Annotated in this window: 112 protein-coding genes, 14 tRNA genes, 6 pseudogenes and 2 riboswitches (1 of these 134 running past the window's edge); of the genes and pseudogenes, 39 read left to right on the top strand and 93 right to left on the bottom strand. The window is 36.3% G+C overall.

The features are described 5' to 3' along the window. A riboswitch (TPP riboswitch) is annotated at positions 1 to 26 on the top strand; it begins 76 nt to the left of the window's first position. Between the two features lie 94 nt (positions 27 to 120). Next, positions 121 to 789, top strand: coding sequence for an energy-coupled thiamine transporter ThiT (gene thiT, locus C568_RS0115500; protein ID WP_018782051.1), 669 nt, complete (start codon positions 121 to 123; stop codon positions 787 to 789). A gap of 158 nt (positions 790 to 947) precedes the next feature. Here thiT and C568_RS0115495 read toward each other — a convergent pair whose 3' ends face one another. The 9 genes from C568_RS0115495 to C568_RS0115455 form a co-directional block, all read right to left on the bottom strand. Beyond that, on the bottom strand, positions 948 to 2,747 hold the full coding sequence (locus C568_RS0115495; RefSeq protein WP_018782050.1) for a sensor histidine kinase: 1,800 nt from the start codon (positions 2,745 to 2,747) through the stop codon (positions 948 to 950). Further along, complete coding sequence (locus C568_RS0115490; protein ID WP_003201411.1) at positions 2,744 to 3,433, bottom strand: response regulator transcription factor; 690 nt, start codon at positions 3,431 to 3,433, stop codon at positions 2,744 to 2,746. Before C568_RS0115490 ends, C568_RS0115495 begins: the two co-directional genes overlap by 4 nt. Before the next feature lie 54 nt (positions 3,434 to 3,487). Continuing rightward, on the bottom strand, positions 3,488 to 4,108 hold the full coding sequence (locus C568_RS0115485; protein WP_018782049.1) for a class D sortase: 621 nt from the start codon (positions 4,106 to 4,108) through the stop codon (positions 3,488 to 3,490). 93 nt (positions 4,109 to 4,201) lie between these two features. Next, positions 4,202 to 4,693 (bottom strand): LPXTG cell wall anchor domain-containing protein, encoded by a 492-nt coding sequence (locus C568_RS0115480; RefSeq protein ID WP_018782048.1) that lies wholly within the window; start codon positions 4,691 to 4,693, stop codon positions 4,202 to 4,204. Between the two features lie 224 nt (positions 4,694 to 4,917). Further along, complete coding sequence (locus C568_RS0115475; protein WP_006096334.1) at positions 4,918 to 5,523, bottom strand: N-acetylmuramoyl-L-alanine amidase family protein; 606 nt, start codon at positions 5,521 to 5,523, stop codon at positions 4,918 to 4,920. Positions 5,524 to 5,812: 289 nt separating this feature from the next. Continuing rightward, positions 5,813 to 6,145, bottom strand: coding sequence for a hypothetical protein (locus C568_RS0115470; RefSeq protein WP_018764625.1), 333 nt, complete (start codon positions 6,143 to 6,145; stop codon positions 5,813 to 5,815). Between the two features lie 187 nt (positions 6,146 to 6,332). Next, positions 6,333 to 6,548: a hypothetical protein gene (locus tag C568_RS0115465; protein ID WP_029427337.1), complete on the bottom strand. Its 216-nt coding sequence runs from the start codon at positions 6,546 to 6,548 to the stop codon at positions 6,333 to 6,335. Between the two features lie 194 nt (positions 6,549 to 6,742). Beyond that, the gene (locus C568_RS0115460) at positions 6,743 to 7,648 is read right to left on the bottom strand and encodes an ABC transporter permease subunit (protein ID WP_018782047.1); all 906 of its coding nucleotides are present in this window, start codon (positions 7,646 to 7,648) and stop codon (positions 6,743 to 6,745) included. After that, the gene (locus C568_RS0115455) at positions 7,641 to 8,546 is read right to left on the bottom strand and encodes an ABC transporter permease subunit (protein ID WP_006096331.1); all 906 of its coding nucleotides are present in this window, start codon (positions 8,544 to 8,546) and stop codon (positions 7,641 to 7,643) included. The genes C568_RS0115460 and C568_RS0115455 overlap by 8 nt, the downstream gene beginning before the upstream one ends. Before the next feature lie 187 nt (positions 8,547 to 8,733). Between C568_RS0115455 and hpt the strand changes: the two genes are divergently transcribed. Next, positions 8,734 to 9,264: a hypoxanthine phosphoribosyltransferase gene (gene hpt / locus C568_RS0115450; RefSeq protein ID WP_003201413.1), complete on the top strand. Its 531-nt coding sequence runs from the start codon at positions 8,734 to 8,736 to the stop codon at positions 9,262 to 9,264. A 339-nt stretch (positions 9,265 to 9,603) separates the two neighbouring features. Continuing rightward, a complete protein-coding gene (locus tag C568_RS0115445; protein ID WP_006096330.1) occupies positions 9,604 to 9,783 on the top strand; it encodes a cold-inducible protein YdjO-related protein in 180 nt (59 codons plus the stop codon). Positions 9,784 to 9,971: 188 nt separating this feature from the next. Here the strand turns inward: C568_RS0115445 and C568_RS0115440 are convergent, their stop codons facing one another. The 4 genes from C568_RS0115440 to C568_RS0115425 form a co-directional block, all read right to left on the bottom strand. Beyond that, positions 9,972 to 10,568 carry a DedA family protein gene (locus tag C568_RS0115440; RefSeq protein ID WP_018782046.1) on the bottom strand — a complete coding sequence of 199 codons (597 nt, stop codon included), beginning with the start codon at positions 10,566 to 10,568 and terminating at the stop codon, positions 9,972 to 9,974. Then, positions 10,555 to 11,145, bottom strand: coding sequence for a class I SAM-dependent methyltransferase (locus tag C568_RS0115435; protein WP_006096328.1), 591 nt, complete (start codon positions 11,143 to 11,145; stop codon positions 10,555 to 10,557). Before C568_RS0115435 ends, C568_RS0115440 begins: the two co-directional genes overlap by 14 nt. A gap of 145 nt (positions 11,146 to 11,290) precedes the next feature. After that, on the bottom strand, positions 11,291 to 13,240 hold the full coding sequence (locus tag C568_RS0115430; RefSeq protein ID WP_018782045.1) for an ABC transporter permease: 1,950 nt from the start codon (positions 13,238 to 13,240) through the stop codon (positions 11,291 to 11,293). Beyond that, positions 13,227 to 13,997: an ABC transporter ATP-binding protein gene (locus tag C568_RS0115425; protein WP_003201420.1), complete on the bottom strand. Its 771-nt coding sequence runs from the start codon at positions 13,995 to 13,997 to the stop codon at positions 13,227 to 13,229. The genes C568_RS0115430 and C568_RS0115425 overlap by 14 nt, the downstream gene beginning before the upstream one ends. A 296-nt stretch (positions 13,998 to 14,293) precedes the next feature. Here C568_RS0115425 and C568_RS0115420 point away from each other — a divergent pair, with 296 nt between their 5' ends. Beyond that, positions 14,294 to 15,166 (top strand): AraC family transcriptional regulator, encoded by an 873-nt coding sequence (locus tag C568_RS0115420; RefSeq protein WP_018782044.1) that lies wholly within the window; start codon positions 14,294 to 14,296, stop codon positions 15,164 to 15,166. Between the two features lie 90 nt (positions 15,167 to 15,256). Here C568_RS0115420 and C568_RS0115415 read toward each other — a convergent pair whose 3' ends face one another. The 4 genes from C568_RS0115415 to C568_RS0115400 all read right to left on the bottom strand — a co-directional run bounded on the left by C568_RS0115415 (position 15,257) and on the right by C568_RS0115400 (position 18,580). Further along, entirely contained in the window at positions 15,257 to 16,831 is a 1,575-nt protein-coding gene (locus tag C568_RS0115415) for a putative ABC transporter permease subunit (RefSeq protein WP_018782043.1), read from the bottom strand. Beyond that, positions 16,821 to 17,537 (bottom strand): ABC transporter ATP-binding protein, encoded by a 717-nt coding sequence (locus tag C568_RS0115410; protein ID WP_018782042.1) that lies wholly within the window; start codon positions 17,535 to 17,537, stop codon positions 16,821 to 16,823. The genes C568_RS0115415 and C568_RS0115410 overlap by 11 nt, the downstream gene beginning before the upstream one ends. 141 nt (positions 17,538 to 17,678) lie before the next feature. Further along, entirely contained in the window at positions 17,679 to 18,311 is a 633-nt protein-coding gene (locus C568_RS0115405) for an SdpI family protein (protein ID WP_018782041.1), read from the bottom strand. Continuing rightward, positions 18,308 to 18,580 carry an autorepressor SdpR family transcription factor gene (locus tag C568_RS0115400; RefSeq protein WP_018782040.1) on the bottom strand — a complete coding sequence of 91 codons (273 nt, stop codon included), beginning with the start codon at positions 18,578 to 18,580 and terminating at the stop codon, positions 18,308 to 18,310. The genes C568_RS0115405 and C568_RS0115400 overlap by 4 nt, the downstream gene beginning before the upstream one ends. A gap of 208 nt (positions 18,581 to 18,788) precedes the next feature. On the opposite strand from C568_RS0115400, the gene C568_RS0115395 reads away from it, so the two are divergent. The 5 genes from C568_RS0115395 to C568_RS0115375 all read left to right on the top strand — a co-directional run bounded on the left by C568_RS0115395 (position 18,789) and on the right by C568_RS0115375 (position 25,315). Continuing rightward, the gene (locus C568_RS0115395; protein ID WP_006096322.1) at positions 18,789 to 19,484 is read left to right on the top strand and encodes a response regulator transcription factor; all 696 of its coding nucleotides are present in this window, start codon (positions 18,789 to 18,791) and stop codon (positions 19,482 to 19,484) included. Positions 19,485 to 19,486: 2 nt separating this feature from the next. Next, the gene (locus C568_RS0115390) at positions 19,487 to 20,509 is read left to right on the top strand and encodes a sensor histidine kinase (RefSeq protein WP_006096321.1); all 1,023 of its coding nucleotides are present in this window, start codon (positions 19,487 to 19,489) and stop codon (positions 20,507 to 20,509) included. 94 nt (positions 20,510 to 20,603) lie between these two features. Continuing rightward, entirely contained in the window at positions 20,604 to 22,574 is a 1,971-nt protein-coding gene (locus C568_RS0115385) for an FtsX-like permease family protein (RefSeq protein ID WP_018782039.1), read from the top strand. Between the two features lie 21 nt (positions 22,575 to 22,595). Continuing rightward, positions 22,596 to 23,348: an ABC transporter ATP-binding protein gene (locus C568_RS0115380; protein WP_006096319.1), complete on the top strand. Its 753-nt coding sequence runs from the start codon at positions 22,596 to 22,598 to the stop codon at positions 23,346 to 23,348. Next, positions 23,345 to 25,315 carry an FtsX-like permease family protein gene (locus C568_RS0115375; RefSeq protein WP_018782038.1) on the top strand — a complete coding sequence of 657 codons (1,971 nt, stop codon included), beginning with the start codon at positions 23,345 to 23,347 and terminating at the stop codon, positions 25,313 to 25,315. The genes C568_RS0115380 and C568_RS0115375 overlap by 4 nt, the downstream gene beginning before the upstream one ends. Before the next feature lie 48 nt (positions 25,316 to 25,363). Here the strand turns inward: C568_RS0115375 and C568_RS0115370 are convergent, their stop codons facing one another. From C568_RS0115370 to C568_RS0115335, 8 genes are all read right to left on the bottom strand, one after another. Beyond that, positions 25,364 to 25,576, bottom strand: a complete 213-nt coding sequence (locus C568_RS0115370) for a YjcZ family sporulation protein (protein WP_018764638.1) — start codon at positions 25,574 to 25,576, stop codon at positions 25,364 to 25,366. 386 nt (positions 25,577 to 25,962) lie between these two features. After that, a complete protein-coding gene (locus C568_RS0115365; protein WP_006096317.1) occupies positions 25,963 to 26,265 on the bottom strand; it encodes a hypothetical protein in 303 nt (100 codons plus the stop codon). A 4-nt stretch (positions 26,266 to 26,269) separates the two neighbouring features. Continuing rightward, a complete protein-coding gene (gene menC / locus C568_RS0115360) occupies positions 26,270 to 27,376 on the bottom strand; it encodes an o-succinylbenzoate synthase (RefSeq protein ID WP_018782037.1) in 1,107 nt (368 codons plus the stop codon). After that, entirely contained in the window at positions 27,377 to 28,822 is a 1,446-nt protein-coding gene (locus C568_RS0115355; RefSeq protein WP_018782036.1) for an o-succinylbenzoate--CoA ligase, read from the bottom strand. Between the two features lie 317 nt (positions 28,823 to 29,139). Beyond that, on the bottom strand, positions 29,140 to 29,958 hold the full coding sequence (gene menB / locus C568_RS0115350; RefSeq protein ID WP_003201443.1) for a 1,4-dihydroxy-2-naphthoyl-CoA synthase: 819 nt from the start codon (positions 29,956 to 29,958) through the stop codon (positions 29,140 to 29,142). 79 nt (positions 29,959 to 30,037) lie between these two features. Continuing rightward, on the bottom strand, positions 30,038 to 30,850 hold the full coding sequence (gene menH, locus C568_RS0115345; RefSeq protein ID WP_018782035.1) for a 2-succinyl-6-hydroxy-2,4-cyclohexadiene-1-carboxylate synthase: 813 nt from the start codon (positions 30,848 to 30,850) through the stop codon (positions 30,038 to 30,040). Then, the gene (gene menD / locus C568_RS0115340) at positions 30,847 to 32,601 is read right to left on the bottom strand and encodes a 2-succinyl-5-enolpyruvyl-6-hydroxy-3-cyclohexene-1-carboxylic-acid synthase (RefSeq protein ID WP_018782034.1); all 1,755 of its coding nucleotides are present in this window, start codon (positions 32,599 to 32,601) and stop codon (positions 30,847 to 30,849) included. Before menD ends, menH begins: the two co-directional genes overlap by 4 nt. Next, complete coding sequence (locus C568_RS0115335; RefSeq protein ID WP_018782033.1) at positions 32,598 to 33,992, bottom strand: isochorismate synthase; 1,395 nt, start codon at positions 33,990 to 33,992, stop codon at positions 32,598 to 32,600. Before C568_RS0115335 ends, menD begins: the two co-directional genes overlap by 4 nt. A gap of 191 nt (positions 33,993 to 34,183) precedes the next feature. On the opposite strand from C568_RS0115335, the gene C568_RS0115330 reads away from it, so the two are divergent. Together C568_RS0115330 and C568_RS0115325 are read left to right on the top strand one after the other, a co-directional pair. After that, on the top strand, positions 34,184 to 35,137 hold the full coding sequence (locus C568_RS0115330) for a 1,4-dihydroxy-2-naphthoate polyprenyltransferase (protein WP_006096311.1): 954 nt from the start codon (positions 34,184 to 34,186) through the stop codon (positions 35,135 to 35,137). Positions 35,138 to 35,360: 223 nt separating this feature from the next. Then, entirely contained in the window at positions 35,361 to 36,092 is a 732-nt protein-coding gene (locus C568_RS0115325; RefSeq protein WP_003201460.1) for a yteA family sporulation protein, read from the top strand. A 43-nt stretch (positions 36,093 to 36,135) separates the two neighbouring features. Here the strand turns inward: C568_RS0115325 and cspD are convergent, their stop codons facing one another. Next, the gene (cspD, locus tag C568_RS0115320) at positions 36,136 to 36,336 is read right to left on the bottom strand and encodes a cold-shock protein CspD (RefSeq protein WP_001193049.1); all 201 of its coding nucleotides are present in this window, start codon (positions 36,334 to 36,336) and stop codon (positions 36,136 to 36,138) included. Positions 36,337 to 36,852: 516 nt separating this feature from the next. Here cspD and C568_RS0115315 point away from each other — a divergent pair. Beyond that, complete coding sequence (locus C568_RS0115315) at positions 36,853 to 37,635, top strand: TIGR00266 family protein (protein WP_003208823.1); 783 nt, start codon at positions 36,853 to 36,855, stop codon at positions 37,633 to 37,635. A 51-nt stretch (positions 37,636 to 37,686) separates the two neighbouring features. On the opposite strand, the gene C568_RS0115310 is transcribed toward C568_RS0115315, so the two are convergent. Next, positions 37,687 to 38,469, bottom strand: coding sequence for a MerR family transcriptional regulator (locus tag C568_RS0115310; RefSeq protein ID WP_018782032.1), 783 nt, complete (start codon positions 38,467 to 38,469; stop codon positions 37,687 to 37,689). A gap of 195 nt (positions 38,470 to 38,664) precedes the next feature. Here C568_RS0115310 and C568_RS0115305 point away from each other — a divergent pair, with 195 nt between their 5' ends. Continuing rightward, entirely contained in the window at positions 38,665 to 39,387 is a 723-nt protein-coding gene (locus C568_RS0115305) for a lipase family protein (RefSeq protein ID WP_003201474.1), read from the top strand. A gap of 478 nt (positions 39,388 to 39,865) precedes the next feature. Here the strand turns inward: C568_RS0115305 and C568_RS0115300 are convergent, their stop codons facing one another. The 5 genes from C568_RS0115300 to glgB all read right to left on the bottom strand — a co-directional run bounded on the left by C568_RS0115300 (position 39,866) and on the right by glgB (position 48,129). Continuing rightward, a complete protein-coding gene (locus tag C568_RS0115300) occupies positions 39,866 to 42,274 on the bottom strand; it encodes a glycogen/starch/alpha-glucan phosphorylase (protein ID WP_018782031.1) in 2,409 nt (802 codons plus the stop codon). 11 nt (positions 42,275 to 42,285) lie between these two features. Then, positions 42,286 to 43,722, bottom strand: a complete 1,437-nt coding sequence (glgA, locus tag C568_RS0115295) for a glycogen synthase GlgA (RefSeq protein ID WP_029427334.1) — start codon at positions 43,720 to 43,722, stop codon at positions 42,286 to 42,288. A 338-nt stretch (positions 43,723 to 44,060) separates the two neighbouring features. Beyond that, entirely contained in the window at positions 44,061 to 45,095 is a 1,035-nt protein-coding gene (locus C568_RS0115290; protein ID WP_018782029.1) for a sugar phosphate nucleotidyltransferase, read from the bottom strand. An 18-nt stretch (positions 45,096 to 45,113) separates the two neighbouring features. Then, on the bottom strand, positions 45,114 to 46,244 hold the full coding sequence (locus tag C568_RS0115285) for a glucose-1-phosphate adenylyltransferase (protein ID WP_018782028.1): 1,131 nt from the start codon (positions 46,242 to 46,244) through the stop codon (positions 45,114 to 45,116). Further along, positions 46,192 to 48,129 (bottom strand): 1,4-alpha-glucan branching protein GlgB, encoded by a 1,938-nt coding sequence (gene glgB / locus C568_RS0115280; RefSeq protein ID WP_018782027.1) that lies wholly within the window; start codon positions 48,127 to 48,129, stop codon positions 46,192 to 46,194. Before glgB ends, C568_RS0115285 begins: the two co-directional genes overlap by 53 nt. A 539-nt stretch (positions 48,130 to 48,668) precedes the next feature. Here glgB and C568_RS36450 point away from each other — a divergent pair. After that, positions 48,669 to 48,869, top strand: coding sequence for a TasA family protein (locus C568_RS36450; RefSeq protein ID WP_139358590.1), 201 nt, complete (start codon positions 48,669 to 48,671; stop codon positions 48,867 to 48,869). 4 nt (positions 48,870 to 48,873) lie between these two features. Here C568_RS36450 and C568_RS36280 read toward each other — a convergent pair. The 20 genes and pseudogenes from C568_RS36280 to C568_RS0115180 all read right to left on the bottom strand — a co-directional run bounded on the left by C568_RS36280 (position 48,874) and on the right by C568_RS0115180 (position 54,600). Then, positions 48,874 to 49,264 (bottom strand): annotated as a pseudogene (locus tag C568_RS36280) (GNAT family N-acetyltransferase). Between the two features lie 220 nt (positions 49,265 to 49,484). Further along, the gene (locus C568_RS0115270; protein WP_003201481.1) at positions 49,485 to 50,429 is read right to left on the bottom strand and encodes an L-lactate dehydrogenase; all 945 of its coding nucleotides are present in this window, start codon (positions 50,427 to 50,429) and stop codon (positions 49,485 to 49,487) included. A gap of 466 nt (positions 50,430 to 50,895) precedes the next feature. After that, complete coding sequence (locus C568_RS0115265) at positions 50,896 to 51,339, bottom strand: carboxymuconolactone decarboxylase family protein (protein ID WP_018782025.1); 444 nt, start codon at positions 51,337 to 51,339, stop codon at positions 50,896 to 50,898. A 237-nt stretch (positions 51,340 to 51,576) separates the two neighbouring features. Continuing rightward, positions 51,577 to 52,449, bottom strand: coding sequence for an RNA polymerase sigma-70 factor (locus C568_RS0115260; RefSeq protein ID WP_029427333.1), 873 nt, complete (start codon positions 52,447 to 52,449; stop codon positions 51,577 to 51,579). Positions 52,450 to 52,601: 152 nt separating this feature from the next. Then, positions 52,602 to 52,733, bottom strand: a pseudogene (locus C568_RS34770) (RNA polymerase subunit sigma-70); the annotation flags it as partial. 98 nt (positions 52,734 to 52,831) lie between these two features. Beyond that, positions 52,832 to 52,903, bottom strand: a tRNA-Glu gene (locus tag C568_RS0115250). 6 nt (positions 52,904 to 52,909) lie between these two features. Continuing rightward, a tRNA-Ser gene (locus C568_RS0115245) sits at positions 52,910 to 53,000 on the bottom strand. A gap of 8 nt (positions 53,001 to 53,008) precedes the next feature. After that, positions 53,009 to 53,083 (bottom strand) — tRNA-Asn (locus C568_RS0115240). Positions 53,084 to 53,087: 4 nt separating this feature from the next. Next, positions 53,088 to 53,164, bottom strand: a tRNA-Ile gene (locus C568_RS0115235). 11 nt (positions 53,165 to 53,175) lie between these two features. Then, positions 53,176 to 53,246: transfer RNA gene (locus C568_RS0115230), tRNA-Gly, on the bottom strand. Positions 53,247 to 53,258: 12 nt separating this feature from the next. After that, positions 53,259 to 53,334 (bottom strand) — tRNA-Lys (locus tag C568_RS0115225). 10 nt (positions 53,335 to 53,344) lie between these two features. After that, positions 53,345 to 53,420: transfer RNA gene (locus C568_RS0115220), tRNA-Thr, on the bottom strand. Between the two features lie 14 nt (positions 53,421 to 53,434). Further along, a tRNA-Phe gene (locus tag C568_RS0115215) sits at positions 53,435 to 53,510 on the bottom strand. An 11-nt stretch (positions 53,511 to 53,521) separates the two neighbouring features. Further along, positions 53,522 to 53,597 (bottom strand) — tRNA-Asp (locus C568_RS0115210). Between the two features lie 2 nt (positions 53,598 to 53,599). After that, positions 53,600 to 53,676 (bottom strand) — tRNA-Met (locus C568_RS0115205). A gap of 24 nt (positions 53,677 to 53,700) precedes the next feature. Next, positions 53,701 to 53,776: transfer RNA gene (locus C568_RS0115200), tRNA-Val, on the bottom strand. Between the two features lie 5 nt (positions 53,777 to 53,781). Beyond that, positions 53,782 to 53,856: transfer RNA gene (locus C568_RS0115195), tRNA-Glu, on the bottom strand. A gap of 23 nt (positions 53,857 to 53,879) precedes the next feature. After that, positions 53,880 to 53,952, bottom strand: a tRNA-Thr gene (locus C568_RS0115190). Between the two features lie 4 nt (positions 53,953 to 53,956). Then, positions 53,957 to 54,031: transfer RNA gene (locus C568_RS0115185), tRNA-Asn, on the bottom strand. 83 nt (positions 54,032 to 54,114) lie between these two features. Next, the gene (locus tag C568_RS0115180) at positions 54,115 to 54,600 is read right to left on the bottom strand and encodes a SprT family protein (RefSeq protein ID WP_018767122.1); all 486 of its coding nucleotides are present in this window, start codon (positions 54,598 to 54,600) and stop codon (positions 54,115 to 54,117) included. Between the two features lie 254 nt (positions 54,601 to 54,854). Here C568_RS0115180 and cmpA point away from each other — a divergent pair, with 254 nt between their 5' ends. Then, positions 54,855 to 54,971 carry a cortex morphogenetic protein CmpA gene (gene cmpA / locus C568_RS34285; RefSeq protein WP_017154227.1) on the top strand — a complete coding sequence of 39 codons (117 nt, stop codon included), beginning with the start codon at positions 54,855 to 54,857 and terminating at the stop codon, positions 54,969 to 54,971. Positions 54,972 to 55,080: 109 nt separating this feature from the next. Here cmpA and C568_RS0115170 read toward each other — a convergent pair whose 3' ends face one another. The 6 genes from C568_RS0115170 to acpS form a co-directional block, all read right to left on the bottom strand. Next, positions 55,081 to 57,249 (bottom strand): Tex family protein, encoded by a 2,169-nt coding sequence (locus C568_RS0115170; RefSeq protein WP_018782023.1) that lies wholly within the window; start codon positions 57,247 to 57,249, stop codon positions 55,081 to 55,083. A 65-nt stretch (positions 57,250 to 57,314) separates the two neighbouring features. After that, complete coding sequence (gene ndoA, locus C568_RS0115165) at positions 57,315 to 57,665, bottom strand: type II toxin-antitoxin system endoribonuclease NdoA (protein WP_003194532.1); 351 nt, start codon at positions 57,663 to 57,665, stop codon at positions 57,315 to 57,317. Between the two features lie 4 nt (positions 57,666 to 57,669). Further along, the gene (locus C568_RS0115160) at positions 57,670 to 57,957 is read right to left on the bottom strand and encodes an antitoxin EndoAI (RefSeq protein WP_000004571.1); all 288 of its coding nucleotides are present in this window, start codon (positions 57,955 to 57,957) and stop codon (positions 57,670 to 57,672) included. A gap of 248 nt (positions 57,958 to 58,205) precedes the next feature. After that, on the bottom strand, positions 58,206 to 59,375 hold the full coding sequence (gene alr / locus C568_RS0115155; RefSeq protein ID WP_018782022.1) for an alanine racemase: 1,170 nt from the start codon (positions 59,373 to 59,375) through the stop codon (positions 58,206 to 58,208). Positions 59,376 to 59,641: 266 nt separating this feature from the next. Next, positions 59,642 to 60,589, bottom strand: a complete 948-nt coding sequence (locus C568_RS0115150) for a LolA family protein (protein ID WP_029427332.1) — start codon at positions 60,587 to 60,589, stop codon at positions 59,642 to 59,644. A gap of 156 nt (positions 60,590 to 60,745) precedes the next feature. Then, entirely contained in the window at positions 60,746 to 61,105 is a 360-nt protein-coding gene (gene acpS, locus C568_RS0115145; RefSeq protein WP_006093158.1) for a holo-ACP synthase, read from the bottom strand. 92 nt (positions 61,106 to 61,197) lie between these two features. On the opposite strand from acpS, the gene C568_RS33040 reads away from it, so the two are divergent. Beyond that, positions 61,198 to 61,758 (top strand): rhomboid family intramembrane serine protease, encoded by a 561-nt coding sequence (locus C568_RS33040; RefSeq protein WP_155895712.1) that lies wholly within the window; start codon positions 61,198 to 61,200, stop codon positions 61,756 to 61,758. A gap of 3 nt (positions 61,759 to 61,761) precedes the next feature. Here the strand turns inward: C568_RS33040 and uvsE are convergent, their stop codons facing one another. The 13 genes from uvsE to C568_RS0115075 all read right to left on the bottom strand — a co-directional run bounded on the left by uvsE (position 61,762) and on the right by C568_RS0115075 (position 75,132). Further along, on the bottom strand, positions 61,762 to 62,724 hold the full coding sequence (uvsE, locus tag C568_RS0115135; protein WP_018782019.1) for a UV DNA damage repair endonuclease UvsE: 963 nt from the start codon (positions 62,722 to 62,724) through the stop codon (positions 61,762 to 61,764). 89 nt (positions 62,725 to 62,813) lie between these two features. After that, positions 62,814 to 64,388: a DEAD/DEAH box helicase gene (locus tag C568_RS0115130; protein WP_018782018.1), complete on the bottom strand. Its 1,575-nt coding sequence runs from the start codon at positions 64,386 to 64,388 to the stop codon at positions 62,814 to 62,816. A gap of 305 nt (positions 64,389 to 64,693) precedes the next feature. Beyond that, positions 64,694 to 66,070 (bottom strand): UDP-N-acetylmuramoyl-tripeptide--D-alanyl-D-alanine ligase, encoded by a 1,377-nt coding sequence (locus C568_RS0115125; RefSeq protein ID WP_018782017.1) that lies wholly within the window; start codon positions 66,068 to 66,070, stop codon positions 64,694 to 64,696. Positions 66,071 to 66,131: 61 nt separating this feature from the next. Then, on the bottom strand, positions 66,132 to 67,217 hold the full coding sequence (locus C568_RS0115120) for a D-alanine--D-alanine ligase (RefSeq protein WP_018767130.1): 1,086 nt from the start codon (positions 67,215 to 67,217) through the stop codon (positions 66,132 to 66,134). A 446-nt stretch (positions 67,218 to 67,663) separates the two neighbouring features. Then, the gene (locus tag C568_RS0115115; protein ID WP_018782016.1) at positions 67,664 to 68,938 is read right to left on the bottom strand and encodes an MDR family MFS transporter; all 1,275 of its coding nucleotides are present in this window, start codon (positions 68,936 to 68,938) and stop codon (positions 67,664 to 67,666) included. Positions 68,939 to 69,046: 108 nt separating this feature from the next. Next, complete coding sequence (locus C568_RS0115110; protein ID WP_018767131.1) at positions 69,047 to 70,462, bottom strand: amino acid permease; 1,416 nt, start codon at positions 70,460 to 70,462, stop codon at positions 69,047 to 69,049. A 379-nt stretch (positions 70,463 to 70,841) separates the two neighbouring features. Next, a complete protein-coding gene (locus C568_RS0115105) occupies positions 70,842 to 72,011 on the bottom strand; it encodes a homogentisate 1,2-dioxygenase (protein WP_018782015.1) in 1,170 nt (389 codons plus the stop codon). Continuing rightward, the gene (locus C568_RS0115100; protein ID WP_006093151.1) at positions 71,977 to 72,933 is read right to left on the bottom strand and encodes a fumarylacetoacetate hydrolase family protein; all 957 of its coding nucleotides are present in this window, start codon (positions 72,931 to 72,933) and stop codon (positions 71,977 to 71,979) included. The genes C568_RS0115105 and C568_RS0115100 overlap by 35 nt, the downstream gene beginning before the upstream one ends. Positions 72,934 to 73,010: 77 nt before the next feature. After that, positions 73,011 to 74,129: a 4-hydroxyphenylpyruvate dioxygenase gene (hppD, locus tag C568_RS0115095; RefSeq protein ID WP_003205593.1), complete on the bottom strand. Its 1,119-nt coding sequence runs from the start codon at positions 74,127 to 74,129 to the stop codon at positions 73,011 to 73,013. Positions 74,130 to 74,465: 336 nt separating this feature from the next. After that, positions 74,466 to 74,576 (bottom strand): DUF3948 family protein, encoded by a 111-nt coding sequence (locus tag C568_RS0115090; protein ID WP_016117023.1) that lies wholly within the window; start codon positions 74,574 to 74,576, stop codon positions 74,466 to 74,468. Between the two features lie 69 nt (positions 74,577 to 74,645). Next, positions 74,646 to 74,756 carry a DUF3948 family protein gene (locus tag C568_RS0115085; protein WP_016117022.1) on the bottom strand — a complete coding sequence of 37 codons (111 nt, stop codon included), beginning with the start codon at positions 74,754 to 74,756 and terminating at the stop codon, positions 74,646 to 74,648. Between the two features lie 77 nt (positions 74,757 to 74,833). Beyond that, positions 74,834 to 74,944 carry a DUF3948 family protein gene (locus C568_RS0115080; protein WP_018782014.1) on the bottom strand — a complete coding sequence of 37 codons (111 nt, stop codon included), beginning with the start codon at positions 74,942 to 74,944 and terminating at the stop codon, positions 74,834 to 74,836. A 77-nt stretch (positions 74,945 to 75,021) separates the two neighbouring features. Beyond that, positions 75,022 to 75,132 carry a DUF3948 family protein gene (locus C568_RS0115075; RefSeq protein ID WP_018782013.1) on the bottom strand — a complete coding sequence of 37 codons (111 nt, stop codon included), beginning with the start codon at positions 75,130 to 75,132 and terminating at the stop codon, positions 75,022 to 75,024. A gap of 434 nt (positions 75,133 to 75,566) precedes the next feature. Here C568_RS0115075 and C568_RS0115070 point away from each other — a divergent pair, with 434 nt between their 5' ends. Beyond that, the gene (locus C568_RS0115070; protein ID WP_018782012.1) at positions 75,567 to 76,439 is read left to right on the top strand and encodes a Cof-type HAD-IIB family hydrolase; all 873 of its coding nucleotides are present in this window, start codon (positions 75,567 to 75,569) and stop codon (positions 76,437 to 76,439) included. Positions 76,440 to 76,477: 38 nt separating this feature from the next. Here C568_RS0115070 and C568_RS0115065 read toward each other — a convergent pair whose 3' ends face one another. The 6 genes and pseudogenes from C568_RS0115065 to C568_RS33035 form a co-directional block, all read right to left on the bottom strand. After that, positions 76,478 to 77,443: an ABC transporter ATP-binding protein gene (locus tag C568_RS0115065; protein WP_018782011.1), complete on the bottom strand. Its 966-nt coding sequence runs from the start codon at positions 77,441 to 77,443 to the stop codon at positions 76,478 to 76,480. Next, complete coding sequence (locus C568_RS0115060) at positions 77,440 to 78,420, bottom strand: ABC transporter ATP-binding protein (protein WP_006093147.1); 981 nt, start codon at positions 78,418 to 78,420, stop codon at positions 77,440 to 77,442. Before C568_RS0115060 ends, C568_RS0115065 begins: the two co-directional genes overlap by 4 nt. A gap of 10 nt (positions 78,421 to 78,430) precedes the next feature. Next, positions 78,431 to 79,348, bottom strand: a complete 918-nt coding sequence (gene opp4C, locus C568_RS0115055) for an oligopeptide ABC transporter permease (protein WP_018782010.1) — start codon at positions 79,346 to 79,348, stop codon at positions 78,431 to 78,433. A gap of 12 nt (positions 79,349 to 79,360) precedes the next feature. Next, positions 79,361 to 80,317 (bottom strand): ABC transporter permease, encoded by a 957-nt coding sequence (locus C568_RS0115050; protein ID WP_018767140.1) that lies wholly within the window; start codon positions 80,315 to 80,317, stop codon positions 79,361 to 79,363. A gap of 109 nt (positions 80,318 to 80,426) precedes the next feature. Beyond that, positions 80,427 to 82,154, bottom strand: coding sequence for an ABC transporter substrate-binding protein (locus C568_RS0115045; RefSeq protein ID WP_018782009.1), 1,728 nt, complete (start codon positions 82,152 to 82,154; stop codon positions 80,427 to 80,429). Between the two features lie 241 nt (positions 82,155 to 82,395). Next, a pseudogene (locus C568_RS33035) lies at positions 82,396 to 82,503 on the bottom strand (oligopeptide-binding protein oppA); the annotation flags it as partial. Between the two features lie 91 nt (positions 82,504 to 82,594). Between C568_RS33035 and C568_RS0115040 the strand changes: the two are divergent. Beyond that, positions 82,595 to 82,792 carry a hypothetical protein gene (locus C568_RS0115040; RefSeq protein ID WP_018767142.1) on the top strand — a complete coding sequence of 66 codons (198 nt, stop codon included), beginning with the start codon at positions 82,595 to 82,597 and terminating at the stop codon, positions 82,790 to 82,792. 16 nt (positions 82,793 to 82,808) lie between these two features. On the opposite strand, the gene C568_RS0115035 is transcribed toward C568_RS0115040, so the two are convergent. The 7 genes from C568_RS0115035 to C568_RS34765 all read right to left on the bottom strand — a co-directional run bounded on the left by C568_RS0115035 (position 82,809) and on the right by C568_RS34765 (position 90,409). Further along, the gene (locus C568_RS0115035; protein ID WP_018782008.1) at positions 82,809 to 83,954 is read right to left on the bottom strand and encodes an ABC transporter permease; all 1,146 of its coding nucleotides are present in this window, start codon (positions 83,952 to 83,954) and stop codon (positions 82,809 to 82,811) included. A gap of 11 nt (positions 83,955 to 83,965) precedes the next feature. Then, positions 83,966 to 85,162 carry an ABC transporter permease gene (locus C568_RS0115030; protein ID WP_018782007.1) on the bottom strand — a complete coding sequence of 399 codons (1,197 nt, stop codon included), beginning with the start codon at positions 85,160 to 85,162 and terminating at the stop codon, positions 83,966 to 83,968. A 15-nt stretch (positions 85,163 to 85,177) separates the two neighbouring features. Further along, complete coding sequence (locus C568_RS0115025; protein WP_003194457.1) at positions 85,178 to 86,110, bottom strand: ABC transporter ATP-binding protein; 933 nt, start codon at positions 86,108 to 86,110, stop codon at positions 85,178 to 85,180. Between the two features lie 138 nt (positions 86,111 to 86,248). Further along, on the bottom strand, positions 86,249 to 86,911 hold the full coding sequence (locus tag C568_RS0115020) for a response regulator (RefSeq protein ID WP_018767144.1): 663 nt from the start codon (positions 86,909 to 86,911) through the stop codon (positions 86,249 to 86,251). Next, the gene (locus C568_RS0115015) at positions 86,908 to 88,101 is read right to left on the bottom strand and encodes a sensor histidine kinase (RefSeq protein ID WP_018782006.1); all 1,194 of its coding nucleotides are present in this window, start codon (positions 88,099 to 88,101) and stop codon (positions 86,908 to 86,910) included. Before C568_RS0115015 ends, C568_RS0115020 begins: the two co-directional genes overlap by 4 nt. A 174-nt stretch (positions 88,102 to 88,275) precedes the next feature. After that, positions 88,276 to 90,150 carry a ribosomal protection-like ABC-F family protein gene (gene abc-f, locus C568_RS0115010; protein WP_018782005.1) on the bottom strand — a complete coding sequence of 625 codons (1,875 nt, stop codon included), beginning with the start codon at positions 90,148 to 90,150 and terminating at the stop codon, positions 88,276 to 88,278. Between the two features lie 124 nt (positions 90,151 to 90,274). After that, the gene (locus C568_RS34765) at positions 90,275 to 90,409 is read right to left on the bottom strand and encodes an RAxF-45 family protein (protein WP_018767146.1); all 135 of its coding nucleotides are present in this window, start codon (positions 90,407 to 90,409) and stop codon (positions 90,275 to 90,277) included. A 416-nt stretch (positions 90,410 to 90,825) separates the two neighbouring features. Between C568_RS34765 and C568_RS0115000 the strand changes: the two genes are divergently transcribed. The 3 genes from C568_RS0115000 (at position 90,826) to C568_RS0114985 (ending at position 92,354) form a co-directional block, all read left to right on the top strand. Further along, the gene (locus C568_RS0115000) at positions 90,826 to 90,954 is read left to right on the top strand and encodes a hypothetical protein (RefSeq protein ID WP_026008686.1); all 129 of its coding nucleotides are present in this window, start codon (positions 90,826 to 90,828) and stop codon (positions 90,952 to 90,954) included. A 397-nt stretch (positions 90,955 to 91,351) separates the two neighbouring features. Next, entirely contained in the window at positions 91,352 to 92,119 is a 768-nt protein-coding gene (locus C568_RS0114990; RefSeq protein ID WP_018782003.1) for a DUF4931 domain-containing protein, read from the top strand. A gap of 13 nt (positions 92,120 to 92,132) precedes the next feature. After that, on the top strand, positions 92,133 to 92,354 hold the full coding sequence (locus tag C568_RS0114985) for a GNAT family N-acetyltransferase (RefSeq protein ID WP_018782002.1): 222 nt from the start codon (positions 92,133 to 92,135) through the stop codon (positions 92,352 to 92,354). A 24-nt stretch (positions 92,355 to 92,378) separates the two neighbouring features. Here the strand turns inward: C568_RS0114985 and C568_RS0114980 are convergent, their stop codons facing one another. Together C568_RS0114980 and C568_RS0114975 are read right to left on the bottom strand one after the other, a co-directional pair. Further along, complete coding sequence (locus tag C568_RS0114980; protein WP_006093133.1) at positions 92,379 to 92,912, bottom strand: transglycosylase SLT domain-containing protein; 534 nt, start codon at positions 92,910 to 92,912, stop codon at positions 92,379 to 92,381. A 304-nt stretch (positions 92,913 to 93,216) separates the two neighbouring features. Next, positions 93,217 to 93,987, bottom strand: coding sequence for a TatD family hydrolase (locus tag C568_RS0114975; RefSeq protein WP_018782001.1), 771 nt, complete (start codon positions 93,985 to 93,987; stop codon positions 93,217 to 93,219). Positions 93,988 to 94,398: 411 nt separating this feature from the next. On the opposite strand from C568_RS0114975, the gene C568_RS34280 reads away from it, so the two are divergent. Continuing rightward, positions 94,399 to 94,584 carry a hypothetical protein gene (locus C568_RS34280; RefSeq protein ID WP_123767158.1) on the top strand — a complete coding sequence of 62 codons (186 nt, stop codon included), beginning with the start codon at positions 94,399 to 94,401 and terminating at the stop codon, positions 94,582 to 94,584. A gap of 188 nt (positions 94,585 to 94,772) precedes the next feature. On the opposite strand, the gene C568_RS0114965 is transcribed toward C568_RS34280, so the two are convergent. After that, positions 94,773 to 95,129, bottom strand: coding sequence for a YxeA family protein (locus C568_RS0114965; protein WP_029427329.1), 357 nt, complete (start codon positions 95,127 to 95,129; stop codon positions 94,773 to 94,775). Positions 95,130 to 95,399: 270 nt separating this feature from the next. On the opposite strand from C568_RS0114965, the gene nirB reads away from it, so the two are divergent. The 5 genes from nirB to C568_RS0114940 are packed head-to-tail and all read left to right on the top strand — an operon-like array spanning position 95,400 to position 100,767. Beyond that, entirely contained in the window at positions 95,400 to 97,805 is a 2,406-nt protein-coding gene (gene nirB / locus C568_RS0114960; protein ID WP_018781999.1) for a nitrite reductase large subunit NirB, read from the top strand. Between the two features lie 12 nt (positions 97,806 to 97,817). Beyond that, positions 97,818 to 98,135 (top strand): nitrite reductase small subunit NirD, encoded by a 318-nt coding sequence (nirD, locus tag C568_RS0114955; RefSeq protein ID WP_018781998.1) that lies wholly within the window; start codon positions 97,818 to 97,820, stop codon positions 98,133 to 98,135. Between the two features lie 58 nt (positions 98,136 to 98,193). Further along, positions 98,194 to 99,618 carry a uroporphyrin-III C-methyltransferase gene (locus tag C568_RS0114950; protein ID WP_018781997.1) on the top strand — a complete coding sequence of 475 codons (1,425 nt, stop codon included), beginning with the start codon at positions 98,194 to 98,196 and terminating at the stop codon, positions 99,616 to 99,618. Continuing rightward, entirely contained in the window at positions 99,615 to 100,325 is a 711-nt protein-coding gene (locus C568_RS0114945) for a sirohydrochlorin chelatase (RefSeq protein WP_018781996.1), read from the top strand. The genes C568_RS0114950 and C568_RS0114945 overlap by 4 nt, the downstream gene beginning before the upstream one ends. Beyond that, the gene (locus tag C568_RS0114940) at positions 100,318 to 100,767 is read left to right on the top strand and encodes a precorrin-2 dehydrogenase (RefSeq protein ID WP_018781995.1); all 450 of its coding nucleotides are present in this window, start codon (positions 100,318 to 100,320) and stop codon (positions 100,765 to 100,767) included. Before C568_RS0114945 ends, C568_RS0114940 begins: the two co-directional genes overlap by 8 nt. 32 nt (positions 100,768 to 100,799) lie before the next feature. Here C568_RS0114940 and C568_RS30875 read toward each other — a convergent pair whose 3' ends face one another. Then, entirely contained in the window at positions 100,800 to 101,240 is a 441-nt protein-coding gene (locus tag C568_RS30875; RefSeq protein WP_006093125.1) for a YitT family protein, read from the bottom strand. A 495-nt stretch (positions 101,241 to 101,735) separates the two neighbouring features. Between C568_RS30875 and C568_RS33020 the strand changes: the two genes are divergently transcribed. Further along, entirely contained in the window at positions 101,736 to 101,831 is a 96-nt protein-coding gene (locus tag C568_RS33020) for a DUF3948 family protein (protein ID WP_018767156.1), read from the top strand. 71 nt (positions 101,832 to 101,902) lie between these two features. Here the strand turns inward: C568_RS33020 and C568_RS0114915 are convergent, their stop codons facing one another. Then, on the bottom strand, positions 101,903 to 102,508 hold the full coding sequence (locus C568_RS0114915; protein WP_026008688.1) for a lysophospholipid acyltransferase family protein: 606 nt from the start codon (positions 102,506 to 102,508) through the stop codon (positions 101,903 to 101,905). Positions 102,509 to 102,846: 338 nt separating this feature from the next. Here C568_RS0114915 and C568_RS33015 point away from each other — a divergent pair, with 338 nt between their 5' ends. After that, on the top strand, positions 102,847 to 102,951 hold the full coding sequence (locus tag C568_RS33015) for a DUF3948 family protein (RefSeq protein ID WP_016116987.1): 105 nt from the start codon (positions 102,847 to 102,849) through the stop codon (positions 102,949 to 102,951). 63 nt (positions 102,952 to 103,014) lie between these two features. On the opposite strand, the gene C568_RS0114900 is transcribed toward C568_RS33015, so the two are convergent. Next, the gene (locus tag C568_RS0114900; RefSeq protein ID WP_003194491.1) at positions 103,015 to 103,962 is read right to left on the bottom strand and encodes a substrate-binding domain-containing protein; all 948 of its coding nucleotides are present in this window, start codon (positions 103,960 to 103,962) and stop codon (positions 103,015 to 103,017) included. A 132-nt stretch (positions 103,963 to 104,094) separates the two neighbouring features. Here C568_RS0114900 and modA point away from each other — a divergent pair, with 132 nt between their 5' ends. The 7 genes and pseudogenes from modA to C568_RS0114865 all read left to right on the top strand — a co-directional run bounded on the left by modA (position 104,095) and on the right by C568_RS0114865 (position 111,312). Then, a complete protein-coding gene (modA, locus tag C568_RS0114895) occupies positions 104,095 to 104,901 on the top strand; it encodes a molybdate ABC transporter substrate-binding protein (protein WP_018767158.1) in 807 nt (268 codons plus the stop codon). A 5-nt stretch (positions 104,902 to 104,906) separates the two neighbouring features. Continuing rightward, a complete protein-coding gene (gene modB, locus C568_RS0114890; protein WP_003194495.1) occupies positions 104,907 to 105,581 on the top strand; it encodes a molybdate ABC transporter permease subunit in 675 nt (224 codons plus the stop codon). A 641-nt stretch (positions 105,582 to 106,222) separates the two neighbouring features. Next, positions 106,223 to 107,074, top strand: a complete 852-nt coding sequence (locus C568_RS0114885) for a GRP family sugar transporter (protein WP_003194497.1) — start codon at positions 106,223 to 106,225, stop codon at positions 107,072 to 107,074. A gap of 361 nt (positions 107,075 to 107,435) precedes the next feature. Beyond that, complete coding sequence (gene proC / locus C568_RS0114880; protein ID WP_018781994.1) at positions 107,436 to 108,239, top strand: pyrroline-5-carboxylate reductase; 804 nt, start codon at positions 107,436 to 107,438, stop codon at positions 108,237 to 108,239. Between the two features lie 26 nt (positions 108,240 to 108,265). Next, a pseudogene (locus tag C568_RS34275) lies at positions 108,266 to 108,417 on the top strand (aldo/keto reductase); the annotation flags it as partial. A gap of 195 nt (positions 108,418 to 108,612) precedes the next feature. Beyond that, positions 108,613 to 108,717: riboswitch (SAM riboswitch) on the top strand. Positions 108,718 to 108,860: 143 nt separating this feature from the next. Then, on the top strand, positions 108,861 to 110,501 hold the full coding sequence (locus tag C568_RS0114870) for a peptide ABC transporter substrate-binding protein (RefSeq protein ID WP_018781993.1): 1,641 nt from the start codon (positions 108,861 to 108,863) through the stop codon (positions 110,499 to 110,501). A 343-nt stretch (positions 110,502 to 110,844) separates the two neighbouring features. Beyond that, positions 110,845 to 111,312 carry a YusW family protein gene (locus C568_RS0114865; RefSeq protein ID WP_003194504.1) on the top strand — a complete coding sequence of 156 codons (468 nt, stop codon included), beginning with the start codon at positions 110,845 to 110,847 and terminating at the stop codon, positions 111,310 to 111,312. A 35-nt stretch (positions 111,313 to 111,347) separates the two neighbouring features. On the opposite strand, the pseudogene C568_RS0114860 reads toward C568_RS0114865, so the two are convergent. Then, a pseudogene (locus C568_RS0114860) lies at positions 111,348 to 111,551 on the bottom strand (peptide ABC transporter substrate-binding protein); the annotation flags it as partial. 58 nt (positions 111,552 to 111,609) lie between these two features. Here C568_RS0114860 and C568_RS0114855 point away from each other — a divergent pair. Continuing rightward, on the top strand, positions 111,610 to 111,819 hold the full coding sequence (locus C568_RS0114855; protein WP_018781992.1) for a DUF3951 domain-containing protein: 210 nt from the start codon (positions 111,610 to 111,612) through the stop codon (positions 111,817 to 111,819). Positions 111,820 to 111,836: 17 nt separating this feature from the next. Here the strand turns inward: C568_RS0114855 and C568_RS0114850 are convergent, their stop codons facing one another. Next, entirely contained in the window at positions 111,837 to 112,340 is a 504-nt protein-coding gene (locus C568_RS0114850; RefSeq protein ID WP_018781991.1) for a hypothetical protein, read from the bottom strand. A gap of 285 nt (positions 112,341 to 112,625) precedes the next feature. On the opposite strand from C568_RS0114850, the gene C568_RS0114845 reads away from it, so the two are divergent. After that, positions 112,626 to 113,072, top strand: a complete 447-nt coding sequence (locus tag C568_RS0114845) for a hypothetical protein (protein WP_018781990.1) — start codon at positions 112,626 to 112,628, stop codon at positions 113,070 to 113,072. Between the two features lie 38 nt (positions 113,073 to 113,110). Here C568_RS0114845 and C568_RS0114840 read toward each other — a convergent pair whose 3' ends face one another. Then, positions 113,111 to 114,307, bottom strand: coding sequence for a multidrug effflux MFS transporter (locus C568_RS0114840; RefSeq protein ID WP_029427325.1), 1,197 nt, complete (start codon positions 114,305 to 114,307; stop codon positions 113,111 to 113,113). A 776-nt stretch (positions 114,308 to 115,083) separates the two neighbouring features. Here C568_RS0114840 and C568_RS36120 point away from each other — a divergent pair. Next, a pseudogene (locus tag C568_RS36120) lies at positions 115,084 to 115,343 on the top strand (glucosaminidase domain-containing protein); the annotation flags it as partial.

Below are 115,343 nucleotides of genomic sequence, written 5' to 3'. Positions count from 1 at the left end.
CGTAGGAATTGTGCAAACGTTGAACTTGAAATACCTCATTCTTTTTCTACTTACGTATTTCATATCTCCCTATGATAAGTATTCTTTTTTGTGCAACTTGGATTTAGGGGGATTAACAACATGCGTAACACCAATTTACAAGCGATGATTGAATCTGCAATCCTTGCAGCCTTCGCCTTGATTATCGACATTTTGCCACTATCACTTAAACTTCCAACAGGCGGTTCTGTTTCATTTGCAATGATTCCTATTTTTATTATCGCTTACCGCTGGGGCTTTAAAACTGCTTTCTTAGGAGGACTCATTTGGGGTCTACTACAAATTGTAGTCGGCGATGCTTACATTTTAACGCCAGTTCAAGCGTTTATTGAGTACTTCGTTGCATTTGCTTTTATCGGTTTTGCTGGTTTATTCTATCGTCCAATTCAAAAGGCACTTGCGAACAACCAACATACATCTAACGTACAATCCGACATTGGTAGCCGCAAAGATAAACCTTCATCAAAAAGCGGGCAAGGGAAAAAGGCGCTTTTTTATATTATCCTTGCTACATTTGTTGGTAGCTTTGCCCGTTATTTCTGTCACTTTATTGCTGGTGTTATCTTCTTTGGGAAGTACGCACCACCAGGACAGTCAGCTGTTCTTTATTCATTGATCGTGAATGGTAGTACAATGCTCGGTTCATTTGCATTATGCACAGTATTACTACTACTCCTGTTTTCAACTTCACCACGCTTATTTAAAAGTATTGGTGCGCATAATATGAATTTTAAAAATAAGAGTGCCTAAATGGCAGTCTTATTTTTTATCATTTTAACCGAGAAGACCCCCTCCTCTAAACGAAGTGAAGGTGGGGGTCTTACTGTCCGTTAATACGTGATAAAAACCAAAAGGCCTTTCTCTACTGAGAAAGACCTTTTTCATTCTGTGTATTTAGACAAACCCTACTACACTTTTTTATTTAAATAGAAGTAAAACAACACACCATCTGCTGTATTATTTACACCATACTCTACGCCATGAAGTTCCAAAATATTTTTGGAAATAGCAAGTCCGAGTCCCGTTCCACCGTTTGAACGTTGACGAGCTGTATCTATACGGTAAAAACGGTCCCATATTTTATCTAATTGTTCTTCTTCAATATGAGTGCCTTTATTTTCTATACAAATCTTTATTTGATTTAGCTCATCTATTGTAGAAATAATAATATCCTCTTTTTCAGGTGTATAACGGATTGCATTCGTAATGAAATTGACAATTACTTGCTCAATGCGATGTTGATTTGCAACAACTTGAGCTGGAGATATGTGTTTGTGAATATGAAGTTGTTTCTTCTCTATTTCTAATGATAGTTGTCCACATATATGCTCAATGACCTCATCAATATGAAAAGTATCCATCTGCATTTTATACGTGCCAGATTCAAATTTAGCTAACTCCAGCATGTCCAAAATTAACATATCCATCTTATCCACTTCTTTTTCCATTGCCTGAAAATAATATTCTTTCTTATGTTCGGCTACCCCATCTTTTAGAATCGAAATACAGCTTTTCATAATACTTAGCGGTGTTTTCAATTCATGTGAGACACCTGAAATAAATTCTTTTCTCGTATTTTCTAGCTTTCTTTCTTTTTCAATATCTTGTTCTAATTGTTCAATATGTGTGTGCAATGTATTTGATAATATATTAATGTTGTTAGATAAATCGCCAATCTCATCTTTTGAAGTAATTGGGATTCTTTCCGAAAAATCTAAATGTGCAATTTTTTTCGTTGTATCATTAATTCGTAATAGCGGTTTTGCAATTTGTTTTGAGTAATAAAAAGATGCCAACAAGGTAAGTACTAGCACAAATGCAATAATATATACATAATAATCCTTTACCATTTGTACTGCTTCATCTACGGGCTGCAAGGACGCCATCGCGAATATATATGTTAAAGAGCCATCCTTTTCCTTTATCGGTTTGATTAATAATTTATATTTTATATCATTTTTTTCATAGTCATTTATTCTTAAGGCATCATTGTTATCTTTATTTTCATTTAACAGTAAGTCCGCTTGAAATTCTTTTATACTCTCCAAGAACAAAGTGTTTTTATAAAGTGGATTCACTATCCCTTTACTATCAGGTAGTTGCACTTTTGTAACGGTTCCCCCAAAACCAGTACTAGGAACTTGAGCAGCACTTTTCTTTTCCTCTTTCACCTTAGGAGCTATTTCATTTATTTTCTTATCTAATGGCTTGTTGGACCAATTTATACCCTTACTTAAATTTAATACAGCAGGAACAAATGTAGAATCTCTAACCATTCCATAAACTGAAATTTGCAACCCTGAAAAATACGGCATTTTTTCATTTTCAACCTCTTCTATCCCCATAAGATAATAGAGAGGGATTATAAGGTTTGTTTTTCCAAGTTCCTTCTGCGACAGCCGATCCAGCTTTACTTCTAAATAAAAATCAGTCGCATGTTTTAAATTTCCATCACTATCTAATGCTGTAATCCATGTATTATTTTCTCTATAAAAATCTTGTTCCAGTTTCTGAATTGCTTCTGTGTTACCATCACTATTCAAATACTCTCTCTCAAAGGAGCTTATATTTGTTTGAATATCATTTACTTTTCTGTTGGCATAATATTGTTTAAAAAATATCGTTTGTCCAATAAAAATCGTCGCTAAAATCAACATGCATAGTGCTGTTGTGAGAATAAATAATTTGAGTACAATCCCTTTGCTCATACATTCCCCTCAAATTTATACCCCATCCGAACAACAGTCGTAATGTACTTTGCTTTATCTCCTAATTTATTTCGTAAATTACGGATATGACTATTCACTGTCCGGTCATCACCAGCAAATTCATATCCCCAAATTCTTGAAATCAATTGCTCTCTTGTCAAAACAATCCCTTGATTCTGCATAAAATAGGTCAATATCTCAAACTCTGTATGTGTTAAATTAATGTCCACTCCCTCTATCGTAACGATACGTGATGGGAAATGAACACAAATTCCATGAATAGATAGCGTATCATCTTCATTACTTGGAGATTTACTTGTAAGTATTCGACTTTCAAGTAATCGCTTTGCCCTCGCTAGTAAAATAGGCGGACTATATGGCTTCGTTACATAATCATCCGCTCCTAACTCAAATCCAAGTAACGTATCATCTTCATCCACACGTGCCGTGAGCATAATAATCGGCACTTGAGACGTTTTACGGATTCTTCGGCAAACAGACCAACCATCCAATTCCGGTAACATGATATCAAGAATAACTAAATGAACCTCTTCTTCTTCAAACAAGGATAAAGCTTCTTTCCCATCTCTTGCCTCAAGTACTTTATATTGTTCATTTAGAAAATAATCTTTCAATATTTCGCGTAAAATATCTTCATCCTCAACAATTAAAATTGTTTTTGTCATGCCCTATTTCCCCCTTCTCTCATTCTAAATAGCTAAAGACAGAGTACTATACTCTCATTTTGAATCAGTAGCAATCAATTTCGCTTCAATAATATATCGATCTGGTGCATCACCTATATAATCAAATGGATAGCACGTCGTCAGCGTTAATGTTGGTTCTTCTTTCTTTACTATGACTGTGCGATCATCCGCATGTGTAATCCACATTTTTTGAATTTCATAAGTATAAATCTTATTATCGTATTCCACAATGAGGTTATCTTTTTCTTTAAGCTCTCCTAGCTCTGTAAATACAGTATCGCGATGTCCACTCAGTACAGTGTGTCCTCCTTCAGATGGAGCTGTTGTCATATCACTAACAAACATACCTACCCCTTTTTTCAATGTGGTATCACTTGCCCCCCAATATATAGAGAACTTCTTCTTTATTTTTGGGATATTTAACATCGCTACTTTCTCTCCCTCTTTATATTGCGTTTGAGAAGAGGGTACTTGAGAATTCACAGATGTTTCAGTGGAATGCCCTTTTAATTCTATTTTTTCAAAATGCTTTATCTCTTCTGCCGTTAAATCTTGTGCGGAACTTTTTCCTTTATACCATTCAAAAAAATAATACGCCCCCATAAGAATACCGACTATCATGAAAGCAAGTCCAATACGATTTATAAGTCTCACTTTAATCCCTCCATGCAAAAAATGGTAGGGATATCCTACCATTTTTAATATATGAAATTATCCCATTCTTTATAGACTAATTTATATTTTGTTTTACGCTTTAATTTTACGGCGCGTAAATCCAAACAATGATCCTAATGCTACAAGGCACGCGCTTAACGTCATCATTGTTATGCTATTTGATGCTGTATTTGGTAGTTTTTCACCTTTTGTAGCTTGCACTGCTGCTTCTTTTTTCATTTGATCTTGTTTTTGTTGCTCTTGAATTCCTTCTTTTTTCATCTTATCTTGTTTTTGCTGTTCCTGCATTGCTGCTTCTTTTTTCATTTGATCTTGTTTTTGTTGCTCTTGCACTACCGCTTCTTTTTTCATTTGATCTTGTTTTTGTTGCTCTTGCACTGCCGCTTCTTTTTTCATCTTATCTTGTTTTTGTTGTTCCTGCATTGCTGCTTCTTTTTTCGTTGTATCTTGCTGTACTTGTGCTACTTCTTCCTTTGTCATTGTCCCAGTAGACGCACTTGCTACCGAAGAATATCCTACTGATAAAAGTGCCATCGCACAGATTGGTAAAAGTTTCTTTTTCATTTTATATCTCTCCTTAGTATACTTTTTTCACATCGCATCGGATGTATTTATAGAATATATCTGTTATGTAAATATGAGATGCAGATGAAATGGATTTTTCTTAAAGATTCAATTACCTTCAAGAAAGCAAAATTCCCTATGCACACCTCTCTATTTACGGAATAAAAAAAGGCTGTCGAAAGTAGCTAATTCAACTACTTTCGACAGCCTCTTTTTTTAAATATCTAGAGCATAACACCGTTATCTTTAAATGAATACCAAGTACCATTAATTAAGTGTTTGCCTGTTGCCATTGCACCGTCAGATTTTAAATAATACCAGTTCCCAGATTCTTGTAACCAACCTGTTTTCATCGTACCATTCGGATTCATATAATACCAACCTGTATCATTTCTTACCCATCCAGTTGCCATTAATCCACGATGAATATAATACCACTTATTTCCTTCCTTCACCCAACCTGTTTTGAATGATCCATCTTGGTTTGCATATAACCAGCGATCTTCACCATCTGCTATCCAACCAGTCTGCATAACACCATCATTACCTAAATAATAATCTCTTCCATTTACCCTAACATAATCTTTTTGCACCATGATTCTATCTATAAAGTAATACCAATTTCCGTTATAACTTAACCATCCTTCATGAGCTTTTCCATCTTTATCAAAGTAATACCATGAATCTCCATCTTTTACCCATCCCATTTTTTGTATAGCTTGTTCTTCTTTCGGGACAGCCTGATTTACATTTCCACTTGTTTCTGCATGAGAAACGGCAGGTACTAAAAACATTACAGACATTAAAACTAGCAAAATAATTTTTTTCATTTTTCCCAGTCTCCCAAATAATAAATTATTTTTTAGTTTCTATACCCTACAAGTAAATTATATTACGAATTATAGGGATAAACAACTCTTTTGTAATACAAATGTAATATTTTTATCATTTTTGTTACTTTTATATTTTAATAGTAACATTTCACCGTTACATCCTTACAATTAATATAGATGTTTCTCTTTTACTAAATTCCTTTTTTATCCCGTATAAATGGAAATTTATACGGGATAAAAAAGCATTGTAGATTCCCTCTACAATGCTTTTTCTGTGTCTCAGTGTCTAATTGTTACTTTCGCGTGAGTTTAGAATAAAAGGGGCTGGAGTGATAACTAATTGTCTCGGCTCAGTTTTCTTTAAGTGATTTTTGACGTTACACTTACGACGTTGGAAGGCCCATGCCTCTATCGGGTTTGTGAGAATGATCCTTTGCTCTTCATTAGGGGTCTCTTCTTCAAACTTACAACTTTCGCTCCATTTACACCACTTCATTGTAAACTGTGAAGAAGAATGATCGTTTTCCCGATCAAACAAGTGCAAAAGGCACATCTCTTCATCTAGTACCATCTTATTACTAGTTGATAACAAAGCAAGGGTCGTCCAACGTTTCTCCATTCCCTCCTACTCCTTTTCACATATAGTGCCTAAAGCTTATTTTACCTAAAATGTGCTTGCCTTTTACCTTACATCTATAAGTTTATCCAAAAGACGACTACTCAACTATCGATTTTTCTTACAAATCACCTTACATTTTTGTAAGAAATGAAAAAAACCTTCATCTAAACGAATGGAGGGTTTTTAATCATTTTTCATCTATATATTTTTTCATATCATCTAATCCAGCTTCATACAGTTGCAACATCATTCCATGAGAAATTGCTCCAAGAACTAAAGTCATCCCAATGAGTGGAATGCGAATAGCAGGAACATCAATTAAGTAAGCCAACATACCAAGAACAATTGTTAAAAGTAATGCTTTTATAAATGTAACACTTGTGTACTGTTTCTTTTTCATGATTATCACCCTCCATAGAAGCGCTTTCTCAATATGATCAGTATATCATCAGATTATTTTGTGGGGATTTTTGTAAAAAGAATGCTATTATACAAATAAAGGAATTCCTCTAAGATAAATCAAATTCTTTTTTATTTCCTCACCTCTACTCTCTAACCACGTTGGACGAAAAATAATACTCTATATAAATCTTCTGCTTACTCTATTCTATTATGTTTATATCCGTTCACTACTTTCGTCATACAATATAAAAGAATCATATAAAACATAACTGGGATTATAATAATTCTTGGCTCTAGCATTAATTCTCCATAGTAATAACTAATTAAATTTGCCCAGTCATTTAGGTATGGAACATATATACTAAATTGATCATGAGCTTGCCCGGAAACAATTTTCGTTCCCCCTAAAAATAATTTAAACAGAGCAAGATGTAACATAATTAATAATACTTGCACCATTTGCTCTCCAATTTGAAATATAATTTGTGGTTGTAATACTTTCATAATATGAGTTCGAAACACATGCCATCTGCTTCCTCCTAATAAGAAAGAACTCTTTACATATTCCTTGTTCCAAAGTTGCTGAACTTCTTTATGAAAAAATCGTGTCATTCCTGGCACTGCTACAAAAACGAATACAAGAAATTGTATACATAGTACTTCTATATTTGTGACAATAGGTTTCGTTCGTAGCTCATAAATGATAAATGGTGTAAGAAATAAGATACAAAATAACGTTTGCGGAAAAAATTGCAAACTAACAGTAACACGTTGTAAGAAAAAAATTCCCCACTTATCATTATGAATGAACAGGCTCATCAATAAAGAAATGATTACTCTAGCAACTGCCACAAAAAATGAAATTAAAATTGTGTACTTAGCCCCATCTATTACTTTATAAAATAAATCTTCTCCTTCACGATCCGTTCCAAACCAATGTGCACGGGAAATTGAAAAAGGAGCCGCTTCAACAATTTCTCCTTTTTCATTGTATCGATATTCCACTACCTTAGACTCCTCTTGAAAATATGGGAGTGCAATACTTATTATTAATAATAAAATAATCGGGAATAAGAAGTACTTATAACGCTGGCTATGCATACAACTTCCTCCTTAACCAATTCAATCCTACTATTACTCCATACATAGGCACTATAAATAACAGCAGCAAATAAACGATAACCACCAGATCTTGACCGCTAATCAAAATCGAAAATAAACCTCTTATGTTAAACATATACTCAAAAACGAATAAGCTCGTTATCAAGGCTAGTAATATTGATTCAATATGATTCACAACTGAAACAACCATATTGCGAAAAATATGCCTGCACAAAATATACATGTTACCAAACCCTTTCGCTCTCGCAAACATAACATAACCTTGCTTCTGCTCCTCATTTATAAGTAGCATTTGAAATTGGAATAAAGAGATGGTAGGTATAATAGCTAAAATGAGAAGTGGTAATACAATAGATGTATTTTGCATCGTAGAAAATGGATGTAGTGGTAAAAATCCGGTATACCTATATATACTTACCATGAAAAGTTGAAGAAAAAAAATTAGGAAGACATCTGGAATTGTTTTAAGAAAAAATACAGCTTCTTCTATCACTCTCTGTACACGCCTCGGTGAAACCGCCGCAATGATACTACATAAAAAAGACGAACATATAGAAACTATAAGCGCTCCAAGTATAAGCACGAGTGAATATGTATATGGCTTAAATATAAGTGGAAATAAGGGAAATTCCCTTTCTTGTATCTTAAATATTTGTACATTGTTTGAAACAGTCGCTACTTGTGTAGCCATTTTCAGCTTTAACTCTTCTGGATGTATAAGTGCAGAGATAACATGTATACATTGTGTAAAAAAATGCTCTACATGTATTCCAACTTTCTTCCCATTTATAAATAACATCGGAAGACTTACAATCACTACAAATAGCATAATCATAATAAATAGTTGAAGAATTATTGAGATTATTTTTTTAAACATTCCATTCTCCTCTCAATTTCTCTAGCATGAACGGATCATGAAAACTTCAAATCGAACTTTCATTTTATTTTATTCTGGCTTTCCTAATATAAACCTTTAGCCAATATGTATTTCTCTTTTTTGACTTTTCCCCTTCAATCCTTTACAGTCAAAATGTTCACAAGTTTTACAACGCAGGAGGATCCTAATGAAAATTGAAATAAAAGATACTTTAATCTCTGAAGAAGCATTACAAACAAAGGTAAAAGAACTAGCACTGCAAATTGAACGCGATTTTGAAGGAGAAGAAATCGTTGTGATCGCAGTACTAAAAGGTTCTTTCGTCTTTGCTGCTGATTTAATTCGTCACATTAAAAATGAAGTAACAATCGACTTTATCTCTGCATCTAGTTACGGCAACCAAACGGAAACAACAGGAAAAGTTAAATTGTTAAAAGATATCGATGTCAACATTACAGGCAAAAATGTAATTGTTGTAGAAGACATTATCGATTCTGGCTTAACACTTCACTTCTTAAAAGACCACTTCTTTATGCATAAACCAAAAGCATTAAAGTTCTGTACATTACTTGATAAACCAGAGCGTCGTAAAGTTGATTTGACAGCCGAGTATGTAGGCTTCCAAATTCCAGATGAATTTATCGTCGGCTATGGCATTGACTGTGCAGAAAAATATCGTAACTTACCATTTATCGCTTCAGTAGTAACAGAAAAATAAAACCACATACAACTTCCATCAATTTTTGATGGAAGTTTATTCATATCATCCACTACTATATAAATACAAATTAAAAAACCAACATAAAACCTTTCTTTTTAGGTAGGAGAGAGCTCTCTTCATACACCGTGCCAAATTAAATTATTGCCAGGACATTTTGCGATGATTTATAACCCAGAATTAGTATAATAGAGTCCTTGTTATACTTTGGTAATTTATAAAGTTCGCATTTTTATAAAATAAACATTATAATTAAAAATATAAAAGGTTGTTAACAAAAAACGTTAACAACCTTTTTATTTTTTTTAGAAAAATTTTTCACTTTAGAGGAGTGATTGTATGTATTGGAAAAGAAATAATAAGCCTGTAGAAGATCCAGAAGAAATCGCTGTATGGGAATGCCAAACAGAAGATTGTTTAGGATGGATGCGTAAAAACTTTTCTTTAGAAGAAGAACCCAAATGTCCTTTATGTAAAGGTGATATGAATAGCGGGACACGACTACTACAAAAATTGTAAAGATTAGGTTCCATTTCCCCTAGATTCCTCAATTATGAAATCCAATAAAGAGAAGATCCTCTTTCTCCTTATCTACAGTGCAAGTTTACTTCCTAATTATGAATTTGAAATAAATGATTGAAAAAAGCAGCTATTACTTAAAATAGCTGCTTTTTTCCTTACTGTCTACGAATATTTAGACAAGTAATCTATCCTATTACCTGATTTTTCTTTTGTATATATAAATATAAAACACTTGCTATGACGACAATTGTGCCACCAAAATAGAGGCCATACTTCGTCGCAAGTTCTACAATCGCCTCGATGTGTTTACCAAACATAGAACCAAGCATAAAATAAAGCAACGTCCACATAAATCCCGTCGTGTATGAATACAAAGCATATGTTTTAAATGACATACGATTCATACCAACCAAATAAGGAACAATATGTCTAACGACAGGTATAAAATAACTTGTTACTAATGCATAATGTCCATATTTACCAATCATTTCTTGTGATTGTAAAAGATACTTCGCCTTTTTCTTTTTCATCAATTTATCAAGTACTTTATCACCAAAAACCTTTCCAAGTATATACCCTAAAGAGAGGCCGGATACGACACCTAAATAGGTTAATAAAAATGCCGGAATTACACTTAGTATGCCTACTGACGATACAAACCCACCACTCATCACAATCATTTCATCTGGAATTGGCATACCTACAATCCCAAGCCATAAACAAAAGAATAAAGCCGCATAGCCATACTGCTCAATATAGGATAACAATTCATGTAATTCCATTAGGCGTATGACCTCCTAGCCTTTTTCTACAACTAAGAACATGTGCTGGAGGAAGATTCAACCAAACCTTTTTTAGTGAAATTTCCTGAAAAAAGGTTTGGATAAATGCTTTCCTTGCAAGCGAATATTGAAACGTAATAAACTCGCCATCCTCACTTAATGACTCCATTACACTGGATAAAATACGAGATGATACTTCCGTTGGTAAGGATGTAAAAGGTAACCCTGATAATACATAATCAACCTTCTCTATTTGTAACTCCTTTATATATTTCTTTATGTTCTCAGCTGATCCATGTATAACCAAAACGTTTGGATCGTCCTTAAACTGCTTCTGTAACTTTTTGAAAAAAACTTCATTAATTTCAATCAAGATAAATATTGTATGTTCTTTTTTTCTCTTTATAATCTCTCTCGTGAATGATCCTGTTCCAGGTCCCAATTCTAGAATATACTTTGCTTCTTCGAAATTAATCGCGCCTACCATCTTTTTGGCTAATATGTTAGAACTAGGTGCAATTGCTCCAGTATTCTTTGGATGTTTCACAAATTCGGTTAAGAATGTAATAAGTTGCATCTCTAACCTCTCCCGTTCATTCAATATCGTCTAATATAGCTCCAAGTATAACTATCATTTTTTAAAAAATAGCATGGGAATTTCTTAAGATTTTATGAAGATGTAAAAAAGCAGCTATCGCTTCTAGCGATAGCTGCTCCTTTCATTACTTCGAGCTCACGATCTTGTAATAAGAACGAACTGTTAAGAAGTAATATCCAATATAAATGACGCTATACACACCAATACTCATTAATAATGGAATCAAAATTTCATATGGCATTAACGTTGATAATCCTTTTAATGCAAATAAGCTGTGGCAAATCCCTACTACTAATGGAATTGCAAAGATAAAGCTTACTTGTTTCGCAATTGCCTTTTTCATTTCTTGTTTTGTAACCCCGACTTTACGTAGTACAACGTAACGATCGCGGTCTGCACTTGCTTCTGTTAGCTGTTTGAAGTAAATGATAGAGCCTGTTGCTAGTAAGAAGACAAGTCCTAAGAATAAACCGATAAACATCATTAATCCTGTTGCTTCCAGCATACCATGGAAACCCGTGTAGAAATCATTGAAAGGTCGCGCAACTTCTGGTTCTCCAGCTGGCATCACTTTCTTTAATTTCTCTGTTAGCACTTTACTATTCTTCTCATCTTTTACATCGATATTTTTAACGATACGTGTGTCAGCTACTGCCTTCGCACTCTTATATACTTCATCTGGTACAACAACGAATAGTTCCCCTAAGTTCGTTATATTACGTCCTTCAGCACCTTTAATCGTTAATGTTTTCGCTTCATTACCAATCGGGAATACCGCTTTATTCCCTTTATATACAGTGCTGAACTCATGCCCTTCAATATACATACCATCAAATACGAATGCCTCGTTAGCCGCCAAACTTACAGCCTCTATATCCATATTCTTTGCTATGTTATTAAATGCTGATTGCGATACAAGCTGATATTTCTCGGTAACTAAATAATTTGTATTCATACCCATATCTGCTTTTTCGCCTTCAAACTTCCCTTTAACAGGAACCATTTCTATTTCGAATTGGTTCGTTACAGGATGCTTCTGTTTCTCTTCACCCAAAATCGCATTTACTTTATTATCAAGTGCCGCATCCTTTTTCTCGTAAGAATAACTGTGCGGCGCATAATCTTTCGTTTGTTTAAACGTGTTGTAATACATCGTAACAGACGTACCAACTGCCGTTAATGTTACCGCACTTAATATTGCAATAGTTGCTAGAGATTTTGCATTTCCTTTAATGCGGTACAGTAACTGTGACGTCGTTACCATGTTCATACCGTTATAGAAAGATGATTTCTTATGTCTTGCTCGTTTTAATACAAATACTGTAAAGAACATAAATAGTAAGTACGTACCAAGTACTGTTGCAAGTAAAATATAAAGCGCAACTGTCATAAAGTCTATATATTTAATTGCTTTAATATACATCAGTGATAAGAAATAGCCAGAACCGATTAAGAACACTGAAATCAATGCCATAATCATTGATCCTTTTGGCATCGTTTCTCCTTCACGTTCTGCACGGAAAAGTTCAATTAATTTAAAGCGATAGATTAAACGATATCCTTGAAGTGATGTATAAAGGATAATCACAAAAAAGATAATTGCCGTATCAATAATTGCAGACATTGGTACTTCAAAATGAACATTTAAATTCAGTCCCATCATACTTACTAACAATTCAAGGAACAACTTCGACAGTACACTACCAATCGCAATCCCGATTACTAATGACATTAAGCCCATCAACATATTTTCATAAAATAACATTTTACCGATTTGTCTTTTTCGAATACCAAGCAGTGAATATAATCCAACTTCTTTTTTACGTTTCCGTGTAAAGAACCCGTTAGAGTATATAATAAATACCGCTACGAAAATAATCAGCATCACACTGGAAACTTGGAATGCTCCGCTAATTTTCTTAGATCCTTCCGCTGCTTTTTCCATTTGTGAATTATATTGCAGCGCTTTAAATGTAAAATAAATGACGATGCTAAAGATCATAGATGCAAAATATAAAAAATAATCCTTAAAGTTCCGCTGTATATTGCGGAGGGCAATGCTAGATAACGTCATCCATGGCACCTCCGGAAATTGCGGACATTACGTCTACTACTTGTTGGAAGAATTGTTTACGAGTTAATTCCCCGCGGTGCAATTCTTTATATAACTCACCATCTTTAATGAAGATAACACGTTTACAATAACTTGCCGCAAACGCATCATGCGTTACCATTAAAATTGTTGAATTATCATATTCATTTAATGACTTCATACTTTCTAATAAGTCTGTTGCTGATTTGGAATCAAGTGCTCCTGTTGGCTCATCCCCAAAAATCATACTTGGATTTGTAACGATTGCACGTGATGCTGCGCAGCGCTGCTTCTGTCCACCAGATACTTGGTATGGAAATTGACTTAAAATATGATCGATGCCGAACTTCTTCGCAATCTCAAGAACGCGGCGATCAATTTCATTCGCTTTCACTTTTGATAACGCAAGTGGCAATGCAATGTTCTCTTTCACCGTTAGCGTATCTAATAAGTTATAATCTTGGAAAATGAATCCTAAATGATCACGGCGGAACAATGCTAATTTATCATCATTCATTTTCACAATGTCTTTCCCATCAATTAAAATCTCACCGCTCGTTGCATTATCAATTGTAGAAAGAACATTTAAAAGAGTCGTTTTACCAGATCCAGAAGGTCCCATAATTCCAACGAATTCACCTTCTTGCACTTGTAAGTTAATACCTTTTAACGCTTCAAATTTATTTCCACCTGTATCATATACTTTTTTAATATTTTTCGCTTCTAACACTGTTTTCATCTCTATATCCCTCACTTCTTCTATTCTCTATTTTCACTATATCTAACTCCTACTCTTGCCACTATCGATGTTTCTTACACAAACATGACAGTTATGTAAGGCTACTTAGCAGAAGACATGGACATTTAACTTCATGAAATAACTACTTTGCTACTATAGCATTGGGATAAATAGCCATCCATTCATTCTCCTTACAGAAACATTACATTTCTGTAAGGTACCCTATATAATTGTGCACGAAATGTCGGATGAGGTTATTTCATTCCTGCTATTCTATTAACAAAGGAGGTCATATGATGGATTCGCTTAAAAATATGAATGCAGCAATACAGTATATTGAAGACAATCTTACGAATGACATTGACTTTAAAGAAGTGGCTAGGCTAGCTTTCTGCTCGGAATACCATTTTAAAAGAATGTTTTCCTTCCTTTCAGGCACGTCGCTTTCAGAATATATTCGTTGTAGACGCCTTACTCTTGCAGCATTTGAGCTAAATGCTAGCAATGTAAAAGTCATTGATATCGCTATAAAATATGGATACAACTCGCCAGATTCCTTTTCACGTGCATTTCAAAATCTGCATGGGATAACACCGTCAGAGGCTAGAAATAGCAGCCATACCCTTAAGGCTTACTCACGAATGACCTTCCAGTTATCCATTAAAGGAGGAAATGAAATGAACTATCGAATCGAAAAAAAAGAGACGTTTCGCATCGTTGGTATAAAGAAACGAGTACCGATTATTTTTAGTGGTGTAAATCAAGAAATTGCTTCTATGTGGAAAAGCTTAGATAGTCAATCGATTCACACATTAAAGACCCTTTCGAATGTGAATCCTACAGGACTCATCAGTGCTTCTACCAATTTTTCTGAAGGGAGAATGGAGGAAAAAGGAGAACTTGATCACTATATTGGCGTCGCAACAACGAAAACTTGTCCAGAGCAGTTCAAGCAACTTGAAGTTCCTGCCTCAACATGGGCTATATTTGAAGCAATTGGGCCATTTCCTAATGCATTGCAAAATGTATGGGGACGTATTTATTCCGAGTGGTTTCCATCTTCGAATTATGAACAAATGGAAGGACCGGAAATCCTATGGAATGAAAATAAAGATGTGACTTCATCTACTTTTAAAAGTGAAATATGGATACCAGTTGTAAAAAGGTAATATATTCCTAGTTGATTATTAAAGTAAAGAAGCTGTCCCAAAAGGTCATTTTTAACACCCTTTTGGAGACAGCTTTTTTAGACTAATGCTTCACTTTATCCTTCTTTTAGACTCATTGCTATACAACACTGCAGTCATAATCGAAATCATTACAACAACTACAAAAGTAAACATTCTATAGTTTGATATCACAGCAGTACCTATAAGGAAGGCAGGAATGACTGCCAGAATCATGCCTCCAAGCATACCAAGAACAGCTCCCATACTCTGTTTCACTACTTGGGTTTCTGATACCCAATCATAATAAGCAAATCGGTTATTAATAAAAACACCCCATACTGCTGAAAAAAAGGAATATGTGATTGGGGTAATTACGATTAAAATTGAAGTCCAAATACCTGGCTTTAAACCTATAATCATAAGGATAGCGCTAATAATTGATGTAGGTATGCTGAGTGAAAGATTCATGAGAATCTTACTGTCATAGATCATTTTCGGTGTAAGAGGCAATGACTTGATAATCCATACGTTTTTCCCCTCGAGCGACAATGACACACACGTTGTACACGTCATTGCAATCATTGCTGAAATAACAAATGGAGCAACCTTTTGTAAAAGCGTTTCGATTCCAGGATATCCAATAAATTGACTTGGCCCTACTATAACGACTGCAAGTGAGAATATGACTGCCATGACAACTCCCAGACCGATATTAATCACATATACTGTAGAAGAAAAGAAACGCTTCCGTTCTTTTTTATATAATGCAATCAACACTTTTTCTTTCTTCATATGATCAATCTTGTAATCGGAACGCGTATGGTACGTAGAAACTCCTGTATTGATTTGCTTATATTTGAAAGAGAGTATTTTTACAAAAAGATAATACCAAATAACTGATATGCTGACAAAAAGAATAAAAGCTCCTATATTCGCATCGACAATTGCTTTTTGAAAAATGTTAGCTAGCGGATACACTTTAGTCAATTGCTCTGAAACGATTGCCCCAATCCCTTCTAAGTCAGTAAAACTATATTTCGCATTTCCCTGCTTGAACATAAAGTAGCCAAATATAATAATTGCCATAAAACTTAAAACGGTAGTGACTCGATTCGCATGTCTAAACTTAGATGCTATCGCCGTAATGCATGCACCAAAAACAGCCGCAATTGTTGTTGGAATTAAAGATACTGTAAACAGAGTTATGATCCACATTACATAGAAAGATATTGATGGATTCTCATATATACAATAAATAATCCCCATCGGCAGCATGATGATCATTGAAAAGACAGTATTTAATACGTACAAATACAAAAATCTACTAGCAATAATCGTATCTACACGAATCGGTAAAGACATGACAAAATCATAATCCTTAAAGGCAAAAATTTCACCATTCGCCTTAAACATAGTGAAAAACAAAACTAATATACTGCTAATAACGAATGCATAAACTGGAATGACTTCCCCTATCCCCAGTTTGATTAATCCATATGCCGCGCCTCCACAATATAGCATCAAAAGGGCAGCAACCAAGGCGATTGATACTGAAATTAAAATTTTACTCTGCTTCTTTTTCTTATCTTTTTCATACTTGAAAGTATTTAGACCAAGCTGCGTTATCAGACGGATTTTTAAAAGCGCTAGCGTATTATTCTTCATCAGCAAGCACCTTCATAAAGAGCTCTTCTAATGAATTTCCCTTGATTAAAGACTTTACTTCCCCCGAGATTGCTAGTTTCCCTTTATGAACCATCGCTATCTTATTGCATAACTTCTCTGCTACATCTAATACATGAGTAGAAAAGAAAATCGCACTGCCTGATTCACAAAGTTCCTTCATCATCCCCTTAAGTACAAGAGCCGCCTTTGGATCGAGACCAACAAAAGGCTCATCTAAAACTAATAATTTGGGATGATGCACAACTGCTGATATAATCGCTACTTTTTGTTTCATACCGTGTGAGTAGGAGGATATTAAATCCCCCAAATATGGTGTAATCTCAAAAGCATCTCCATATGTTTGTATCCGTTCTTCTCTGTCCTTTACAGACACCCCAAAAACATCCGCCACAAAGTTCAAATATTGAATCCCTGTTAGTTGTTCATATAAATCTGGATTATCAGGAATGTATGCCATGACCTTCTTACACGTAATCGGGTCCTTTTTTACTGAATGTCCATCAACAAAAATTTCGCCCTCCTCAAAGTCTATAACACCTACTAGTGACTTAATCGTCGTACTTTTCCCAGCGCCGTTATGTCCGATAAACCCAAAAATATCTCCCGCTTGAACAGTTAAACTCAAATCATCTACTGCTTTTTTGCCACCTTTGTAGGTTTTGCTAAAATTTATGATTTCTAACATGCCCTCTCCCCCAAACGATTTAAACTCGCGTATAACAAGACTGAATATTCAGACCTAAATAACTAAAATGATACGCAATAAGACTTCATCCTTACCACATATCATTACTTGCAAACGTCCTTACAGAATCGTATCTACTATTTATAATTGTTCCTTTTTATATAAAATATAAGAATATCCATTCGTCAACACCACAGCAATTAATATCATTGTAAGCATCATATAAGATCTCCATTCAGCTGGCACAACAATACTTACCATCATCATAAGTCCTAAAGCTACAAATACTTTTCCGCTAAAGCGATGTGTTTTGCGCCATACTTCTTCATTGCTTAACGTCCATGGGTTACGCATACCCACAAAGAAATTCGGTTTACACTGCGGTAAATAATTACCAATAATTAAAAATAAAATTCCAACAAGTAATTCGGGGACCCGATTAATAAATAATTTATAACCTAAGCCATTTGTAATGATATCTATGTTTCCGATAAATAAGAAAACTAGCAGGCTATTATTTATCATCATCAAAGCTTTAGAAAACTTTTCATAGTTTTCTTTCTTTGGATCAATTTTTTGTAAAACATTTAGAAATACATAACAACCAATCATGATACCAACCATAGACATCATTCCAGTTAATTTCGATGAAAATCCATCAGCAGTCCCGCCGCTCCAATGGGTTGCGATTGTATCTGGCAAGTATGGCCAAGAAATTGCCCATATTAAGCAAGTTGTAAGAATTAATATAATTGCAAAAAGATGCTTTTTCATTTCCCCTCTCCCCCTTTATTCGTAAACGCAAACACCCAAGTTAATAAATCTTGAAAAACAGTTGTGTTCAAGGAATACACAACAAATTGCCCTCTTTTTTCATCTTGTATAAGTTCCGCGTTTTTAAGTGCACTTAAATGATGTGAAATACTTGGCTTTGTCATATTGAACTGTTCGGCAATTTCACCAGCTGTTAAATCGCCTTCTTTTAATAAATCTAATATTTTTCGCCTTGTTGGATCTGCTAATGCTTTAAATGCTTGGTTCAATGTCTTTCTTCCTTTCAATAATTAGACATTTAGATATTTATCTAAATGTTAAAATAAAAAACGTATATTGTCAATTATATCCATAACCCTTTTTACTTTTTCCACTTTTGTCCTATACTGTTTACTAGCACTCGTTTCAAGGTAATGAAAAGACAAGAAACACATGGTACACTATAGCTACAATTGTTTTTTTAGGAGGAATATACATATGTATAAAATTTTAATCGTTGAAGACGATCCAAATATCTCATCTTTACTTCAGTCTCACATTCAAAAATATGGTTATGAAGCTGTTGTTGCGGATAACTTTGATGATATTATGGATTCTTTTAATAGAGTGAAACCACACCTAGTGCTTCTAGATGTAAACTTACCGAAGTTCGATGGCTTCTACTGGTGCCGTCAGATTCGTCATGAATCTACTTGCCCGATTATTTTCATTTCTGCTCGTGCTGGTGAGATGGAACAAATTATGGCGATTGAGAGCGGTGCGGATGATTATATTACAAAACCATTCCACTACGATGTTGTAATGGCGAAAATTAAAGGTCAATTACGCCGTATTTACGGTGATTATGCTCCAAATATTTCAGAACGAATTGTTGAAGTTGAAGGGCTAAAATTATTCCCGGAACGACCAGAAATCCATTTTGGAACGAAGCAAGTTCTTCTTACAAAGAAAGAAGCTATCTTAGCTGAAATGTTATTATCGAAACACCCTCGTACAGCAAACCGCGAAGATCTATTAGCTGCGCTTTGGGATGATGAAAGCTTCGTTGAAGAAAACACGCTAAACGTAAACATTACACGTCTTCGTAAGAAATTTAATGAGCTTGGTATTGAAAACGCAATTGAAACAGTACGCGGATTAGGGTATCGTTTTAACGCAACTTGGAGTGAATAAGCATGAAGTTATTTTTGCGTGATCATTTTGCATTTTTTCTATTATATGCATTAAATTTCGGTATCATTTTTATTCTCTATGATGCAGTTGATGGATTTCAAAACAATAAATTTTATTTCATCGTATTAAGTTTATATTTATTTATTTGCTTCCTTGTTTATCGTTATGTTCGCAACCGCAGAATGTATCACAGATTAAGTGAGCCACCGGAAAAAATGGAAGATGCGTTTATTGAAAGAGCGACCGCACCTATGCCACACGGCGTAAATGAGCTTGTTCGGACTCAATATCGTTTGTTCCAAAAAGAACTGCAATCATATGAAGTCAAACAACAAGAACACCAATTGTTTATTAACCACTGGGTACATCAAATGAAAACGCCAGTTTCTATTATGCAGCTGATGGTACTAGAAATGGAAGATGAACATCTCATTCCGAAGTTTAAGAAAGAACTAGAAAGATTAAATCAAGGACTTGATATGGCGTTATATATGGCGAGACTCAATAACTTCCACGAAGACTTCCATGTAGAAACGATTTCACTAAAGGATGCCGTAACAAAAAATATTAACGGCTTAAAAGAACTCTTTATTCGTAACGGTGTATTCCCTGTTCTAGAAGTTCATTCTGATCTTATGGTTGCTTCTGATGCAAAGTGGCTGAAATTCATTATTTATCAGTTAATGACGAATGCGGTTCGCTATTCTGGCGAGCGAGGCAAGAAAGTCTTCTTATCTGGCTATCGAAATGGGAAAGATATTATTTTGGAAATTCGTGATGAAGGTGTTGGTATCCCGCAGGAAGATATCCGAAGAGTATTTGAACCATTTTATACAGGGAAAAATGGACGTACTTTCGGAGAATCAACTGGTATGGGGCTTTATATTGTCAGTAAAATTTGCTCTTATTTAGGTCATTCCGTGAAGTTAGACTCTGAAGTAGGTAAAGGGACTAGCATTAAGATCATCTTCCATAATGCTTTAAATCATCAAGCAGACGGCTCGGGGAAGGTGATTGAAGAATGAACATACACAATTTCAGCGAAATGTATGAGAACTCACTCTCATACATTTTTTGCAACATGACTACATCTATATCTTCGATTTGGAGGTATACAGCATGACTTTTTGGCAGTTTGCATTTAAAAACGTAACGCGAAATTCCCGTGCTTATTTTGCCTATTTTTTAAGCAGTGCGTTTTCCATTGCGATTTTCTTCTCATTTGCGGTGTATTTATTTCATCCTCGGCTACAAAATTTTAGTACAGTTGATGGAATTACAGGGTTAATGATATTTTCAGAAGTGGTCATTGTGTGCTTTTCCTTTTTCTTTCTGCTTTATTCCATCGGTACTTTCTTAAAAGTTCGTAAAAAACAATTTGGAGTTTTAACCGTTTTAGGAATATCGAGAAGGCAATTAAAACGTCTTGTTTTTATGGAAAATATGTTGATTGGGATATTGTCCATCTTTGTTGGCATTCAACTTGGACTCGTATTCTCACAATTTTTCTTATTAGTAACAGGAAAAATCACACACGTCCCAGGGTTGTATTTATATTGGCCTTCAGGGGCCATCCTTTTAACTGCAACAATCTTCCTTGGACTCTTTATCGTTGTTTCTGCTTTTACTCCTATGCTCATCCGAACAAGAAAAGCCGTACGCCTTTTAAAAGAAGGAAAAGTAAAGCAAAAAGAGCAAAAACCATCTATACTTATTTCTTTATTTGGTGCTCTATGTTTGCTGTCGGGATATATACTAGCCGGAAATCCAATGTTCTTTCTATCTTTAGATCCAAAGATAGGATCGATTTACATGTTTTCTAGCATTTTCGTCATTCCGTCACTTGTGGCAATTGGAACATACTTTTTCTTTTCACAAATTTGCTTCCTGCTCATTCGGATTTTGAAAACAAGACGAAAATTTTACATGAAGCGAATTAATATGCTGTGGATTTCAGATTTGGCAAGCCGTATTCGAACAAATATTAATATGCTTTTTATTGTAGCTATGCTATCTACTCTCGCATTTACAATGATTACATTCATATATGGGTTTGGGAAATTCATAAAGTTGGATGTTGCCAAAAATAATCCATTCCCGTTCACCTATATTTCATACGATGCCAATCCACTTGCTTCACAGCATATGGACTGGTTAGAAAAACGACTTAGCGAAGAACAATTTACCTATAAAAAGTTCAAAACAGACTTATATGCAGTTTCATTACAAAAGGACAAAACCACTCCTTATGAAAGAGAAGCATATGTATTAAAAGAAAGTGACTATAATAAACTCGCGACTGCTTTACATCTCAAGCACCTTTTTGTAAAAGAGAATGAAACATACATCCTACCTGGATATGGATATCAAAACATATTGAGTCCACTGCAAGAAGATTTCAAACAAAAAAACGTTACACTTTCGCAAAATTCACTTACATTACATGTAAAAGATTATGAGAATTTTAGCGTAACACCAGCTGGTCTGACACCACAATTACTAATTTTATCTGATGATACAGTACATGCTTTATCGAATAACATGAGACATATGACACTGTATAACTTTCAAGTACAAGACTGGGAAAAGACATATGTAATCGCTGAAGAATATATTAATAAATTGGAAAAAGATCGAAAAAGTATCGCATCTAAAGAACCTTTATATATCATGTGGGAAGCGAGTGATACGCTATACCAAATTAAACTAGGCGCCGCTTCATTCTTCTTTATTGGTACTTTCCTTGGTGTCATTTTCTTCATTGGTGCCGGGAGTGTCCTTTACTTCCGTATGTATACGGACTTAACAAGTGAACAAGAAAAATATATTACGATTACAAAAATCGGGTTAACAGAATCTGAAATGAAGCGTTCCGCTACCATTCAGCTAGCGATCTTATTCTTCGTTCCGTACATCATGGCTTCCATTCATACAATGTTTGCTACAAAAATGCTACAAGAAGTCATAAATCTATCATTATTTGCTGAAATTACAGTTGTTCTTACGATATTTGGAGCGGTTGAAATTATCTTTTTCTTGTTAATTCGTTCCTTATATATGCAAAAACTATCTCGACATATTAGTCTTTAAAAAATAGAAAGGTGATTCTTTATGGAAGAAGTCTTACACATTAAAAATGTCTCTAAAGTGTATGAGGGCAAAGTCCCTCATACCGCTTTAAAAAATATTAATTTACATGTAGATAAAGGAGAATTTGTCGCAATTATGGGGCCTTCAGGAAGCGGTAAATCTACTTTCTTAAATGTAATTTCAACAATCGATTCTCCTACTGCAGGCGAAGTTTTTATTAACGGGAAACAGCCGCACACATTCCGCAGGGAAAAACTAGCTGTTTTCCGCCGCCAAGAACTAGGGTTTGTTTTTCAAAACTTTAACTTATTAGATACGTTAACAATTGGTGAAAATATCGTATTACCATTAACGTTAGACAATGTTCCGCTAAAAGAAATGGATAAGAGATTAGATATTGTTTCAAAGAAACTTGGGATTGACCACATTTTAGACAAGCGGATTTTCGAAGTTTCTGGCGGACAAGCACAGCGCACTGCGGTAGCTCGCGCTGTTATTCATAATCCATCTCTCTTGCTTGCTGATGAGCCTACAGGAAATTTAGACTCTAAAGCAGCAATCGACGTAATGGAACTTTTTACAAAATTAAATAAAGAAGAACAAGCAACGATCTTAATGGTAACACATGACCCGTTCGCAGCGAGCTATTGCAACCGCGTGATTTTTATTAAAGATGGTGAACTTTATAATGAATTACACCGCGGACTATATCGAGAAAAGTTCTATCAAGAAATACTTGATGTATTAGCATTATTAGGAGGAAGACGTGGATGACATTTTGGCAATTTGCATTAAAAAATGTCATGCGTAATTCTAAAGCATATTTTGCATATTTTTTAAGTAGTGCTTTTTCGATAATGGTTTTCTTCTCACTTACTGTATACTCGTACCATCCGCGTTTACAGAACTTACATGAACAAGGACCTCTGATGAATTTAATCGGAATGGCGCAATTTGTTATCATCATGTTCTCGTTCTTTTTCTTGCTGTATTCGATTGGAGCATTTTTAAACGTACGTAAAAAACAATTTGGTATTTTAACAGTTCTCGGTATCTCTAAGAAACAATTAAAACGCCTTGTATTTATGGAAAATATGATGATTGGAATATTAGCCATTTTTGTTGGTATTCAAGGTGGTCTTGTTTTTTCTAACTTTTTTCTATTGGTTACGTCCAAATTAACAGGTGCAACAGGGCTCTACTTATATTGGCCTACAAAGGCAATTATCGTCACAACTGTAACTTTCATCGTTCTATTTTTTATCGTTTCTACGTTTACACCTATGTTTGTTCGTACACGTAAAACGATTCGTCTCATTAAAAACGAGCAAAAGTTAAGAAAAGAAAAACGGCCTTCTATTCTCATTTCTTTATTTGCTTTAGCTTGTTTAGGACTATGTTATTATATCGCGGGGTACCCAAAAGGATATGTCACCGAAAAAAACATACAAGATGGCTCCGTATTCTTTATTATTTTATCCATTTTGCCACTTGTAACAATTGGAACGTATTTATTATTTTCTCAAACGATTCTTCTCTTTATATCTATTTTAAAAAAGAGAAGAAGATTTTATATGAAACAAATAAATATGTTATGGATTTCAGATTTAGTTGCACGTACGCGTGGTAATATTAATATGCTCTTTATTGTTACCATGTTATCTGCGCTTGCTTTTACAATTATTACACCGCTCTTTGCTATGAATAATTACACAAAAGCAACTATTTTAGAACGTTATCCCGTTCCGTTCACCTATACATCTGATCCAGGAAATTCATTCGAACAAAAACATATTGCTACGATAGAGCAAGAGCTTACCAATTATCAATTTCAGTATCAAAAATATAAATTTGCAGTTTTAAAAGATAAAGCTCTAGAACAAGACGTTGCTATTATGAAAATGAGTGATTATAATACACTAGCTACGCTGTTAAAAAAACCAGAAATTCAGTTAGGACCAGACGAAACATATATAATTTCTAGGTTTTCACCAACTCTATTAAATTTAATAACCAATCCATTTGCAAAGCAAGAAACAATAACTTTGGAATCTAACAAAAAAAAATTTCTCATTAAAGGATTTTTAAATCAAGGAGTAGAGCCACAATACGCTCTTCCTGACACAATTGTGATGCAAGATCATGTCATTGATAATATGATTCCGCATATTGAAACCATTACCATTTATAACTATATTGTTGAAAATTGGGAAGACACTCTTATCCCTACCAAAAATGTGGTGAATAGTATAGATAAAGATCGAAACGATTTATTGGAGAAAACAGAGAAAGAAAAACAACATAACGCTATCCCATTCAGTCTTTTTACATCTAGTGACGAACTAGCATACAGTAAAAAGAGTAATGTCTCTAGTTTCTTTATTGGCACTTTTCTCGGTATCATCTTCTTTATTGGAGCAGCAAGTGTCTTGTACTTCCGTATGTATAATGATTTAACAAGAGAAGAGCAAAAGTATATTGCCATTACAAAAATTGGACTAACAGAGTCCGAGATGTTTCGTTCTGCAACGATTCAATTGGCAATTTTATTTTTCGTACCTTATATAGTCGCTGCCTTCCATACAATATTTGCTATCGTTTTTTTACAAAACATACTCGCAATTTCTCTACTCAAAGAATTATCATTTGTACTTACTTTATTTGGGATGATCGAGATTATTTTCTTCTTTTTAATCCGTTCCCTTTACATGAATAAATTATCACAACGCCTTAAATTGTGAATAAAATAGCCTTGTGCATGCGCACAAGGCTATTCTCAATAGTTTTTGTTAGCAGTATCCGTAACCACCACCAAAGCCACCATAGCCGCCGCCATATCCACAACCGCCACCGTAGCCACCACCGAAGCAGCTAGCACCGATGATAATCAATAAAATAAACAATACGATTAGAAGCGCAAAACCGCCTCCACAGCCGTGTCTTATGTGTCTATGGTGATGTTCATGTCTGTCATCGCATCTGTCATCGCACTTATCACTCATTACTCTATTCCTCCTTTAGTATCATTCGTAACAACAAGGGGATCCTATCATGTTCTAAATGAGCGGATTCAATTTATATTATGTTTACATGGGAAATCGGGAGCTTGTTTTTCCCAAAAACAGGCTTGTTTTACGAAAAGATACAACGAAACCTTGGATTTACTGATAAACCATCAATAAAGAATGCAATGCCTGCGAATCACAAAAGAGCCTACGATAATTGAATCATCGTAGGCTCTTTATCCCGCTATTTGTGGGCAGTAACACTCCCACCTCATTCAGTGAAAGCAAAAAAGTTAAGCAGGTGATGAATTGCCCGTAAAAGCCCGATTGGTGAGGGCTAATAATCAGTGAGGGATGAAGCCACCACTGATTAAAGTTTCACTTTATATACGCTGTACAAACAGCTTTCCTTCTTGCAATATACGCTTTTGTAGTTGTTGATTAGAGAGCATATTTAAATGTACCACATCAAATTTCACTCTTCCCTCCAGCTCTTCTGTCAACTCAAAACATAACCATTGAAATTGTTTGTGCGAAGCATTCTTCGTTTCAATCGCAATGTGATGACTACATTGATCTGTTACTTCTTTCCTTACGTGAGGCCCAAAAATATATGCAACTTTTACAAATGACACCTTTAACAAATATGCTTGTATAACCCGCAATATATCTTCCTGCTGCCTCATACATTCACCTCTCACATACAATCCGTTTTCTCGTAATCTCTTCTAATCTTTCCCGGTTTACGCCATATCCAAACCCAAGCTCTTTTGGAACAATTACTTTCCCGCCTTGCAATGTTACTTCTGGTGAAATAATATCTCGCTCCCAGTGTCTACTTGAAGCTGAAATATCACCCGGAATCGTAAAGTTTGGGAGTGATGCTAACGCAATATTTTGCGCACGTGAAATCCCCATTTCAACCATACCGCCGCACCAAACAGGAATACCATGTTCCTTGCAATAATCATGAATTTGGATTGATTCTGTTAAACCGCCAACTCGTCCCGGTTTAATATTTATAATGCGGCAGCTTCCAAGTGTAATCGCTACTCTTGCATCTTCTAAGCTATGAATACTCTCGTCCAAACAAATAGGTGTCTCTATTTGTTTTTGGAGCTTAGCGTGATCGAGAAAATCGTTATCCGCTAAAGGCTGTTCAATCATCATTAACTGAAATTCATCCAATCGTTTTAATCGCTCAATATCCCCTAACGTATACGCTGAATTTGCATCGACCATTAATGGAACCTTTGGAAAGACTCTTCGTATTTCCTTTATTAGCTCATAATCAAATTCCGGTTTGATTTTCACCTTAAAACGTTGATATCCTTCTTCTGCATACATTTCAATTCGTTTTAACATATTAGAAATCGTATCTAACCCAATCACAACACCGACTTCAATTTCTGGCTGTGTTCCTCCAAGTAAAGTCGCTAATGACCTGTTTTCGTGTTTCGCATACAAATCCCATACAGCGCCTTCTATTCCCGCTTTCGCCATACGGTTACGCTTTATATGCTGAAAGAGACTCGGAATTTCATTTGGATGTGTAATTTCAGCTTTCAATACATCTGGTATTAAAAAATCTTGAAGCATATGAAGTGCCGTTGTTGCAGTTTCTTCTGTATACCATGGTTCTGAGAACGCAACAACTTCCCCAAACCCGATATATCCGTCCGTATCCTCAAGTTCAATGACAATACTTTCCCGCGTTTCATACGTTCCGTAACTTGCTGCAAAAGGAATCACAAGAGGCATTTCTGTTACATAAAGCGTCGCCTTTTTAATTCTCATTTACATCTCCTCCAGCAGGTGCCTTAGTTCCCGTCTTAACAATTTTCTCGAAGCATTACGTGGTAATTCAAGTAAGAAATGCACTTCTCTCGGTACTTTATATCGCGCTAATTTTTCTTCACAAAATTTAATCAGTTCTTCTTCTGTTATATCGTCAGCCTTAACAATAAACGCAGCAGGCACTTGTCCCCACTGTTCGTCTGCTTTGCCAACAACTCCAGCTTCCGCCACTTTAGGATTTGCAAGCAGTACTTCTTCAATTTGCGCTGGATAAATATTTTCTCCGCCTGAAATAATGAGATCACTACGACGATCTAATACATATAAAAATCCTTCTTCATCTAAATACCCAAGATCTCCAGTATGAAGCCAACCGTCTATTATTGTTTCACGCGTTGCGTCTTCACGTTTAAAATAGCCATGTGTCACATTCGGTCCTTTTACAACAATCTCTCCTTCAACATTCGGTGGCACTACTTCTCCATCCTTCTCAATTCGAAGCTGGCATGAGAAAAGCGTTTTTCCTGCTGAACCAACTTTCGTTAACATGTAATCAGCTGAAAGTGTGCAAATTTGCGAGGATGTTTCTGTCATACCATATGTTTGGTACACAGGGATTCCTTTTGTTACACATGTTTCTAAAAGTGGCTTTGGTGCTGGTCCTCCGCCTAATAACATGCAACGTAAAGAGCTCGGATATGTTTCCTCCCCAAGTCTTTCTAATAAGTCCATTAACATCTTAGAAACGACAGATATGATTGTTATTCCCCGAGTTTTTATTGCCTCATGAATGAAATCAGGATCATATTTCGGAACGAGTAAAATCCGCATACCGTACATAATATTTTTCATTAACAGAGATAATCCGCCTACATGAAACATTGGCATGCACGCTAACCAACAATCATCATCGCGAAGCCCTAAGTTAAGTGATGATCCAACAGCACTCGCCCAGTGATTACCGTATGTTAAGATAACCCCTTTCGGTTTGCCTGTTGTTCCTGACGTATAAATAATTGTCATCGATTCTTCTAAAGAAAACTCCTCTTGAACGACTGCAGTTTTCTTCGGTCCGTTCACTACCTCTTCAAATGCATATACTAGTACCTGTTCTGTTTCAAATTCTTGGTCCGTTACTAAGCAAACAACTTCAGCATCATCCATTTGCCAAAGTAGCTCTTCTCTTGAAAGACGTGTATTTAGAAGTACAGCTACTGCCCCAATATAAGATAAGGCGTGAATTACTGTAATCATCTGGGTACCATTTTTCATCAGAACAGCCACTTTTTGACCTTTTTCTATCTGTAAGTATGAAAGGTGTTCACAAACAGATCCTACTTTTTCATGCAGTTCTAAAAATGTAATCTTCTCCTCTTTTGTCTCAATCGCAGTGCGCTCTGGTGTTAAAAAAGAACGTTGCATTAACCAATTGGGCATTGTCTCCATTACACATTCTCCTTCCATTAAAGAAAGAGACTTGATGTACAATCAAGTCTCTTGTTTTTGTTTCCGCTTTTAATCTTATCCAGCTACAGCAGCTAGAATAGTCGATGGCTTTGCTTCTTCCTGCGAGGCAAACTACGCCTCTTCGTCTGAAGCTCCATCCCTCTCCTATTCTGAACGAGCTGCTTCCGCCTTTAATTTCATCCAGCTACAGCAGCTAGAATAGTCGGTGGCTTCGCTGCTTCCTACGAGGCAAACTGCGCCTCTTCGTCAGAAGCTCCATCCCCCTCACATTCTGAACGAGCCGCTTCCGCTTTTAATCACGGAAAACGAGGGAATTGTCCGAAGTCTGGACGGCGTTTTTCTTTGAACGCGTCGCGGCCTTCTTTTGCTTCGTCAGTTGTGTAGTACAATAACGTTGCGTCTCCCGCTAGTTGCTGGATACCAGCTAAACCGTCTGTATCTGCATTGAATGCAGCTTTTAAGAAACGAAGTGCCATTGGGCTGTTTGCTAAGATTTCTTCTGCCCATTGGACTGTTTCTGCTTCTAGCTCTTCTAATGGTACAACTGTGTTTACTAAGCCCATATCAAGTGCTTCTTGTGCACTGTATTGACGACATAGGTACCAAATTTCACGAGCTTTCTTATGACCTACCATGCGAGCTAAATAACCAGCTCCGTATCCGCCATCAAAGCTACCTACTTTAGGACCAGTTTGTCCGAATACAGCGTTGTCTGCTGCGATTGTTAAATCACATACGATATGAAGTACGTGTCCACCGCCAATTGCATAACCTGCTACCATTGCGATAACTGGTTTAGGGATTGCGCGAATTAAACGTTGTAAGTCTAATACGTTTAAGCGTGGGATTTGGTCTTCACCTACATATCCACCATGACCGCGAACTTTTTGGTCGCCGCCAGAACAGAATGCACGTCCACCTTCACCTGTTAAAATGATAACGCCAACATTTGCATCATCACGTGCTTGTGCAAATGCATCGATTAACTCCATTACCGTTTTAGGACGGAATGCATTATGTACTTCAGGACGGTTAATCGAAATCTTTGCGATACCATTGTATGTAGAATAAATAATATCTTCATAATTGCCTTCTTTTACCCATTCAATAGCCATTATTCTTACCTCCTTTTTATTGTGCTAATGGTTGTCCACTAGCCTCTATAAGTTCTACTTTCCTCAAAAGAAAAAAGTGTCACTGTATGGTTTTGAGAAATCCCTCTACTATTGTACCAAACTTTTGCGGTTGTTCCACATGAATTGCATGGCCAGCCCCATCAATTTTGATAAATTTCGCGTGAGGGATGCGTTTTTGTATATTTTGTAAGATGTGAAAGAACTTCTGATCGCTCTCTCCATTCATTAACAAGACAGGCATTTTGAGCTCTTCAAGCTGACTCCACCAAGAAGGCTGGGCTCCTGTTCCCATGCCCCGAAGGCTATTTGCGAGTCCTTTCGGGTTATTAGCAAGTCGCTCTTTCCTTACTTGTTCTTGCACACCTTGTGATAACTTTTTTTGCGTTGCAAACAGTGGGATATTTTCCCATCTATTTACGAAAGCTTCTATTCTTTCTAATTCAATTCGATCTGCAAGCTGTTCATCGCGCGCGCGGCGCTCTTTCCGGTCCGATTCCATCTCAAGTCCAGCTGTGCAGTTCTCTAATAAAAGAGATTTCACGCGGTTTGGATATAAGCATGCCATCGTAATCGCCAGTCTTCCGCCCATTGAATAGCCGAGTATATGTGCTTTTTCAATATTCAAATGATCGAGTAGTGTCGTCATTTGAAGTGCTACATTTTGAATATCATAATGCATAAGTTCCTCGGGACTTTCCGTTTTTCCATGTCCCACAAGATCAACTGTGATGACTTGGAACTGTTTACTCCATGCAGGAATAAACGAATGCCACGTTTCCATGCTCCCCGTAAAACCATGAAGAAGTAGAAGTGGCTCTCCACTACCGACCACTTCATATTCATACGTTATACCTTGCAGCGCTACTTTCATTCCGATTCACCTTGCAAAATTTCCGTAGCAACCTTCGATGTACTTGCCCATAAATCACGGTGCAATTGTAAATTCTCTTCTCGGTTTGTACAAATTTCCACAACGTGTAACCCTTTTTCCGTTGTTCCTTTTTTTACTTCATGACGAAATGCTTCCCAGTCATTTACACGCGAGAATGAACCACCGTACATTTTGACAACATGTTCATAATCAAGCCCAAGCGGCGTTCCGAATAATGATTCAAAATGTTCTTTTGACTTGTATTGTGGTAGGAATGAGAAGATGCCACCACCATCGTTATTAACAACGACAATTGTTACGTTTAAATCATGTAATTTTGCTGCTAAGAGCCCATTTAGGTCATGATAAAATGATAAATCACCAATGACTAATACGAGTGGTTCACAAACAGTGCTCGTTCCTAAGGCTGTTGAAATAATCCCATCAATCCCATTCACACCACGATTTGCCATGACATGAATTTTTTTATCTATGTTAAAGAAAAATGTATCTGTGTCACGAATTGGCATGCTATTGCTGACAAATAACGTCGCTTCCTCTTGTAACACATGCACAATGTCTGTAATCACTTTTCCTTCAAACGCTGTTTCATATGTTTCGATTTCACGAAGCTTTTTCTTCGTTGCATCGTTTATATGTTTCCACATCTCGCACCAATCATTCTGTTCTCGCTTTTGCATATTATCTGTCATTGCTTTACAAAACGAGACGTCGCTTGCACATACCACTTCCGTTGCTACAAGAGCTGGATCTCTCCATTTTCCTGATTCATCTACAACAATATGGACAGCAGCCGTTTGTTTCTTTATATATTGCGTTAATGCCTTAGATACTGGCATACCACCGAAACGAATAATGACATCTGGCTTCCATGTATCCTTCAAGCATTCATTTCGTAAAAATGTATCATAGCAATCGATTACCAATGATTTATCGTGATTACCGCTCCGAAGACCTGAAAGCGGATCTGCCAAAATTGGATATCCAGTTTTCTCAGCAAGCTGCGTGATAACTTCAGCAATCTCTGGATGACTATCGTCTCCACAAATAATAAGCCCCTTTTCCATACTCAAAAGGCGCTCTGTAAGAGAACTTACATATTCACTCGTCATCGCCATATTCCCTTGATGAACTGCCCCTGTATATTCACCTCGTCCTTTTTCCCATAATTCCTCTAAAGAAAAGTCAGGGATCAACGGCTCTCGAAGTGGAAAATTAATATGGACAGGTCCCCTTGGCGCAAGAGATGCACTTGCAACAGCACGCCCGGCTGTCATACGGGCATAATGATACATCGGCTCTCTAGCTTCTGGCAGTGCCATCTCCATAAACTGTTTCACAAAGGAGCCATATAAGTTCAGCTGATTCATTGCCTGCGGGGCACCAACATCTCTTAGTTCATGTGGTCTATCTGCTGTTAAGACAAGCAATGGCACACGCGAATGAAAGGCTTCACAAATTGCTGGATAATAGTTCGCTGCCGCTGTTCCTGATGTACATAAAATCGCTACAGGACGCTTCTTCGCTTTCGCAATACCGAGCGCGAAAAAAGCAGCTGATCGTTCATCTACATGCAAATATGTTTTTATCTGTTCATGTTGCTCCATTAGCAAGGCTAGCGGCGTTGACCGCGAACCTGGACTAATGACAACATCATATACATTTAGACGCGCCAGTTCGTCCACAAACGCGCCTAAATAATATGATAATGCTTCTATATGATTATTCATTTCATTAATTCCTCCAAAGCACCAAGCATCGGTCTAAACTTCAAACTTGTTTCTTCATATTCAAGCTGTGGTACTGAATCAATCACAATACCGCAGCCGGCAAATAAGGATGCCTTGTCACCATTTAATAGCCCGCAGCGCAGGGCTACCGCAAATTCGCCGTTCCCTTTGTCATCTATCCAGCCGATTGGTGCTCCGTACAATCCACGGTCTAATAACTCTACATCACGGATGAGCTTCATCGCCGCGTGGCGTGGCGTACCACCAAGTGCTGGCGTTGGATGCAGTTCTTCCACCATTGAAAGAAGTGATGCTTCACCTTTCGCTTCAACCGGTGTATATAAATGTAGTAAATTTTTTGTTGTTAATAAACCTGGACGCTGCGGAATAGTAACGGATTCACAATGCTCTGTTAATACGCTACGAATCATATTGACTACATAACCATGCTCTGCTAAATTCTTTTCATCATGAAGAAGCGCATCACCATTTTGCTTACTTTCTTCTATAGAATTACCATGACCAATCGAACCAGCAAGGCACATCGATGTAAATTTTCCGCCTTCTTTTCGAATTAATCTTTCAGGCGTTGCTCCTAAAAAGCATGCTCCTTTATAATCGAAGGAAAACACGTAACAATCCGGTTGCCCAATACGGAGCGCCTCTAAAACACGAGCAGAATCAATATTCTGATCCATCGTTAGTTTTAATTCTCTTGCCAATACAACCTTTTGTACAATTCCTTTTTTCATTTCATCCTGCACTTTTACAATTGCATTCATCCAGCTCTTTGGATCAACTTCTACTTTAGAAGTTACTGTTAATTTTGCTTCTGTAAGCGGACAGTTGCATTCTTCTAAAATTCTTTTTTCCAAAGAAACAATTTCTTTATACACTCCCTGTGCAGAGTCTTCAGCTGAAATAAATGTATTCATTGTTAACCATGCTTTTTCATTTTTTACCGTTAAAAGAAAAGCCGGTAATGATAATGTTGTATCTTTAAACTCTTCCCAAAGATCCGTTTGTTCTTTTTCTGGATCAAATGAAAAACTACCAAATAAAAGTGGACCCGTTCCAAATTCATACTCTTCTCTGTGAACAATTGCTTTCTCTTGCACTTTACTCCACTTTTCGTGGGCATTTTGAAAGCGTTTGTCAGAAGAATTTGCTATAGTGAAAACAGAGCCAATTCCAGCAAATATGACATGCTGAGATGGGTCTGCAAAATAACATCTATTTTCGGATGCAATCCTTTTTCCTGCTGCATAAAAAAGAAGCGGATCCATCCAATCTATTTGTTTTACAAAACTGACCAATGTTTTTTCATTCGTCGCATGTTTAATAGCTGCCAAAATCACTTCTTGTAAATCTTTTTGTTTCGTCTGAATCACAAAGTCTCCCCCCTATGGGCGAAAAATAGTCATAAATACGCTTGATTTTAAGATACACCTCAAACGAAAGCCCTGTCAACGTTTAGCATTTCTGAGAAATTCCCCTTCTCTTCCTAGAAAATAAACGTTGACACTAAATGATGCTTTTCCTACACTTAATTGTGTATATTATGTGACAAGGAGGATTCAACATGGAAATGAAAGTCGAAACGAATTCCTCTCCTATGTCGCCAAAGCCAAGTAAACAAACAGGCTGGCGCATTTGGTGGAGTTTATTACGTCCTCATACATTAACAGCAGCTTTTGTTCCTGTTTTTATTGGAACAGCTTATGCAATGCAAGTAGGGGGTATCAATCAAATACATCTCCCTCTTTTCTTTATCATGCTTCTTGCTTGTCTTCTCATTCAAGCAGCAACAAACATGTTTAATGAATACTTTGATTATAAAAGAGGATTAGATCACGAAGGTTCAGTTGGTATCGGTGGTGCCATTGTCCGTGACGGAATTCAACCAAAAACAGTCCTTAATTTAGCATTTGGATTTTTCGGTATCGCAATGCTTTTAGGCGTTTATATTTGTATGAACTCTAGCTGGTGGCTTGCTGCAATCGGTCTTGTTTGTATGGCTATTGCTTACCTTTATACAGGCGGCCCACTTCCGATTGCCTATACGCCTTTTGGAGAATTAACAGCAGGATTATTTATGGGTGTTATTATTATTGGTATTTCATTTTTCATTCAGACAGGAACTGTAACATCAGAAATTATTTTAGTATCTATTCCAAATGCGATTTTAATTGGAGCGATTTTACTTTCCAACAACATTCGTGATTTAGATGGAGATAAAGAGAATGGCCGTAATACATTAGCGATTATTGTTGGACGTGAGAACGCAATTGGTGTTCTTGCTTCCATGTTTATTGTTTCCTACATTTGGACAATTGCCCTAATCATTGTCGGAATCGTGTCCCCATGGATGCTGATTGTTTTCCTAAGTGCCCCGAAAGCATTTAAAGCGACAAAAGGATTTATCGGCAAAAGTATTCCAATGGAAATGGCACCTGCGATGATCGCGACGGCAAAAACAAATACAATCTTTGGTTTCTTAATGGGAATCGGACTATTACTTGGTTATTTCCTATAAAAGAGGAGCTGCTAGAGCAGCTCCTTTTTCCTTTTTCCATTTTCAAAATATATCGGCGATTTTTTAAATATATCGACCGTTTCCCCTCATATATCGGCACTTCGACACAACATATCGATCGCTCGACATTTTACAACACGATCGACTCACTCAAATACCGGGATATTTCCCGCAATCAAGCTCATACTACATAAAGAAACCGAATTGTAGGAAGGTGGATACTATGTTAACTCCACAACAAATCAATCATTTTAAATCCATTTTAGAAAAGCAACTGCACGAAATTGAACAAACGCTGCAAAGTCATGAAGGCGAAGACCGCGCCTCTGAACGGGAATCTGTTGGAGAATTATCCGCTTATGACAATCATCCCGGCGATATGGCTACCGAATTATATGAACGCGAAAAAGACTTCGGGCTTATTGAATTTTGGCATAAGCAACTGCAAGATACAAAGCATGCCTTACAAAAAATCGAAGCTGGCACATATGGGGTTTGCGAAGTTTCTGGTGAAGAAATTCCACTAGAAAGATTAGAAGCGATGCCAACTGCTACGACCTGTATAGAACATACAACGAATAAATTAAACTTAAGCGCACGTCCCGTTGAAGAAGAATTAGTAGAGCCACCGTTTGGCAAATACGATATGGACAGTGCCGTAGGATACGATGCAGAGGATGCTTGGCAAGATGTTGCTTTATACGGAACATCAGAAACACCATCTGATTTAGAACGCCGCGACTCGAAAAACTTTGATGAGATGTATGTAGATGCTGAAGAACCACGCGGTTACGTAGAAGACTTTGAAAACTTCATCGGAACAGATATGTATGGAAAGAATCCACAGGTGTATGCAACAGAAGAGCATGAAGAATATGAACAGATGCTGGATGATTTTGAAGAACGAACTTATAAAGGTGAGTTATCTCCGAATGAGTCTAGTTCAAAAGAATAAAAAAGCATTCCGAAATTCGGAATGCTTTTTTCTCGCTAGCTAATTAGTTTTTTGTAACGTTAGCAGCTTGTGGTCCACGGTTACCTTCAACGATTTCGAAAGAAACTTCTTGACCTTCTTCTAAAGTTTTGAAGCCGTCGCCTTGGATAGCTGAGAAATGTACGAATACATCGTCTCCACCTTCAACTTCGATGAAACCGAAACCTTTTTCGCCATTAAACCATTTAACTTTACCTGTTTGCATGTCATGTACCTCCTAAATAAAAATGAAACTATGAATCCACATGAAAAGGTGGATATAAAGGACATGAATGTATCTCAGACCTGATGCCTTGAATTAAACACGCTTTATTTCCGTACCACATTATGTAGCTCAATAGTGATTTCACTATATCACGCTCTATCAAAAACGTCAAATGAGAACACTTTCATTTCAGCATTTTTCTTATATTTTTTAAAAAGGTTCACAAAATATGTAAACTATATGTAAAGTGAAACTTTAATCAGTGGGGGTTTTCTTCATCCCCACTGATTAGTAGTTGAACGAATCGGGCTTTTACGGTCAAATCCTTTTTCAGCCCCATGCCAAGTGAAAACAAAGAGAGCAAACGCGAGCAGGTCACCTGTTGTTTTTCGTAGCAGTGACTTATATGTTGAACAATCAAAACAGATTTTTGTTTAAAAATTAACAAAACGATAGTTTTCTAATCTCATTAATTTCTGTACAATATTAGTATCCACTACATATGAGGTGAAAATAATGAAAGCACATGAAATTGAGTATAAATTATATGGCGATGATATGCAGTTTGTTGAAATTGAATTAGATCCAGAAGAAAGCGTAATTGCAGAAGCTGGAGCAATGATGATGATGGAAGACCATATTGAAATGGAAACAATCTTCGGTGACGGTGCCGGAAAGTCTAGCGGCCTATTCGGTAAATTAATGGGTGCCGGAAAACGACTCGTTACAGGTGAGAGTATGTTTATGACCGTATTTACAAATACAGGTCATGGCAAACGTCACGTATCATTTGCTGCACCTTACCCTGGAAAAATCGTTCCAGTTGATTTAACAGAATATCAAGGCAAAGTAGTTTGTCAAAAAGATGCATTCCTTTGCGCCGCAAAAGGTGTTTCTATCGGAATTGAATTCACGAAAAAAATTGGTAGCGGCTTCTTCGGCGGTGAAGGCTTCATTATGCAGAAGCTTGAAGGTGATGGCCTTGCTTTCATGCACGCAGGTGGCACAGTATACAAACGTGAGCTTAAGCCCGGTGAAAGACTCCGCATTGATACAGGGTGTCTCGTTGCAATGACAAGAGATGTTAACTACGACATTCAATTCGTAGGAAACGTAAAAACTGCGTTATTTGGCGGAGAAGGTTTATTCTTCGCTACATTAGAAGGACCAGGAACAGTTTGGATTCAATCCTTAACATTAAGCCGTTTAGCAGCGCGTCTTACAAGCCCTGCAGCTCAAAGTAGCGGGGAAGGTAGCGTTTTAGGTGGACTTGGTCGCCTTCTTGATGGAAAAGAATAAGGTCCAAATCGCTATGTCATAAGACGTAGCGATTTTTTTCACTTATTTTTTTCACTTATCTTTTTCTCCTGTAGGACTGTACATACCATGTTGAATTATATAATACTCCATTGCCGCATTTAACCATTCCTCTTCTTCCTTTGTATATGGTGATGGAATCATATTTTCATACTCATCTTCCATATTTTCTAATCCATTCAAAGAGCATATCGTTTCTTCTCCCACATATGTAAGAGTTGCCTTCATATGTTGATCGACAAGCTTTTGTACTTCTGGATCATGGACTGGTTTTCCAAATAATCTCTTTACCTCCTTCGACAACTGAATAAATTCTTTATCCAATGCCACCATCTCTTCTTCAGATTTATCGTATAATCGATCAACGACTTCCTTATCCATATATTCCTCAAGCCATAGGCGTTGTTCACTTTCTTTTTGTATATTACAAATTAAACTCATTAAAATGTCACTATCTACTTGCCCTTCATCTTCTAATAAAGTAATTGTTCGATTAATTGCTTTCAAAGAAATTTCGATATGCTCCTTTTTCTCTTCAAAAGCTTGTTTCTGACTTTGTAATGTTTCTTTTAAACTTACATTAAAGCTAGACATATTTATCATTACAGATATTTCGTCTAGACTATATCCTAAAAATTTTAGACTTACTATTTTTTGCAATGTTAAGATGTCTTGCTTTTTATATATTCGACGTCCGGAACTAGGATGTTTTTCGGGTTTAAGTAATCCAATTTCATCGTAATAATGTAGCGTCCGTATTGATATGCCTGTTCTTTTCGAAAACTCTCCAATTGAATAGTTTTCACTTTTACTCATCTTAAATCCCCCCTACATTCTTTTTACCGATGTGGTTACTCAAATCATACTACCTCACGTAACTGAAGGTTCAAGTGTTAATTTGTAAAAAACATTCATTTTTTATTGCACTTTGTTTTCAAGCCACTCAAAGAATGATTCCCCATCCCCACTCATATATTGAACTATTACTTCTTCTTTAGGAGGGCTTCTCTGATGCGTGCTCCTTTATCCTTTGATAAAGATACTGCCATATTGCTAGCTTCTTGCTGCGAGTTAACATATGATCAATATAAACAAAATGGGATTTTTCAAATACCTGAAGGATTTCAATATGTACAAGGTTTTCAGGCTAAAGTTATGCAAACAACAGAGTGGTTTGGATTCATATTAGAATCTGAAGATACAGTCATCGTAGCGTTTCGAGGGACCCAATCCGATCCAGAGTGGGTCATTGATTCACTTGTGAACCAAAAACCTTATCCATACGCCTTAAATAGCGGAAACGTCCATAACGGCTTTCTCTCTGTTTATGAATCGTGCCGTGATACGATTATGGATATGCTCGTATCTTTACCATCACATAAAAAACTACTCGCCACAGGGCATAGCCTAGGCGGAGCACTTGCCACACTACACATATTAGATGCACGCGTTAATACTGCGTTTGCACAATACGGTCTCTATAACTTCGCCTCTCCAAAAGTCGGTGATATCACTTTTCGCAACTACTATAAAATGCAAGTAGCAAGTAGCTTTCGCTTCGTTAATTTATTCGATGTGGTCCCGCTTCTTCCACCGCGCAAAGTACATTTTAATGACCAAGACTGGGAGTATACACATGTTCATCACAACTTGACATTTACGAAAAATACAAAATCTATCGTCAACAACCACGCCATGACAACATACAAAACATGTCTGACTTCTCATTTTTGATACGGAAACATTTGGAAAAAATATACTATTATATTATAATAATCTATGTAATTATTTTTGGATGAGAGGACCTTACATGCTAAAATATTTCTTTGCAATTTTTCTCGTTATACTTTTTACGGTCACAGGTTTCTGTACATTCTCATACTTTGCTACAGAGGAATATGGTGGGACTGGTGTTTTGTATTCAGTAAATCCTTGTATCTCAGTAGCAAACTAAGTAAAAACAGCTTGGAAAATTTCCAAGCTATTTTTACTTTACGAATTCCACTCATTCTTCTTTCATGTTTTTTCATCAATATTTTCCAATAAATAAAAGCCCCTCAAAATCTTCACAAGGGACTCTATCTTATTCCTATATATCCATTTTGATTTTCCAACATATAAGTCGCCTCTATGCATGGCCGGATGCTTTATCCCACCTAAAAAGAATGGTGGGTTATGTCGGTTTTTTAATTTGTATTTATATATATTCCATTCACGAAAGCTTAATCCTATCACCAATACCCCAAATCTCATTACTATACTGCAGAATCGTTCGATCACTAGCAAAGTGTCCTGATTGTGCAATATTGATGATAGACATTTCTAGCCACTTTCTTCGGTTTTCATATGCTCTTCCTACATCTTCTTGACGCTCTGCATATGGACTAAAATCACGAAGGACAAAGTACTCGTCATTTTGAATAACAAGAGAATCATAAATTGCTTCAAATTCGGCTCCAACATTTGTGAAAAAGCCATTTATTAACTGATCGACTACTTTTTTTATGTGCATATTATGATGATAGTAATCATTTGCACGATATCCACCATTTTGATAATAATGAAGCACCTCTTCCGCTGTTAAACCAAAGATAAAACAGGCTTCATCTCCTACTTTTTCTCTTATTTCAATATTGGCCCCATCCAGCGTTCCGAGCGTAATTGCACCATTCATCATAAACTTCATATTCCCTGTTCCTGATGCCTCTTTACTTGCTGTAGAGATTTGCTCACTTACATCTGCTGCTGGGAAAATATATTCAGCTAAAGAAACCCGATAGTTTTCTAGAAAGATAACTTTCATATATTGACTCACATATGGATCTTGATTTACCTTTCTAGCAAGTTCATTTATTAATTTAATAATTTTTTTCGCATAATAATAGCCTGGCGATGCCTTCGCTCCAAAAATAAATGTACGCGGATAAAACGAAAAGCTTGAGTCTTCTTTTAAACGATTGTGCAAATACAAAATATGTAACACATTTAATAGTTGCCTTTTATAAGCGTGCAATCGTTTTACTTGTACATCAAAAACGGAACTCGGGTCAACGATAATCCCCATCTTGCTTTGAATTTGCTCTGCTAAAATATATTTACGCTCTTGCTTTACATCATGCAACTTGTCTTGAAAAGCAGTGTCATATTGAAAGCTTTGCAGTGATTGCAACTGAATCGGTTGCTTCTTCCATTCCGTTCCAATTGCTTCTGAAATGAGATTTGCAAGCTGCGGATTCGCCTTCATAAGCCAGCGCCGATGCGCGATTCCATTTGTCTTATTGTTAAATTTCTCCGGATAAAAATCATAAAACAATTGCATTTCACGTTGCTTTAAAATTTCTGTATGAATTTTTGCCACGCCATTTACACTATAACTTCCGACAATTGCTAAATGTGCCATTTTGACAAGATCATGCGCGATAATTGCCATATCTTCAATCCGCTTCCAATCATACGGATATCGCTCCCATAGTTCATGACAAAAGCGTTCATTGATTTCTTCAATAATCATATAAATTCGTGGTAATAACGGTTTAAAAATATGGATTGGCCACTTCTCAAGTGCTTCTGATAATGTCGTATGATTCGTATAAGAAATTGTCTGAGTCGTAATATCCCATGCTTCTTCCCAAGCAAGCTTTTCTTCATCTAGTAAAATACGCATAAGTTCTGGAATTGCTAAAACGGGATGCGTATCGTTAATGTGAATCGCGATTTTCTCATGTAAATTACGAAGCGTTCCATTTTGCTCTCTATGCATGCGAACAATGTTTTGTAAGCTTGCTGATACAAGGAAATACTGCTGCTTTAAACGTAGTATTTTCCCTTCATCATGCGTATCATCCGGGTATAAAAATTCTGATACCACTTCTGTTTCACGTTTATATTTCAAAATATCTTTACAATTTTGTGGAAAAGGAACCGGCTCTGCATTCCAAAGGCGAAGTGTATTCACAGTATCTGTTTCATATCCAACAACCGGAACGTCATATGGAACTGCCATAATCACTTCCGCATTCGTATGACGAAATTCGAGGCGACCATTCATTTCTATCGGCTCTACATTTCCAAAGTAGCTCACTTCTACCGCTTGATCGTGTCGTCTTACTTCCCAAACATTTTCATGAAGGAGCCACTGTTCTGGTAATTCTACTTGATATCCATCCACAATTTTCTGATCAAACAAGCCATGCTTATAACGAATACCACATCCGTGCCCTGGAAGATTTAAAGATGCAAGTGAATCGAGAAAACAGGCTGCAAGGCGGCCAAGTCCTCCATTGCCAAGCCCTGCATCCGCTTCACTTTCTTCCAATTCCTTTAATGAAATTCCAAGCTCTGAAAGGCCTTGTTCACATACATCACGGATACCTAGATTTAGTAAGTTACTACCGAGCAAACGACCAAGTAAAAACTCAATAGACAAGTAATACATTTGCTTTTGATTCCCTGTCCGGTACCTTTCATTTGTTGCAATCCAATGCTGATTCATATACTCACGTACCATACGACCAAGTGTATTATACTGGTCACGACTGGTAGAATCTTTGAAACTTTTTCCATACATCGTTTCTAGTTTTTCTAAAAAGGCTACTTTAAAGCTTTCAACATGAGTAAACATTTTTTCACCACCTAAGAGTGTTTCAGCAAACTTTTATATAGTTCCTTATATTCAAGAGCTGACTTTTTCCAGCTATAATCCTCTGTCATCGCTTGTTTTACAAGCTGATTCCATACCGGTTGATTATGATAATACTTCAGTGCACGACGAACCGTATGTAACATGTCATGAGCGTTAAAATTTCTAAAGCTGAAGCCATTTCCATTCTCTGTTTTCTCATTATAAGACTGAACTGTATCGTTCAATCCTCCCGTCTCTCTTACAATTGGGATCACACCATATGCCAGTGCAATGAGCTGTCCGAGTCCACATGGTTCAAATAATGATGGCATTAAAAATAAATCGCTCCCTGCATATACTTGATGCGCTAGCTCCTCATTAAACCCGATATACACTTTCACTTTTTCTGGATACTCATATGCCATCCATTCGAAAAACTGCTCATATTCAGAATCCCCTGATCCTAAAATGATACATTGTACATCGTCTTCCATCATTTCATGAAAGACAGTACGTACTAAATCAAGGCCTTTTTGCTTTGTTAATCGCGTTACCATCGAAATAATTGGCGTATCTTCTTTTTCTGGCAAACCAAAGTAGCGCTGTAATGCGCGTTTATTTTCTTGTTTTTCATACAATGATTTTGCATCATACTGCGCAGTAATATAAGGATCCGTTTTCGGATTATATACGCTCGTATCAATACCATTTACAATCCCGCTCAGCTTATCATTATATTTCCGTAACAAACCATCTAATTTTTCACCAAAAAATCCATATTGGATCTCTTCTTTATACGTCGGGCTAACCGCTGTAATGCGATCTGAAGCGATGATACCGCCTTTCATAAAGTTAACGTTCCCATAAAACTCAAGCTGTTCACTATCAAAATATTCATCACCAAGTTCCAGTGAATCATGCATAACTTCACGAGGAAACACACCCTGGAACTGCAAATTATGAATCGTATAAACAGTTTTAATATGCTCATACAATGGATGATCCCCATACTTTTCACGCAGTAAAAAATTCGCCATCGCTGTATGCCAATCATGACTGTGAAGGATGTCCACTTCAAAATCTAGGTGCGGCATACACTCTAACACCGCCTTAGAAAAGAAAGAAAAACGTTCTCCATCATCATAATGTCCATAAAGAGAATCCCTTTTAAAATAATATTCATTGTCGATTAAATAATACGTAATCCCGCCTTGCTCCCCTTTTAAAATCCCGCAATATTGATTTCGCCAACCGAGCTGCACATTGATTACCTTATGAAGCGTACATGCTTCTCGCAAGTGCTTGGGAATAAGGCTGTAGTTTGGTAGGATAATACGGACGTTTACTCCTAATTTTTTCAATTCTTTTGGAAGTGCACCCGCCACATCTGCTAAGCCACCTGATTTAATAAACGGTACGCATTCTGATACTGCAAATAAAATATTCACGTGTTGTTCCACTGTCTGAAAAGCGTGTACACCATGATCCGCCCTTCTTACAGCTTCCTCCCTTCGGATTTTAAATTCATATCATGATGAGCCAGTGAATCCCTATTGGATAGAATTTCACTGGCTATATATATCCATTTTGATTTTTCGACATATAAGTCGCTGCTACGAAGAACAAAAGATGATTGCTACTTGTTTTGTTTTCTCTCTTTGTTTTAACTTGGCATGGGGCAGGAAAAGGATCTGACCGCCTCTATGCATGGGCGGATGCTCTCTTCCACCTTAAAAAGAATGTTTTTTATCAGTTTTCCAATTTGTACTTAACTTACATAGAGCTTTTAAGAATAACTAGTAATATTTTGACTTTGAACACTTCCCTTTTCCAAAACGTATGGATTATCAGGCGTTCCTGTTAAAACCACACCATCCTCAATTTTAACATCCTTATCAATAATAACGCCGTCTAATATACAATTATCTCCAATTTGGCTCTTTTGCATAATGATGCTATTTCGAATAACCGAACCTTTCCCAACCTTAACAGAACGAAATACAACACTATTCTCAACTTTTCCTGCAATAACACTGCCGTTTGCAATCATTGTGTTTTGCACCTGCGCTCCTTTTATATAACGTGTTGGTGGTTCATCCTTTACTTTTGTAAAAATCGGAGCTTCTTTCGTAAACAACTGCTTCCAAATAGAAGGCTGCAAAATTTCTAAACTATGTTTATAATAATTTTCAATCGAATCGATTACTGCTACATACCCTGTATGCTCATATGTAGTAATGTACAGCGACTCTCCTCGTTTCTCTTTGACTACATCAAACAAACTATAGTGTTCCATCTCTTTATATGTTTCAAATAAATCTAATAATAACTGTTTCTTCAGCACATAAGTTTGCAGTGATACGCCTTCATGGCATACTTCTGTAACATCCGCGCCCGTATGTATATGTCTTTCTAATATCTTTTGAAAATTTAATGCTGTAACAAGATGACTATTTGTAATAACAACATACTCTTGTCTGCTGCGCAGAAAATAGTCAATATGTCTTCTAAAATGAGCGAAGGAACCAAACTCATCTTGATTACATTGGCAATTCGGAGGAAATAAAAATAAGCCGTCGCGTTTTCTATCTAAATCCCATTGTTTTCCTGATCCGAGATGATCCATCAAGGAACGATTTTTATGACTCGTAAAAATCGCTACACTATGAATATGGGAATTAACCATATTTGAAAGCATAAAATCAATGAGACGGTAACGTCCTCCAAATGGTAGTGCTGCCAGTGAACGGTGCCCTGTTACTTTCTTTAAGGAAGAAAAACTCCCTGTTGCATTAATAATTCCTAACATTGATTCTCCCATTCATCTTATCCTCCTTCACTATTTCCCCTCAGCTATTAGTACGACATCCTCGATATTTTTTTCTGGACGAATAATTGTCCCATCTTCAATGACCATACCCGATCCGACAATCGCTCTTTCAATGACAACATTTTTACCGATGCATGCATCTGGCATAATTACCGAATCGATTACCATACTCCCTTCTCCAACCGTCACTCCTTGGAATAAAACAGAGTGTTTTACATCTCCTTCAACAACGCATCCTTCATTAATTAATGATTCTTCTACCTTTGCGCCTTCAGCAATATACTGCGGCGGCTCATTTGGATTCACCGAATAAATGCGCCAGCTATGATCATTTAACTGTAAGGTCGATTCTTCTCGAAGCAAGTCCATATTTGCTTCCCATAAACTTTTTACAGTTCCAACATCTTTCCAATACCCTTCAAATGGGTAAGCAATGAGCTTTTTCTCCTCGTCTAATAAAAGCGGGATGACATCTTTTCCAAAATCATTACTAGATTCTGGATTTCTTGCATCCATCTCTAAATATTCTTTTAAAACAGCCCAATTAAAGATATAAATTCCCATCGAAGCAAGATTGCTTTTTGGAAATTGTGGTTTTTCCTCAAATTCAACAATTTCCATATCCTCATTCGTATGCATAATGCCGAATCGACTTGCTTCATCCCAAGGTACTTCAATAACTGAAATCGAAACATCTGCTTCTTTTTCAATATGGTAATCTAACATTTTACTGTAATCCATTTTATAAATATGATCTCCTGACAAAATCAGAACATATTCCGGATCGTACTGATGCAAATAGTTTAAGTTTTGATAAATAGCACTCGCTGTTCCTGTATACCATTTCACTCCTGAAGATTCCGAGTACGGAGGCAATACGGTCACGCCGCCATTCACACGATCTAAATCCCAAGCATTACCGATTCCAATATAACTATGAAGCTCAAGCGGCTGATACTGCGTTAGAATTCCAACTGTTTCAATACCAGAGTTTGCACAATTACTTAATGTGAAATCAATAATTCGGTACTTACCGCCAAACGGAACAGCTGGCTTTGCTAAATTTTTTGTTAAAGCACTTAAACGACTACCCTTTCCTCCTGCTAGTAACATCGCTACGCACGTCTGCTTTTGAACCATCTTGTTTTTTGCTCCCCTTTCTCGTTTTCACTGGTCTTAAAATGGATACGCCAAATGGTGGAATTGTTATTTCTACATGGGCAGACTGATTATGATACGGCTCTAGAATTGTCTTTAGGCGCTTTTTATTTACCTGCCCTGAGCCGCCATATATTGCTGCGTCACTATTTAAAATCTCGTTATAATACTTGAACTCTGGTACACCTACTTTATAATTTTCATACACAATATTAGTAAAATTACATATCACAACAAAGATATCGTCTTCCTTATCCCCTTTACGAATAAACGAGAAAATACTTTGTTCTTTGTTATCGGCATCAATCCACTGAAATCCTTCCTGCGAATGATCCAACTGCCAAAGTGGTTTAGAGCGCTTATACAATGCTATGAGCTCTTTAAAGTAATCATGCATATAACGATGCATTTCAAAATCATGCAAATTCCAATCTAGACCCTCGAGATCTTTCCATTCGTCAAACTGACCAAATTCCCCACCCATAAAGAGTAATTTCTTTCCAGGATGCGTAAAGAAATACCCGTATAATAAACGCAGTTGTGCAAACTTTTCCCAGTAGTCTCCTGGCATTTTATTTAACAATGATTTTTTTCCGTGAACGACTTCATCGTGAGAGAGCGGTAATATAAAGTTTTCGGAGTAAGCATATAGCAAAGAAAATGTCATTTTCTCATGAATATATTTCCGATATTCCGGTGCACACTCCATGTATTTTAGAACATCATTCATCCAGCCCATATTCCACTTATAATTAAACCCTAGTCCGCCTTCATACACTGGCGCAGTCACAAGTGGCCAAGCTGTCGAATCTTCTGCGGTCATCAAAAATTTTTCGTCCTCTGCAAATACTGCCTCATTTAACTCACGCAAGAAGGAAACGGCGTATTCATTACTTTGCTGCTTCCCTTCTTTTTCCCAGTACAACATATTCGCAACCGCATCGACACGAAAGCCGTCAATATGGTAATACTTCATCCAAAACAGTGCATTTGAAATTAAAAAATTACGCACTTCCTGTTTTCCTAAATCAAAATTTACTGTGCCCCAAACGTGATTTTCCTGTACATCCAAATCTTTATATTCATAGGTCGGCGCTCCATCAAATAAATACAACCCATGAGCATCTTTACAAAAATGACCCGGCACCCAATCTAAAATGACACCGATTCCATATTTATGACATTCATCGACAAAATACATGAAATCATGCGGTGTACCAAATCGGCTTGTCACCGCATAATATCCGGTTCCCTGATATCCCCAGGAACGGTCATATGGATGTTCCACAAGCGGCATAATTTCAATGTGGGTAAATTGATGTTCCACCACATAAGGAATGAGCTCCTCTGCCATCTCTCGATATGAGTACAGAGAGCCATCTTCTTTCTTTTTCCATGAACCAAAATGCAACTCATAAATTGCCATTGCTTCCTTATAAATTAATTTTCGTTTCTTCTTTCGAAACCAATTTTTATCATTCCATTTATATCCCTTTATATCAAAAATAACAGATGCCGTATTTGGTCTTACTTCTGCATATGTTGCATAGGGATCTGCTTTTAAAATTGTTTCACCATCTGGAGTTTCAATCGCATACTTATATATTTCATTTTCCCCCAAATGTGGTATAAACAATGACCAAATACCCTCTTCTGCCATTTTTCGCATCTTATGCCCTTCAATATCCCACTCATTAAAATCGCCAACTACACTCAGAGCTTTCGCATGAGGAGCCCATACTGTAAATCGTACGCCTTGTATTTCATCTTCCGTTACAAGATGCGCGCCAAATATGTTATAGCTCTCATAACACTGCTTTGTATGAAATTCATACACACTCTCTTCTATACAATTTGTTACACTCAATATGTTCACCTCACTAAGATGACAGAATTTTTATTACTTTGTAAATATTCGATAGGAAACTGAAATACCCTTGTGTATTTTTAAATAAATATACGTTTTTCCGCGAAAATTAAAGGTAACACTTTAATTTTTCGTCAAATTTATCGAATTTTGACGAATATTCATTGAAAGCGTTTTATTTTTTGTTCGTCCTTTTTTATTTTTTACAAAAACATACAATAGTAAGAAGGTCTCTATTTTTCTAGTTTCCTCCCTATCTTTATTATCTTGAAACAAATGTTTTCTCATAAAGTGAAACTTTAATCAGCTCTCACCAATTGGGATTTTACGGGCAGTTTATCTCCCACCTAACTTTTTTGTTTCCATTGAATTTTGAGGTGAGATTATTACTGTCCACGAATAACGGAGTAAAACATTTACTGGAAATCATGCTTTCTAACTATCCCCTCACTTAAATACTATATTTTATCTAATTGTTAGTAAGGCGATATATATTTCACTCTAAACATGGGGGCTTATTATAGCATAGCGCTTCTCCTATTTTAACAACCCTGAAACATCAAAATAACGCATTACAAGCTGGTATAGTATATTTATCTAATCCTACTGTTACCGTCAATATGAAAGATTTAAAGCCAGGTAATTCGTTCAAGAAGAACTTCAAAACTGAAAACAAAGAAAAGTACCGACTCTCGGTACTTTTCTTGTTTTTTCATTTCTTATTTACTTGTAAACCATAACTGTTTATAACGGAGTAAAACCTATCTTTTCATCAATCTCTTGAGCAAGGTTTGTGGAAAATACATTAAGACGTACTTCCTCATATCCATTTCTTTTCAACTCTTCAATCCCAGCCTGAACTAACTTTTTAGAAATCCCTTTACCTCGAAATTCAGATAAAACCAAATTCCCTTTCTGTAAAATAATCCGTATTTGTCCCTACTAATATCCATCCAGCTATTGAATCATTCTCTTTGTATACAAAATAATACGCCCCTTTTTCAATAAGACCTGTCATCATCTGTATCGCTTTTTCTCCGGAAATTGTTCCATGATTTTGAATACCTTCATTAGCAGATAATGCTACATTAGATAGTATGTATGTTGTTTCTTCAGCATTAGCTCTTTCTATCATAACTTTATTCCCCTCATTTCATGGATTTAATTTCCATATAAAAAAATAAAAGCACTCTATACAAAATAGGGTGCTTTTCCTATAAATGATCCTTTTCCAGCAAAAGGGGGTGTATATTTGGGGATATACAGGGAAACTGGAAAAGGAATTTATATAAAGTTATATAAAAATTCAGAAGCCGGAAGCAATTTCCCGCTTCTGAATTATTTATCAATTATCCTTATAGTACTGGTGCCATTGTTTCTTTTAATACTTTTACAGAGTGAGTAAATTTCGCTTTTTCTTCTTCATTTAACTCAAGCTCCACGATTTCACGTACACCTTCGCGGTTAATGACAGCTGGAACACCTACATAAGCATCTTTCTCGCCGTATTGACCTTCAAGGTATGCAGATACAGTTAGTACACTGTTCTCGTTGTTTAAGATCGCTTTAGTTACACGAAGTAGTGACATACCAATTCCGTAGTAAGTTGCACCTTTACGCTCGATGATGTGGTAAGCAGCATCGCGTACATTTGCAAAGATTTTATCTAAATCATCTTGGTTATACTGTTCGTTGTTCGCTAAGATTGTTTCTAGCTTTTGTACACCTACAGTAGCGTGGCTCCATACTGGAAGTTCAGTGTCACCGTGCTCACCAATGATATATGCATGAACGTTACGTGGATCTACATCTAAATAGTCACCTAACATGTAGCGGAAACGAGCAGAGTCTAAAGTTGTACCAGAACCGATTACGCGTTCTTTTGGTAATCCAGATTCTTTCCAAGTTACATAAGTTAAAATATCAACTGGGTTAGTTGCGATTAGGAAAATACCATCAAATCCGTTATCCATAATGCCGCGAACGATTTGCTTAAAGATTTTTGTATTTTTCTCAACTAAATCTAAACGAGTTTCACCTGGCTTTTGTGGTAATCCAGCAGTGATAACAACTAAATCTGCATCTTTGCAATCTGCATAACTACCGCTCCAAACTTTTGTTGGTGATGGAGAGAATGGTACCGCATGGCTTAAGTCCATTGCTTCCCCTTCCGCTTTAGCCTCATTTACATCCACAAGTACAAATTCTTCAGCTACACCTTGGTTAATCATTGAGTAAGCATAACTACAACCTACTGCACCTGTTCCTACTAATACTACACGATTGATACCTTTTTTCATGGTAAATTCCCCTCTCTATTGTTCACATTTATTTTTTTTATTATTGTTTAAGTAATTAATTAAAATACTAATTTAATGTTGTTTAACTTCTTTACATTCATATTGTAGCACGATTCATTGTGAATATATTCACAAATTATGACCTATTTGTGAACTTTCTCACACACAGTAGAAAGTTATGATATTAGGTGTGGAATCAATTTTAATGGAAGCCTTTTCTTTAGATTGTGAAAAGCTTATTTCCTTATATTTTATCGTTTACCTATTAAAAATTAGATCATACATAATTTGCAAAAGCTCTATATCCTTCCCATTACAATTTCTTTATACTCAAAAACGAAAAAGCTATCCTTTCAGCAGTATTTCCAGAAAGAATAACTTATTTTTTCGTTTTTGTAACCATCCTTTTTCTTAGTTTGTTGACAGTATGAGGGTGCCTCTACAAACTATTAGTAACATCTCCATCTTATCTTTTTTCCGGCATTAAACGGGTAGATACCCCAATTCGATTCCATGCATTAATAGTAACAATCTGCATAATGATTTCAGCAATTTGTTCTTCTTCAAAGAAATTTCTTACCTCTTCATATACCTCATCAGGAACGTGCGTTTCCGCTACTAGTGTAATTGCCTCTGTCAAAGCAAGCACAGCACGTTCTTCCTGCGTAAAAAATGGTGTCTCACGCCAAGCATTAAGAGTATAAATACGTTGCTCTGTTTCCCCTAGTTTTCGTGCATCTTTCGTATGAATATCAATGCAATACGCACATCCATTGATTTGAGAAGCCCGGATTTTAATTAGCTCTTTCAATATTTCATCAATACTTGTAGTCATCAAGTATTTTTCTAAGCCTACCATTGCCTTATAACCTTCCGGATTTACCTTTCCCATTAAAAATCTTGTTTCCATCTTATATTCCCTCCATAAAATTAGTTTGTACTTTGGTACCAGGATATTTAATAAGTCTTTCATGAATTATTTCAAATCACTATCTGCCGTAAAATATTTTCATTCATGACAGAAGCTCTAATAGAAAACATACAAGCATCCCTTTTATATCCTGTCACTTATAAGACAAATTAGCTTTTCAATTTGTGACAAAATAAAAAAGAGATCTAAAAAAAAGATCTCTTTTTCAATTACATGCTATAGAACTGGAATATGCTTTAGTTTATCAGGATTGACTACAATGTAAATTCTTCTAATGGATTCTCCGCTTTCATCCCACTCAAAGCATATGGCCTTCTCTGCACGGCCCTTATTCCTTGCTAAAATACCAAATTGACCATTTATGATAGTTGGGAGAAGCTCCAATTGGAAGAATCCTCGTGAAACAATAGACTCCAAAAATATCTGGATACGCTGTTTGCCCATAATCGGAAATATAGCAGCACGTACTTTACCGCCTCCGTCAGTGACAAGTGTTGCATCTACTGTCAGTAAATTAATAAATCCCTCAAAATTTCCTGTTTCTGAGCCTTTGATAAAGGTATGTATCATCTTTTCTGTATGCTCCAATTGTTGCGGATGTATGGGTACTTCATGCCTTATCTTCTCTTTACAACGACTAAAAATCTTTCGGCAATTTGCCTCTGATTTGTTTAAAAGCTCCGCTATTTCACGATACTCGTACTTAAACACTTCTCTTAAAACAAATATAGCTCTTTCAACAGGTGTTAACTTCTCTAACAGTACAAGGAATGCATAGGATACTCTTTCGGTTTGCAGTAGTGTTTCCATTGGATTTAATTTCTCCGTATCTATCTCTGGCTCAGGAAGCCATTCTCCTGTATACATTTCTCTCTGTTTCCGCGCAGACTGTAGTACATTCAAACAATGGTTTGTTGTCACCTTAATTAAATATGCTTTCATATTTCTAATTTGTTCTTGCTCCATATGCTGACTTTTAATGAGTATATCCTGTGCAACATCCTCTGCATCACTAACAGAGCCAAGCAGGCGGTATGCAACAGAGTAAACTAAGGGTTGATACGTTCGATACAAAGTTTCAAAATCCATACTATCACTCCATTCTATAGCGTGTTCCAATGTAAAAATATATGATTTATTATAATTCTTTCTGTTACGAAAGGAACGATTCTTCATTTTATATAAACTCTTATATATTGCTGACATGATAATATTGGTTAATTTTTATTCATTGGTATAGATAACAATGCTTTATAGATTGTATCTTGAACAATATCTTCCGCTTCCACTGCATTTACACCGATTTTAAGAAGATATCTATAAATATTCTTAGACGTTTGTATAATTATTTCTTCAACTTTTTCATATGCCATTTTAATAAAAAAAGCAGACTTTGATAAGTCTGCTTTTTCTTGAAGAAAATATCATTATAAACAAAAAGAGATAGCAGATTATGCTATCTCTTTAAGTATGACCCGTACGGGATTCGAACCCGTGTTACCGCCGTGAAAGGGCGGTGTCTTAACCACTTGACCAACGGGCCAGTTTCTGGCAGAGAAGAAGGGATTCGAACCCTCGCACCGCGTTAGCGATCTACTCCCTTAGCAGGGGAGCCCCTTGAGCCACTTGGGTACTTCTCTATATAATATGGCTCCGCAGGTAGGACTCGAACCTACGACCGATCGGTTAACAGCCGATAGCTCTACCACTGAGCTACTGCGGAATAATGGTGGGCCTAAATGGACTCGAACCATCGACCTCACGCTTATCAGGCGTGCGCTCTAACCAGCTGAGCTATAGGCCCCCAATGAAAAAAGCGGGTGAAGAGAATCGAACTCTCGACCAGAGCTTGGAAGGCTCTTGTTTTACCACTAAACTACACCCGCATGAAACTAAAATGGTGAGCCATGAAGGACTCGAACCTTCGACCCTCTGATTAAAAGTCAGATGCTCTACCAACTGAGCTAATGGCTCATTTTGAAAGTGGTGCCGGCTAGAGGACTTGAACCCCCAACCTACTGATTACAAGTCAGTTGCTCTACCAATTGAGCTAAGCCGGCTTGCTATTTCAAAATGGTGGCTCGGGACGGAATCGAACCGCCGACACGAGGATTTTCAGTCCTCTGCTCTACCGACTGAGCTACCGAGCCTTTATGTAAAATGGCGGTCCCGACCGGGGTCGAACCGGCGATCTCCTGCGTGACAGGCAGGCATGTTAACCACTACACCACGGGACCATTGGTTGCGGGGACAGGATTTGAACCTGCGACCTTCGGGTTATGAGCCCGACGAGCTACCGAACTGCTCCACCCCGCGACGATACTATTCATATGTTATATATGGTGGAGGATGACGGGATCGAACCGCCGACCCCCTGCTTGTAAGGCAGGTGCTCTCCCAGCTGAGCTAATCCTCCAAAAGTGGTGACCCGTACGGGATTCGAACCCGTGTTACCGCCGTGAAAGGGCGGTGTCTTAACCACTTGACCAACGGGCCAAAAAAATTTAAAACTGTTCCCAAGCTTCCAACCGGGCTTGAACCGGTGACCTCTTCCTTACCATGGAAGTGCTCTACCAGCTGAGCTATGGAAGCATAATGGCTCCGCAGGTAGGACTCGAACCTACGACCGATCGGTTAACAGCCGATAGCTCTACCACTGAGCTACTGCGGAATAAGAAAGACAAGTTATATCTTATAAAAGTTCATACTATAAGTCAAGTCGTTTATACAAATTCTTGTACAAACGTGACATGTTTATAATATACTGGATTGATTTTTAACTGTCAAGGTGTTTTTTATCTCTTTCAATCTACCTTTACACTTCCCGCAAACATATCTTTTTGTATTTATTTGACGCCTTCTTCTATATTGAAGAAAACATCTCATACATTCATACATATGAGTTTTAATCACCTTCTCTTCTTCGCTCATTCTCTTACAGAATCTAGGCGCACCAACCTTCTTCATTAACTGACGAAAATCTCGATCTCGATGTTGGTACCCTTTCCCCATAATATGCAAATGATAATGACACAACTCATGCTTAATAACGCCAATCAGTTCTTCTTCTCCATACACTTCATAATAACGATAGTTTAATTCTATATTATGACTTCGCAATAAATACCTCCCACCAGTTGTACGTAGTCGTTTATTGAACATTGCTTTATGTAAAAAAGCCCTACCGAAATATTGCAACGATATTTCTTCTACAAGTCTTTGAACTTCTTTTTCATTCATTTTCATTCCCCCAAAAACTAAAAATAAACTTACACTTTTCCTCTTTCTTATACATATATTAAATAGTACATATACCCATCCTCATTCAAAAGTGCAATTTCTATGAACTACCCTCTTCCTCATCTATCCATAGAACTTCGCTAACCAAACTCTTATAAGCAGTTCCCGAAATTGAGCTTTTTACTTACTTCGAATCTTATCTCAATGTATAGGGGGCTACTTGTTAGAGCCGGATTAAACAAGGAGGGATTCTTATGCCTACGTGGCTCCGAAAACAAATGCAACGTGCATATTTCGAAAAAAACCGGTATCAAATTAAGTTACTAAATGAATGCTGGTTTTATTATAGCAAAACACATCAAAATTCCTGATAAAGTGAACGTTATATCAGTGGGGGATGAAGGCTCCCCCACTAATTCAAATTTCACTAACATCCGTTCATAAAAAAAGAGCAGTGTCATACCTGCCCTCTTCCCATTATTATTCAATAGGTAACATTGCTAAGGCAACGCGCCCTTTTTTCATATCAACATCATCTACCCAGACCTTTACAATTTGCCCGACAGACACCACATCTAACGGATGCTTCACAAACTGTTTGCTAAGTTTAGAAATATGTACTAAACCATCTTGTTTCACACCAATATCGACAAACGCACCAAAGTCAACAACATTTCGAACCGTTCCTTCTAACTCCATGCCACGCTTTAAATCTTCTAATTTGAGAATTCCCTTTTTCAAAAGTGGTTTTGGTAATTCATCACGCAGATCTCGTTCCGGACTAATTAAAGCATCTATAATATCAATTAATGTCGGCTCACCGATATTTATCTCTTGAGATAATTTAGAGAGCTCTACTCCTTCTAAACACTTTTGTAAGTGCGGTTGTCCTACATCATCAATCGATAATCCTAAACTCTTTAATAGTAACTCAACATTTTTATACTGCTCTGGATGAATACTTGTTCTATCAAGTGGATTTTTACCTTCTAGTATGCGTAAGAAACCAATGCATTGCTCATACGTTTTGGCGCCTAAACGTGGTATTCCCTTCAACTCTGTACGCTTTGTAAATTTCCCATCTTCTTCACGTTTTTTTACAATATTTTTCGCAACTGTTTTTGATAATCCGGAAACGTACTGCAATAGCGCTACAGAAGCTGTATTCACATTCACTCCTACTTGGTTAACGGCTGTTTCCACGACAAATGTTAATGATTCATTTAATCTCTTTTGCGATACATCATGTTGATATTGCCCTACCCCAACTGATTTCGGATCAATTTTCACAAGTTCGGCAAGCGGATCTTGCAGACGTCTTCCAATCGAAATGGCACTTCTTTCCTCAACTTGCAAATCCGGAAATTCTTCACGAGCCAAATCAGAAGCTGAATATACACTAGCACCAGCTTCATTGACAATAATATAAAATACATCTTGCGGTACTACCTGTAAGACATCTACTATAAACTCTTCCGTTTCCCTAGAAGCTGTACCATTTCCAATCGCAATCATCTGAACCTGATATTTTTCTAGAATAGAAACAACTTTTGCTTTTGCATCTTCATATTTTCGAACAGGCGGATGCGGATAAATAACATCAATATGCAGAACTTTCCCTGTATCATCTACTACTGCTAACTTACATCCTGTTCGATACGCAGGATCTACCGCTAATACCACTTTCCCTTTCATAGGTGGCTGTAATAACAAATTACGTAAGTTCTCAGAGAAAATATGAATCGCTTGTTCTTCTGCTTTTTCAGTTAATTCTTTTCGAATTTCCCTTTCAATTGATGGCTGAATTAATCTCTTATATCCGTCTTCAATCGCTAATTGTACATAATCTGCACTTTCAGAAGAAACATCATGAATTACTTTTTTATGTAAAAAACGAACAATCTCTTCTATTGGCGGGACAACAGAAGCTTTTAGGACCTCTTCTTTTTCACCACGGTTCATAGCTAATACACGATGAGGTACAATCTTTTGCAGTGGCTCTTCATAACCGTAATACATCTCATATATATTTTTTTCATCTTTTTCTTCATCTTTTACAGAGGACGCAATCATTCCTTTTTTAAAGGTAACATTTCGAATCCAGCTGCGGTACGCCGCATTATCCGATATAAGTTCTGCAATAATATCTTGTGCACCTTGAAGTGCTTCTTGAGCGGATTGTACTTCTTTCTCGGCATTAACAAATTCCTTTGCCTTACCTGTCGGATCTTCTTTTGTAAATAGAAGTAACCATTCAGCTAGTGGCTCTAGCCCCTTATCCTTCGCGATTGTTGCTTTTGTTCTTCTTTTTTCTTTATAAGGACGGTACAAATCTTCTACTTCTTGTAACTTTGTTGCAGATAAAATATGATGGTGCAGATCTTCTGTTAATTTTCCCTTTTCATTAATCAGACGAAGAACCTCTTCTTTTCGATCTTCAAGTTGCATCATATATTGCCATCTTTCTAAGATTGCACGGATTTGCACTTCATCTAAAGAACCTGTCCATTCCTTTCGGTAACGAGCAATAAATGGAACTGTATTACCTTCTTCTGTTAATTGAATAACATGACGAACTTGCTTTTCTGTAAAGCCTAATTCTTTCACTAACATTTTCATTAACGCTTGTCGATTATCTACCATTCCCATATACAACCGAAACCTCCTCTAATAAAAAAAGTTGCCCCTAAAAGAGAGCAACTTAAACTGCCGATTTAAAAATCTATTAGTCCTAAACTAATTTGTAAAGCTTCGTCTACACGACTCATCATCATCTCATCTAAATGAGTGATTTTGTCCGTTAAGCGTTGCTTATCGATTGTTCGAATCTGCTCGAGCAAGATAACAGAATCTCTCTCAAATCCGTACTTTTTTGCATCGATTTCCACATGTGTGGGCAATTTTGCTTTCTGAATCTGTGCAGTAATAGCCGCTACAATCACAGTCGGACTAAAACGATTTCCGATGTCATTTTGAATGACAAGAACCGGACGAACGCCTCCTTGCTCAGAACCAACAACTGGGGAAAGGTCTGCAAAATACACGTCGCCGCGTTTTACAATCAAAATATTACCCCCCGCTAACTAAGCGTTCTACTGTATGAGCTGCTTCATACTCTGCTAAGAAAGCTTCAGATGCAATACCAAGATTAATTTTTCCCATTTCAATGTACCCACGTCGCATTGATTCATGTTGGTAGCGTTTCTTCGTCTTATGTTGACGCAATAACAGTTGTGTTGCCTGGCAAATTAGTTCATGGCGATTCTTATTCTCTTGTTTTCCAATTCCGTCCAATTCCGTTACCACTTGCTTTGGCAACCGAACCACGATTTCAGTAGTTACACTTGATTCGGACACAAAAATACACCTCCACCGTCAACTACACACCCAAATATATATGACACCTATTGTAATAATACCATTGTATGGAGCCTGTTGCAAAGACTTCCTTATTCCTTGTTTATGTTTTCCAATTAACAAATAAAACATTCACTCTCATTTACTTTTTATCTCTTTTTAACAAGAAGTGAAGGGAAATTTCCACGAACGGGAGCCCCCATCATCATTGATAACTAGCAAGTAGGAACTATCACAAAGATGTTTGCTTATATATCATTTAAATAGTTTATTACTTTTACCACTTCCCCATGTCGTATGAATACACGTGGAACACGAAAACTAATTGTCGCGATAATCTCATAATTAATGGTATTTGAATACTCAGCAACCTCAGTTGCACTAATGTACTCATCACCTTGCTGTCCAATCAGGGTAACCTTTGTTCCAAGTGGTACTTCACAGGGAAGATGCAACATACATTGATCCATTGTAATCCGACCTACAATAGGAACTCTTTTCCCCTGAACGAGCACTTCAAATCCCTGTAGTCGTCTAAGCCAACCATCTGCATATCCAATCGGTACTGTCGCAATCCACTCTTCTGTCTTCGTCCGATATGTGACATTATAGCTAATCCTATCACCTTTAATGACTCGTTTAATATGTGCGACTGTTGTATGAAGTGAAAGAGCAGGTTCTAATTTAATTGGTAAATAAGGGCGTATTTCTACAGAAGGTGATAACCCATACATTGCAATTCCAATTCGAACTGCATTAAATGTAATTCCATCAAATCGCATAGTAGCTGCACTATTTGCCGTATGAATAAATGTTGGATTCACCCCGAATGCTTTCAACCAACTAAGTTGCTCTAAAAAAGTGTTATACTGCTTATCAAAGTAAGATGTCTCCACTTCATCTGCTGTTGCAAAATGCGTATATACCCCTTCCAACTCCAAAAAGGGGGCATCTTCTAAGCTTCGTAAGAACTCTTTTAGCTCTTTACGTTCACGAATCCCAATTCTACCCATACCACTATCGAAGTTAATATGAAACTTCATCGGGAACGGGCTATCCCAAATTTCTACTGCTTCTTCAACCCATTCCTTTTGAAAAACAGTTAGTGCTACATCATTCTCAGCAGCTACATTCACATCACGTGGCGGTGAAGGACCTATTACTAAAATTGGTGCAGTAATCCCAGCGCGCCTAAGTACTAGTGCCTCATCTAAAAAAGCAACTGCTAATCTTGTTGCTCCTGCTTCTAATGCTGTTCTTGCTACTAGAACATAGTCATGTCCATATGCGTTCGCTTTCACTACAGCAAAAATCTCGACACTTTCCGGAATGATTTCTTTAATGTGCGTTACATTATTGTAAATTGCATCCAAATTTACTTCTACCCACGTATCACGGTAAAACGATGATTTTTCCATGAAAAACACTTCCTTATATACGATATGCGAAGCTCATTCTTTTATATTCGTCTTTTTATGAAATCCATTCCTCAAGACAAGAAAAAACGTGGTGCATATACATCACCACGCCTTAAAAGTTTATCCCGCTATTCACGGGCATTAAAACCCCACCCTCAAGATTTAGAGAAAAACAAAGAAAATAGATGGGGAGTAACTGCCCGTAAAAGCCTGATTTGTGATGACTTTCCATCAATTTGGAATCCCCCACTGATGGAATTTCCACTTTATTTCACCTGCTTTTCTGCAACAGAACGAGCTACCATTAACAGCTCATCTGGTTTTAAATCTTTAGACACGAGCATATATTCCACTCCGTTATGCGACCATGTTAATGAGTCTTTCGCTAGAGCACCAATTGTAAAACCAAGATCGACTAACTCTCCACTTACACTTATTGACGCTGAAGCTTCAGCAACCTTCGCTTTTTCTTGTATCAATGTAAAGGATTTCTTATTTCCAGTGTATGTGAGTATCGCACGCTTACCACTGTCTGTCTTTAACTCTTTTTCTTCATTTAAAACCATCCCTTGCGGAGTATCACGTGGATATAAAATAGCAAATGGCTTATCTTCTTTCGCTGTTGTTTGCACATCCACTTGCGCCCTGGACATATTTTGTTTCGTATCAAATGCCCCCTTATCAAACTTTGTATCAAACTTCACTTTTGAAAAATCTACTTTCACAAGAACATTTTGATCATTATCCATCAATTTCACCGAAACAGGCGCTAAATCACTTTTATTAAATTTAATCTCTTGCTTCGGCAGCATATTTTGATGGTGGTAATTCGTTTTTGTTTTAAACACATAATATTTATCCGTTTTCTCAAATGAAAGATTCTTATCATTTAAAATATCTCTTACAAGTGACTCATACAAATAAGCTTGGCTGCTATTTTGCGGCCAGTCGCTTTGAAATCGAAAACTTTTATTAAGAGCTGGTGTTAATACAAAAACACCCTCATTATTTCGTAAAATAATTTGGCTTTGATCCTTTTTCGTGTTTTTTAAATTCACACGATAATAAGAAGGTTCTTTGTGCCAAACTTCCACGTTATACTCTTGTGGTTCATTCCCCGTTTTAATAGATAACTTTGCTTCAGCTTGATAACTCTTCATACTCTTAACCTTCGCTTCTAAATCTCGCACGATGTCTTCCTGTTTCTTTTCCATACAACCCGCTAACACGAAAACGGTCAATAAACCGACAATAACTAAAAATAGCCGCCTTTTCATCATTTCAGCCCCTTTGCCCCTATAAATGAATGGAAGATATTTCTTCCTTATCGCTAAATCAAATATATGAGACAAAGATGTAAAATATGCAGACTAGCGTGACGAGCTTTCTAAAACAACCTGTGCCACTGCAAATTCTCTACTATGACTGATTGATAGATGAACGATGTGCTCTGTATTTGCAATAAGAACTGGCTTACCTCTATCATCATTTTTTATTTTAATATCCAAAAAACTCACTTCTTTTCCAATACCTGTTCCAAGAGCTTTAGAATACGCTTCTTTCGCTGCAAATCTTCCCGCTACAAATTCTACAAGACGATTCCCTTTTAATTTAGAAGCAACACTACGTTCCTCCTCAGTTAAAATACGCTCCATAAATTTAAGCTTTCCATCTAGCATTTTTTCAATTCGATTTAGTTCGATAATATCAATTCCGATCCCTATAATCATTTCAAAATTCCCCTTCTTCTATTTGTCTTCCTTCATTCATATTGTAAGAATAACAGAGAATCTTTCTGATGCAAAAGGAGTGAAAATATAAAATGCCAATACCCTATATGCGAACCACCTTACAACCCGTCATTCTCTCTTTACTTTTCTTGCAACTAATCATGATGATAATAGGAGATCTTTTCTTCCCTACTTTAGCTGCTTACAATGAATATATTTCTAAGGGAGAATGGTGGCGATTTATAACTTCTCTATTTATACATGTAGACTTTCAGCACTTTCTTTCCAATAGCATTTGTCTATTTCTTCTCGGTCAATCTATCGAAAAACAACTAGGGAGTATTCGATTCCCTATTTTATTTTTTACTGCTGGCATTAGCGGCAATATTTTCTCTTATATTATTTTGCCCATCGGGTATGTTCATGCCGGCGCATCCGGTGGAATTTTCGGATTACTCGGTGCACAGCTTTTTCTTTTATATAGTCGCTATCGGTCTTCTCAACCAAAAGAGTTAATTTTCTTTTCTTTAATTATATTACTATTACTTCTTTTCACATTCTTCAATCCGTCCGCTAATCCTATTAGCCATTTAACCGGACTACTAATTGGTGGTATTTGCACTCCATTTTTAGCAAAAAAAACGATGGTGTAGAGCTTATTTAATATAAAAGCTCCCACCATCAATCATTTCCACCTCTGATTTTGTACCAAGATCTCGTATTAATCGAAATAAAGATTCATCCTTCTTTTTCGCTTCAATCATACAATCAATTTGCGAAACGCTACCTTTGATTTTCTGTAAAAAGGATAGAAATGTATCTGCATCAATAAAGTCTGCGTGTGCTCGAGGATCATTGCCTTCTCTCGGGCTGGAAATATGCATTTTGATTGGTAATAAAGATGTTTTCCAAGTATTTACTACACGGTCCCAATCTTCATACCAATCTTCTTCATCGTTATTCATCATATGATGATGCAGGTCAAACACGACTGGAACTGCCAATTTTTCACCTAAATATAGTGTTTCTTTTAATGAAAAGGTCGTATCATCATTTTCCAACATAATCATTTCTTGAATACTTGCAGGAACATTTGACCAATTTTCAATGAAACGTTCTAACGCAAGTTCTTTATCATCATATCCACCACCAACATGTAACACAGAGCGATGACTCCGCTGTATGCCCATTCCTTTCAATAATTTCTGATGCATTTGAAGCGTCTTTATTGATTTTTTCAAAATATTTTCTTGCGGTGAATTTAACACAACAAAGTGATCAGGATGAAAATCGATCCTCATCTTCATCCGATGCGCATACTCACCCACTTCTTTTAATTTCTCTTTTAAAGGACGAATGTAATTCCAATCCAACAATTCTTCATGGTTTGCTAGAGGAATTAACTTTGAACTAAACCGAAAAAATGCTATATCATGTCCCTTATTATGCTTTAATAACCGTAAACAATTTTCCAAATTAGAATTAGCAATTCTTTCAAGTTTATGAATCGCCGCCTCTCGATCTTTAATACGTTGAAATTGTGCATATGTCATCGTTTGAGATGGAGATGCATTGTTCAAGTGTACACTCATCGCTACATAACCAAGTCTTACAAGCATAAAGTCCCTCTTTTCTATACAACTTATTTGTAGTATGCACAATTACACAAATAAAAAAGAGGCTGACCTTTTGGTCAGCCTCTTTTTTATTAAGCTTGTGGCTTACGACTATGATGTTTTCTTTCGCCGCGTCCATTTGAAGATCCTGGGCGCCCCTGACCTTCACCTTTACGACCACGGTTACGGTTACCATCACGGTTACCATCACGATTACCGTCACGATTGCGACCATCACGGTTGCGATCGCGATTACGACCATCTCCACCGCGTCCATCGCGACTACGGTTACGGTTACCATCACGGTATCCATTTCCGTTACCACCGCGCTTTTTAGAACCTCTTGAAACAACTGGTGGCTCTGATGTTAAAGCAATCGGTGTTGTATCTGGCTCTTTTGTCATCATTTTTAAAGCAGCTGCTACAACAGTTACAGAATCATTTTCTTCTAACATTTCTTCTGCAATACGTTTGTAGTATGATAAGTTATCACTTTCAATTGTGCTTTGAAGTTTTTCTGCGATTAAACGTTGTTGACCTTCTAATGCTTCGTCAAGTGTCGGTGCATTCATACGGTCTATTTTACGTTTTGTTGTATGTTCGATATTTTTTAATTGTCCTGATTCACGTGGCGTTACAAATAGCATTGCAATACCTTTTTTACCAGCACGGCCAGTACGACCAATACGGTGAACATATGATTCTGGATCTTGTGGAATATCGAAGTTATATACGTGTGTTACACCTGAAATATCAAGACCACGCGCCGCAACGTCTGTTGCAACAAGAACTTCAATAGAACCTTCTTTAAATTTACGCAATACAGACATACGTTTCGCTTGTGTTAAATCACCATGAATACCTTCTGCTGCATAACCGCGTAAGTTTAAAGCTTCTGATAACTCATCCACACGACGCTTTGTGCGACCAAATACAATCGCAAGCTCTGGAGATTGAATATCTAATAAACGTGTTAACACGTCAAACTTTTTCTTTTCTTGCACTTCTAAATAGAACTGCTGAATGTTTGGCATTGTTACTTCTTTTGCTTTTACTTTAATGTGTTGAGGCTCAGTCATGAAACGCTCAGCAATACGACGGATTGGGTCTGGCATTGTTGCTGAGAATAATAATGTTTGATGTGTTTCTGGCACATCTGTTAAAATTGCTTCAATATCTTCAATGAAGCCCATGTTTAACATTTCATCTGCTTCGTCAAGAACAACAGTTTCTACGTTTTGTAGACGAAGTGTTTTACGGTTAATATGATCTAAAATACGACCCGGCGTACCAACAATAATGTGTGGGTGTTTTTTTAGAGCACGAATTTGGCGGTTAATATCTTGGCCACCATAGATTGGTAAAATACGAACGCGTTTATGTTTACCAATTTTGTAAAGCTCTTCTCCAACTTGGATTGCTAATTCACGCGTTGGCGCGATAACAATACCTTGAACTGATTCTTTATGTGTATCCACTTTATCTAATAGTGGTAATCCAAATGCTGCTGTTTTCCCTGTACCTGTTTGTGCTTGCCCAATAATGTCTTTACCTTGCAATGCATGTGGAATTGTTTCAGCTTGAATTGGCGTAGCCTCTTCAAAGCCCATACTTTCAACAGATTGCAGTAAAGAATCACTTAATCCTAATTCTCGAAATGTTGTCAATGTTACTTCTCCTTTTCTATCCTATACTTATCATTTAAAAAAAGGCGTTTTCCGAATTTGCGGAAAAGCCCTTTTCCTGAATGCTCACGTATATAAACGGGCGTATATTCTTCGCGAAAATACTTCTAAACGTTATTACACTTTATCAATTATAAGTTTTGTATGTGCAAAAAGCAAACCCAACTGTTACCTTATTTCATATAAAGAGCTTTTTTCTTCACTTTTATTTTTTTATTTTTTACTGTAAGCGCTTATTAGCAGTTTCCACTATTTTTGTATCTATCATCCCTATTTACACGCACCAATTATTTCAACATCGTAATAACTTCTTCCAACTTCATTCCGCGAGATGCTTTCACTAATACAACGTCTTTCACATCAACGATTGCTTGTAAATTTTTCACAAGCTCTTCTTTATTGTCATATACTTTTACACGTTCATTAGGGAAGTTAATTTTTGCTCCTTCAGCAATTTGCGCCCCAAGTCTACCGTACGTAAATACATAGGAGATTCGTGCAGGGTCAATTAACTTACCAACTTCATAATGAAATTGCACCTCTTGGTCTCCAAGCTCTAGCATATCACCAAGAACAACAATTTTTTTAGAAAATCCGTCTAAACCATTCATTAAATGAAAGGCAGCTTCCATAGCTGTTGGACTTGCATTATATGCGTCATTAATAATTGTTAACCCATTTTCTGTTTTCACAATTTCCATTCGCATACCTGTCATTTGAAGTGTTACTAAACCTTGCTTCATTTCTTCCCACGTTACACCGAAGTATTTCGCAATCGCCATTGATGCAAGTGTATTATACACATTATGCTTCCCAAGAACTGGAAGATAGAACACGATATTCTCATCCTGATTCATCTTAAAGTACGTTCCTGTCGCCTGCAACGTTACAGATGTTGGATAATAATTATTCGCCCTTGCATCACCAAATGTAATTGTCTCCGCAGCTAGGTTCATGCTCGGAACACGATTTGTTAAAAGCGGTTCATCACCATTGTATACAAATACTCCACCATCCTGTAATCCTGTAACAATTTCAAGTTTCGCCTCAGCAATCGCATCGCGAGATCCTAAATCCATCAAATGTGCTTCCCCAATATTTGTAATGATTGCAGCGTTCGGGCGAGCTAACTTAGATAAAAATTCAATTTCACCTCGACTCGACATTCCCATCTCCAATACAGCCATTTCTGTATTTTCTTCTAGGCTTAAAATAGTAAGCGGCAAACCGATATGGTTATTAAAGTTCCCCTCTGTTTTTTGAACCTTAAATTTGGTTGCAAGGAGGCTTGTCACAATATCTTTCGTAGACGTTTTACCGTTACTTCCTGTTACACCTATAACTTTTACATCTAACTGATCACGATAGCTTTTTGCTAATGTTTGCAGCGCTTCTAATGTATCTTCTACAAAAATCACTGGTATATTCACAGGAGGATTTTGCACATTTTTTTTCCAAAGCGTAGCTACAGCGCCATTTTCAATTGCTTTTTCTACAAAAGAATGACCATCAAAGCGATCACCCTGAATCGGAATGTATAAGTTTCCTGTTGTAATTTTTCTTGTATCAATAGATACACCTTGTACAGTTTCATTAACGTATTTTTCCGCTAAACCTGCACCCATTACCATTTGCTCTACTTGTTTTAACGTTCGTTTCATCATACATACCACTCCTTACATAGAAGAAACACTATTCTCTTGAATAGTGCTTCCCCCTTTTTTGTTAGATTGTATATTTAATTTTTTGCTTTTCTTCGTGACGCTCAATTGCCAAACGAATCAATTCTTCAATTAACTTCGGATATGGCAAATCCGTGTGTTGCCATAGCAGCGGGAACATACTAAATGGCGTAAATCCTGGCATTGTATTTACTTCATTAATATATACTTCCCCATCTTTCGTTAAGAAGAAATCCGCTCTTGTTAATCCAGCACCATCTAAAGATTGGAATGCACGAATTGCATCTCTTTGAATCGCCTTTGACTCTTCTTCTGTAACTTCAGCTGGAATAATTAATGCCGTATCGCCATCAATGTATTTTGATTTATAATCATAAAACTCTTTCTTCGGTACAATCTCACCGATAACAGAACATTTTGGCTCATCATTACCTAAAACGCCAACTTCCACTTCACGACCTACAATATTTTCTTCTACGATAATTTTGCGGTCAAATTGGAACGCTTCTTCAAATGCTTTTTCTAATTCTTCACGATCTTTACATTTATTGATACCAACACTTGACCCAAGGTTCGCTGGTTTGACAAAGCATGGGTAGCCTAATACTTCTTCTACCTTTTCATAAGCTGCTTGGCAATTTTTCTCCCATACACTGCGAATGAAAGATGCATACTTCGCTTGTTTCAATCCAGCTTCAGCAAAGATATTTTTCATAACAACTTTATCCATACCAGCAGCTGATGCTAATACACCGTTACCAACGTATGGAATATTCATTAACTCTAATAACCCTTGTACTGTTCCATCTTCACCATTCGGTCCATGTAACAGCGGGAAAATAACATCAATTGCCTCTTCTTGCTTAGAAGAAGAAGGTATAATTTCTGTACTTAATGATACTGGAGAAATTGCATTTTCCTCTCCATTCATTTGCAATGCTTGCACGCTCGTTACTTCACCTTCAATGCGTTCACCACGCATCCATTGGCCTTGCTCTGTAATATAAATTGGATGAATCTCGAATTTTTCTTGATTTAATGCTTTAATAGCAGCAAGAGCTGTTTGTAATGAAACTTGATGCTCTGCTGATTTCCCACCATATAATAAACCTAATTTAATTTTCGTCAATGAAATCACCCTAACCAATTGTTTTCATTTTTCTATTTTAGCACTTTTTATAAAAATAGGCAGTTCCTATTTGAAATAAAGTAAAACTTTTCTCAATAGGAGTCTTACCGCCTTCGAATAGCGCGATAAAATGAAACTTCCATAAAGTGAAACTTTAATCAGTGGGGATTTTCTTCATCCCTCACTGATTATTAGTTGTACGAATCCGGCTTTTACGGGCAATTCCCCCCACCTAACTTCTTTACTTTTGCTGAATTTTGAGGCGGGGGTCTTACTGCCCGCAAATAGCGGGATAAATGGCAGAACGGTTTCACCAATTGCATTTTTACGAACAGCTATTGTAAATTCATATCCTTTTCTTGCACCAAATCTGTGTCATCCCTTGATCTAGTTATGTATCTAATATATATGAAGAAATGCTGTTTTTTGTGTATGCCACCTATTGATTAAGAAGATTGTTTCGCCACATTTCCCTTTTGTCTTTGTTCTACAAGGTGATCTAAAGAAATATATACAAGACCGGCTATTACACACCCCACTCCTAAAATCGTAAACAATACATGCCCAAGCGATCGATCAAGTAGTAGTCCGCCAAGAAGCGGGCCGAACGCATTCCCTGTAATCCACTGCAAACTTGCCGCCCCCATATATGTTCCACGTAAATGCTCTGGTGCCAAATTTGCAACAAATGTCATTTGTACAGGAGACATAATCATTTCACCTAGCGTATATACCGCATAGACAACAAGTAATGTTATTAAAATAACCGTACCCTCTGTTCCAAATTCACCAAACCACCTTGGAAGCCAACCGATGAATAACAGCCCGATTCCAAATAACCATGCCCCATATAACATCGTCTTTCCAACTGGTTTATCTGTTGCCCATTTTGAAATTTGGAATTGGAATAAGACAACTAACAAGCCGTTTAAAGCCATTAAATATGGATATGGGTTATTTTTCCCAAAGATTTCTTTCATTTCATTATCAAAATGAAGGGGAAGCATGCCTTCTGTTTGCGAGAAACCCATGGAAATAATAATACCAGCCAATAAATAAATCATAAGTACCTTATCTCTCAAAACAACTTTCCAAACAGATTCTGCTTCCTTTTTCGTATTCCCGTTCTCTTTCAATGCAGTTTTCGGCATCGTTTCTTGAATAAGCATTAACACAAGAAGTGCATAAAGCAGCATTGTAGAGGAAGCAATAATAAATACAAGGTTTTTTGAAAGTACAACTACAGAAGCACCCATAATCGGTCCGATTGCCGCGCCAATATTATGCCCCATTCGCAATAAACCGTATGCCTCCGTCCTCTTTTCAGGCGCTGTGACATCCGCTACCATCGCCGATGCTGCTGGATGAAATAATGAATTACTTAACCCTAAAAAAATAGACAAAATAGCATAAGGAATAAATCCTTCTATAAATAAAAAACCGAGCATCAACAATGCATTACTTGCCATCGAAAATATCATAATAGGTTTTCTACCATATATATCAGCAATTCGGCCACCTATAAGCGAACCAAAGCTTGCCGCAATAGGAGAAAGCGCCATAATAATCCCTACTTGTAATAAAGAATCTACTTTATCTTTTAAATACAATGCAAAAAATGGCATTAACATCATCATTGCAATTCCATTCAGTGTTTCTCCTATAAAACGAATCCACACATTACGGTCCATTGCTTGTAATTCACGCCATGTCTTTTTCATTTACAACACCCCTTTAATCAACCACTCCTTATCTTATATTATTTTTAGAAAAATGTAAATTTTCAAAATAAAAGATCCGTTCTATTCTATTTAGAACGGATCTTTTCCCTATAAATTCGCTGCATTCTCCTCATCTTTTTTATTACTTAAAACACTATGCTTTCGACTATATAAGAAGTAAAATGCTACACCAATCACCATCCAAATGCCGAAACTCATCCATGCGGTTCCTGATAATTGAAGCATTAAATATACACAAAAGATAACCGTTAATGCAGGTAAAACTGGTACAAGTGGCACTTTAAAAACACGTGGTAAATCTGGGTGTGTTTTTCTCATTACGATAACCGCAACTGCTACAAGAGCAAATGCCGATAATGTTCCCATATTTACAAGGTGTGCTAATACATTTAAGTCGATAAGCCCCGAAATAAGTGCTGCGATAATTCCTGTCGTCCATGTATTTAAAAACGGTGTTTTAAATTTCGGATGAACTTTCGCAAGACGCTTTGGTAATAACCCATCGCGACTCATTGCATATGAAACACGAACCTGCCCATACATCATAACTAACATTACAGTTGTAATCCCTGTAATTGCTCCTACCGAAATAACACCCGCTAAACCATCTTGTCCAATAAACTGAAGTGCGAAAGCTACTGGATCAGAAATATTCAGCTGACCATAAGGTACAATTCCTGTCAAAATAAGTGAAACAACGATATAAAGAATCGTACAAATAAGTAATGATGCTATAATACCAATTGGTAAATCGCGTTGCGGACGTTTTACCTCCTCCGCTGCCGTTGATACAGCATCAAATCCAATGAATGCAAAGAATACCGTTGCAGCCCCAGCCATTACACCATCAAGACCAAATGGCATGAACGGCGTCCAATTTTCCGGCTTTACATAATTAAAACCAGCAAAGATAAAGAGTAATACAACTGCTAGCTTAATAAAAACCATAATATTGTTTACGCGAGCACTTTCACGTACACCTCTAGATAAAAGGGCAGTCATAATTAAAATGATAATAACAGCTGGTAAATCGATAAGGCCACCCTTTCCTGTTCCAGGAGCAGAAGATAAAATGGTCGGAATATGAATCCCAAAACCTTTTAACAAAGATTGGAAATAAGCAGACCATCCATTGGCTACCGCAGATGTTGCTAATAAATATTCCAACATTAAATCCCATCCAATTAAAAATGCAAATACCTCTCCCATCGTTGCGTACGTATACGTGTAAACACTTCCCGAAACCGGAACAGAAGATGCAAATTCTGCATAACAGAATGCAGCAAAGGCACAAGCTAACGCAGCTATAGCAAATGATAAAATGATAGCTGGTCCAGAATGTTTCGCTGCCACAACACCCGTAAGAACAAAAATACCTGTCCCGACAATAGCCCCAATTCCAAGCATTGTTAAATCCAATGCTCCCAATGTTCTAGCTAATGTTTTCTGTTTACTTTCTTGCATTAGTTTTGCAATCGGCTTTTTTTGAAAAATTTGCTTCATAGCATGCACCTCTAAATTTTAATTTTCTGAAAATTTTAATTATTTCTTATTTTACTCATAACATATTTTTTAGTCAATACTTTTGTCGAAATAAGCAGAAAAACATCTCATCAGCTAGTAGAATAAAATGCAATCAACACACAGCCATTTCCATTATTTGGGTTTTTAACCATATTAAATTCGTAATTCGACATAAAAAGATAAATAATATACAAACAATACATACAACTATATCCCTATATCTTTTTATAATTATTTTTGATATTCTATAAATTGTCGATTCCAACCAAAGAAAGAGGCATAATCATTTTATGAGCATGCCTCTTTCTTTTATCTCGCTATTTACGGGCAGTGAGCCTCCCCTGGTGGAAGTTTCACTTTATTTAGTATATGAACCTTCTTCAATCCAGCTATACATATACTTCTCATCTTCCGTTTCATGCGCTTGTTTCACAATACGGAGCGGACGGAACGTATCGATCATAACCGCTAATTCAATTGTTTCTTTTTTCCCTAAGCTTGCTTCTGTTTTCCCGGGATGCGGCCCATGTGGAATACCACTCGGATGGAGTGTAATTGAACCTTCTTCTACACCTTTTCTGCTCATAAAGTTCCCTTCTACATAATAAAGAACTTCATCACTATTTACGTTACTATGATAATACGGTGCTGGAATTGCTTCCGGATGATAATCATATAAACGCGGCACAAAAGAACAAATAACAAAGTTATGACCTTCAAAAGTTTGATGAACTGGCGGTGGCTGATGAATACGGCCTGTAATCGGTTCAAAATCTTCTACATTAAAGACCCAAGGATATAAATATCCATCCCATCCGACAACATCTAAAGGATGATGTCCCATAACATGTTTATGCATATAACCTCTCGACTTTGTCATGACAACAAACTCGCCTTTGTCATCATATGTCTCTAATTTTTCCGGCCCTCGAATGTCTCTTTCACAGAAAGGGCTATGTTCTAATAATTGACCATACTCATTACGATAACGACGCGGTGTTGTAATTTGGCTATTCGCTTCTACAACAAGGAACTTAGACTCTCCTTCATCTGGAATAACTCGGTAAATTGTTCCGATTGGAATCGTTACATAATCACCTTTCCGGTAATGAATCGTTCCAAACATTGTCTCAATTTTCCCAGTTCCATAATGAACGAATAACATTTCATCTCCATCACCATTACGATAAAAATAATCCATTTTTTCTGTCGGATTAACAACACCAATTAATAAATCTTCATTTCCTAATATAAAATTCCTCCCACTTAGCGCATCTCCAGTTTTTCTATTCTCTTTCGTGCGAAAATGACGATGAGCAAGCGCCACATCTTCTTCATACTGTAACTGACAAGAATGCGCTAACACAGCATGTCCTACTTCAGTTGGCATATAATGATGATACAAAATAGATTGTGTACCAGAGAAACCTTTCGTTCCCATCACCTGTTCACGATAAAGTGATCCATCTTCTTTACGAAATTGTACATGTCGTTTATGAGGAAGCTCCCCCATGTGACGATAATACATGCCCATCACCCGCTTTCGTTTCTTTTTTCACTGTGTTACGCAATGTACCTAGTCCAGTGATCGTAAGTTCTACAACGTCACCATCTTGTAACCACTTTTCTGTACCAAGTTCTAAAATACAACCAGTGCCAACCGTGCCAGAACCAATTACATCTCCTGGATATAACGTAACATCTTGCGAAGCACGTTCTATCATTTCTGCAAACGTATAGTAAATATCTCGGAAATTCCCTTTAGACAAAAGCTCCCCGTTCACATGGGCAGTCATTTCTAAGTTATAACGTTCACCAGTGCGATAAACATCTAACTCCTCTTTTGTAACAAGATAAGCTCCTAATGAAGTAGCAAAGTCCTTTCCTTTTGCCGGACCAAGCCCTACTTTCATTTCCTCAGCTTGCAAATCTCTTGCGCTCCAGTCATTCATAATACAATAACCGAAAATATATTCTTCTGCTTGTTCACGCGAAATATTTCTTCCCTCTTTCCCAATAACACAAGCGATTTCTAACTCATAGTCAAGCTTTTGAGTTTGTTTTGGACAAGAAACTGTAACTTCTGGCCCGATGACAGCACGGTGATTTGTAAAATAAAAAACCGGAATATCATACCACTCTGGAACAACATCTAATCCACGACGTCCACGAGCCGTTTTGACATGTTGCTCAAATGCATAAAAGTCACGAATACTACCTGGGTTTGGGATGGCTGCACAAAGCTGCACATCTTCCAAAGCGTACATGCCACTTGTTGGTTTTCGAATACCATGGGCTATTTCTACATACTCATCTGCTTTCTCTAAAAAAGCAAGCATAGATGAAGGAAGAGTGCCATTACTTGCCATATTCATATCAATTACTTTGTCACCTTCCAGCCAACCAGCTCGCATCTCTCCTGAAGGAAGACGAAATGTAATCAATTTCATCAATTTTCCTCCTCACTATTTATACAAAATGAAACTTTAATCAGTGGGAGACACAGCCCCCACTGATAAGTAAATTTTTATAGATTTCCGCGTCGTTCTTGCTCTCTTTCAATTGATTCGAATAGAGCTTTAAAGTTTCCTTCTCCGAATCCCCGAGAGCCTTTACGCTGAATAATTTCGATAAATAATGTTGGGCGATCTACAATTGGCTTTGTGAAAATTTGTAGCAAGTACCCTTCATCATCACGATCCACAAGAATCTTAAGCTCTTTTAGCTTATCAATTTCTTCATCGATTTTCCCAACGCGTGCTGTTAACTCTTCATAATACGTATCTGGTGTATCTAAAAATTCAACTCCGTTTGAACGAAGCGCTTCAACCGTTTTCACAATATCATTTGTCAACAATGCAAGATGCTGTACACCTGCACCGTTATAAAACTCTAAGTACTCTTGAATTTGTGATTTTCGCTTTCCATCTGCCGGTTCATTAATTGGAAACTTAATACGGCTTCCATTTGTCATAACTTTTGACATTAGCGCGGAATACTCCGTGCTAATATCATCATCATCAAAATGAATCATTTGTTTAAAGCCCATAACGTTTTCGTAATAGCTAACCCACTCTTCCATTTTTTCAACGTTACCAACAACATGGTCTACAGCAATTAAACCTGATTCGTCACTCGGAATATCAAAATCAATCTTCTCATAACCAGGCATAAATGTTCCTTTATAATTTTTACGCTCTACTAGCGTATGGATTGTATCGCCATACGTACCGATTACTGCTTTTTTTAATGTTCCTTGTTCATCTGTTAACTCTTCAGGTGGAGCAATCGCAACCGCACCTCGTTTTACAGCCTCTGAGTATGCTTTCTCAACATCATCAACAAGTAAAGCTACGTCTTTCACTCCGTCACCATGGATCTTTACAAATTCTGCAATACGGCTATCACTATTTAAAGTCCCAGACACAACAAAACGCATGTTTTTTTGCACGAGAACATAAGATACTTTTTCACGATTCCCTGTTTCTAATCCCGAATAGGCAACAATTTTAAATCCAAACGCTCTTGCAAGGTAATAACTTGATTGCTTTGCATTTCCTACATAAAATTCTAAATGATCGACATCACGTACCGGAAAGAAATCCTCCATTTGTGCAGCTAACGTATCCATAGATTTTTGTTTCATAAATTCCTCATCCCCCTGTAAATAAATTGAATGTTACATACTTAGAACCATCCGAAAACGCTTCCATCTACCAATAAAAAAATTAGTTAGCAAGCTAACAAATTTCTGACTTTTAAAGTTTTCTATCTTTTCTGTCAAATCCCTCTTTTTTTCTCCCATATAAAATTCGACTTTTTTCTATTTAAAACAACATAATCAAAGCTGGTAGTATGTCTCTTTATTACCTCAAAAACAAAAAGACCCTAACATATTAAACATCTATAATACGTTAGGGCCTTTATTTTTTTAGGATAATTGTCTTAATAAGATATAGGTAATTCTGTTTCTCTATATTCATTATACTAATACATTTGTAAGGAATACAATGAGCGCTGTTAATACTGCTGCTCCACTCGCCGATACTAATAAATCCATTTTTGTTACTTGTAATACTTCTTTGTTTTCCATATTCCCCATTCTCCTTTCAGCTTTATTTTGCAATCTTCATTCTGCTCTATTACTTGTACAAAACTTCTATTATACTAATACACTTGAAAGAAATACGATTAATGCTGTTAATACTGTTGCTGCTCCTGCTGATCCTAATAAGTCCATTTTTGTTAGTTGTAATACTTCTTTGTTTTCCATGCTTCCCATTCTCCCTTCAATTCATAATTTTATTTTTATTTGGTACTGTCCGTTCTACTGCTTGCACAAAGTTTCTATTATACTAAAACGTTAGAAAGAAGTACGATTAATGCTGTTAGTACCGCTGCTCCACCTGCTGATCCTAAGAAATCCATTTTTGTTACTTGTAATACTTGTTTGTTTTCCATGTTTCCCATTCTCCCTTCAACTTATAACTTTCTTTTTATGTGATACGATCCGTTCTACTGCTTATACAAAATTTCTATTATACTAAAACGTTAGAAAGAAGTACGATCAATGCTGTTAATACTGCTGCTCCACCTGCTGATCCTAAGAAGTCCATTTTTGTTACTTGTAATACTTGTTCGATTTTCATATTTGCTCTCTCCTTATTAATAGATATTTATATGTAATTTCCAAGAAATGATTAATTCATAGTTTTTATCTTAACGTTACATTAAATTAACTTGTGTAACGTTTGTAACATTAATGTAACATAAGTTTTTTCATACTGCAATATAAATACATAAAATTTATTACATTTTTTTTACGATATTATTAATATTTTTTTATAAACCCCTTTATACAGCGGTTTCCAACACATACACACTTGTAACATTAATGTAACATTGGGGTTACAAATCGAAATAAAACGTAGTAGAACGAGCACCTTTTCAATTTTGCTCCCTCATCATACTCTTTCGGAATCATTTTAAAGTTTGTCTCATTAACATTTCCATAAAGCCCAAGATAAGTTTATATGTTTCCTCAAGATAACTATGTATAATAAAAAACAAAGAGGTGGTCAGTTTGAAATTAATCGCACTAGATATGGATGGTACACTACTATCATCTAATCTTGAAATCTCCAAGGAAAATTTACAAGCTATTCGTGATGCTAAAGCAGCCGGTCATGTTGTAATGATTTGCTCTGGTCGTGCAAAAGAAGATGCTTTAAAACTATTGGAAGAGTATCAATTATCACTTCCAGTTGGAGCAAGCAATGGGGCAATTGTTTACGTTGATGGAAAAGTAATTAACGCACGTTGTTTACAAAATGCTAAAGTATACAAGCTTGCTAAATTACTAGAATCTGAAGGATTTCCATATAAGTTGTACACAAATAAAGGAGTTTATTCTCCTTATAATTGGAATGAAAAAGTAATGCATGCATTCGAAGAAAATAAGCATGCACTTGATGTCACAATTGAAGAACTGGAACGAATTACAGAGAAGCAAAAAAAAGCGAACTTAATTACTGATTTCCAAAAAATCGAAGATGTCGTAAATAATCCAGAGTTAGAAATCTCGAAATTCTTTATTTTGACGTTTGACGCAGAGCATCGCTCACAACTACTACAGTCTTTACAAGAAGATAAAGAAATTATGGTTACAGCATCAGCTCCGACAAATTTAGAAATTATGGACAAGTATGGTCATAAAGGAAATGGATTACAAGAAATGGCGTCTTATTTCAATATTCCAATTCAAGATACGATTGCCATTGGAGACAACTTTAACGATGTACCAATGCTAGAGGTAGCTGGCCTATCTGTTGCTATGGGGAATGCTGAAGAAGATGTAAAGAAATTATGTGATGTTGTTACATTAACAAATGACGAGCATGGTGTTGCTCATGCAATTGAACAGTATGTACTAAAACAACCATCCTCAAGCAAATAAAAAAGGACTCTTTCATATTTGAAAGAGCCCTTTTTCTTTTACACATGATGACAAGCAACGAGATGCCCTTCCCCAACATCACGAAATTCTGGTACAGCTTGCTTACAAATATCCGTTGCAAACGGGCAACGTGTATGAAAGCGGCAGCCTGAAGGTGGATTCGCTGGACTTGGAATATCACCTTGCAAAATAATTCGTTCTCGCTTAACAGTGGGATCAGGAATTGGTACAGCTGATAACAGCGCTTTCGTATATGGATGAAGCGGATTTGCAAACAACTTGTCACGGGGAGCTGTTTCCACAATTGTCCCTAAATACATAATTCCAATTTTTGTACATAAATGTTCGACAACACTTAAATCATGTGAAATAAATAAATAGGATAAACCTTTTTTCGCTTGTAATTCACTGAACAAGTTTATAATTTGCGCTTGAATAGATACATCTAATGCTGCAACAGGTTCATCAGCAACAATAAATTCTGGATTTAATACCATCGCCCTTGCAATAACAATACGCTGGCGTTGTCCTCCCGAAAACTCATGCGGATAACGATCAATATGATATGGTGCTAAACCACATAGTTCTAATACTTCTAACACTTTTTCACGAACATTCTCTTTCGTAGCTAAGCCATGTGCTAGCATTGGTTCACCAAGTGCTTCTCCAATTCTCATCCGTGGATTCAATGAACTAAACGGGTCTTGGAATACAAGTTGCATATTAGGACGATACTTTCGTAATTCCTCTTTCGATAACGTATGAACATCTTGCCCTTTAAATTTCACTTCACCTTCTGTTTTTTGAACGAGACGAAGAATAGTTTTACCAATTGTCGTTTTTCCACTTCCAGATTCACCTACTAGACCAAACACTTCACCTTTATTAATCGTAAAGCTTACTCCGTCTACTGCTTTTACATGCCCAATCGTTCTACCAAATACGCCGCCCTTAATCGGAAAATGCGTTTTTAAATTCTTCACTTCTAATAAAGGTTCACTCATTGCTCTGCACGCTCCTCATATAACCAGCAAGCTACTTTATGATGATCTTCATGCACTCCAAGGCCTGGCGCCTCATTCTTACATATATCCATGCAACGTTCACAGCGACCGCTAAAGTAGCAAAATTCATCTAAACCAACTAAGTTTGGAACTTGCCCCGGAATCGAATAAAGTTTATCTGTTCGTTTCCCCATTACCGGCTTTGATTTTAATAATCCTTTTGTATATGGGTGTTTAGGATTTTGGAATAGCTCCAGTACAGGTGCTTCTTCAATGACTTTGCCACCATACATTACAACAACATAATCTGCCATTTCTGCTACAACACCTAAATCATGTGTAATTAATAAAATAGATGTTTTAAATTCTTCTTTTACCTGTCTTAATAAATCTAGTATTTGTGCCTGAATTGTAACATCTAGTGCTGTTGTGGGCTCATCAGCAATTAGTAATTTAGGGTTACAACTCAGTGCAATCGCAATCATGATCCGTTGCAACATCCCACCGCTTAGCTCATGGGGATACGAATGAACAATTTCATCAGAACGTGCAATACCAACCTTACGAATTAATTCAATAGCTTTTTTATATGCTTCACTTTTACTAAGGAGCTCATGCTCTCTTAACGTCTCAACAATTTGTTCTCCAACAGTAAAAACTGGGTTAAGAGATGTCATTGGTTCTTGAAAAATCATCGCGATATCATTTCCTCTTAAACTTCGGAGTTCTTTCTCTTTCATCCCCAAAAGACTTTGGCCTTCATAAAGAATATCACCACCAACAATGCCGCCAGATTCCGCAATAAGTCCCATAATAGATAAAGCCGTTACACTTTTCCCACAACCTGATTCTCCCACTACACAAACTGTTTCACCTTCTCGTACAGAAAAGCTAACATGATTCACAGCTTTTACTGTACCTTCTTCCGTATGAAAGTGTGTTTGTAAATCTTTTAGTTCTATTACTGCTTTACTCATGATTCCTCACCTACCGCTTCATTTTTGGATCTAATGCATCACGAAGTGCATCACCAAGTAAGTTAATTGATACAACTGTTATAAAAATCGCAAAACCAGGCGGTATCCATAACCATGGACGTTTTTGGAAATCAATTAATGAGTTTGCTGCACTAATCATATTTCCCCATGATGGCGTAGGTGGAACAACCCCAAGACCTAAATAACTTAATGCTGATTCACTTAAAATAGCTCCCGCTACACCTAACGTTGCCACAACAATTAATAAAGGGAATACATTCGGAATTAAATGATGTAAAATCTTCCGGTAATCCTTTAATCCTAATACATCAGCAGCTTGCATAAATGATTGTTCTCGAAGTGTTAAAATTTGTCCTCGTACCAGACGTGCAAGTCCCGGCCATCCAATCAAACTTAACATGATCATAACAACATAAAGTCGATATTCAGATGGAAGTTTCCATTCTGATAAGATAGCACCCATAATGATAAGTAATGGTAATCCCGGAATAGACATTAACACGTCTGCAATACGCATAATAATATGATCTACAATACCACGATAAAAACCAGAGATAGCTCCTAATAATGCACCGAGTATGACGGATAGTAGCATCGAAGCTAAACCAATTGTTAATGAAATCCGGCCAGCTTGCATTAATCTCGTTAAAATATCTCTTCCCAATTGATCTGTGCCAAGCCAATGTGAAAAGTTTGGTGGTTTATTAATTTGTGTTACTTGAATTGTTCCAGAAACATATGGTGAAAAAAATGGTCCAATAAAACAAAATACAAACATAAAAATCAAAGTATAAAATCCAAATAGTGCTAATTTATTTTTCTTAATTCTAGTAAATGCTTGTCGCCATGGCGAAGTCAAATTTCCTTTTCTCTTTTCTTTCTTCTTTACCGTTACAATAGTCTCCATCTTTCTCCCTCCTTACTTTAATCGAATACGCGGATCGACAATCGCATAAACGATGTCTGCTAAAAAGTTTGCGATAATTGTTAGGCAAGAGAGAAACATTGTAAATGCCATTAATACCGTATAATCCCGAAAACTTAACGCTTCTAATTGAATGGTCCCAATTCCTGGCCAGTTGAAAATTTGTTCAATAATAATTGCACCAGAGAACAATCCCGGCAATTCAAACGCAAGTAATGTGATTGCTGGTAAAATCGCATTTTTTAGTGCATGTTTATAAATAACGGCTTTTTCTTTCAATCCTTTTGCACGTGCAGTACGGATATAATCCTGTCTTACGACCTCAAGCATGCTCGTTCTAAAATAACGAGTCAATGAGCCGACACCAAGGAGTGTTAAAATAAATACCGGTAAAATCATGTGCCTTAGTACTTCCAATATGTACGTAAAACCCGTCGAATTACTTCCTATATCAATCATCCCACCAATCGGTAATAAATGAAGATCAACAGCAAATACTTTAATTAAAAATAGACCGATAAAGAATGATGGGAATGACATCGCTGCAAAAACACCGATTGTTACAAGTGCGTCAAACCATGAATGTTGCTTTGTTGCTGAAATAACACCCACAATAAGTGCAATGATCCAAGTAAAAAATAAAGCTGCAACAGCAACAATAAAGGTATTCCAAATAAATTTATTAAGTAATGATGTAACAGGCTCTTGGTATTGCAGCGAGAAACCAAAATCACCATGTAGCGCATTACCTAGCCAATGAAAGTATCTTTCTATAATAGGTTTATTTAATCCATACAATTCTCTTAATTCCTGTGCACGTTCTGGCGTTAACTTTGGATTCGAATCAACATAATCTCCCGGCAGAAGAGCAAATAAGAAAAAAATAATAATAGATGTACCAAACAAAGTAGGAATCATTTGTAGAAACCTACGAATGAGATATGTTTTCACCTTTTGTCTCCCCAATCATAGTTACTTAAAAATAGAAGAACATTTTTTCAAAACAGCAAGAACTAACAACTGTATGAAAAAACGTCTTCTATTCATTAATTACTTATCTCTATTGTTCAATAGATAAAACAGGTAAGTTTGAACTAATGCTATCGTATTTTTCTGGATTAATTCCTTTTACACGTGCATTGTGTGCTGAAATACTTTTACGGTAATTTAATAAAATGACAGGGGGATCATCGCTTAATTCTTTATATAATTCTTTATAAATAGGTTTTCTTTTTTCAATATCAACTGTTTCAATACCTTTTTTAATTAATTCATCCACTTTTGGGTTACTATAACCCGCTGAATTATCTGGATGCGTAGATTCAAACTCACCTACAGGTTCACTCGGATCAGAAATGATCGATGTTGCAACAGCTGCTAAATCATAATCAAACTTTCCAACTTTCGAAACAAGTGTATTAAAGTCCATGATTTCTGGATTAAATTCCACACCTAACGCCTTATAATTCTCTTTCGCAATTGGTATAAACACCTCTTCTTGCTTTCTTCCACTTGCCGCATAATAACTCAACTTTAATTTCTGCCCGTCTTTTTCACGAATACCATCAGATCCAACTTTCCAACCAGCTTCATCTAACAATTTTTTTGCTTTCTCTACATTGTATTCGTATTGATTTATACCCTTATCATCATATGCCCATGATGTTGGTGAAATCGGTATATTCGCAACAGAAGCATTTCCTTGGAAGTATGTATCTACATATTTTTTACGATCTAATCCGTAAATAAGCGCTTGCCGTACTTTTTTATCTTTTAAGTATGGCTTCTTATTATTAAAGTAAACGAATGAGTATGAGCTCACTGTTTCAATATTGAAATTAGCAAAGCCTAAGCTCTTTAATTGTTCAATATTGTCATTATTCGCAGCAAACCCATCATAGTCCGTTTCTCCTGTTTGGAATAACTGGAAATTCGTGTCAGGTGTTGTAATTTTATAAATAAAGTTTTTAACTTTTGGCTTACCAGCATAATAATGTTCATTTGCTACAAATCTTACTTCTTGACCTGGGACATACTTTTCAAATTTATAAGGCCCTGCTGCCATTGGTTTACCATATAAATCTTTTAAATAGTTTAAGCTAGTATTTTGCTTATAATCTTTTCCATAATAAGCCTTAGATAAGACAGGTCCTCCCAAGTTTACTAACGCTTGTGAGTTTACTTTTTCCGTCGTAATTTCAATTGTTTGCGGATTAACAACTTTAATCCCTTCAATCGATGTAACTTTTCCTTCTTTATAATCTTTTCCACCTTTAATTGCATATTGTAAAATATCTGTACCACCCTCATAAGCCTTATCATGTAGCAATGTTAATGTAAATGCTACATCATCTGCTGTTAACGGTGAACCATCACTAAATTTTAAATCTTTTCGTAAGTGAAACGTATACTTCAATTGATCAGAAGATACATCCCATTTCTCTGCAAGCTCTGGAACTGGTTTCCCTTGCTTATCTGTTGATACAAGAGACGCAAATATAACTGATGTTACGTTACCGTCCCAACCATTCTCTTGGAAATAAGGTAAGAACACACCACCAGGTTTTGAAATCCCTAAAATAAGTGTATCTTTTCTCTGCTTCGCTTTCTCAGGATTTTTTGATTTATCTGTCGCTGCAACCTTCTCTATTTTTAAATCTTTCACATCCTGCTGTTTCGCCGGCTCTGTCGAAGCCTTATCCTCTTGTCCCCCACAAGCTGATAACACAAGCGAACTACTCAGTAAAACAGAAAACACACCAGCCCATTTTTTTGTCTTTTTCTTCATTGTCCCCACCCTAACTTTTTTTAATAATTACACCTTATGAACTGCTTGCCTTATATATGCCTCCCACAGCAACATTTTATAACCCATCGGAAAAGTCAGTTTTAAATACAAAAAAATAGATGTTTAGAGGGGTAATAATTTTATTCCGACCTTTCCGCTAGACTTTATGGTTATTAGCTTATATTGTTCGTTATATTTTGTCAATTCTTTCTATTTAAATATTTCAAGATTTTTATAAAAGCTATTGCTGGATTTTTAATTTAGGTAGACTTAACAATATTCCATTATAATTACCTTCCTGTAATCCTTGTATTCTCGCATTATGTGCAGACACAACTTTACTATTATTTTTACTATGAAGAAACGATTAAAAAAATAATTCTATTATTCAGTGGACGAGCATAGAATGCTAACAAACTACCAAAAAGGGGGGCGAAAATATGGACAAACTATTCCAATATGTTCTGCACTATGTTGCATTAACACTCATGATCGTCGGGGCATTACTACTATTTCCGTTCTTCCCAAGGTTCGTCCTCTTTTTAGCATTTCTCTTTATGCTTGGAATTGCGATTGCTATTTCTATAGGGGAAGACGATACACAAAAAGAAAGCAGAGTTCAGCGGGCGAAGCTGTAGACTCTGCTTTCTTTTTTCAATCATAACGTATTCTTGTTAAACCGATTATAAAGAATACACCAGCAAATAACATAAGTATACCAATATATCCTGCTATATCTGCCAATGTCCCTCCTCTTGCAATCAATTCGGTAAACCCACGCATTGCCCAAGTTTGAGGAACAAAGTTCGCTGCGGTTTGCATCCATTCTGGTTCTATTTCAATTGGCCAATACAGCCCACTAATCATGCAAGTTGAAATAACAACGATATTACCTAAAGCTGACTGCTGCTCCGTTGTTTTCACAATACTTGCTAATAATAGTGCTAAACCAATGACCGCTAACAATAACACTGAAACAAGTATGATTATCCCTAGTAGATTTCCCCACTGTACATCGAACAAAACATTCGTTAATACCATTAAAGTTCCAAATTGAATCCATCCAATTAAAAAGAAGGAAAGTATATATCCCCCAAGTATTTGAGCCTTTGAAACAGGCGTTCCTAATAAACGATACCAAACGCCAAGTTGTCTTGATTTTAAAATTGTTCCTGTCGCACTTAGCATCACAATCATTACAAAAAGAATAGAAAACCCTGCTGCTCGCCCTGTTACGTTATTCAGCTTTTTCTCCCCAGGTACAATGGATTCCTTTTGAAGTGAAACTGGTTCTACCTTTGTATGAATCGTTTCATACAGCTTTTCCCAGGACATTCCTCCTTTTTTCTCTGAATCCTTTGCTGCCGCTACTTCTATTTCCATCTTTTTCATTGCACTTTGTAATACTTGTTCTACAGAGGCTCCTCCCGTGAAATCAGCACTTGATTGGAATTTAACCTTCTCTATCTTCCCGTCCGTCATACTCTTTTGAAATTCTTTTGGAATTGTCACAATACCTGAGGACTTCTTATTTTCGATTTTTTGTTTCGCTTCCTCATACGTTACCTTTTCTATAGAAATTAAATCACTTTTCTTTATTTCCTCATAATAGGAGTTGGATAATGTAGATCCATCTTGGTCTACTAAACTAATATTTACTTTCTCGTTTCCACTTCCACCTAAAAGTCCGCCAAAAATGAGTGTGAAAATAATCGGCATTCCGAACATGAGTGTATAGCTTTGTGGCTTAATTAAAATTTGTTTTAACTCTAACCAGCAAAGCGCCCAAACTTTCTTCATGATTTCTCCTCCTATCTCGTACGCAAACGGAAGGTTCCGATGATAACGGAAGCAATACCCGCACTAGATAAACTTAATATAACTGGAAGTAACGCATACCATGATGTACCCGACATAATGTTTAAAAAACTTGTAAGTGCCCATTTATTCGGAGCGATGTTAGCAATTGTTTGAAGAGTATCCGGAAATGCATAGATTGGTAACATAGATCCGCCTAATATAGCTAACAACTGAATTCCAATGCCACCCATTAAATCCGCTGTTTTTTCTTCACGAATAAATGCTGCGATGAGCATAGATAAGCCAGAAACACAAATTGCATAAGCAATTCCTACTACTACAATTTGTGAAACATCTTCACCCCAATTCACATGAAATGCGTAATAAGTAGCAACTACAAATACTCCAAATTGAATACAAGCAAATAGTAATGTACCTAAAAATTTACCTAATAATATGGCAAAAGAGCTTGTCGGTGTACTTGATAATCTTGCTAATGTTTCAGTTCGTTGCTCTGTTATAATAGATTTTGCTCCTACTGTTATGTTATATAGTAAAAACATCACTAACATTGCTGCAGCATAATATTGCATCGCAGCCACTGTTTTTTTGCCGATTGTTCCTTTTTCAATTCCATCCGTATTCGAAGCCGCCACTGCTTGTAAATTAGCACTTACCTCTTTTGCAACCTGTTCTATATTTCCTGGCTGTGCCTTTGCTAAATCTGTTGCGACAGTCTTAGTAGAAATGGCAACTGTTTGCACACGCTCTGAGAAGGAACGAATAAGCGATTCAGCTATTTTTGCTTGTATATCTTTTGATGGATCAGTAATCAATTTGGGTTCTTTTAATTTTCCACCCTTTATATGTTCACTCCACTCGTTTGGGATAATCATTCCAACATCAATTTTCTGTTTTCTTAGCAGATCCTCCAGCTCTTTTTGTGAAGCTACGACCTCTATCTTCACATCATCCTTAATCTCTTTTGAATGCAATACATCTTTTTGAAATATATTTGCAAACTCATCTGTTCCTTCTTGATAATAACCAATCACCGTTTTAGGTAATCCACCACTATCTAATATGTTACTTAGTGCTGATCCTAAAATAGTCGTTAATAGAAGTGGCATAAGTAACATCATCATAAATCCACGCCGATCTATTAAACGAATTTTTAAATCTTTCCATGCAATAATAAAACTTTTCATGAGTTCCTAACCTCCTTAATCACGAAGTGAACGCCCTGTTAGCTGTAAAAAGAGAGCTTCTAAATTTGGCTCTTGTACTTCAAGCTTTAAAATTTGCACATGATTTTCTACTACGATCGAGACAACCGTACCGACAGCTTCTCCAGTCTTCAGTCCAATATCGAGTGTATTCGTATCCTCATCAATGATAATCCGTTCTACAGTGGGAATTTCTTTTACTTTCTGCAGTAACTCCTGGCTATAACGATTCAGTTGTAACTTCACCATAAAGCCATCAGCAAGACGATTACATAACTCCGTTTTCGTTCCTAGTGCAATTACCTTTCCATAATCAACAATTGCAATTCGTTCACATAAATACTCCACTTCTTCCATGTAATGGCTCGTATAAATGACCGTCATACCTTTCTCATTTAATCCTTTTACCGTCTCTAAAATATGATTCCGTGATTGTGGATCAATCCCGACTGTCGGCTCATCCATAATTAATAACTCTGGTTCATGCATAAGTGCCGCACCAATGTTAATTCGGCGTTTCATTCCACCTGAAAATGTTTCAATTTTGTCCTTTGCGCGATCCTGTAAACCAACATATGCTAATACCTCATCTGCTCGTTTCTTTGCAATAGCTCCACTTAAACCATACATTTTCCCCCAAAAGATTAAATTTTCTTTCGCAGATAGCGTAGGATATAAAGCAATATCTTGCGGGACAATACCGATCTTCCTTTTCGCATCTAATGGATATTCTTTTACAGATTTCCCCCCAACTTTTATATCACCGCCATCATATGGAATAAGCCCACAAATCATTGATATCGTCGTCGACTTTCCTGCACCGTTTGGACCAAGCAAACCAAATGTTTCTCCTTTCTTAACTTCAAAAGATACATTCTTTACAACTTCCTTCTTTCCAAACGACTTTGTAATATGATCTACGACTAACATGCCGATTCAGCCCCTTTGCATTAATCTACAATTTCATTGTAAAAAAACATCCTCTTTCTTCCATCACCCTTAAGATAGAAATGCAAAATAAAAAAGCAGCATAATTTGCTGCTTTTTTATTTTTCTCTATGCCAAAAGTCATGTGTATGTTGTAATACCGTATCTTACTGCATATATAGCTGCTTGTGTCCGATCCCTCAGCTCCAGCTTACTGATTAAGTTAGAAACATGATTTTTTACGGTTCCCTCTGTAATAAACAATTTCTCAGCAATTTCTTTATTATTTAATCCAAGGCCTATTTCTCTTAATACATCTATTTCACGCTCTGTTAATTGTTCCACTTGCTTTGGCTGATTTTGCTCTGATATTTCCACTACTTTTGTTCTTTTTAGTTCCTTCACAATTTGCGCTGTTATATCTTGTGGCAATACCGCTCCCCCTGCATGGACCGTTAATATTGCCTGAACAATTGCATCTGTCTCCATATCTTTTAATAAGTAACCGCTCGCTCCTTGCTCTAATGCTTCAAAAATGAGTTCACTATCATTAAATGTCGTCAGCATAAGAACCTTCATATCAGGGAACCTTTCCCTTATTAAGCGAGTCCCTTCAACGCCATTTATACGAGGCATTCGAATATCCATCAAAATAATTTCAGGTTGTAATTGTTCTGCTATTCGAACTACTTCATCCCCATCATTTGCTGTTCCCACCACTTCAAGTTCTGAACGTAAATTTAATAGCATTGCTAAACCATCACGAATAAGTGACTGATCATCAACGATCATAATACGAATCATTTCGTTCCTCCTATTACCCACGTCTTTTCCTTAAGTGGAAACTCAATCTGTAATCGAAAACCCTTCTCTTTTTCACTTTCAAATCGAATGATTCCACCATGTTCTTCTACACGTTCTTTCATATTTATTAAACCAAAACCAGGACTCACTTCATTTACGCCAACACCATTATCCGTAATCAATAGCATAACTTTTTCATCTAAACACAATAAGCTAACTTTACATAAACTAGCTTTTCCATGGCGTTGTGCATTTGTTAATGACTCTTGCATAATACGCAACAAAGTAGGTTGTAATGACAATGGGATTATAATTGGATCTCCCTGTAAATGAAAGGTTACTTGTACTTTGGTTACCTTTGAAAATTCATTTAACATTCCTTTCATATTTTCTATTATGTTCCCTAGATCTCTTTCTTCCTTCAACGCACGGACTGAAGCTCTTACCTCTTGAAGGGATTTTCTAGCTAATTCATGGCATGTATGTAAAACTTCTTCTGTAGCATCTGACTTTTGCTTCCATAAAGCCTCTGCAAGCTGCAATTGAACAAGTAAAGCCGTCATATTATGACCAACTGTGTCATGAATTTCTCGGGCAATATCGTTCCTCTCCCGAACTGTAGTTAGTTCTTCTACTTCTTTCGCATAAAGCTGTAATTGTTCATGCGCTTCTTTTAGAGCTATATGTGATAACGTCAATTTTTCATATTGATCGTCGACAGTTTGGCGGGCTACTGTCAGTTTTTTAATTAAGTTCCCGGATAAAGCACTGAAGACAACGAACATAAAATTAATAGCATTACTATCAACTTCTATCTTTCCAGTATATTGATACGTATATAGTAAAATAGCAGACCAACATACAAAGAAAAAACTCACAAAAAAATATACAACTGCTTTTCGCCACGTATGAATAAATACTCCTACCGCATCAATCCCAAATATAATTAAATACAAACATGTCTCGGGAAATAAAAAGCCTAGTAGTACTGTAACTACTCCATTTGAGAGGAATACATAAAATTCACGCCTTCTCCCTTGATGTGGTTGTATAAGTAAAACATGATTTATAACGTACATTAAACATGCAATACCAACAAATATTTGTAACTCTACTGTTTCACGTGAAACATGATTTATATATACCATGCAAATCATAACAATCGTAATGAGACGTGCATACCTTAACATAAAATTCTCCTCGCGTTTTTGAACTATTGTTTTAAATCATACCAACATGTAAAAAATCGTTTTCACAATATAACATAAAGAAAATTATACCATTTCCATCTCGAGTTAACGGATATTAATAGAAAAACAAGTCACCCCCACATCTCCTAAGAGGATGACTTGTTTTTCTTTCATCTATTCCATCATACTATCTAATCGATTATATAATTCCGCCCGTAATCGTTCTTTTTCTGTTTTTTCTTTATATAACCGTTCTAACTTTTCAACATTGCTTGTTTCTTCCATTGTGCAATCCAGCGCATATATATCTTCTTCTATATACATAAGCTTATCTTCAATTTCTTCTATACCAATAGATTCCTTCTTTTTTACATTCATTACTTTAATTTTTGGAACCTCTTGTTGTTTCACTTCTTCTTTCTCTATTCTCTCTGCCCATTTCTGACGTGCCCATGCATAGTTCCCCGCAAATTCAAACAATGTATGTTCATCGATCCAATATGTTTTTTCAAACAATTTATTTAAAAAGTAACGGTCGTGTGAAACAGCAAGAATGGTTCCATTATATTGTTCGAGAGCTTCTTCCAGCACTTCCCTTGATTCGATATCAAGATGGTTTGTGGGCTCATCTAACACAAGGAAATTTATATCTTGATACATAAGCTGTGCCAAACGTAATCTCATTCGTTCACCACCGCTAAGCTGATTGACCTTTTTAAAAACGGCTGGACCATAAAATAAAAAACGAGCTAATATATGGCGAGCTTCTCCTTCAGTTACAGCTACATGCTCCCGGAATGCTTCTAATACATCATATTTTACATTCTCATATGCATGCTGCGATAAATAACCGATTTTCACACTATTACCGATTCTGATCTCCCCAGCATCTGGTTTCATTTCTTCTAATAGCAATTTTAATAATGTTGTTTTTCCTGTACCGTTACGTCCAACAATAGCTGCACGCTCTTGAAAACGCACATGTAAATTTGCTCCCTCAAATAAAATACGCTCAGCAAAATTTTTGCCAACTTCCTTCATTACAACAACATCTTTTCCGCTTCTCTCTTGTCCTTCAAACTGAAGCCCCATTTGTTTTCTTTCTAAAATTGGCTTCTTTAATTTTTCCATCCGTTCTAACGCGCGTTCCATATTTCTAGCACGTTTATGCAGTCCTTCATTCGGAGGATTCGCTTGATTCGCCCATTCTCTTAAACGTTTAATTGCTTCCTTCATTTTCTTTATCTTCTTTTGTTGTTCTTGATAAGATTGGAACTCTTGCAGTAACCTTTCTTCCTTTTCTTTCACAAACTGCGAGTAGTTCGTATGATATACATGAATTTCTCCGTCTTCCAAGTCAAAAATTTTCGTAACGACTTCATCAAGAAAATAACGATCATGTGAGATCACAACAACTGTTCCTGTATACTCTTTCAAAAATTGTTCGAGCCATTCTACTGCAAATAAATCTAAATGGTTCGTCGGTTCATCTAACAGTAGTAAATCTGGTTTCTTGAGCAGCATATAAGCAAGACTTACTTTCGTCTGCTCCCCGCCACTCAGTTCAGCAAAAATTCGAGAAAATAGCTCCGTTATTTGTAAACCATTTGCTACTTTCATGATGTTCGCTTCTATTTCATAACCACCTAAAAACGAAAATTGTTCTTGCACTGCGCCATACTTCTCCATTAACCTCTCTAAACTAGTTGGATCGTGTTCCTCCGCCATACTTTTCTCTAAATTTCGCATGTTTCTTTCTAATTCTTTCTCTTTTACAAAGGCAGCGCTCAATACATCATATACATTTGTTTCACCAGCAAACTTCGGAATTTGTGCTACATGACCAACACGTGTCCCTTTTTTCATATGAATTACTCCAGCATCTACATTCTCTATTCCTGTTAATAGCTGAAAAATTGTGGTTTTCCCGCTACCGTTTCTGCCAACTAATCCAATGCGTTCACCACTTTGTATTTCAAGCGATATATTTTCAAATATGATGTTTCCACCAAAAGATTTCGTTACATTGTTTACACTACAAATTGTCATTTTCCGTACTCCTTTCAACGTAAAAAACCATAGGGAAAGAAACTTTCCCCATGGTTTTTGGCATAGAAAAAGGAAGCCAAATAGCTCCCTTTTCACACGTTTTATAAAATGGGTGAAGAGATTTCTATCGTTCAATAACTGCTATGCAATTGCTAAAAAAGGGCATACGTATCCCGTTAGCAATCACATCATGAAAAATCGCACGACAAAAATAGATAAAATCTAAAAATTTTGCGCGTGCAGCTAAAGAACGTTTCATCTCATTCACTCCTTTCGTACGGAATTTAATACTTACTTCTTTATTATACTTCCCCATTTGATGTTTGAATAGTCATTTTTCTGAAAATAATGAATATAGACTAAACATTTCAACAAATTACATCCAATCTTACACAACTGTTATGTTCACGTAATGGAAAGCAATAGTACGAAATCGTGCCTCCTTATACAATAAAGATGTAAGCAAGAGGTAAACAAAAAGAGGAAACAGTCCTGATGAAAGAAATCGTAAAAGCAGTCTTCGAGGTGTTAGTAAACGGACAAGCAGTTGTAAAAGAACTAAACCGACTATAAAAGGAGGAATAAAAATGATGAACATGGTAAAAATGATTCTCCACGCTTTAATTGATGCAAAAGCAGTTAGCCAAGAATTAAATGAACAATAAAAAGGGGAAAATGAATATGAAGAAAGCCATCTTTGCAATTGTAGGTACATTCTTTGCCTTACATGCACTGAAAAATAGAAAAAAGAAACAAAATGAAAATACTCTATATTATCCATACACATTATTACAAAAAAAATAAAAGACAAGATACCCAAGTACAATTAGGATATCTTGTCTTTTGTTTTTTCTATTAAAAATTGTTGTTCTACAATCTTTTTATAATATGTATGATGCTTCATTAATTCATCGTGTATACCAATTTCTATAATACTGCCATTCTCTATTACAAAAATGGTATCTGCTTGTACTACCGTTGATAAACGATGTGCAATAACAAATGTCGTTCTACTCGGAAATATTTTTTTGGTGGATTAGCAGTCCGCCATATATCACGAAATGATACATTTTTCTGTTCTTCCATCTTCTAACTCCTTCTTTTACCATTTCCTCCTTTTCCACTATACAGGATTTCCCTTTCCCTTTCACGAATATAGTAGACGGGAATTTCACATATATTTTTAAAGGGGTATATACGAATGGATACACAACAACTTTATTTTTTAAATGATATTGGCAAGCAAAAACCAGAGAGCATCCGTAATAAAAATACAGCTTGTCCTTTTTGCGATACGGAAAACCTCACTGACATTTTAGAAACGGAAGACTCTATTATCTGGTTGAAAAATAAATTTCCAACATTGAAAGATACGTTTCAAACTGTTCTTATAGAAACAGATAATTGTCATGATCATATTGCAACCTACGCACCTGAACATATGCAAAAGCTACTGCATTTTTCTATAAAGCATTGGTTAGCTTTAGAAAAGAGCAACGAATTTACTTCTGTTATTTTATATAAAAATCATGGTCCATTTTCAGGCGGAAGTTTGCATCATGCACATATGCAAATTATTGGAATGAAATATGTAGACTACCGAGAAAATGTAACACCTGAACACCTTCAAGGCGTAATCGTACAAAAAGATGAGCAAATTGAACTTAATATTTCTACACGTCCAATTATCGGTTTTACTGAATTTAATATTGTCATTGAGGATATAAAATCCATTGATATAATGGCACATTATATTCAACAAACTGTGCGTTACATATTAACAGATTTCCATAAAGGGTGTAGCAGCTATAATTTATTCTTCTATCATTTTGAGGGTAAAATGATTTGTAAGGTTGTTCCACGTTTCGTTGTTTCACCATTATATGTTGGATATAAAATCCCTCAAGTTTCTACAAAGTTAGAAGATGTAAAACAGCAGCTGGCAAATTATTTTACAGTTTCATTATGAGAGATGAAACCAAATGAATTATATTGTTAGAAAAGAAGCTTACATTTTAAATATGTATACACTCCCAGAATACCGTGGAAATGGTTTAGCAGAAAAACTACTCGAACACTGCATAGAGGAATGTGAAGAAAACGGCGTAAAACGAATATGGCTTCATTCTTCCAAAGATGGTGAGTTGCTATATAAAAAGATGGGATTTACTTATAAAGAAAATGAAATGGAACTTTTTTTATAAAAAAATAGAGTAGGTGCTTAGCATCTACTCTTTCATTGTTCCTTTATTTCGATAGTACACGTTCTCTAGCCCAACGTTATACTTCATATTTTGATCCGTCCACTCAGGCCCTAAATTACCTGGCCAACCAGATGTATTTGCTATATATTTTAGTAACGCTAAATCTGTTAAACCTTTTTGCACACCTCTTTTATACCCTTTCATTAAATGAGGCATCGCAATCTGGGCATTTGTCCGCGGGTCCTTCAATTGCTCGTCCGTTAAGTGATCAGGAGCAAGTCCCCCACCTCGGTGTAACTGAAACAATCCAAAAGAAGTGCCATTGTCTCCAACACTTCGTGGGTTCAAACGACTTTCATGCTCGGCAATTGTAAGAGGTATCCATTCTGGAAGATTTACTTTCTTTGCTTCTTCAGTAATAATTTGTTTCATCTGTTTTGCTTCCTCTGAGTCAACATAACTTGTTTGATTCGTCAATCTTTCCATTCCTTCAGACTCTCCTTGGAAATACAAATACATTCCAAGAACAACTAAAAATCCTACAAAGAATTTTTTCACTACCTCTACCTCTTTCTCCGCTGAAATTTGTCCCCTTTCAGCCCTTCCTTACAATTACCTGCAATCTATCACCCTGTTACTCTTAAATGATATCAAACGAAGCTCTATCTTAACATCGTGCTTTAGACTGATTTTCTGAAAATCAATAGTAAAATATTATAAAAAATGTAACATCCCTATCCCACTTCTTATGTGTGTAATTTTTACCAATATCCATTTTAAATGGTTTCTACCTTTTTTGTATATAATTGTAAAATGAATTCTACACAAAGAATAGGAGACTACCTACATGAAAAGTCAAAAACTAAAGACATTTCCCCCCATAAAACCGAAACGTATTTTGATATATTTGCTCTGCAACCTTCTCTATAGAAATATTTTTTATCAAGCTAATTTCTTTTAACACACCCTCAATCATACCCGGATGCGTCATAATATTTTCTTGAAATTTCCATGGTCCATCTGTTTCCACCATCATATATTCTAGCGGATAAAACGAAACGATTTTTCTAATTTTCTCCTTCTTCATAACATCTGGCGTAATTGAAATAAAGTAGCCATTTTGAATCATCCGCTCCATCGTTTCTTTACTCCCCTTAAACCAATGAAAATGCGCACGTGATATCTCATACTGTTCCAGTAAATCACATACAATATCAGCGTCTTCATAAACTGCATGTAAAACAATCGGTAAATTGAACCTTTTTGCAAGTATTATAAATCTCTCTAATACTTTTATATAAGGGTCTAATACGATATCTTTCTTTTCTTGCCTTAAATAATAGGGCAGACCGATCTCACCTATGGCAACAAGCCGTCCTACATTTGCCTCAATTAACTTATAAATTTGTTCACATTCTTTTTGGTTAATCGGCTGTTCTGGATGAAAACCAAGTGCCGGATGTACAAATGGATGTTGTCTTGCTAAAGATAATGTTTGTTGACAAGAATGATAGTTCATTGATACCGCAATCAGTCCATCAATCTCAGTACTTCTTTTTACATCATCAATTAGTTTCATTTGCTCTTTATTCTTATATTGGTCCAAATGTATATGACTATCAATCCACTTCATCCTATCACCTCTTACATCTATTTTAATACGCCGCTTCAGATTAAGGGCAATAAAAAACAAGAAGGAATCTTCTTCTTGTTTTTTCATCTATATTATTTAACAATTAAATTTGTAATTATGTCAAAAAGTCCAACACATACGACAGCAACAGTAAAGTAGCTACAGAAATCTTTTATCGGAAACTTAACTACTTCTTTTTTTTGCATCTCATTCTTCTCCCTTCTGATTACCTTCCCTAATTTTTTATCTTTTTTTATTATGCAGAAAATATGACAAATAAGCTATCGAATTAACTTACGAAAACCTTACAATATTGTAAGGTTTAAAAAAATAGCCTCATCTCATAAAGAGATAATGGCTATGCAATAGTTGGTTTTAAAACATTCATCACTGTTTCAGACAGAAAGTTGTATGTTCAAACTTCCTACTTGTATTGTAATAGAATTCACAAATGACAACTATCGAATTAACTTACATGTACCTTACAATGTTGTCATAAACAATATTGCTTTTAACAATTTAGATGCAATCGGACTTGCTAGCAGTGTGGCTCTTCTTACGGATTTCATTTCTGCTGCTACAGTTATCCTAGTATAAACTTATGTCCGCTTTCTTGTTATACAGTTAAAATCCCCTAAATTCCATACTCTCTGTCTTGTTAAAACTTATTTTATATAGTAAATGTATATTTAAATACTAACACCGAAAAATTTCTTCTTTAAATGATTTATATGTAATAAAAAACACTGTAACATACTCAGTATGTTACAGTGTTTTACAATATTTTATCTTGTCGCCAATAGCTTACTTCTCGCCTGCACAGGAATATTTTGGACCTCAATCTCTACCAACGATTCACCGTAACGTCCTTTTGCGGTAATTTTCAATGACTCACTTCGTTTTAACATGTGCTTCACTGTTTTCTTTATCGTCTGTGCCCTACCTTTTTCATCATATGCAGCAAACTCATATTCATACCATTCATCACCAATATGTTGACCGACATCATTCACAATCGTGTAATATTCTTTTGTTTTACAAAATGGATTATATTTATCAATTACTGGTCCCAGTTTTGTTGGTAGTAGTAAGATAATAACAGCTACCAGCGCAATTCCAGTAATAATTACTCGCTTTTTCACTCTTCCCCACTCCAAGGTAAATTCCTCCTCCACACAATATGTGTAGTTTTCTATAAACTTATTTTAAAGAGAAGGACTTAATCCCGCCATTGAATCCCATTACATTTCCCTTACATTTTTGTAAGAATTCGAATGAAATTTTATATGATTTTTAACAATTTGTGAACCCTCCAAAACTGTGATAAACATCACACCCTCTACTTTCCAAAGATTCTATAATACGAGTATACAAGTTTGTTAAACATTTCACATTTAAGAGGGGAAATGAATATGAAAAAGCGTTTAGTTATGATCGGGAATGGTATGGCTGGGATACGCTGCATTGAAGAAATTTTAAAACTAGATTCAGGACTTTATGATATTACTATTTTTGGTGATGAACCTCATCCAAACTATAACCGCATTATGCTATCTCACGTCTTACAAGGAAAAACAAATATCCAAGATATCATTATGAACGAATACAGTTGGTACGAGGAAAATGATATTACGCTGTATACAAATGAAAAGGTAATAAATATTGATCGGGAAGAACAAGTCATCATTACAGAAAAGAACCGTATTGTCATATATGACAAGCTCATTATCGCAACAGGGTCCAGCGCTTTCATCTTACCTGTTGAAGGCTCACAACTTCCAGGTGTAACAGGCTTTCGTACAATTGAAGATACACAATTTATGCTGGATGCTGCTAAGCGATATAAAAAGGCTGTCGTCATTGGCGGGGGATTACTCGGTTTAGAAGCCGCACGAGGGCTTATTGACTTAGGAATGGATGTTCACGTTGTTCATTTAATGCCTTACTTAATGGAGCAACAACTCGATGCCAAAGCCGCCTCATTACTGCGTGAAGACTTAGAATCACAAGGTATGAAGTTTCTTATGGAAAAGAAAACAGTGAAAATTCTTGGTACTGACCGTGTTGAAGGTATCCAATTTGAAGATGGGGATGTTGTAACATGCGATTTAATTGTAATGGCTGTTGGGATACGTCCAAATACACATTTAGCAAAAGATGCTGGTTTAATTGTAAATCGTGGCATAGTTACAAATGACTATATGCAAACAGATGATGAATCAGTCTATGCAGTTGGTGAATGTGCAGAACATGACGGTATTGCCTATGGTCTTGTTGCCCCATTATATGAACAAGGGACCGCACTGGCAAAGCATATAACGAATTCACAAACAGATGGATATGCAGGTAGCATCGTCGGTACACAACTTAAAGTTGCAGGATGCGATTTATTCTCTGCTGGACAAATTTATGAAGATGACGTAACAAAAGCAATCTCAATCTTTAATGAGTGTACGCGTTCCTATAAAAAAGTATTAATCCGTGACAATAAAGTCGTTGGTGTTGTTTTATATGGAGACACTGCTGAAGGTACACGCCTCTTTAGCATGTTAAAAAAGGAAGAAGATATACAAGAATACACACCCGTCTCCCTTCTTCACAAAGCTGGTGAAGAAAGTGGACTTGACGTTGCCAGTATGAGTGCTAATGACACCGTTTGTGGATGTAACGGCGTGACAAAGGGAACAATCGTTCATGCTATTTTAGAACAAGATTTAACAACTTTTGAAGAAGTAAAAGGATGTACAAAAGCTGCCGGTTCATGTGGTAAATGTCGTCCAGTTGTTGAACAAATTTTATCTCATACTCTCGGGGATAGCTTCGATGCATCTGCACAATCCGTTGGTATATGTGGATGTACAACTTTATCACGTGATGAAGTTGTCACAGCGATTCATGAGAAAGGTTTAAAATCGCCAAAAGAAGTACGAAACGTCCTTGGCTTCGCACATGAAGACGGCTGTTCAAAATGCCGCCCTGCATTAAATTACTATTTACGTATGACACGCCCAGAAGAATATGCAGATGATAAATCATCCCGCTTCGTTAATGAAAGAATGAATGGCAATATTCAGCATGATGGTACATTTTCTGTTATTCCTCGTATGTACGGCGGTGTTACTACGGCAGATGATTTAATGAAAATTGCTGAAGTTGCTAAAAGATATGATGTGCCGCTTGTAAAAATAACAGGTGCAAGTCGAATCGGCTTATATGGTGTTAAGAAAGAAGATTTACCAAAAGTTTGGGCTGACCTCGATATGACTTCTGGTTATGCCTATTCGAAATCCCTTCGCAATGTAAAATCATGCGTCGGCTCTCGCTTCTGCCGCTTTGGTACAAAAGATTCATTAGGGCTTGGTATGTTACTTGAACAATCGTTAGAAATGGTAGATACACCTCACAAAATGAAAATGGGTGTAACTGGTTGTCCACGTAACTGTGCAGAAGCATTAACAAAAGACTTTGGTGTCGTTTGTGTTGAAAATGGCTTCCAACTTTATATTGGTGGCAACGGTGGTACAGAAGTGCGTGAAGCTGATTTTGTAATGATTGTCCCTACAGAAGAAGATGTACTTCGCATTGCCACAGCTTACGTACAACATTACCGTGAAACTGGTATTTACGGCGAACGAACAGCCCCTTGGGTAGAACGAATGGGATTAGCTCATATAAAAGAAGTGCTGCAAGATGAAAGCATGGTTACTATGCTAAATGAACGTTTCCAAAAAGCGCGTAACACATATGAAGAAGCTTGGGGACAAGCACTGGAAACTAGGTCATTAAAAGCCATGTATGAAGTAGAAACTGTAAAGTAAGGAGCGATCTACATGTTGCAAACTAAAGAAAAAATAAAAATAATGCATGCAGAAGACCTTCCTGTGCAAATCGGTAAGGAAGTGCGCATTAAGGATATATCCATCGCCTTATTTCGCCTTTCAAATGGTGATATTCGCGCTGTAGAAAATCGATGCTCTCATAAAAACGGACCTTTAGCCGAAGGAATTGTTTCTGGAGAATTCGTCTTCTGTCCATTGCATGACTGGAAAATTTCATTAATAACAGGTGAAGTTCAAAAGCCTGATGATGGTTGTATCCAAACATATCAAGTAGAAGTTATTGATGGTGATATTTATATATATATGTAACTTGTACAGGGAAGCCCTTTTTGGCTTCCTTTCAAGTAAAAATAGATGAGGTGTAGAGATGAACGGATACGTATATTTAGTTGGTGCAGGACCTGGTGATGAAGGACTTATTACTAAAAAAGCAATAGATTGCCTAAAACAAGCAGATGTTGTTTTATATGACCGCTTATTAAATCAAACTTTACTTCGCTATACAAAGCCAACATGCGAACTCGTCTATTGCGGAAAAATGCCAACAAATCATATTATGCGACAAGAAATGATTAACGCTCATTTAATTCAGTCTGCAAAAGAAGGTAAAACGGTCGTCCGCTTAAAAGGCGGAGATCCATCTATTTTTGGTCGCGTTGGTGAAGAAGCAGCCGCTTTAGCAGCAGAAAACATTTTATACGAGATTGTTCCAGGGATTACATCTAGTATTGCCGCTAGTGCATATGCCGGCATCCCTCTTACCCATCGTAATTACAGTAATAGTGTAACTTTGTTAACCGGTCATACAAAAGGCGCAATTAGCGACCAAGTAAATTACAGCTCCCTCTTAAACAGCGATACAATTGCTTTTTACATGGGCGTTAAAAACTTGCCGGTAATTTGCGAGAATTTATTACAAACAGGAAGAAAAAAAGATACACCAGTAGCAGTTATTGAATGGGGTACAACTGGAAAACAACGAGTTGTTACAGGTACACTCTCCACAATCGTGGATGATGTGAAAAAAGAACAGATTTCAAATCCATCGATGACAATTGTTGGTGAAGTGGTGTCCTTACGAAAACAAATTGCCTGGAAAGAACACAAGCCACTACATGGAAAAAAAGTTTTATTTGCCTCTGCAACAAACAAAACAAGTATACTAGCGCAAAAGTTACAAGCAGCGGGCGCAGAAATATATCAAATACCAACTTTCAAAAAACAAAAATATGTATTAACACCTGAGCAGATTAGTGAAATTTTTAATGCTGAGCGCCTTGTTTTCTGCTCAGCTGAAAGTGTAGCAATCTTATTCCAATCATGTGCGCAGCATCAAAAAGATATTCGCTCCTTAAAAGCAACATTGCAGTATATGAATGCCACTACACAGAAGGCACTTATGCAGTATGGGCTTTTAAGCTTACCTGCAACACTTTCCAACGAAACAACTGTTTATTTAGGTCGAAACATTAATCGAATTGCCGCCATTCAGGAAAAAATAGGTGCTGGCTCTTATATCATGACACACGAATATACAATTGATCATCGTTTTGATGAAGTTCATTCACGCACACTGACTGAATTCACATGGGATAGCATTGTATTTGAAGGACGTGCTGCAATCGATACGTTTATCACAGAAGTAAACCGCCTTGGCTTCACAGATATTCTGAATTTACCATTCTCCTATATCGATGAACCAACTTTACAATATGCCAATAAAGTTGGACTTCATCACATTGATTATCAATTACAAGCTATCATCAATGAGAAAGAGGTGCTTACACAATGAAAGGCATCGTTTATATTGGACACGGTAGCAGATTACAAGAAGGCAATAAACAGTTCATTCACTTTGTTCAGTCTGTTATAAACGAGCGAAGTGAAAATATCCAAAAAATTGGATTTCTCGAACTAACAACACCGACTGTTCAAGATGCGATTGTAGAAGCAATCACTGAAGGTGCAACTGAGATTTTAATTGTCCCTGTTTTATTATTTGCAGCGGCCCATTATAAACGTGATGTTCCTTTTGAAATTGAGAAAATAAAAAAGCACTATCCACACATTACATTTTCAGTTATACCACCTTTTAGTACACATCCGCTTATGATCGAACTTGTCATAAAACGAATACGTGAAGCTATGCCAATGCCAAATAGTGAAATCTTACTTGTTGGCCGTGGTAGCAGTGATTCTCAGCCTATACATGAATTAAGACAAATTGGGGCAGCTGCCCAGCAAAGACTCTGCTTGCCGGTTTCCTGCTCCTTTTTAACAAAAGGAACACCTTCTTTTACTGATGAACTCAATGAAAAGTCATCGCACGCAAGGCATGTATATGTCATGCCTTATCTTCTCTTCACTGGGTTATTACTTCAGAAAATAAATCGGCATGCAAAAAAATATGCTAACGTTACAACTTGTAATTGTCTTCAATTTGATTCCTACATGAAATCTGCTTTATTAGAGCGAATGGAGGAATATGTACATGTATAACATTTATCCAATTATGTGTAATCTCCAAGGCAAAACGGTTGTGATCATCGGTGGTGGAAAAATTGCATATCGAAAGGCAGCTGGTTTAAAGAATACAGGAGCTCGTGTCACGATTGTGAGCCCGTATATTTGTGAAGAAATGGAGAATCTCACCTATATTACATGGAAGGAAAAAATGTTTACAGAAGAAGATATTAAAGATGCTCATCTCATCTATGCTGCAACAAATCATCATGATGTAAATATGATGGTCAAACAAGCTGCACATGATTTTCAATGGGTTAATATCGTAAGTGATGGCACAGAGTCATCCTTTCATACACCTGCAATCATTCGAAATGACGAATATGTTATAAGCATATCAACTTCTGGTAAAAATCCATCCTTTGCAAAACGAATAAAAGAAAAACTAATGAAGATCCTTCCCCAAATTATAAAATAAAAAAAGATGAACGAATCCCCTCGTTCATCTTTTTAGCTTGCTTTAAAACCACCGCCAAGTACATCTCGTACATCGTGAATAACAACAAATGCATCTTCATCTACATTACTGATTACTTGTTTTAATTTTACAAGCTCTTGCTTATTAATTACGACATATAGTACTTCTTTATTTTTTCCAGTATAACCACCGCGACCTTCTAAAACAGTAACACCCCGTGTCATATGTTTCGTAATCGTTTCACGAATTAAATCTGGTTGACTAGATATAATCGTAACTGCTGTTTTCGTATTAATTCCTTCTACAATAAAGTCGATTACTTTTGCTCCGATAAATACTGCAACGAGCGTATACATTGCTTTTTCTTGCCCAATAATGAATACCGATCCTACAATTACAACAATATCAATAAAAGACAAGATTTGTTCATCAGGCTCTACATACTTTCTCACATTCAATAATAGTTCATCCATCAATACTCCTCCAAATTCTATTCACTGTCGTAACACTTGAAAAGAATCCCTGGATTACTACATAACCGGTATAATTCAGTTATAAAGTATGAAACGCGTTTCCAGTCAAAAAAAATTCTCAAAAAAATCCGCTATGTAATGGCACATAACGGACACACCTGCTAGCTTTGCGATATCTCTAATATTTGTCATGTGCTCACCTCTTTCTTTAACGTACGAATTTCATAATCCCTTGTCAAATATTTATATCCTTACATAGATGTTCAGTTTCCTTACAAAAGTGTAATCCTCCTGTAAGCTAATTCGATAGTGACTTCCCTCTATATTTCGTACAATTAGGTCAGAAAGTAACAACAACCATTCGAAAAGGAGCGAATACGCATGATGAACAAAATAAAAATAAATAAACTCGTAAATACAATGAGCATGGTGTTATCCGCTCTTGTCGATGCAAAATCAGTTGCTCATTCATTAAATAAGTAAGGAGAGAGTATGATGAACAATATTACTTTTAACAAATTAGATTTTATCGGATTAGCTAGCGGCTCAGCTCTTCTTACAGCTTTCATTTATGCTGCTACGCTTCTATAATTTTGTGTCCCCTTTCCCCTTTATATAGATAGTAATAGAAAAGGCGACCGTCTATGCCCGGTCGTCTTTTCCTATTTTTTATTTTGTTGTAATGTCTCTGTTAATTCTTCAAACATTGTATTTAATTGATCCGTCATCATTTTCATAGCCGTTTTTCGATCCACTGTCTCTCCCGCTTCAACTTGAATCGGATTACCAAAAATTAATTGTGCTCTTTTCCCCTTAATTAATTCTTTTACACTTGATGGCCCAACATAAGCTGCTGGTACTAAAGGAACATTAGAACGCATTGCAATCGTAACAGCTCCTGCTTTTAAAGAAACATCCTCTGTCGATCTCGTTCCACTTGGAAAAATCCCTACTACTTTCCCATCTTTTAATAAACGGGATGGAATTTTCAATGTACTTGGCCCTGGATTTGCGCGATCTACCGGAAAAGCATTTACATTCTTAAAGAACCAATTTGTAAATTTACTTTCAAACAGTTCCTTTTTGGCCATATAATGAATTTCCGTTGGGTACATCCCAGCTGCCAGCATTAAAACATCCATAAAACTCGTATGCGTACAAGCAATAACATACGGCCCACCTTCAGGTAATTTTTCTTTTCCTTGAACCTCCACTTTTCCAAGCGTTTTAAATATATATTTCAACAAAAATGTAATTAGCTTATACATTCGTTTCGTTCCTTTCTCAATATCCAAAGTTTAATTATATCCTTACAATAATTATAACACTAAGTTTTAGTAGTTGGTAATAAAATTAAGTGACAATTTTCAAAAATTAATTCTTACAAAGGTGTAATCTTGCTGTAAGCTAATTCGATAGTTACTCCTGGTCGTATTTCATATAATTAAGACAGAAACAAGGGCAACAACAATTCGGAAAGGGGCGGATACGGATGATGAACAAAATGAAAACAAATAAATTTGTAAATACAATGAGTATGGTGTTATCCGCTCTTGTCGATGCAAAAGCGGTTGCTACTACATTAAACAAATAAGGAGAGATAACTATGAACAACATTACTTTTAACAAATTAGACTTTATCGGACTTGCAAGCGGCGCAGCTCTTCTTACAGCATTTATTTACGCACTTGCTCAAGGTCTTGTCCTATAAACTTGTTTCCCCTAACCCCTTTATATAGAGAAAAAGCTGCTCGTCCATAGACAAGCAGCTTTTTCAATTTGTTTCATATATAATTTGACCTGTTTTACTTATATCGTACCCACCAATTGCTCGTAGTTCATTTTGAAATTCTGTCGATTGCAGTATTTCTTTTACTGCTTCAATAAGTTGTTCATTTTCTTTATTTTTTAAGATTACTAAGTCATATTGTTCTTCCATAAGTGGAATAAAATCTACATTCACAATTTGTGCTACCTTTTCTGTTCCTATGCCGACATCGGCTTTCCTATTAGCAATTTGAGAGGCAACACCAAGATGATTAGACTCTTCCCAATTATATCCTCGAATATTTGCTTTATCTACATTTTGAATTCTCACCTGTTCATCTACTAGTACACGAATTCCCGATCCTTTTTCACGATTCACAAATTGAATCGATGAACGACTCAAGTCAGCCCACTTTTGTATTCCTTTTGGATTTCCTTCTTGGACATAAAACCCAACATTTCTCGCTAATAAGTTCATCACAATACATGGCTGTCCAACTAAAATTCGTTTTACATATGGGATGTTATATTCTCCTGTATCTCCATCAAACAAATGTAAACTAACGATACTTCCTTCTCCTTGAGACATTTTAATTAAACTCATTAAACTCCCCTGATAAGCCCGGAGCATACTAGAGCCTGTTAAAAATCTTTCAAGATGTTTCGCTAGCATATCTAATGTTAACTCTTGTCCACTAATTACACAGGAAGATTCTCTATTCTTCTCCTTTAGTTTCATAGAAGCAGTTTGTACTTTCCCTGTTTTCATTTGCTTAATATATTGTTCTAAGTCCACTGCATCGATGCGCATTTGTCTACCAACTCTGTAGGAAGGTAGTTCACCCTTTTTAATTAAATCATACACTGTTAACTTTGAGACTTTTAATCGATTTGCTACTTCTTCCGTTGTGTAGGAATGATGATCCATAGACGATTCCTCACTTTCTCTTTTCATTGTAACAAAGAAAGAAAATTTCTCCTATTTTTTCAAAAAGTGATTTATTTCACATTATATTTAATTATATCTATTTATAATTAAATATAATTAGTTATAATTAATATGGTGAAAAGAAAGGGGATTATATTTATGAACAGATTTACATTACGGTACATTGGGGTATTCATGCTTTCTTTCCTTCTTATATTTAGCTCGGCTTGCACAAGTGGAGAAAAAAAAGAAAAAACGACTGCTAAAGAAGAAAAGACAGTTGAACTTACGATATCTGCAGCTGCAAGTTTACAGGATGCTTTCAAAGAAATTGAAAAACAATATAAACAGAAAGAACCAAACATAAAGCTTTCCTTTAACTTTGGTGGTTCTGGTGCACTTCAGCAGCAAATTGAACAAGGGGCTCCTGCTGATATCTTCTTCTCTGCAGCAGAAGATAAATTTCAAACGCTTGTAAAAAAAGGATTTATTAATGAAAAAGAGGGGAAAAATCTTCTTGGAAATGAACTTGTTTTAGTCGTTCCAAAGGAAAGTTCCATTAAAACATTTCAAGAGTTAAAAGAAGAAAAAGTGAAGAAACTAGCAATTGGTACACCTGAATCTGTACCAGCCGGAAAATATGCAAAAGCTTCACTTACGCATGAAAATCTATGGAATGACCTCCAAAACAAAATTGTATTTACAAAAGACGTCCGCCAAGTGTTAACATATGTAGAAACAGGAAATGTAGATGCTGGAATTGTATACAAAACAGATGCTCTCATTTCAGACAAAGTAAAAATTGCAAATGCAGCACCAACTAATTCTCATGAACCGATCCACTATCCAGCAGGGGTTATAAAAGAATCCAAGCATAAGAAAGAGGCGACTTCATTCTATGAATATTTACAGTCAAAAGAGGCACAATCTATCTTTAAAAAATATGGATTTACAATTCTATCTTAACTACCATGGCATTTGATGCACTTTGGCCGCCTATTTTTCTTTCCTTACGAGTAGCTGCACTCGCCACCATTATTGTTATGATTTTCGGCACAATTATTGGACGAGTATTAGCTCGCTCCTCGTGGCGCTATAAAGTGTTATTAGAAACCATTTTTCTATTACCGATGGTGCTCCCGCCAACTGTTATTGGGTTCTTTCTCATTATTATTTTTGGGAATAACAGCCCAGTTGGTAAGTGGATTGAATCATTATTTCAACACTCTATTATGTTTACATCATGGGCTGCTGTCATCGCTTCAACAGTCGTTTCATTCCCACTTATGTATCAATCGGCCAAGACAGGTTTTTCTATTGCAAACGAGCAAATTGAAGACGGTGCCCGTGATCTTGGGGCCAGTGAATACCAAGTCTTCTTACATGTCACATTGCCGCTTGCATTCCCCGCACTACTTAGTGGAATGATATTAAGCTTTGTACGTGCACTTGGTGAATTTGGAGCAACACTTATGTTTGCTGGTAACATTCCAGGAAAAACACAAACAATTCCTACAGCCATTTATATGGCGATTGACGCAAGTAACATGCAGCTCGCCTGGACGCTTGTTATCATAACAGTCGGTATGTCACTCCTATTCTTATTGTGCATCCAGCTAATTAATAAAAGAATTACTACTTCTTAAAGCGGCTTTCGACAAAAGCTGCTTTTTTATTTCCCGAAAAATAAATTGTTTTGTAGAATGAAACAATTTATCCTGCTGTTCGAGTGCTGTAAAACCCCATTGATTAAAGTTTCACTTTATCCCAACCTTACAAAATTGTAATCCTATTGTAAGCTAATTCGATAGTTACTATTTCCCACATTCCATATAATTAAGTTATAAAGTAAAGCCAATGGGAAGTAGATTGTCCCCCTCTCCCCATTTCTTAAAAAGAGCTAAGTAACTTTATTCCCCCCATCCCCATTTAAAAAAGACCTCAATTTGAGGTCTTTTTTTATTTTGATAAAATAAAACTTTGATTAGCTCCTGCTGACTTTTGAGATAAGGTCTTACTAAGCTTAAAAAACGAGATTAAATAACAGAATTTTAATTTTTGTAGAAATATACATTCTATTTGAATTTACTTTCTAAAATAGGTACTTTCCTGTTATTATATTTAGGTATTTGAAAAAAATGAAGAAATGAAACCGCATTTATATCGTAAATTCTTCATCCTGTTTTAACAATCGGTAATCTTCCACTTTCTAAGTGGGAAATTACCGATCGTTAAAACGAAATTAAATTAAATTATATTGATATAGAAAAGTGAAGGGAGTCTTGTAATGGACATTTTATTAGCGCTTCTTCCTGCAATTGCATGGGGAAACGTCTTATTAGTAAGCGTAAAAATGGGCGGCGGTGCATATAGCCAAACATTAGGTATGACAATTGGTGCCTTATTCTTTGCAACAATTATGTATATATTTACTCAACCGGCTTTAACTATGACAATCTTAATCGTCGGTTTTATTTCAGGTCTATTCTGGGCTTTAGGACAAGCAAACCAATTAAAAACTGTTGAAAAGCTAGGTGTTTCAACAACTGTAACCATTTCAACTGGGATGCAACTTGTTGCGACTTCTATCTTTGGCGTTATCGCTTTCCATGAGTGGACTACTACTACTACGATTATTATGGGAACGATTGCAATCCTTTTAATTGTAATTGGTGTTGTCTTTACTTCACTAGATGATAAAGAAAATGCACAGCCACCGGGACAACTGAAAAAAGGGCTTTTAACTTTAATTGTTTCTACTTTTGGTTACCTTGTATATGTAATTATCATTCGTTGGTACAATATCGATGGTTGGTCTGCTATTTTACCGCAAGCAGTCGGTATGTTTGTTGGTGCAGTGGTACTGACATCTAAATATAAACCGTTTAACAAATATGCAGTTCGTAACATATTATCTGGTTTACTATGGGGAACAGGAAACTTATTCTTACTTCTTTCCTTACCACGAGTTGGAGTAGCAACAAGCTTCCCATTATCTCAAACTGGCATCGTTATCTCTACATTCGGTGCGATTGTCTTCTTAGGAGAAAAGAAAACGAAACGCCAAATGGGATTTATTGCACTAGGTAGTGTCCTAATTATCGGCGGTGCTGTTTTACTTGGTATGACAAAGGCATAATTACACAATCTATTACTAAACCCTCTGAAGCATACATGCTTCAGAGGGTTTTCTATTCCTTAATCACTTTTCTTTCCAATCTATCTGTGTAATTTGATCTTTAGACATTTAAGTTACCGCTATGACAAACAAAAGGGGACTTTCACTTGTTTTCTCTCTGCTTTAGCTTGGCAATCTATCCGCTTTTAAACATGACCAGATGCTCTCTTACCAACCTATCAATAGCTAAATTACTATAAAAGTTAATATGGCATATACTAATCCTTATAGCAAATTCATATAAGTCTTTTCTTTTTACAAAGATCTCTCAAAGATGTTATCGTTTTTTATACCCTATTCTAATCAGGAAGGAATAAAAGATATGCTAAAGAAACATAGAATTTTATTTATTGGTGCTGGCCGTATGGCAGAAGCAATCTTTGCTGGACTTCTCAAAACAAGTAACGAACACATTGAAAAAATTATCGTATCCAATCGAAGTAACATAGAAAAGCTTAAACAATTAGAGAAAAAATATAATATCTCCATTACGAGTGATTGGACTCAACATATCAAAACTGTTGATACCATTGTTTTAGCGATGCCACCAGCTGCACATGAACAATTATTAGCAGCGTTATCTCCTCTTCTAACCAATCAATTTGTTGTAACGGTTGCTGCCGGGATTGGTCCATCTTACTTAGAAGAAAAACTTCCTCAAGGTACACCTGTTGCCTGGATTATGCCAAATACAGCTGCGACAATTGGAAAGTCTATTTCTCTATATACAATGGGACAGTTCGTAAATGCTGAACATCAAGAAACTTTACAACTACTCTTAAAGGGGATTGGTACAGCACAGCTATGCACGGAAGAAGAAGTTCATCAGCTGACCGCTGTTACTGGAAGTGCACCTGCCTTCCTTTACCATTTTGCTGAAGGTTTAATTGAAACAACAAAAAGCTATGGAATCGATGAAGCAACAGCAAAACATCTTGTTATCCAAATGATTGCTGGTTCTGCTGCTATGCTTGAGCAAGAACAGGATCCAGCTATGCTTCGTGAACAAGTGACAACACCAGGTGGTTCAACTGCAGAAGGTTTAAAAGTTCTATATGAAAATAATTTTTCGAAGATTATTTATCAAGCAATTGAAGCAACCAATAAAAAAGCTAGAGGGAATTAATATGAAATTCACAAGCTTACACAACATTACATAACGGTGTAAACGCCTTGGTTTGGCTTAGGTGTTTTTTAAAGTTGAAGATGGCACAGAAGTAATTGATTCTGTAAAAGCAGCTATTAAAAATGGATACCGCAGCATCGATACAGCGGCAATATACAAAAATGAAGATGGCGTTGGTCCAGACCCTGATAATTTTGATTTTTAAAAACGAGAGTCACTGTGCAATTGCACAGTGCTCTTTCTTTTTATATCCCTATTTAATAGACTGAAAATTTAAACTACGTTTCATTTCATTGACAGTTCATTTATCCGGGTGTAAGATTTTGAATAATCAAAGAAACAAAAAAATTAATACAAATTACTATGTTTACTCATTGTATCAAGAGAGGTGGAGGGACTGGCCCTTTGAAACCTCGGCAACAGGTTCACTTTGAATACTGTGCCACTTCCTGCAAGCATTATGCTTGAAAGATAGAATGAGGGACTTCGTTTATATACAGGTACATGCCTTGTAAACAAAAATCCCTCTTTCTCGATAAGAAAAGAGGGATTTTTTCTTTCCCTCAAAGTTGTTCATTAACTATTTTTTTAATACCCAAACAATTTAGGGAGGAATTTTACATGAAAAAGAAATTTGTACCTGCTGTCGCATCTGTTTTAGGAGCAAGTATTTTATTAACAGGATGCGGTAGCTATAAAGACGATGCAAGCGGAGCAAAAGCAAAAGATAAAGCACCTGATAAACAAGTATTGAACTTAGCTGCTGGTACAGAAATCCGCACAATGGATACTGCACGCGCTACAGATACTGACTCTGGTCAAGTAATGAGAAACGTATTTGAAGGTCTATATAACCTTGGTGAAGGAAACAAACCTGTGCCTGGTGTTGCAAAGTCTCATGAAGTGAGTCCGGATAAAACAAAATATACATTCCATTTACGAGATTCCAAATGGTCAAATGGTACACCCGTAACAGCGAAGGACTTCGTCTTTGCTTGGCAACGTGCAGTTGATTCAGCAACAGCTTCTGAATATGCCTTTTTATTCTTTGATATAAAAAATGCAAAAAAGATTAATAGTAAAGAGCTTTCGGCTGATCAACTTGGTGTAAAAGCAATCGACGACCACACTTTTGAAGTTGAATTAGAGCGTCCAGTTCCATACTTCATTAGCTTAACGGCATTCCCAACATTTTTACCGATTAATGAAGAATTCTTTAAATCACAAGGTGATAAATATGCATTAGAAGATAATAAGCTTATCTATAATGGAGCCTTTACATTAAGTGATTGGAAACATGAACAAAGCTTTAAGTTTAAGAAAAATACCAACTATTGGGATAAGGATAATGTGAAACTTGAAGAAATTAATTTTAATATCGTCAAAGATCATTCAACAGCCGTTAATTTATATGAATCAAAACAAATCGATCGACTTACTTTAACATCTGATCTTGTTGATAAATATCGCAAAGATAGTAACTTTAAAGAACGACCAGATGTTGGTGTACAATTCGTACGAATGAATCAAAAAAATAAAACGTTACAAAATGTAAATATCCGCCAAGCTATCGATAAATCGATAGATAAAAAGGCATTTGTAAATGTTCTCTTAAATGATGGCTCTCTTCCTTCTTATTCTCTAGTTCCAAAAAACTTTGCAAAGGGACCAACTGGAAAAGATTTCCGTGAGGAGAATGGCAATTTAACGAAAGAAAATACAAAAGATGCTCAAAAATTCTGGAAGCAAGCAAAACAAGAATTAGGTTCTGATAAAATTTCAATTGAATTATTAACAAGCGATAATGACCTTTCGAAAAAAACTGGTGAATATTTAAAAGAACAACTAGAGAAAAATCTAGAAGGCTTAACAATTAACTTGAAGCCTCAACCACGTAAACAACAAGTCACATTATTGCTACAAGGAAATTATGATATTGCTGTTGATGGCTGGAGCCCTGATTTTGCTGACCCGATTACATTCTTAGAATTATTTACAACTGATAACTCATACAACTTAGATCACTATTCTAATAAAGAATTTGATGATTTAATCCAAAAAGCAAAAACTGATTTTGCTGGTGATGAAAAAGCACGTTGGGAAGCTTTAAAACAGGCAGAAAAAATCTTATTTAAAGATGCTGTTATCTCTCCTCTCTATCAAAATGGAACAACATACTTAGAACGTTCTTATGTAAAAGGAATAGTTGAAGTTGATTTTGCAGGACCACTTAACTTCAAATGGGCAAAGGTTGAGAATTAATCTCGCCTTATAGAAGTTAATTTTAACGAAAGCTTCGATTACAAGAGAAAAAGGGTATCCTCCAAAAGGATGCCCTTTTTCTTTATGCTTCTTTTACTAAATGCCTCTTTCCCTTTAATACAGATAATAGTCCTACAGCGATTAAAGCTAAAATTTGTGTAATAACAATTATAAATAATAGAGAGATAATATTTTCCTTTAAATTTCCACCACCAAATATTATTGTATAATAACCATTTGCAGCGTACGTTTCGGGAAATAATTTATTTCGAGCACATACATAATTACATGAAATTGGGAAAAACTTGTATGGAAGGAACGATACACTAAGGAGGAATATATTATGAGAATTTTACTTTCAGTTTTATTAGCACTTATGCTAGTACCTGCGCTAACAGGTTGTACTGCACCAAAAAAGGAAACTCCAACTTCTGATAAGAAAACAACGGACGAAGCTAAAAATGAAGCACCTCAAGATTTAAAACTTAACTTTAACGAATTTCACTTAAATGCAGACTACCAAGATACGAAGAAAGATTATGAAGCGGAGTACAAAAGTAAAGGTGCAGACAAAAAGATGGAAGGAAAGATTGAGGATCACAAGACAGATGTAAAGCTAACGAGTGACAAAGCTATTGCCAAACTAAGTCCACTTCTACAAAAGTTAACATTTGATAAAAATACACCTGATCAAGAAGTAATTGATCAAGTGGTAGACGTATTCCAACTTGATAAAGACTACCAAAAATTCGACTTAGAAGTTGTGTTCTCAGATGGAACGAAGAAAGAGTATAAGAAGGAAGTAAAATAAAGAAGTAGGCAAATGCCTACTTCTTTATTTTTTGCTTACTTTTTCGCATGTCGTAAGCTTGGCTCAGAACTAATCATATACTCTAAACCAGATACGGATAATTTTTGCAAATAAGAATCTGTCGGGAACATAATCGGAATTAAAGGATATTCTGTAAACATAATATCTTCTTCTTTCATACCTTCTTCTAACAACGCTTTTGCAGCAGTTGGATTATATTTAAAGTAATTCCCTTTTTTGTTTTATGCTAAGGTAAAGGACAAATAAAATCCTCTCTATGTAGAAAGGAGAGCTACGATGGATCCATTACTTATGGCAGTTATAGGATTACCATTAACAATCGTAATATTAGTTATCATAGGCTTCTATAAATTATTTATAAAAAAGAAAAATATAACTTCCTTTTATACTCCATTCGATAACATTACTGGGCAAACAATTTCAGAATTTCATGAAGAGCAAAAAGTCTTAGTAGCTGAAGATGAGGACGGGAAAAAGAAAAAATAACCTTGCGCATTGCAAGGTTATTTTTGTGCTTCTTTTTGAAAGCGTTTATAGTACGTTGAAGCTGTTGAAAAATGAACTTCTATATCACGAATTAACGCCGAATCTTCATCTTTCGCTAATTTCTCTAACTTTTTCATTGCTTGTTCTGTCTCATTTAAGAAGCCAACATATAGCTCATGTTCTTGTTCTTTTGACTTCGGTACACGAATTTCTTTGCGCATATGATCGATATCCGTTAACATACTCGTGGTTACTTTTTGTACATCTTCTTTAAACTTAGGATATACTAGTGCCTTCCCCCCTTTTTCCTTCGCTTCTTCCCATAATTTTACTGCTTCATTTAACTCTTTGTTCATTTTCTCATCATACTTATTATGCACATCACGATATACTCTCATATCTTCTTTCTGCTCTGCCGATTGTTCTACTTTTTCTTTCGGTTCTTTTGTATCCTTATCTCCATTACACCCTGCTAAAAGAAGCATTCCTCCAAGCAAGACAATACTCCACACTTTCTTCATCTCTTACTCTCCTTTTGTCTACATCTACTACTTATCTCCACTTGCTATTATAACGAGAACCATTCAAACTTTACACTTATGACCGTACTTTTATACACATATCACCATTTTTGTCACAGTATCGTCACTTTATACGCCCAGAATCTTCACAGCTCTTCTTCTACACCTTACAAAACTGTAAGCACACATCTGGAACATAGCATGCTAGACTTACATATGAATGAAACATTCCTACCTAAGGTTGCATTATCCATTTATTTAGAAAAAAGGAGGCCAACAATATATATGTACAACAAAATGATGTTTATGGAAGAAGAACTTTCCGTTCTTATTCGTAAAAGATCACTCCATATCAAAAATACAGAAAGTCTTCGCCGCGTATTAAAGAAGAGAACCGCTCCACTTAGACTTGCCCGTTACTTAAAACAAGTGCATATAGACAAATACAACACCGCCCTAAACATATCTGATGAATCACTAACAATTGAAATCATCGGGCATGTCTATATCGGAAATTTTGCAGATATTTTAAAAGCTATTCCTCGTATACCAAAAATTGCTCCGATAATTGTAGAAAGAGCTTATAGAATTACGAACCATACAGATATTATTGACTGCGGTGAAAAAGAGGTTGATTCAAATCGATGGGTTTGGGATAAATTAGCTATTTTATACGATGCAATCATGAATAATATGTATGAGCTGCTCCAAGAAAATAACAAAAAGAGCTAATTCAAAATATACTTTGAATTAGCTCTTTTTTAGTATTCTTATGCCTCTATATCCTGCTTTTCCCGAAGTACAAACTGTCTTTCACTGCGCTTTGCCATAAAGATATAACATAAAACCGCTCCCACTTCACATAGGGCAATCACAATTCCCATAGGAAGTGCTGTGTTACTACCTCCAATCCCAACTAAAGGCGCAACAAGCGCTCCAGAAATGAACTGTAGTAGACCAAGTAAAGCTGATGCTGTTCCTGCAGCTTGTTTTTGATTTCTCATTGCTAGTGAAAAACCTGTTGTCGATACAACCCCAACACTTGATACAACAAGAAATAACGAACATAAAACACCAATCAACCCTGCTCCTAGTACAATCATAAGAAGTAAAGAAAGACCACCAACAGCTGCAATTCCGACGCCCATTACAAATAATGTTGTCTCATTTACTTTCCCCGCTAAACGTCCAGTAATTTGGCTAGCAATAATAATCCCAATACCATTAATCGCAAAGAATAAACTAAATGCTTGCGGTGATGCCCCGTATATATTTTGCAACACAAACGGAGAGCCCGAAATATAAGCAAACATTGCTGCTGACACTAAGCCTTGTGACAAAGCATACCCCATAAATAAGCGATCTTTCAGCAAATTCCCATATGTCGCTAATGTTCCTGCTAAACCACCTGTTTCTCTCTCCTCAAGAGGCAATGTCTCACGCAATACAAAAATAGCGGATACTAACATAAATACACTTATCACTCCAAGAACGATAAAGACCCCGCGCCATGATGTAAACTGTAACAATTGTCCTCCAATAATTGGAGCCAAAATAGGCGCTGCTCCGTTTACTAACATAAGCAGTGAGAAAAACTTTGTCATCTCCGAACCTGCGTACATATCACGTACCATAGCACGTGATATAACAATACCTGCTGAGCCTGAAGCTCCTTGTAAGAAACGTAAAAGAACTAAACTCCAAATAGATGGTGCAACGGCACACAATAAAGAAGATGCAACATAGATAATAAGAGCAATAATAAGCGGTTTGCGCCGTCCATAAATATCACTAATTGAACCAACAAATAATTGTCCAACCGAAAGCCCTAGTAAGCAAGCTGTTAAAGTAAGCTGAGCAAGAGAAGCATTCGTTTGTAAATCATCCGTTAATTTTGGTAACGAGGGCAAGTACATATCAATGGACAATGGCCCAATTGCTGTGAGTGTCCCTAATACAAGAATCATCCATAACCTGTTTACTCTTACAGGTTTATATACATCGTGATTACTTTCATTCACTTACATCATTCACCCTTTCCATTATAAAATCCGAATCGTAACAATTATAGTTACACCTCTAAAGATACGTCAAGTATATCGTACTTTCCTTTATAACGAAATGAAAAAATCCTTAACTGAATACCCACATTCAACGGAGACGGATCTTCTCTATTTATGATATGTAACTTCATTCAGATTCCTAATACTAGATTTAGAAGCCCTTCATCATATTATAGTATCTCAGATAAACTCCACCTCAATATTTTTAATACATGATTTAATAACCCTGCTCCAAAGGCTAATAATTTCAATACTTCGATTTCTTCCACTAGGACAGTAATAAGTACATAACAGTTACTTTCAATATCAAAATTGGTTATTATACTAGCAAATTCGTCCTTTCTTCGGATAGTTTGATGGTATCATTTTTCCAAGAAAACGAATTTTTTTATGCATCTATTTTTGAATATGTATGAATTTTACAACAACCTCAAAATGAAAAATTGACTGTATAAGTCAACTTTTTCTAGTTCTATGCTCGTCTCTCAATCACTGTTCCTTTTCACTTCTATTTACATTCCACTTTACTAACAATTATATGAAACTACTCATATAAAATTATTTTAACAGTAATTTATTAGACTTTTATGATATTTGTTTGTTTTTTCCTCCTCCCTTGTTACAATAGTACTTTGGTTAATATGAAACTAACAAACTACTAAAAGGAGTATTATTAAGAAATGTTAAAAAAAGCTGCATCAATTATCTTAGCATCAAGCATACTTTTTATTCCTATAAAAGGGATGGCTGAAACTGTATCAACTTACAATACAGCAATTAAAACAAATGAAACTGTAAAAAAAGGATGGTTACAAAACAATAATAATTGGTATTTCTTAAATTCAAGCGGAGTCATGCAAACAGGATGGCTTTTTGATAGCGGGGCTTGGTATTACCTAAACTCTAATGGCGCTATGAAAACAGGGTGGCTTTTCGATAA

This window comes from Bacillus sp. 95MFCvi2.1, from assembly GCF_000374965.1.
GTDB classification, from domain to species: domain Bacteria; phylum Bacillota; class Bacilli; order Bacillales; family Bacillaceae_G; genus Bacillus_A; species Bacillus_A pseudomycoides.
This window is presented reverse-complemented; position numbering and strand designations above follow the sequence as displayed.

Bases quoted from the DNA above. Each gene is read 5' to 3' on its own strand.
- alr (WP_018782022.1), bottom strand. From the start codon at position 59,375: ATGGAAAAATCATCGTTTTACCGTGATACGTGGGTAGAAGTAAATTTG.
- C568_RS0114915 (WP_026008688.1), bottom strand. From the start codon at position 102,508: ATGTATAAGCTAATTACATTTTTGTTGAAATATATATTTAAAACGCTT.
- C568_RS0114945 (WP_018781996.1), top strand. From the start codon at position 99,615: ATGAAAGGCATCGTTTATATTGGACACGGTAGCAGATTACAAGAAGGC.
- C568_RS0115060 (WP_006093147.1), bottom strand. From the start codon at position 78,420: ATGAGTAAAGCAGTAATAGAACTAAAAGATTTACAAACACACTTTCAT.
- C568_RS0115425 (WP_003201420.1), bottom strand. From the start codon at position 13,997: ATGAAAACAGTGTTAGAAGCGAAAAATATTAAAAAAGTATATGATACA.
- C568_RS34765 (WP_018767146.1), bottom strand. From the start codon at position 90,409: ATGAAACGTTCTTTAGCTGCACGCGCAAAATTTTTAGATTTTATCTAT.
- cmpA (WP_017154227.1), top strand. From the start codon at position 54,855: ATGCCTACGTGGCTCCGAAAACAAATGCAACGTGCATATTTCGAAAAA.
- C568_RS0115390 (WP_006096321.1), top strand. From the start codon at position 19,487: ATGAAGTTATTTTTGCGTGATCATTTTGCATTTTTTCTATTATATGCA.
- C568_RS0115380 (WP_006096319.1), top strand. From the start codon at position 22,596: ATGGAAGAAGTCTTACACATTAAAAATGTCTCTAAAGTGTATGAGGGC.
- C568_RS0115265 (WP_018782025.1), bottom strand. From the start codon at position 51,339: ATGGAAACAAGATTTTTAATGGGAAAGGTAAATCCGGAAGGTTATAAG.
- C568_RS0115065 (WP_018782011.1), bottom strand. From the start codon at position 77,443: ATGAGTGAACCTTTATTAGAAGTGAAGAATTTAAAAACGCATTTTCCG.
- C568_RS0115125 (WP_018782017.1), bottom strand. From the start codon at position 66,070: ATGATGAAACGAACGTTAAAACAAGTAGAGCAAATGGTAATGGGTGCA.
- C568_RS0115260 (WP_029427333.1), bottom strand. From the start codon at position 52,449: ATGGATTTTGAAACTTTGTATCGAACGTATCAACCCTTAGTTTACTCT.
- C568_RS0115285 (WP_018782028.1), bottom strand. From the start codon at position 46,244: ATGGTTCAAAAGCAGACGTGCGTAGCGATGTTACTAGCAGGAGGAAAG.
- C568_RS0115395 (WP_006096322.1), top strand. From the start codon at position 18,789: ATGTATAAAATTTTAATCGTTGAAGACGATCCAAATATCTCATCTTTA.
- C568_RS0114865 (WP_003194504.1), top strand. From the start codon at position 110,845: ATGAGAATTTTACTTTCAGTTTTATTAGCACTTATGCTAGTACCTGCG.
- C568_RS0115030 (WP_018782007.1), bottom strand. From the start codon at position 85,162: ATGAAAAGTTTTATTATTGCATGGAAAGATTTAAAAATTCGTTTAATA.
- C568_RS0114885 (WP_003194497.1), top strand. From the start codon at position 106,223: ATGGACATTTTATTAGCGCTTCTTCCTGCAATTGCATGGGGAAACGTC.
- C568_RS0115085 (WP_016117022.1), bottom strand. From the start codon at position 74,756: ATGGAAAACAAAGAAGTATTACAACTAACAAAAATGGACTTATTAGGA.
- C568_RS0115300 (WP_018782031.1), bottom strand. From the start codon at position 42,274: ATGTTTACTCATGTTGAAAGCTTTAAAGTAGCCTTTTTAGAAAAACTA.
- C568_RS0115305 (WP_003201474.1), top strand. From the start codon at position 38,665: ATGCGTGCTCCTTTATCCTTTGATAAAGATACTGCCATATTGCTAGCT.
- nirB (WP_018781999.1), top strand. From the start codon at position 95,400: ATGAAAAAGCGTTTAGTTATGATCGGGAATGGTATGGCTGGGATACGC.
- C568_RS0114975 (WP_018782001.1), bottom strand. From the start codon at position 93,987: ATGAAGTGGATTGATAGTCATATACATTTGGACCAATATAAGAATAAA.
- C568_RS0115310 (WP_018782032.1), bottom strand. From the start codon at position 38,469: ATGAGTAAAAGTGAAAACTATTCAATTGGAGAGTTTTCGAAAAGAACA.
- C568_RS0115495 (WP_018782050.1), bottom strand. From the start codon at position 2,747: ATGAGCAAAGGGATTGTACTCAAATTATTTATTCTCACAACAGCACTA.
- hppD (WP_003205593.1), bottom strand. From the start codon at position 74,129: ATGAAACAAAAATCTATGGATACGTTAGCTGCACAAATGGAGGATTTC.
- C568_RS0114870 (WP_018781993.1), top strand. From the start codon at position 108,861: ATGAAAAAGAAATTTGTACCTGCTGTCGCATCTGTTTTAGGAGCAAGT.
- C568_RS0115270 (WP_003201481.1), bottom strand. From the start codon at position 50,429: ATGAAAAAAGGTATCAATCGTGTAGTATTAGTAGGAACAGGTGCAGTA.
- C568_RS0115440 (WP_018782046.1), bottom strand. From the start codon at position 10,568: ATGGAATTACATGAATTGTTATCCTATATTGAGCAGTATGGCTATGCG.
- C568_RS0114850 (WP_018781991.1), bottom strand. From the start codon at position 112,340: ATGAAGAAAGTGTGGAGTATTGTCTTGCTTGGAGGAATGCTTCTTTTA.
- C568_RS33015 (WP_016116987.1), top strand. From the start codon at position 102,847: ATGAACAACATTACTTTTAACAAATTAGACTTTATCGGACTTGCAAGC.
- hpt (WP_003201413.1), top strand. From the start codon at position 8,734: ATGAAAATTGAAATAAAAGATACTTTAATCTCTGAAGAAGCATTACAA.
- proC (WP_018781994.1), top strand. From the start codon at position 107,436: ATGCTAAAGAAACATAGAATTTTATTTATTGGTGCTGGCCGTATGGCA.
- C568_RS0115090 (WP_016117023.1), bottom strand. From the start codon at position 74,576: ATGGAAAACAAAGAAGTATTACAAGTAACAAAAATGGATTTATTAGTA.
- menD (WP_018782034.1), bottom strand. From the start codon at position 32,601: ATGAATAATCATATAGAAGCATTATCATATTATTTAGGCGCGTTTGTG.
- C568_RS0115370 (WP_018764638.1), bottom strand. From the start codon at position 25,576: ATGAGTGATAAGTGCGATGACAGATGCGATGACAGACATGAACATCAC.
- C568_RS0115025 (WP_003194457.1), bottom strand. From the start codon at position 86,110: ATGTTAGTCGTAGATCATATTACAAAGTCGTTTGGAAAGAAGGAAGTT.
- C568_RS0115020 (WP_018767144.1), bottom strand. From the start codon at position 86,911: ATGATTCGTATTATGATCGTTGATGATCAGTCACTTATTCGTGATGGT.
- abc-f (WP_018782005.1), bottom strand. From the start codon at position 90,150: ATGACAATTTGTAGTGTAAACAATGTAACGAAATCTTTTGGTGGAAAC.
- C568_RS0115445 (WP_006096330.1), top strand. From the start codon at position 9,604: ATGTATTGGAAAAGAAATAATAAGCCTGTAGAAGATCCAGAAGAAATC.
- menB (WP_003201443.1), bottom strand. From the start codon at position 29,958: ATGGCTATTGAATGGGTAAAAGAAGGCAATTATGAAGATATTATTTAT.
- C568_RS0115115 (WP_018782016.1), bottom strand. From the start codon at position 68,938: ATGAAAAAGACATGGCGTGAATTACAAGCAATGGACCGTAATGTGTGG.
- C568_RS0115480 (WP_018782048.1), bottom strand. From the start codon at position 4,693: ATGAAAAAGAAACTTTTACCAATCTGTGCGATGGCACTTTTATCAGTA.
- C568_RS0115405 (WP_018782041.1), bottom strand. From the start codon at position 18,311: ATGAAAAAGCATCTTTTTGCAATTATATTAATTCTTACAACTTGCTTA.
- C568_RS33040 (WP_155895712.1), top strand. From the start codon at position 61,198: ATGCCAATACCCTATATGCGAACCACCTTACAACCCGTCATTCTCTCT.
- menH (WP_018782035.1), bottom strand. From the start codon at position 30,850: ATGAAAGTAGCGCTGCAAGGTATAACGTATGAATATGAAGTGGTCGGT.
- acpS (WP_006093158.1), bottom strand. From the start codon at position 61,105: ATGATTATAGGGATCGGAATTGATATTATCGAACTAAATCGAATTGAA.
- cspD (WP_001193049.1), bottom strand. From the start codon at position 36,336: ATGCAAACAGGTAAAGTTAAATGGTTTAATGGCGAAAAAGGTTTCGGT.
- C568_RS0115430 (WP_018782045.1), bottom strand. From the start codon at position 13,240: ATGACGTTATCTAGCATTGCCCTCCGCAATATACAGCGGAACTTTAAG.
- modB (WP_003194495.1), top strand. From the start codon at position 104,907: ATGGCATTTGATGCACTTTGGCCGCCTATTTTTCTTTCCTTACGAGTA.
- C568_RS0115045 (WP_018782009.1), bottom strand. From the start codon at position 82,154: ATGAAGAAAAAGACAAAAAAATGGGCTGGTGTGTTTTCTGTTTTACTG.
- C568_RS0115475 (WP_006096334.1), bottom strand. From the start codon at position 5,523: ATGAAAAAAATTATTTTGCTAGTTTTAATGTCTGTAATGTTTTTAGTA.
- C568_RS0115460 (WP_018782047.1), bottom strand. From the start codon at position 7,648: ATGCATAGCCAGCGTTATAAGTACTTCTTATTCCCGATTATTTTATTA.
- C568_RS33020 (WP_018767156.1), top strand. From the start codon at position 101,736: ATGAACAATATTACTTTTAACAAATTAGATTTTATCGGATTAGCTAGC.
- C568_RS0115385 (WP_018782039.1), top strand. From the start codon at position 20,604: ATGACTTTTTGGCAGTTTGCATTTAAAAACGTAACGCGAAATTCCCGT.
- C568_RS0115325 (WP_003201460.1), top strand. From the start codon at position 35,361: ATGTTAACTCCACAACAAATCAATCATTTTAAATCCATTTTAGAAAAG.
- C568_RS0115470 (WP_018764625.1), bottom strand. From the start codon at position 6,145: ATGGAGAAACGTTGGACGACCCTTGCTTTGTTATCAACTAGTAATAAG.
- thiT (WP_018782051.1), top strand. From the start codon at position 121: ATGCGTAACACCAATTTACAAGCGATGATTGAATCTGCAATCCTTGCA.
- C568_RS0114855 (WP_018781992.1), top strand. From the start codon at position 111,610: ATGGATCCATTACTTATGGCAGTTATAGGATTACCATTAACAATCGTA.
- nirD (WP_018781998.1), top strand. From the start codon at position 97,818: ATGTTGCAAACTAAAGAAAAAATAAAAATAATGCATGCAGAAGACCTT.
- C568_RS0114940 (WP_018781995.1), top strand. From the start codon at position 100,318: ATGTATAACATTTATCCAATTATGTGTAATCTCCAAGGCAAAACGGTT.
- C568_RS0115290 (WP_018782029.1), bottom strand. From the start codon at position 45,095: ATGGGAGAATCAATGTTAGGAATTATTAATGCAACAGGGAGTTTTTCT.
- C568_RS0114900 (WP_003194491.1), bottom strand. From the start codon at position 103,962: ATGAAAAGAGAAAGTGAGGAATCGTCTATGGATCATCATTCCTACACA.
- C568_RS0114985 (WP_018782002.1), top strand. From the start codon at position 92,133: ATGAATTATATTGTTAGAAAAGAAGCTTACATTTTAAATATGTATACA.
- C568_RS0115100 (WP_006093151.1), bottom strand. From the start codon at position 72,933: ATGAAATTGATTACATTTCGTCTTCCTTCAGGAGAGATGCGAGCTGGT.
- C568_RS0115415 (WP_018782043.1), bottom strand. From the start codon at position 16,831: ATGAAGAATAATACGCTAGCGCTTTTAAAAATCCGTCTGATAACGCAG.
- modA (WP_018767158.1), top strand. From the start codon at position 104,095: ATGAACAGATTTACATTACGGTACATTGGGGTATTCATGCTTTCTTTC.
- C568_RS0115410 (WP_018782042.1), bottom strand. From the start codon at position 17,537: ATGTTAGAAATCATAAATTTTAGCAAAACCTACAAAGGTGGCAAAAAA.
- menC (WP_018782037.1), bottom strand. From the start codon at position 27,376: ATGAGAATTAAAAAGGCGACGCTTTATGTAACAGAAATGCCTCTTGTG.
- C568_RS0115355 (WP_018782036.1), bottom strand. From the start codon at position 28,822: ATGGAGACAATGCCCAATTGGTTAATGCAACGTTCTTTTTTAACACCA.
- C568_RS0115105 (WP_018782015.1), bottom strand. From the start codon at position 72,011: ATGTATTATCGTCACATGGGGGAGCTTCCTCATAAACGACATGTACAA.
- C568_RS0115170 (WP_018782023.1), bottom strand. From the start codon at position 57,249: ATGGGAATGGTAGATAATCGACAAGCGTTAATGAAAATGTTAGTGAAA.
- C568_RS0114990 (WP_018782003.1), top strand. From the start codon at position 91,352: ATGGATACACAACAACTTTATTTTTTAAATGATATTGGCAAGCAAAAA.
- opp4C (WP_018782010.1), bottom strand. From the start codon at position 79,348: ATGGAGACTATTGTAACGGTAAAGAAGAAAGAAAAGAGAAAAGGAAAT.
- uvsE (WP_018782019.1), bottom strand. From the start codon at position 62,724: ATGCTTGTAAGACTTGGTTATGTAGCGATGAGTGTACACTTGAACAAT.
- C568_RS30875 (WP_006093125.1), bottom strand. From the start codon at position 101,240: ATGGATGAACTATTATTGAATGTGAGAAAGTATGTAGAGCCTGATGAA.
- C568_RS0114845 (WP_018781990.1), top strand. From the start codon at position 112,626: ATGTACAACAAAATGATGTTTATGGAAGAAGAACTTTCCGTTCTTATT.
- C568_RS0115375 (WP_018782038.1), top strand. From the start codon at position 23,345: ATGACATTTTGGCAATTTGCATTAAAAAATGTCATGCGTAATTCTAAA.
- C568_RS0115330 (WP_006096311.1), top strand. From the start codon at position 34,184: ATGGAAATGAAAGTCGAAACGAATTCCTCTCCTATGTCGCCAAAGCCA.
- C568_RS0115075 (WP_018782013.1), bottom strand. From the start codon at position 75,132: ATGAAAATCGAACAAGTATTACAAGTAACAAAAATGGACTTCTTAGGA.
- C568_RS0115455 (WP_006096331.1), bottom strand. From the start codon at position 8,546: ATGTTTAAAAAAATAATCTCAATAATTCTTCAACTATTTATTATGATT.
- C568_RS0115435 (WP_006096328.1), bottom strand. From the start codon at position 11,145: ATGCAACTTATTACATTCTTAACCGAATTTGTGAAACATCCAAAGAAT.
- C568_RS0115110 (WP_018767131.1), bottom strand. From the start codon at position 70,462: ATGAAGCAAATTTTTCAAAAAAAGCCGATTGCAAAACTAATGCAAGAA.
- C568_RS34280 (WP_123767158.1), top strand. From the start codon at position 94,399: ATGTTCAAACTTCCTACTTGTATTGTAATAGAATTCACAAATGACAAC.
- C568_RS0115040 (WP_018767142.1), top strand. From the start codon at position 82,595: ATGGACAAACTATTCCAATATGTTCTGCACTATGTTGCATTAACACTC.
- C568_RS0115490 (WP_003201411.1), bottom strand. From the start codon at position 3,433: ATGACAAAAACAATTTTAATTGTTGAGGATGAAGATATTTTACGCGAA.
- C568_RS0115365 (WP_006096317.1), bottom strand. From the start codon at position 26,265: ATGAGGCAGCAGGAAGATATATTGCGGGTTATACAAGCATATTTGTTA.
- C568_RS0115080 (WP_018782014.1), bottom strand. From the start codon at position 74,944: ATGGAAAACAAACAAGTATTACAAGTAACAAAAATGGATTTCTTAGGA.
- C568_RS0115000 (WP_026008686.1), top strand. From the start codon at position 90,826: ATGAATATGAAGAAAGCCATCTTTGCAATTGTAGGTACATTCTTTGCC.
- C568_RS0115015 (WP_018782006.1), bottom strand. From the start codon at position 88,101: ATGTTAAGGTATGCACGTCTCATTACGATTGTTATGATTTGCATGGTA.
- C568_RS0115180 (WP_018767122.1), bottom strand. From the start codon at position 54,600: ATGAATGAAAAAGAAGTTCAAAGACTTGTAGAAGAAATATCGTTGCAA.
- C568_RS0115150 (WP_029427332.1), bottom strand. From the start codon at position 60,589: ATGGAAAAGAAACAGGAAGACATCGTGCGAGATTTAGAAGCGAAGGTT.
- C568_RS0114950 (WP_018781997.1), top strand. From the start codon at position 98,194: ATGAACGGATACGTATATTTAGTTGGTGCAGGACCTGGTGATGAAGGA.
- C568_RS0115420 (WP_018782044.1), top strand. From the start codon at position 14,294: ATGGATTCGCTTAAAAATATGAATGCAGCAATACAGTATATTGAAGAC.
- C568_RS0115035 (WP_018782008.1), bottom strand. From the start codon at position 83,954: ATGAAGAAAGTTTGGGCGCTTTGCTGGTTAGAGTTAAAACAAATTTTA.
- C568_RS0114840 (WP_029427325.1), bottom strand. From the start codon at position 114,307: ATGATTCTTGTATTAGGGACACTCACAGCAATTGGGCCATTGTCCATT.
- C568_RS0115315 (WP_003208823.1), top strand. From the start codon at position 36,853: ATGAAAGCACATGAAATTGAGTATAAATTATATGGCGATGATATGCAG.